The 115,343-nt window shown below is 59.4% G+C and carries 102 protein-coding genes, 3 tRNA genes, 1 pseudogene and 1 riboswitch (2 of these 107 only partly in view); of the genes and pseudogenes, 48 read left to right on the top strand and 58 right to left on the bottom strand.

The features are described from left to right. The 5 genes from JZX87_RS08675 to JZX87_RS08655 all read left to right on the top strand — a co-directional run. A protein-coding gene (locus tag JZX87_RS08675) for a pectate lyase family protein (protein WP_206825087.1) crosses the window boundary here: on the top strand, positions 1 to 1,591 show its 3' portion. It extends 341 nt beyond the left edge of the window; 1,591 of the gene's 1,932 nt are visible here — the last part of the coding sequence; its start codon lies off the left edge, out of view; the stop codon is at positions 1,589 to 1,591. A gap of 106 nt (positions 1,592 to 1,697) precedes the next feature. After that, complete coding sequence (locus tag JZX87_RS08670) at positions 1,698 to 2,438, top strand: ABC transporter permease (RefSeq protein WP_206825086.1); 741 nt, start codon at positions 1,698 to 1,700, stop codon at positions 2,436 to 2,438. A 955-nt stretch (positions 2,439 to 3,393) separates the two neighbouring features. After that, on the top strand, positions 3,394 to 4,098 hold the full coding sequence (locus tag JZX87_RS08665; protein ID WP_206825135.1) for a GntR family transcriptional regulator: 705 nt from the start codon (positions 3,394 to 3,396) through the stop codon (positions 4,096 to 4,098). A 105-nt stretch (positions 4,099 to 4,203) separates the two neighbouring features. Further along, positions 4,204 to 5,166: a dihydrodipicolinate synthase family protein gene (locus JZX87_RS08660; RefSeq protein ID WP_206825085.1), complete on the top strand. Its 963-nt coding sequence runs from the start codon at positions 4,204 to 4,206 to the stop codon at positions 5,164 to 5,166. Positions 5,167 to 5,261: 95 nt separating this feature from the next. Beyond that, on the top strand, positions 5,262 to 6,515 hold the full coding sequence (locus JZX87_RS08655) for an NAD(P)/FAD-dependent oxidoreductase (RefSeq protein WP_343062448.1): 1,254 nt from the start codon (positions 5,262 to 5,264) through the stop codon (positions 6,513 to 6,515). Between the two features lie 98 nt (positions 6,516 to 6,613). Here JZX87_RS08655 and JZX87_RS08650 read toward each other — a convergent pair whose 3' ends face one another. Beyond that, positions 6,614 to 7,189, bottom strand: coding sequence for a hypothetical protein (locus JZX87_RS08650; RefSeq protein WP_206825084.1), 576 nt, complete (start codon positions 7,187 to 7,189; stop codon positions 6,614 to 6,616). A gap of 252 nt (positions 7,190 to 7,441) precedes the next feature. Between JZX87_RS08650 and JZX87_RS08645 the strand changes: the two genes are divergently transcribed. Next, positions 7,442 to 9,220, top strand: coding sequence for a putative bifunctional diguanylate cyclase/phosphodiesterase (locus JZX87_RS08645; protein ID WP_206825083.1), 1,779 nt, complete (start codon positions 7,442 to 7,444; stop codon positions 9,218 to 9,220). Between the two features lie 63 nt (positions 9,221 to 9,283). Here JZX87_RS08645 and JZX87_RS08640 read toward each other — a convergent pair whose 3' ends face one another. The 11 genes and pseudogenes from JZX87_RS08640 to mscL form a co-directional block, all read right to left on the bottom strand. After that, positions 9,284 to 10,126 carry an oxidoreductase gene (locus tag JZX87_RS08640; protein WP_206825082.1) on the bottom strand — a complete coding sequence of 281 codons (843 nt, stop codon included), beginning with the start codon at positions 10,124 to 10,126 and terminating at the stop codon, positions 9,284 to 9,286. A 201-nt stretch (positions 10,127 to 10,327) separates the two neighbouring features. Further along, positions 10,328 to 11,620, bottom strand: coding sequence for a UDP-N-acetylglucosamine 1-carboxyvinyltransferase (gene murA, locus JZX87_RS08635; protein ID WP_206825081.1), 1,293 nt, complete (start codon positions 11,618 to 11,620; stop codon positions 10,328 to 10,330). A 104-nt stretch (positions 11,621 to 11,724) separates the two neighbouring features. Next, positions 11,725 to 11,970 (bottom strand): hypothetical protein, encoded by a 246-nt coding sequence (locus JZX87_RS08630; RefSeq protein ID WP_206825080.1) that lies wholly within the window; start codon positions 11,968 to 11,970, stop codon positions 11,725 to 11,727. Positions 11,971 to 12,054: 84 nt separating this feature from the next. After that, on the bottom strand, positions 12,055 to 12,726 hold the full coding sequence (locus tag JZX87_RS08625) for an SDR family oxidoreductase (protein WP_206825079.1): 672 nt from the start codon (positions 12,724 to 12,726) through the stop codon (positions 12,055 to 12,057). A 1-nt stretch (position 12,727) separates the two neighbouring features. Next, positions 12,728 to 13,258 (bottom strand): heme utilization cystosolic carrier protein HutX, encoded by a 531-nt coding sequence (gene hutX / locus JZX87_RS08620; protein ID WP_206825078.1) that lies wholly within the window; start codon positions 13,256 to 13,258, stop codon positions 12,728 to 12,730. Positions 13,259 to 13,285: 27 nt separating this feature from the next. Beyond that, positions 13,286 to 14,464 (bottom strand): annotated as a pseudogene (gene hutW / locus JZX87_RS08615) (heme anaerobic degradation radical SAM methyltransferase ChuW/HutW); the annotation flags it as partial. Between the two features lie 27 nt (positions 14,465 to 14,491). Next, entirely contained in the window at positions 14,492 to 14,641 is a 150-nt protein-coding gene (locus tag JZX87_RS08610) for a hypothetical protein (RefSeq protein WP_206825077.1), read from the bottom strand. A gap of 147 nt (positions 14,642 to 14,788) precedes the next feature. After that, positions 14,789 to 15,601 carry a polysaccharide deacetylase family protein gene (locus tag JZX87_RS08605; RefSeq protein WP_206825076.1) on the bottom strand — a complete coding sequence of 271 codons (813 nt, stop codon included), beginning with the start codon at positions 15,599 to 15,601 and terminating at the stop codon, positions 14,789 to 14,791. A gap of 98 nt (positions 15,602 to 15,699) precedes the next feature. Further along, complete coding sequence (gene galE / locus JZX87_RS08600) at positions 15,700 to 16,734, bottom strand: UDP-glucose 4-epimerase GalE (protein WP_206825075.1); 1,035 nt, start codon at positions 16,732 to 16,734, stop codon at positions 15,700 to 15,702. Positions 16,735 to 16,889: 155 nt separating this feature from the next. Then, positions 16,890 to 18,065, bottom strand: coding sequence for a pyridoxal phosphate-dependent aminotransferase (locus JZX87_RS08595; RefSeq protein WP_206825074.1), 1,176 nt, complete (start codon positions 18,063 to 18,065; stop codon positions 16,890 to 16,892). Between the two features lie 115 nt (positions 18,066 to 18,180). Further along, positions 18,181 to 18,612, bottom strand: a complete 432-nt coding sequence (gene mscL, locus JZX87_RS08590; protein ID WP_206825073.1) for a large conductance mechanosensitive channel protein MscL — start codon at positions 18,610 to 18,612, stop codon at positions 18,181 to 18,183. 210 nt (positions 18,613 to 18,822) lie between these two features. On the opposite strand from mscL, the gene JZX87_RS08585 reads away from it, so the two are divergent. Next, on the top strand, positions 18,823 to 22,335 hold the full coding sequence (locus tag JZX87_RS08585) for a hybrid sensor histidine kinase/response regulator (protein WP_206825072.1): 3,513 nt from the start codon (positions 18,823 to 18,825) through the stop codon (positions 22,333 to 22,335). Between the two features lie 208 nt (positions 22,336 to 22,543). Then, complete coding sequence (locus tag JZX87_RS08580) at positions 22,544 to 23,785, top strand: OpgC family protein (protein ID WP_206825071.1); 1,242 nt, start codon at positions 22,544 to 22,546, stop codon at positions 23,783 to 23,785. 74 nt (positions 23,786 to 23,859) lie between these two features. Here the strand turns inward: JZX87_RS08580 and JZX87_RS08575 are convergent, their stop codons facing one another. The 5 genes from JZX87_RS08575 to JZX87_RS08555 all read right to left on the bottom strand — a co-directional run bounded on the left by JZX87_RS08575 (position 23,860) and on the right by JZX87_RS08555 (position 27,544). Beyond that, positions 23,860 to 24,828 (bottom strand): bile acid:sodium symporter family protein, encoded by a 969-nt coding sequence (locus tag JZX87_RS08575; protein WP_206825070.1) that lies wholly within the window; start codon positions 24,826 to 24,828, stop codon positions 23,860 to 23,862. A 116-nt stretch (positions 24,829 to 24,944) separates the two neighbouring features. After that, complete coding sequence (locus JZX87_RS08570; RefSeq protein ID WP_148144444.1) at positions 24,945 to 25,718, bottom strand: amino acid ABC transporter ATP-binding protein; 774 nt, start codon at positions 25,716 to 25,718, stop codon at positions 24,945 to 24,947. Continuing rightward, on the bottom strand, positions 25,715 to 26,395 hold the full coding sequence (locus JZX87_RS08565; protein WP_148144445.1) for an ABC transporter permease subunit: 681 nt from the start codon (positions 26,393 to 26,395) through the stop codon (positions 25,715 to 25,717). The genes JZX87_RS08570 and JZX87_RS08565 overlap by 4 nt, the downstream gene beginning before the upstream one ends. A gap of 142 nt (positions 26,396 to 26,537) precedes the next feature. Next, a complete protein-coding gene (locus tag JZX87_RS08560) occupies positions 26,538 to 27,323 on the bottom strand; it encodes an amino acid ABC transporter substrate-binding protein (protein ID WP_206825069.1) in 786 nt (261 codons plus the stop codon). Further along, positions 27,320 to 27,544, bottom strand: a complete 225-nt coding sequence (locus JZX87_RS08555) for a hypothetical protein (RefSeq protein ID WP_206825068.1) — start codon at positions 27,542 to 27,544, stop codon at positions 27,320 to 27,322. Before JZX87_RS08555 ends, JZX87_RS08560 begins: the two co-directional genes overlap by 4 nt. Positions 27,545 to 28,434: 890 nt before the next feature. Between JZX87_RS08555 and JZX87_RS08550 the strand changes: the two genes are divergently transcribed. From JZX87_RS08550 to JZX87_RS08540, 3 genes are all read left to right on the top strand, one after another. Next, positions 28,435 to 28,719, top strand: coding sequence for a GIY-YIG nuclease family protein (locus JZX87_RS08550; RefSeq protein WP_206825067.1), 285 nt, complete (start codon positions 28,435 to 28,437; stop codon positions 28,717 to 28,719). 333 nt (positions 28,720 to 29,052) lie between these two features. Next, positions 29,053 to 29,757: an ABC transporter ATP-binding protein gene (locus tag JZX87_RS08545; RefSeq protein ID WP_353654170.1), complete on the top strand. Its 705-nt coding sequence runs from the start codon at positions 29,053 to 29,055 to the stop codon at positions 29,755 to 29,757. After that, positions 29,754 to 30,557, top strand: coding sequence for an ABC transporter permease (locus JZX87_RS08540; protein WP_206825065.1), 804 nt, complete (start codon positions 29,754 to 29,756; stop codon positions 30,555 to 30,557). The genes JZX87_RS08545 and JZX87_RS08540 overlap by 4 nt, the downstream gene beginning before the upstream one ends. A 137-nt stretch (positions 30,558 to 30,694) precedes the next feature. Here JZX87_RS08540 and JZX87_RS08535 read toward each other — a convergent pair whose 3' ends face one another. From JZX87_RS08535 to JZX87_RS08525, 3 genes are all read right to left on the bottom strand, one after another. Further along, entirely contained in the window at positions 30,695 to 32,911 is a 2,217-nt protein-coding gene (locus tag JZX87_RS08535) for an FAD-dependent oxidoreductase (protein WP_206825064.1), read from the bottom strand. 154 nt (positions 32,912 to 33,065) lie between these two features. Beyond that, positions 33,066 to 34,274 (bottom strand): acetyl-CoA C-acetyltransferase, encoded by a 1,209-nt coding sequence (locus tag JZX87_RS08530; RefSeq protein WP_206825063.1) that lies wholly within the window; start codon positions 34,272 to 34,274, stop codon positions 33,066 to 33,068. Positions 34,275 to 34,339: 65 nt separating this feature from the next. Then, positions 34,340 to 36,133, bottom strand: coding sequence for an acyl-CoA dehydrogenase C-terminal domain-containing protein (locus JZX87_RS08525; protein ID WP_206825062.1), 1,794 nt, complete (start codon positions 36,131 to 36,133; stop codon positions 34,340 to 34,342). 461 nt (positions 36,134 to 36,594) lie between these two features. Here JZX87_RS08525 and JZX87_RS08520 point away from each other — a divergent pair, with 461 nt between their 5' ends. From JZX87_RS08520 to JZX87_RS08505, 4 genes are all read left to right on the top strand, one after another. Further along, on the top strand, positions 36,595 to 40,479 hold the full coding sequence (locus tag JZX87_RS08520; protein ID WP_206825061.1) for a peptidoglycan-binding protein: 3,885 nt from the start codon (positions 36,595 to 36,597) through the stop codon (positions 40,477 to 40,479). Between the two features lie 331 nt (positions 40,480 to 40,810). Further along, positions 40,811 to 41,737, top strand: coding sequence for a sulfite exporter TauE/SafE family protein (locus JZX87_RS08515; protein ID WP_206825060.1), 927 nt, complete (start codon positions 40,811 to 40,813; stop codon positions 41,735 to 41,737). Continuing rightward, positions 41,737 to 42,537 (top strand): TIGR02186 family protein, encoded by an 801-nt coding sequence (locus tag JZX87_RS08510; RefSeq protein ID WP_183823417.1) that lies wholly within the window; start codon positions 41,737 to 41,739, stop codon positions 42,535 to 42,537. Before JZX87_RS08515 ends, JZX87_RS08510 begins: the two co-directional genes overlap by 1 nt. 85 nt (positions 42,538 to 42,622) lie before the next feature. After that, positions 42,623 to 44,425, top strand: coding sequence for a chloride channel protein (locus JZX87_RS08505; RefSeq protein WP_206825059.1), 1,803 nt, complete (start codon positions 42,623 to 42,625; stop codon positions 44,423 to 44,425). Between the two features lie 48 nt (positions 44,426 to 44,473). Here JZX87_RS08505 and JZX87_RS08500 read toward each other — a convergent pair whose 3' ends face one another. After that, positions 44,474 to 45,262: a DUF4394 domain-containing protein gene (locus JZX87_RS08500; protein ID WP_206825058.1), complete on the bottom strand. Its 789-nt coding sequence runs from the start codon at positions 45,260 to 45,262 to the stop codon at positions 44,474 to 44,476. Positions 45,263 to 45,549: 287 nt separating this feature from the next. Between JZX87_RS08500 and JZX87_RS08495 the strand changes: the two genes are divergently transcribed. From JZX87_RS08495 to JZX87_RS08480, 4 genes are all read left to right on the top strand, one after another. Further along, positions 45,550 to 46,101 (top strand): sigma-70 family RNA polymerase sigma factor, encoded by a 552-nt coding sequence (locus tag JZX87_RS08495; RefSeq protein WP_343062449.1) that lies wholly within the window; start codon positions 45,550 to 45,552, stop codon positions 46,099 to 46,101. After that, complete coding sequence (locus JZX87_RS08490) at positions 46,098 to 46,823, top strand: anti-sigma factor (protein WP_206825057.1); 726 nt, start codon at positions 46,098 to 46,100, stop codon at positions 46,821 to 46,823. Before JZX87_RS08495 ends, JZX87_RS08490 begins: the two co-directional genes overlap by 4 nt. Positions 46,824 to 46,925: 102 nt before the next feature. Continuing rightward, positions 46,926 to 47,843 (top strand): alpha/beta hydrolase family protein, encoded by a 918-nt coding sequence (locus tag JZX87_RS08485; protein WP_206825056.1) that lies wholly within the window; start codon positions 46,926 to 46,928, stop codon positions 47,841 to 47,843. 75 nt (positions 47,844 to 47,918) lie between these two features. After that, entirely contained in the window at positions 47,919 to 48,356 is a 438-nt protein-coding gene (locus tag JZX87_RS08480; protein ID WP_148148291.1) for a universal stress protein, read from the top strand. On the opposite strand, the gene JZX87_RS08475 is transcribed toward JZX87_RS08480, so the two are convergent. The 3 genes from JZX87_RS08475 to JZX87_RS08465 form a co-directional block, all read right to left on the bottom strand. Further along, the gene (locus tag JZX87_RS08475) at positions 48,347 to 48,682 is read right to left on the bottom strand and encodes a hypothetical protein (protein WP_206825055.1); all 336 of its coding nucleotides are present in this window, start codon (positions 48,680 to 48,682) and stop codon (positions 48,347 to 48,349) included. The two genes, JZX87_RS08480 and JZX87_RS08475, sit on opposite strands and share 10 nt — an antisense overlap. A 49-nt stretch (positions 48,683 to 48,731) precedes the next feature. Next, positions 48,732 to 49,463 (bottom strand): ligase-associated DNA damage response endonuclease PdeM, encoded by a 732-nt coding sequence (gene pdeM / locus JZX87_RS08470; protein WP_502711304.1) that lies wholly within the window; start codon positions 49,461 to 49,463, stop codon positions 48,732 to 48,734. Positions 49,464 to 49,627: 164 nt separating this feature from the next. Then, positions 49,628 to 52,189: a ligase-associated DNA damage response DEXH box helicase gene (locus JZX87_RS08465; protein ID WP_210349008.1), complete on the bottom strand. Its 2,562-nt coding sequence runs from the start codon at positions 52,187 to 52,189 to the stop codon at positions 49,628 to 49,630. A gap of 88 nt (positions 52,190 to 52,277) precedes the next feature. Between JZX87_RS08465 and JZX87_RS08460 the strand changes: the two genes are divergently transcribed. Together JZX87_RS08460 and JZX87_RS08455 are read left to right on the top strand one after the other, a co-directional pair. Continuing rightward, complete coding sequence (locus JZX87_RS08460) at positions 52,278 to 52,781, top strand: RrF2 family transcriptional regulator (protein WP_206825054.1); 504 nt, start codon at positions 52,278 to 52,280, stop codon at positions 52,779 to 52,781. An 84-nt stretch (positions 52,782 to 52,865) separates the two neighbouring features. Beyond that, positions 52,866 to 53,327: a carboxymuconolactone decarboxylase family protein gene (locus tag JZX87_RS08455; RefSeq protein WP_206825053.1), complete on the top strand. Its 462-nt coding sequence runs from the start codon at positions 52,866 to 52,868 to the stop codon at positions 53,325 to 53,327. A 10-nt stretch (positions 53,328 to 53,337) separates the two neighbouring features. On the opposite strand, the gene JZX87_RS08450 is transcribed toward JZX87_RS08455, so the two are convergent. From JZX87_RS08450 to JZX87_RS08440, 3 genes are all read right to left on the bottom strand, one after another. Continuing rightward, positions 53,338 to 53,982 (bottom strand): YitT family protein, encoded by a 645-nt coding sequence (locus tag JZX87_RS08450; protein WP_206825052.1) that lies wholly within the window; start codon positions 53,980 to 53,982, stop codon positions 53,338 to 53,340. A gap of 1 nt (position 53,983) precedes the next feature. Then, on the bottom strand, positions 53,984 to 54,544 hold the full coding sequence (locus JZX87_RS08445) for a YitT family protein (protein WP_286194263.1): 561 nt from the start codon (positions 54,542 to 54,544) through the stop codon (positions 53,984 to 53,986). A gap of 218 nt (positions 54,545 to 54,762) precedes the next feature. After that, positions 54,763 to 55,692, bottom strand: coding sequence for a class I SAM-dependent DNA methyltransferase (locus tag JZX87_RS08440; RefSeq protein WP_206825131.1), 930 nt, complete (start codon positions 55,690 to 55,692; stop codon positions 54,763 to 54,765). A gap of 141 nt (positions 55,693 to 55,833) precedes the next feature. Between JZX87_RS08440 and JZX87_RS08435 the strand changes: the two genes are divergently transcribed. Next, positions 55,834 to 56,100, top strand: coding sequence for a DUF6460 domain-containing protein (locus JZX87_RS08435; protein WP_183823443.1), 267 nt, complete (start codon positions 55,834 to 55,836; stop codon positions 56,098 to 56,100). A 1-nt stretch (position 56,101) separates the two neighbouring features. Continuing rightward, positions 56,102 to 56,602 (top strand): CAP domain-containing protein, encoded by a 501-nt coding sequence (locus tag JZX87_RS08430; protein ID WP_206825050.1) that lies wholly within the window; start codon positions 56,102 to 56,104, stop codon positions 56,600 to 56,602. Here JZX87_RS08430 and JZX87_RS08425 read toward each other — a convergent pair whose 3' ends face one another. Together JZX87_RS08425 and JZX87_RS08420 are read right to left on the bottom strand one after the other, a co-directional pair. After that, the gene (locus tag JZX87_RS08425; RefSeq protein WP_206825049.1) at positions 56,603 to 57,694 is read right to left on the bottom strand and encodes a quinone-dependent dihydroorotate dehydrogenase; all 1,092 of its coding nucleotides are present in this window, start codon (positions 57,692 to 57,694) and stop codon (positions 56,603 to 56,605) included. Further along, on the bottom strand, positions 57,691 to 58,038 hold the full coding sequence (locus tag JZX87_RS08420) for a DUF952 domain-containing protein (RefSeq protein ID WP_148148298.1): 348 nt from the start codon (positions 58,036 to 58,038) through the stop codon (positions 57,691 to 57,693). The genes JZX87_RS08425 and JZX87_RS08420 overlap by 4 nt, the downstream gene beginning before the upstream one ends. Positions 58,039 to 58,169: 131 nt before the next feature. Here JZX87_RS08420 and JZX87_RS08415 point away from each other — a divergent pair, with 131 nt between their 5' ends. From JZX87_RS08415 to JZX87_RS08405, 3 genes are all read left to right on the top strand, one after another. Continuing rightward, positions 58,170 to 58,580 (top strand): hypothetical protein, encoded by a 411-nt coding sequence (locus JZX87_RS08415; RefSeq protein ID WP_206825048.1) that lies wholly within the window; start codon positions 58,170 to 58,172, stop codon positions 58,578 to 58,580. Between the two features lie 184 nt (positions 58,581 to 58,764). Continuing rightward, complete coding sequence (locus JZX87_RS08410) at positions 58,765 to 59,412, top strand: response regulator transcription factor (protein ID WP_206825047.1); 648 nt, start codon at positions 58,765 to 58,767, stop codon at positions 59,410 to 59,412. 200 nt (positions 59,413 to 59,612) lie between these two features. After that, positions 59,613 to 60,275: a S24 family peptidase gene (locus JZX87_RS08405; protein ID WP_148148301.1), complete on the top strand. Its 663-nt coding sequence runs from the start codon at positions 59,613 to 59,615 to the stop codon at positions 60,273 to 60,275. Positions 60,276 to 60,320: 45 nt separating this feature from the next. Here JZX87_RS08405 and JZX87_RS08400 read toward each other — a convergent pair whose 3' ends face one another. Further along, positions 60,321 to 61,208 carry a transporter substrate-binding domain-containing protein gene (locus tag JZX87_RS08400; RefSeq protein ID WP_502711303.1) on the bottom strand — a complete coding sequence of 296 codons (888 nt, stop codon included), beginning with the start codon at positions 61,206 to 61,208 and terminating at the stop codon, positions 60,321 to 60,323. A 315-nt stretch (positions 61,209 to 61,523) separates the two neighbouring features. Between JZX87_RS08400 and JZX87_RS31255 the strand changes: the two genes are divergently transcribed. Next, positions 61,524 to 63,047 carry a glycosyltransferase family 2 protein gene (locus JZX87_RS31255; protein WP_353654169.1) on the top strand — a complete coding sequence of 508 codons (1,524 nt, stop codon included), beginning with the start codon at positions 61,524 to 61,526 and terminating at the stop codon, positions 63,045 to 63,047. Between the two features lie 50 nt (positions 63,048 to 63,097). On the opposite strand, the gene JZX87_RS08390 is transcribed toward JZX87_RS31255, so the two are convergent. Further along, a complete protein-coding gene (locus JZX87_RS08390; protein WP_183823460.1) occupies positions 63,098 to 64,150 on the bottom strand; it encodes a glycoside hydrolase family 5 protein in 1,053 nt (350 codons plus the stop codon). Positions 64,151 to 64,491: 341 nt separating this feature from the next. Between JZX87_RS08390 and JZX87_RS08385 the strand changes: the two genes are divergently transcribed. After that, positions 64,492 to 64,692, top strand: a complete 201-nt coding sequence (locus JZX87_RS08385; RefSeq protein WP_183823462.1) for a KTSC domain-containing protein — start codon at positions 64,492 to 64,494, stop codon at positions 64,690 to 64,692. 216 nt (positions 64,693 to 64,908) lie between these two features. Here JZX87_RS08385 and JZX87_RS08380 read toward each other — a convergent pair. Together JZX87_RS08380 and JZX87_RS08375 are read right to left on the bottom strand one after the other, a co-directional pair. Further along, a tRNA-Gly gene (locus tag JZX87_RS08380) sits at positions 64,909 to 64,982 on the bottom strand. A gap of 120 nt (positions 64,983 to 65,102) precedes the next feature. Continuing rightward, a complete protein-coding gene (locus JZX87_RS08375; RefSeq protein WP_148148307.1) occupies positions 65,103 to 66,194 on the bottom strand; it encodes a 2'-deoxycytidine 5'-triphosphate deaminase in 1,092 nt (363 codons plus the stop codon). A 77-nt stretch (positions 66,195 to 66,271) separates the two neighbouring features. Next, positions 66,272 to 66,349: riboswitch (SAM riboswitch) on the top strand. 46 nt (positions 66,350 to 66,395) lie between these two features. Between JZX87_RS08375 and JZX87_RS08370 the strand changes: the two genes are divergently transcribed. Both JZX87_RS08370 and apaG read left to right on the top strand, forming a co-directional pair. Continuing rightward, positions 66,396 to 67,574 carry an O-succinylhomoserine sulfhydrylase gene (locus tag JZX87_RS08370; RefSeq protein ID WP_206825045.1) on the top strand — a complete coding sequence of 393 codons (1,179 nt, stop codon included), beginning with the start codon at positions 66,396 to 66,398 and terminating at the stop codon, positions 67,572 to 67,574. A gap of 219 nt (positions 67,575 to 67,793) precedes the next feature. Further along, positions 67,794 to 68,186, top strand: coding sequence for a Co2+/Mg2+ efflux facilitator ApaG/CorD (gene apaG / locus JZX87_RS08365; RefSeq protein WP_112458352.1), 393 nt, complete (start codon positions 67,794 to 67,796; stop codon positions 68,184 to 68,186). A 10-nt stretch (positions 68,187 to 68,196) separates the two neighbouring features. Here apaG and JZX87_RS08360 read toward each other — a convergent pair whose 3' ends face one another. The 3 genes from JZX87_RS08360 to JZX87_RS08350 all read right to left on the bottom strand — a co-directional run bounded on the left by JZX87_RS08360 (position 68,197) and on the right by JZX87_RS08350 (position 71,539). Continuing rightward, positions 68,197 to 69,183: an Hsp33 family molecular chaperone gene (locus tag JZX87_RS08360; protein WP_148148309.1), complete on the bottom strand. Its 987-nt coding sequence runs from the start codon at positions 69,181 to 69,183 to the stop codon at positions 68,197 to 68,199. Positions 69,184 to 69,374: 191 nt separating this feature from the next. Further along, positions 69,375 to 70,292: an ornithine carbamoyltransferase gene (gene argF / locus JZX87_RS08355; RefSeq protein WP_183823470.1), complete on the bottom strand. Its 918-nt coding sequence runs from the start codon at positions 70,290 to 70,292 to the stop codon at positions 69,375 to 69,377. Positions 70,293 to 70,342: 50 nt separating this feature from the next. Further along, positions 70,343 to 71,539 (bottom strand): aspartate aminotransferase family protein, encoded by a 1,197-nt coding sequence (locus JZX87_RS08350; protein WP_183823472.1) that lies wholly within the window; start codon positions 71,537 to 71,539, stop codon positions 70,343 to 70,345. A 404-nt stretch (positions 71,540 to 71,943) separates the two neighbouring features. On the opposite strand from JZX87_RS08350, the gene JZX87_RS08345 reads away from it, so the two are divergent. Both JZX87_RS08345 and JZX87_RS08340 read left to right on the top strand, forming a co-directional pair. Then, positions 71,944 to 72,483, top strand: coding sequence for a GcrA family cell cycle regulator (locus JZX87_RS08345; protein ID WP_148148312.1), 540 nt, complete (start codon positions 71,944 to 71,946; stop codon positions 72,481 to 72,483). A gap of 198 nt (positions 72,484 to 72,681) precedes the next feature. Continuing rightward, a complete protein-coding gene (locus tag JZX87_RS08340) occupies positions 72,682 to 73,116 on the top strand; it encodes a PACE efflux transporter (protein WP_183823474.1) in 435 nt (144 codons plus the stop codon). A 70-nt stretch (positions 73,117 to 73,186) separates the two neighbouring features. Here the strand turns inward: JZX87_RS08340 and phoB are convergent, their stop codons facing one another. The 7 genes from phoB to phoR form a co-directional block, all read right to left on the bottom strand. After that, on the bottom strand, positions 73,187 to 73,870 hold the full coding sequence (gene phoB / locus JZX87_RS08335; RefSeq protein ID WP_112458346.1) for a phosphate regulon transcriptional regulator PhoB: 684 nt from the start codon (positions 73,868 to 73,870) through the stop codon (positions 73,187 to 73,189). 29 nt (positions 73,871 to 73,899) lie between these two features. Continuing rightward, positions 73,900 to 74,613, bottom strand: coding sequence for a phosphate signaling complex protein PhoU (gene phoU / locus JZX87_RS08330; protein WP_148148314.1), 714 nt, complete (start codon positions 74,611 to 74,613; stop codon positions 73,900 to 73,902). 47 nt (positions 74,614 to 74,660) lie between these two features. Further along, positions 74,661 to 75,476 carry a phosphate ABC transporter ATP-binding protein PstB gene (pstB, locus tag JZX87_RS08325; RefSeq protein WP_148148315.1) on the bottom strand — a complete coding sequence of 272 codons (816 nt, stop codon included), beginning with the start codon at positions 75,474 to 75,476 and terminating at the stop codon, positions 74,661 to 74,663. A 12-nt stretch (positions 75,477 to 75,488) separates the two neighbouring features. Then, entirely contained in the window at positions 75,489 to 76,805 is a 1,317-nt protein-coding gene (pstA, locus tag JZX87_RS08320) for a phosphate ABC transporter permease PstA (protein WP_148148316.1), read from the bottom strand. Next, on the bottom strand, positions 76,802 to 78,286 hold the full coding sequence (gene pstC / locus JZX87_RS08315; protein ID WP_148148317.1) for a phosphate ABC transporter permease subunit PstC: 1,485 nt from the start codon (positions 78,284 to 78,286) through the stop codon (positions 76,802 to 76,804). Before pstC ends, pstA begins: the two co-directional genes overlap by 4 nt. Before the next feature lie 164 nt (positions 78,287 to 78,450). Next, positions 78,451 to 79,485, bottom strand: coding sequence for a substrate-binding domain-containing protein (locus JZX87_RS08310; protein ID WP_206825044.1), 1,035 nt, complete (start codon positions 79,483 to 79,485; stop codon positions 78,451 to 78,453). A gap of 192 nt (positions 79,486 to 79,677) precedes the next feature. Then, positions 79,678 to 80,931, bottom strand: a complete 1,254-nt coding sequence (gene phoR / locus JZX87_RS08305; protein WP_210349006.1) for a phosphate regulon sensor histidine kinase PhoR — start codon at positions 80,929 to 80,931, stop codon at positions 79,678 to 79,680. 193 nt (positions 80,932 to 81,124) lie between these two features. On the opposite strand from phoR, the gene ppk2 reads away from it, so the two are divergent. Then, entirely contained in the window at positions 81,125 to 82,003 is an 879-nt protein-coding gene (gene ppk2 / locus JZX87_RS08300) for a polyphosphate kinase 2 (protein ID WP_148148319.1), read from the top strand. A gap of 27 nt (positions 82,004 to 82,030) precedes the next feature. Here ppk2 and JZX87_RS08295 read toward each other — a convergent pair whose 3' ends face one another. Further along, a complete protein-coding gene (locus JZX87_RS08295) occupies positions 82,031 to 83,266 on the bottom strand; it encodes a hypothetical protein (protein ID WP_206825043.1) in 1,236 nt (411 codons plus the stop codon). 247 nt (positions 83,267 to 83,513) lie between these two features. Between JZX87_RS08295 and JZX87_RS08290 the strand changes: the two genes are divergently transcribed. Both JZX87_RS08290 and JZX87_RS08285 read left to right on the top strand, forming a co-directional pair. Beyond that, the gene (locus tag JZX87_RS08290) at positions 83,514 to 84,470 is read left to right on the top strand and encodes an NAD(P)H-dependent flavin oxidoreductase (protein WP_183823478.1); all 957 of its coding nucleotides are present in this window, start codon (positions 83,514 to 83,516) and stop codon (positions 84,468 to 84,470) included. Positions 84,471 to 84,585: 115 nt separating this feature from the next. Next, positions 84,586 to 84,661, top strand: a tRNA-Thr gene (locus JZX87_RS08285). A 77-nt stretch (positions 84,662 to 84,738) separates the two neighbouring features. Here the strand turns inward: JZX87_RS08285 and JZX87_RS08280 are convergent. The 3 genes from JZX87_RS08280 to JZX87_RS08270 form a co-directional block, all read right to left on the bottom strand. Next, the gene (locus JZX87_RS08280) at positions 84,739 to 86,559 is read right to left on the bottom strand and encodes a capsular polysaccharide export protein, LipB/KpsS family (RefSeq protein WP_206825042.1); all 1,821 of its coding nucleotides are present in this window, start codon (positions 86,557 to 86,559) and stop codon (positions 84,739 to 84,741) included. Between the two features lie 97 nt (positions 86,560 to 86,656). Continuing rightward, a complete protein-coding gene (locus JZX87_RS08275; protein ID WP_148148323.1) occupies positions 86,657 to 87,808 on the bottom strand; it encodes a ceramide glucosyltransferase in 1,152 nt (383 codons plus the stop codon). A gap of 157 nt (positions 87,809 to 87,965) precedes the next feature. Further along, positions 87,966 to 89,081: an NAD(P)/FAD-dependent oxidoreductase gene (locus JZX87_RS08270; RefSeq protein ID WP_206825041.1), complete on the bottom strand. Its 1,116-nt coding sequence runs from the start codon at positions 89,079 to 89,081 to the stop codon at positions 87,966 to 87,968. 232 nt (positions 89,082 to 89,313) lie between these two features. On the opposite strand from JZX87_RS08270, the gene JZX87_RS08265 reads away from it, so the two are divergent. The 4 genes from JZX87_RS08265 (at position 89,314) to nadE (ending at position 93,246) form a co-directional block, all read left to right on the top strand. Beyond that, positions 89,314 to 90,267, top strand: coding sequence for a D-2-hydroxyacid dehydrogenase (locus JZX87_RS08265; protein WP_206825040.1), 954 nt, complete (start codon positions 89,314 to 89,316; stop codon positions 90,265 to 90,267). 153 nt (positions 90,268 to 90,420) lie between these two features. After that, entirely contained in the window at positions 90,421 to 90,681 is a 261-nt protein-coding gene (locus tag JZX87_RS08260; RefSeq protein ID WP_148148326.1) for an acyl carrier protein, read from the top strand. Positions 90,682 to 90,697: 16 nt separating this feature from the next. After that, positions 90,698 to 92,251, top strand: a complete 1,554-nt coding sequence (locus JZX87_RS08255) for a class I adenylate-forming enzyme family protein (protein WP_206825039.1) — start codon at positions 90,698 to 90,700, stop codon at positions 92,249 to 92,251. Continuing rightward, entirely contained in the window at positions 92,248 to 93,246 is a 999-nt protein-coding gene (nadE, locus tag JZX87_RS08250; protein WP_206825038.1) for an NAD(+) synthase, read from the top strand. Before JZX87_RS08255 ends, nadE begins: the two co-directional genes overlap by 4 nt. 12 nt (positions 93,247 to 93,258) lie before the next feature. Here nadE and JZX87_RS08245 read toward each other — a convergent pair whose 3' ends face one another. Beyond that, the gene (locus JZX87_RS08245) at positions 93,259 to 94,368 is read right to left on the bottom strand and encodes a hypothetical protein (protein ID WP_206825037.1); all 1,110 of its coding nucleotides are present in this window, start codon (positions 94,366 to 94,368) and stop codon (positions 93,259 to 93,261) included. 108 nt (positions 94,369 to 94,476) lie between these two features. After that, positions 94,477 to 94,869 carry a PRC-barrel domain-containing protein gene (locus tag JZX87_RS08240; RefSeq protein WP_206825036.1) on the bottom strand — a complete coding sequence of 131 codons (393 nt, stop codon included), beginning with the start codon at positions 94,867 to 94,869 and terminating at the stop codon, positions 94,477 to 94,479. A 232-nt stretch (positions 94,870 to 95,101) separates the two neighbouring features. Here JZX87_RS08240 and JZX87_RS08235 point away from each other — a divergent pair, with 232 nt between their 5' ends. The 3 genes from JZX87_RS08235 to pgi all read left to right on the top strand — a co-directional run bounded on the left by JZX87_RS08235 (position 95,102) and on the right by pgi (position 99,921). Next, positions 95,102 to 96,796, top strand: coding sequence for a long-chain fatty acid--CoA ligase (locus JZX87_RS08235; RefSeq protein WP_206825035.1), 1,695 nt, complete (start codon positions 95,102 to 95,104; stop codon positions 96,794 to 96,796). 143 nt (positions 96,797 to 96,939) lie between these two features. Then, complete coding sequence (locus tag JZX87_RS08230) at positions 96,940 to 98,187, top strand: alpha/beta hydrolase (protein WP_148148332.1); 1,248 nt, start codon at positions 96,940 to 96,942, stop codon at positions 98,185 to 98,187. 108 nt (positions 98,188 to 98,295) lie between these two features. Continuing rightward, positions 98,296 to 99,921, top strand: a complete 1,626-nt coding sequence (pgi, locus tag JZX87_RS08225) for a glucose-6-phosphate isomerase (RefSeq protein WP_206825034.1) — start codon at positions 98,296 to 98,298, stop codon at positions 99,919 to 99,921. 75 nt (positions 99,922 to 99,996) lie between these two features. On the opposite strand, the gene JZX87_RS08220 is transcribed toward pgi, so the two are convergent. From JZX87_RS08220 to pyrC, 4 genes are all read right to left on the bottom strand, one after another. Continuing rightward, on the bottom strand, positions 99,997 to 100,923 hold the full coding sequence (locus JZX87_RS08220; protein WP_206825033.1) for a carbohydrate kinase family protein: 927 nt from the start codon (positions 100,921 to 100,923) through the stop codon (positions 99,997 to 99,999). A gap of 57 nt (positions 100,924 to 100,980) precedes the next feature. Continuing rightward, a complete protein-coding gene (locus tag JZX87_RS08215) occupies positions 100,981 to 101,676 on the bottom strand; it encodes an orotate phosphoribosyltransferase (protein WP_183823504.1) in 696 nt (231 codons plus the stop codon). A 148-nt stretch (positions 101,677 to 101,824) separates the two neighbouring features. Then, positions 101,825 to 103,006: a GGDEF domain-containing protein gene (locus tag JZX87_RS08210; protein WP_206825032.1), complete on the bottom strand. Its 1,182-nt coding sequence runs from the start codon at positions 103,004 to 103,006 to the stop codon at positions 101,825 to 101,827. Between the two features lie 127 nt (positions 103,007 to 103,133). Next, complete coding sequence (gene pyrC / locus JZX87_RS08205; protein WP_206825031.1) at positions 103,134 to 104,174, bottom strand: dihydroorotase; 1,041 nt, start codon at positions 104,172 to 104,174, stop codon at positions 103,134 to 103,136. Positions 104,175 to 104,422: 248 nt separating this feature from the next. On the opposite strand from pyrC, the gene JZX87_RS08200 reads away from it, so the two are divergent. Continuing rightward, a complete protein-coding gene (locus JZX87_RS08200) occupies positions 104,423 to 105,346 on the top strand; it encodes a tetratricopeptide repeat protein (protein ID WP_206825030.1) in 924 nt (307 codons plus the stop codon). Positions 105,347 to 105,350: 4 nt separating this feature from the next. On the opposite strand, the gene JZX87_RS08195 is transcribed toward JZX87_RS08200, so the two are convergent. The 4 genes from JZX87_RS08195 to JZX87_RS08180 all read right to left on the bottom strand — a co-directional run bounded on the left by JZX87_RS08195 (position 105,351) and on the right by JZX87_RS08180 (position 110,485). Then, positions 105,351 to 106,391: a proline racemase family protein gene (locus JZX87_RS08195; protein WP_206825029.1), complete on the bottom strand. Its 1,041-nt coding sequence runs from the start codon at positions 106,389 to 106,391 to the stop codon at positions 105,351 to 105,353. A gap of 223 nt (positions 106,392 to 106,614) precedes the next feature. Further along, positions 106,615 to 106,691: transfer RNA gene (locus JZX87_RS08190), tRNA-Arg, on the bottom strand. 135 nt (positions 106,692 to 106,826) lie between these two features. After that, on the bottom strand, positions 106,827 to 108,323 hold the full coding sequence (locus JZX87_RS08185; RefSeq protein ID WP_206825028.1) for a sensor histidine kinase: 1,497 nt from the start codon (positions 108,321 to 108,323) through the stop codon (positions 106,827 to 106,829). A 149-nt stretch (positions 108,324 to 108,472) separates the two neighbouring features. After that, positions 108,473 to 110,485 (bottom strand): methyl-accepting chemotaxis protein, encoded by a 2,013-nt coding sequence (locus tag JZX87_RS08180; protein ID WP_206825027.1) that lies wholly within the window; start codon positions 110,483 to 110,485, stop codon positions 108,473 to 108,475. Between the two features lie 477 nt (positions 110,486 to 110,962). Here JZX87_RS08180 and rpmH point away from each other — a divergent pair, with 477 nt between their 5' ends. The 4 genes from rpmH (at position 110,963) to yihA (ending at position 114,101) form a co-directional block, all read left to right on the top strand. Further along, entirely contained in the window at positions 110,963 to 111,097 is a 135-nt protein-coding gene (rpmH, locus tag JZX87_RS08175; protein ID WP_112458319.1) for a 50S ribosomal protein L34, read from the top strand. 24 nt (positions 111,098 to 111,121) lie between these two features. Continuing rightward, complete coding sequence (gene rnpA, locus JZX87_RS08170; protein WP_148148342.1) at positions 111,122 to 111,514, top strand: ribonuclease P protein component; 393 nt, start codon at positions 111,122 to 111,124, stop codon at positions 111,512 to 111,514. Next, positions 111,514 to 113,319, top strand: coding sequence for a membrane protein insertase YidC (gene yidC, locus JZX87_RS08165; RefSeq protein ID WP_206825026.1), 1,806 nt, complete (start codon positions 111,514 to 111,516; stop codon positions 113,317 to 113,319). Before rnpA ends, yidC begins: the two co-directional genes overlap by 1 nt. A gap of 134 nt (positions 113,320 to 113,453) precedes the next feature. After that, complete coding sequence (yihA, locus tag JZX87_RS08160; RefSeq protein ID WP_210297746.1) at positions 113,454 to 114,101, top strand: ribosome biogenesis GTP-binding protein YihA/YsxC; 648 nt, start codon at positions 113,454 to 113,456, stop codon at positions 114,099 to 114,101. Between the two features lie 16 nt (positions 114,102 to 114,117). On the opposite strand, the gene JZX87_RS08155 is transcribed toward yihA, so the two are convergent. Continuing rightward, positions 114,118 to 114,555, bottom strand: a complete 438-nt coding sequence (locus JZX87_RS08155) for a hypothetical protein (protein WP_206825025.1) — start codon at positions 114,553 to 114,555, stop codon at positions 114,118 to 114,120. A 203-nt stretch (positions 114,556 to 114,758) separates the two neighbouring features. Between JZX87_RS08155 and argB the strand changes: the two genes are divergently transcribed. Beyond that, on the top strand, positions 114,759 to 115,343 hold the 5' portion of the coding sequence (argB, locus tag JZX87_RS08150; RefSeq protein ID WP_148148346.1) for an acetylglutamate kinase. 303 nt of this gene lie beyond the right edge of the window; the window shows 585 of its 888 coding nt (coding positions 1-585); it begins with the start codon at positions 114,759 to 114,761; its stop codon lies beyond the right edge, outside the window.

Raw genomic sequence — 115,343 nt, 5'->3', positions numbered from 1 at the left:
TCGAGCATCCACTTCCGCAGTAATAGATCTACGAGGTAGGCGTCATGTGACACTCAATTTTGCAGGATCGATAACTACCGATCCCTCTGCAATGACTGTTTTGACTTTTGTTAACGGCTTTGACATCCGCATTAACGCTACGATGCTAGAAGGTGGAATATTTGACGGCTGGGAAGCTGATCGTCCTTATCGTGCAAACTATCTTGAGTCCGCGAACGTTGCACGTGACGGCGGCCAAGAAGCCATTTGCATACAAGGTATTTTTGGTTGCGAATTGGACCTTCGCGCGTACGGCTACGCCGGAAGATTGCTGAGAACTACAGAAAGAGCCGATCAATCACATCCACCGACTGGTGCATTCAGCGGGCGACTGGAAACAGGGCGCCATAGCAACCTCCAAAAGGCCCGTGTCGCTCAAGTCCTGTGGGCAGACAGTGGCACTGAAGTGGGAACGGGAAATTGGGGGTCGCTTGAGCGGGTAGTTTGCGACTTCGACTATTTCCCGCCGGTCTGGACTAATCTGAATGACATCGAAATTGCAACCTTTGATTGCGCTTTCGCTGTGGCCGGTCCCGAATTCCGTGGCTGCGTAGTTGTCGAAGGAAATTATTGGTACGTTGGCGATCTAGATGGCGGCAATCTCTCTAACCACATCACCTTTAAGCCATCATCTGAAAGGAAGTGTGAGGCGCTTAGAGTTTCGCGAATGCGTTTTTTGAACCGAGGAGTTGGTCTTTACGTGGACGGTGCAAGTCGCTTTGATTTTTCTCTAGATCATTCCTCAGGTCATCACTCTCCTCTTTGGGCAGCGGCACAGCTCAAAGACGCCCGGAATGGCAGTGTGACTGTAACGGCCAGCGGTTACGGAGAACGCCTGATTTTGATAAGAGGTGCGGATAGCGATAACCTACGAGTGACGCCTATTGACCAGAATTTCCGAGCATCAGACAATATGGTAGAGGTCAGCGAAGATGTGCACGGACTGATCCTTATAGACCGTCCACTTCTTCAAAATGTGCTTCACTCAAAAGCGCGTATCGCAGTCCGGAGCCATTCACAAGTTATCATAGATACACCGGTGTTCCTTGGAGACGATGGGGCTATCTTCGATCTAGTTGATGGGAACCAGGTTTTCGTGAGGGGCAGCTTTCATCGTGGCGAGGCGATCCTCGCGCGCAACTCCCCGCCTAGACATTTCAACTCTGGCGGCAACGATGCTTTGCTTATCCAGGACCTCCGGATAAATGCAGGAAGCAACACTCACGGCGACGGCGGTGAGATTACATTTGGTATTGGCTTGGGCGCATTCTCAAAGTCCGCGCCCATGGCAATCCTGAAAAGCAAACTAAGCAATGCAACTGACACAGAGCTGCAGGGCGGGCTGTCAATGCAATTTCGCCATATAGGGAACAAGATATATGACGGGTTCGAAGTCTCCGCAAGCATGACAGAGAACGAAACCGTGGGTGTCCTTCTTACAGTTGAGCACGGCCGATACGTACCAAAACGGATCAAAATGTCTGAACCGGACCCGATCAATGGTAGGCGTCTCCTATATGTAGACGGATCACAGGACGACCCAATAGAATGACGACCACTGGCGCTACCAGTGACCTTGACGCAACTCCGATCCCAATAAGGCCTTCAAACCCATGGTTACAACTAACGCGATCGCTTTCAAGCGCATGTTGAATGTGATGAACGCAGTAATCATGCGGGACATTAGAAGCCGTTTTTTTAACCATGGGCTCGGCTTCCTCATCCCTCCACTGATGCCCGTTGCTCACGCTCTGATACTGTTAACTATCTACACATTTACATCAAGAACAGCTGTATTCGGCGAGGATCTTCTGTTGTTCTTTGCTACAGGTCTCGTTCCTGCTTTGACGTTTACGTACATTTCCAGGTTCATGGCAGTCTCTATAGTTGCCAATAAAGGAATGCTCTCATTCCCTGCCGTCCACCTCCTCGATATCGTTCTCTCAAGAAGCTTTCTCGAGATGGTTAGTATCATGATTTCGATCGTCGTGATGTTTGTGATCCTACTAAGTGTTGGGTCGGACCCCTACCCGGCTTTTCCTGCACAAGCGCTCATCGCAATGGTCTTCACGGCTATTCTGGCTATAGGGGTCGGAATTGTAGCGAGCGTTATTTCCTCGATTATCCCCATTTTCTCAATGATTTACTCTATATCTATGGCCTTAGTGTACGTAACTTCCGGCGGCCCAATTTATCTCCATACCGCTCCGGAGAAAGTACTGTACTTGTGTTCTTTCAATCCTGTTTTCCATGCCGTCGCGTGGATGAGAAGCGCATACTACATCGGTTACCCTACACAATATTTCAGCGAAACGTATCTCATTGCGTGGTGCCTGCTCAGTGTTACAGTTGGACTTTTGTTGGAGCGCTATCTCAAGAAATTCGTCTTGAACGCGTAACACGGTCACCCGCCTCATTCGCGAAGCCCCTCCTTTAGGAAAGTCACCAAAGTTTATCGGTTGTTCGACGTTAAGTGGCCTCATTCCTCGACCTGTGGCTCCCGGCGGCCAGCAGTCCGGCAAGGCATAACCGGACTTGACTGCTTTTAACGTCCGTCCGTTCAACCACTCAAGCGAAGGAAAGCCATATCGGCCGAGCCAAATTTGCGGGATGGCTCGATGTAGCTGAATGCGTGGCGGGGCAGCCTCGCGCAGGTTAGGTTATATATTTCTCTTTCTTTGAGTTTGGTGGGCATATCTGCCCCCCTTCATCGGCCACATTTGACCGGCTTTGCACGGATAGAGGGGGAAACTTTGTCCGTCTTTTCGCGTGCCTCAGATGCGTGTAAATTCGATGTTCCAGGGGGCGATATTCCGTGTTGTGCCCGATGCCATTTCCCCACCGGATCTCACCAGTCATTGATCTCAAGCTCGCAGATTGCGCTGAATGGTCTTGACGCTCTTGCAGGTCGCGTCTGCAATCGGTCACTAGGACGGCCACGCCTTCTCGCACGCAACGACCGCAAGAACTGCCTCGAAGAACGACACTCGATCTATAAATGGAAGACAAGGTGGATTCCAACCCACGGACGCTTTCACGTACACACGCGTTCTAGGCCTGCGCCTTAAACTACTCGGCAAACTGTCCTAAAAAATATTCCATGTCACTGTGGACTCAAAAACGTTGGAACGGCGAGTTTTCGGGCCTGCCTGCTGGCGGACGGCAAGAGAAGCAGGCGCCTCAATTTGCCCGGCATCAACTTTCCTGCGTGTTTGATGAGGGTCTGCTACATGCCTCGAGGTGGCAATCTGGCATGGCGGTCGGAAAGGCCGCAAAGATCGCGCGCCTTTCGCTTAACGCACCCCTTCTAATACGCTAAGACGAAAAGACATCATGTCGACACGCGAGGCGCAAATGACCCATGACGATTCGAGCCAGATTACGGAACGCAAGCGCGGCTCCGGGGTCAAACTGGTCTATGATCTGTTGCGCGACGAAATTCTCGACCTGAAGCTTTCGCCCGGCAGCGCGATCGACGAGGTTCAACTCGCAGCGCGTTTCGGCATGTCGCGCACGCCGATCCGCGAGGCTTTGGTGCGGCTTGCCGGCGAAGGGCTGATCGAGACCCTGCCGAACAGATCGACCATGGTGTCGAATATCGATTTTCTCGGCATGCCCGCCTATTTCGATGCGCTTGTGCTTATGTACCGCGTCACCACCCGGCTGGCGGCGCAGCATCACAGGGCGGACGATCTTCTTCTCATCCGCGAGCGACAGGCAGAGTTCAGCGCGGCGGTGGCGGCGCAGGATGCGCTGGCGATGATCGCCACCAATGCCGATTTTCATTCGGCCATCGCTGCTGCCGGCCGCAATGCCTATTACGCCAGCTTCTTCGACCGGCTGCTCGGCGAGGGACGGCGCATGCTGCGCCTCTATTACCAGTCCTACGAGGATCGCCTGCCGCCGCGTTATGTCGATGAGCACGAGGAAATCATCGCCGCCGTCGAGGCACGCGACGTGGCCGAGGCAGACCGTCTCGGCAAGGCGCATGGCGAGCAGATCGTTGAACAGATCGGCCGGCTTCTTACCCGCAACGACCGCCTCGATATTGATCTTTGACATCTTGTATTTTTTTTGTCGACAAAGAAAATGGAAGGAGTATTCTCTCTATCCAAGGGCTAGGGATCGTCTCCGCCGGCCGTTTTGATATCGAGGATTTGCAAGATGAAATCGAAGATTTTCTCCGGCGTCGTACCGGCACTGATGACCCCCTGCAAAAGCGACCGCACGCCGGATTTCGACGCGCTGGTTGCCAAGGGCAAGGAGCTGATCGAAGCGGGCATGTCCGCCGTCGTCTATTGCGGCTCGATGGGTGACTGGCCGCTTCTGACGGACGCGCAGCGCATGGAAGGCGTCGAGCGCCTGGTGAAGGCCGGCATTCCGGTCATCGTCGGCACCGGCGCGATCAACTCCGCTTCGGCCGTTGCCCTTGCCGCGCACGCCCAGAAGGTTGGCGCTCAAGGGTTGATGGTCATCCCGCGCGTCCTTTCGCGCGGTTCGGTGATTTCCGCCCAGAAGGCGCATTTCAAGGCGATCTTGTCGGCGGCTCCGGATCTTCCGGCGGTCATCTACAACAGCCCCTATTACGGCTTTGCCACCCGCGCCGACCTGTTCTTCGCGCTGCGCGCAGAACATCCGAACCTTGTCGGCTTCAAGGAATTCGGTGGTCCGGAAGACATGCGTTATGCGGCCGAAAACATCACCAGCCGTGACGACGACGTGACGCTGATGATCGGTGTCGATACCGCCGTCTACCACGGTTATGTCAATTGCGGCGCAACCGGCGCCATCACCGGCATCGGCAATGTTCTGCCGAAGGAAGTGCTGCATCTTTGCAATCTCGCCCAGGCTGCCGCCAAGGGCGATGCGGATGCGCGCGTTCGCGCCAAGGAGCTGGAAGAGGCGCTCGGCGTGCTCTCCTCCTTCGACGAAGGCCCGGATCTGGTGCTCTATTTCAAGCACATGATGGTGTTGAAGGGGAACAAGGAGTTCTCGCTCAACTTCATCGAGACCGACGTGCTTTCCGACAGCCAGCGCGGTTATGTCGAGGCACAGCTGAAACTCTTCGACAGCTGGTATGCCGACTGGAGCAAGCTGCCCGGCGCAGTTCAGACCTGCAAGGCCTGATATTCGAACACGCAAAGCCCTCCCACAAGGAGGGCTTTGTCACATAACAAGGGGAAGATGCGCGAAGCCGCAAACGGCCGCGTGAGGTTGGGACGATCAGGGAAATGGCAAGGTCGGATATAGTCGTCATCGGGGCGGGGGTCGTCGGCCTTTCCGTCGCCATCGCTGCGCAGATGCGCGGTTTCAACGTTACGGTCATCGACCGGGAGGGTCCGGCGGCGGGCGCTTCGGCGGGCAATGCAGGCGCTTTCGCCTTTACCGATATCCTCCCGCTTGCCTCCCCCGGCATCCTGAAAAAAGCGCCGAAATGGCTGCTCGATCCGCTTGGGCCGCTTTCCATTCCGCCCGCTTATGCACTCAACATCGCGCCTTGGATGTTCCGCTTCTGGCGCGCCTGTTCGGCCTCGCGCGTGGCGCATTCGACCAGCGCCCAGACGGCACTGATGGATCTTTCCAAGGCCGAGCTCGAGCCCTTCCTGTCGGCCACCGACACGCTTTCCATGCTGCGCAAGGAAGGCAATCTGCAGGTCTATGAAAGCGATGCAGAATTCCGCACCTCGCTGCCCGGCTGGGAAGCACGCGAAGAGCACGGTATCGAGTTCCAGCACATGGATGCCGCCGAGATGGCCGGTATCCAGCCGGGGATCGCGCCCCGCTTCATCCGCGGCACGTTCACGCCCGGCTGGTATTCGATCGCCGATCCGAAACTCTACACGCTGGTGCTTGCCGAGAATTTTCGCGCCCGCGGTGGCGTCGTCGAGATTGCCGAGGTCAAGGCTTTGCGCCCGGTTTCGGATGGCGTCGAGATCGTGCTTGCCGGCGATGTTGCACGCTTGGCCGGCAAGGTCGTGCTTGCGGCCGGCGCATTCTCGCATCGCATTGCGCGCACACTTGGTGAAAACATACCGCTCGAGACCGAGCGGGGCTACAACACCACCCTCCCCTCAGATGCGCTCGACCTGCGCACGCAGGTCACATTCGGCGGCCATGGCTTTGTCGTCACCCGCCTGACCAGCGGCATCCGTGTCGGTGGCGCGGTGGAGCTCGGCGGGCTGTCATTGCCGCCGAACTACGCGCGCTCGGAAGCGATGCTGAAAAAGGCGAAGAGCTTTCTGCCGGGCCTGAAAACCGAAGGCGGCGTACAGTGGATGGGCTTTCGGCCGTCCATGCCGGACAGCCTGCCGGCAATCGGCCGGGCCAAGGCGACTGCGAACGTCGTCTACGCCTTCGGCCACGGCCATCTCGGCCTCACCCAATCGGCAGGCACGGCAAGGCTCGTGGCGGATCTCCTGCAGGATCAGTCACCCGCCATGGATCTTACAGCGTTTTCGCCCAGCCGTTTCGGCTAAAGCAATTCCAGCAAAAATGGGAACCGGTTTTGCGTCCGGAATTGCGGTAAAATGAAGAGATAGAGCGGTTTCGCGTTTCGAAGAAAAGCGGAAGTGCTCTAGGCTCGCAACACGCCGGTAATCAGCGTCACGGATACGACAGCCAGCCAGATGGAGGCCGCACGCTGGACCAGCAGCAACCGCCTGTTGCCGCCATCACCCGCCTGGGTCAGCCGGCCGAAGCCACCCCACAGCATGGCAACGACCATGACCATGATGCAGAAGGCGAAAAGGCGCGGCAGGAACTGACTGTCGGCGGGGGACGGTAAAAGCACGAGGCCGAAAATCAGGGCTTTGGGGTTGAGCACGGTGGTGAGATAGACACGGCTAGCGGTCACGCCGCTGCCGTTTTGCGCATCGCCCGGCATGCGCCAGAGCCTGACTGCCAGGAACATGACCCACACAGCCGCAACCACTTTCAATGCGACGGAAGCGGAAGGAAAACGGGCGAGAAGTTCCGCGCCCAACCATGTCAGCGGCAGGATCGCCGTCAGGTAACCGGCAAGTTCCGCGGGCAGAAGCCTCGCCGAGGCGCCAAGGCCGCCGCGCGCGCCGGCAATGCCCATCAGCGTATTCGTCGGCCCCGGCGCCAGCAGAAGCGCAAGAACAGCGGAGAGGAAGGCAAAATATGTCATGTGCAGATAGGATTCCCCAAAAGCTGCCCGGACGCTAGGGCGCGGGTCGGTGCGAAACATTGACCTGCGTCACCTTCGCAACCATATTTCTCAACAATATCGATGTTTTATAATAATTACGCCCACCAGAATAACCTTATACTTACCTTTCAACGGACATCATCGGAACATTCAATATCCAAGTCATTTAGAACCGGGAAATTTTGACGGATGGCAGTCGGGAGGGGACGACTTCAGCAGGAAATACTGGATATGCTTGCTCGCGGTTGCTCGGTAAGGGAGGCCGGCAATCATATCTGCAGCCATGCCGAACAGATGGCCGAAGGCGTGCTCTGCTCGCTGGTCACCGTCGATCGCAGCGGCCATCTGCATCCTTTGGCCGGCCCCACAATTTCGAAAGAGTATTCGGCAGCACTGGACGGTATTGCGATCGGGCCGGGTGTCGGGTCCTGCGGTACTGCCGCCTTTCTCGGTCAGCCGATCGCGGTCGAGAATATCTTCACCGATCCTTACTGGCTGCCGTATCGGGCGCTCGCAGATATTCTGGCAAGAGAGCACGAGGTCAAGGCCTGCTGGTCGAGCCCGATCCTGCAGAGCGACGGTCGTGTGCTCGGTGCCTTCGGTTTCTACTACAAGGAAAACCGGGGACCGACCGAAGACGAGCGTATGATCGTTGCCGAATGCGTCGACCTCTGTTCGCTAGTGCTTGAACGCGAAGAGATGAAGGCTGAGAACCAGCGACTTGCCTATTTCGATATCCTCACAGGGTTGGGCAATCGCGCCAATTTCATCAGAACGGTCGAGGAGAGGGCGAAGAACAATCCCGATCCGTTCGGTATCCTCTTGATCGATATCGATCATCTGGGACAGATCAACGATGCCTTCGGCCACACGACGGGCGACCGGCTGATCCTCGAGGCGGCGCATGCGATCACGCGGATCATCGGGCCTGAGAAAAGCTTCAGAGTCGATGCCGACGAATTTGCGGTGCTGATCGACAATGATCCGTCGGATCTGGCCGCGGTCTGCACAAGCATCCTGGACGCGATGGCAGAGCGCAGCCTGCAGGAAAACAGCCACACACTTCGCCTCTCGGCAAGTTGCGGCGGCGCCATCTGCGACCCGTTGCATCCGTCCGGCGTTCCGTCCTATCTGCAACATGCCAATCTCGCGCTTCATCATGCGAAACAGACTGCGCGCGGCAGTTTCGTTCTTTACAGTGACGAGCTTGCCGGCGCGGTGACGGAACGTTTTCGTGTCCTTCAAACCGTTACCAACGCGCTTATCGAAGGGCGTATCGAGCCGCATTACCAACCGATCGTCCGGCTAGACACCAAGGAGATAGTCGGGCTGGAAGCGCTTTGCCGCGTGCGTACGGCGGACGGACAGGTTCTCTCGGCCGGAATGTTTGCGGAAGCCTTGCAGGATGCCTCGCTTGGCCATCAGTTGACGAACCTCATGCTGAAGCAGGTTGCCGGCGACATGCGCTCATGGCGCGATCAAGATCTTCCGCTTTCCTATGTCAGCGTGAATGTGTCGATGGCGGATTTCGATCAGGGAGACCTGCGGGCGCGGATCAGCCAGATCTTCTCACAGGAAAAGGTGCCGCCTGAACAGGTCGTCGTTGAAGTCACCGAGACGGTCTATATGGACGAACGCGACAGCAAGGTCGGCCAGACGATCGAAGGCATGCGGGCCGATGGATTGCTGGTGGCACTTGACGATTTCGGCACCGGTTATGCCTCGCTTACCCATCTCCTGAATTTCCCGGTCGATATCGTCAAGATCGACAAGAGCTTCGTCGATCGCATGTCGGGCGGTCCCGGCGAGGTGATCATCAAGGCGCTGCTCGGCATGGCGAGCGGACTGGGTGTTCGCATGGTGGCGGAAGGTGTCGAGACAACAGATCAGGCACTTCGCCTGCAGCGTCTCGGTTGCGGTTTTGCACAGGGGTATCTGTTTGGTCGACCCGCAGACCGCGACACGACAACCGAAATCCTTCGACGTCAGGCGCAGCAGCGATCGGCTTGAAGAACACAACAAAAGGCCGGAGCGAATATCACGCCCCGGCTTCGTTCAATGGATGTCAAAAGCTTATTTCGGGAAATCTGCCGAAAGGCTGACATCTTTCCAGCTCTCGATTTCGGCAAGGCGCTCCGCAAGTTTGCCGGTGATGCCGTTATAGGCAAGTTCACCGAGCACCAGATGGCGCGGTGGGTTTTGCGTTTCAGTCGCCTTGATCATCGCCTCGCCGGCACGAACCGGATCGCCCGGCTGCTTGCCGCTATAGCCGGCGGTCGTGGTCATGCGGCTACCGGCCGTCTCCTGATAGTCGGCGATTTTCACCGGTGTCTGCTTCAACGAACGGCCTGCCCAATCGGTACGGAAAGGCCCCGGCGCCACGCAGGTCACCTTGATGCCGACCGGCCCGCCTTCGGCGGCAAGCGCATCGGAAAAGCCCTCGACCGCATGTTTGGTGGCGGCGTAATAGCCCGATCCGGCAAAGCCGATGAAACCGGCCTGTGAGGTCAGGTTGAGGACATGTCCCTTACGACGGGTGCGCATGCCGGGCAGGACGGCACGCGTCATGGCGAATAGTCCGAAGACATTGGCGTCGAACATGTCCCTGATTTCGGCTTCTTCACCTTCCTCTAGCGAGGCCTGATAGCCGTAGCCTGCGTTGTTCACCAACACATCAATGCGGCCGAATTTTTCTTCCGCAGCCTTTACCGCCGCCTCGATCTGGGCCTGATCCGTGACGTCGAGATCGACGGCCAGTGCATTGTCATAACCAGCCACCAGATCGGCAAGCCTGCTCTTGTCGCGGGCGGTGACGACGGTCGGCCAGCCGCGATCGAGCGTCAGCTTGGCGAGTTCGCGGCCAAAGCCGGTCGAGCAGCCGGTAATAAACCAGACGGGAAAAGAAACGTCAGCCATTGGGAAATCTCCGATGAGAGCAATTCCAGCAAAAGTGGGCGCAGGTTCTGCATGCGGAATTGCGTTGAAACAGAAAGACCAAGCCGGATCATAAAGATGAGGCGGGAGGAAATTGGGACGCCGCTTCAACATATGGATACGAAAAAGGACGGCAAGGGTTTCCTTGCCGTCCTTTCAAAGACTTCGTGATCTGGGCGACGATCAGTCGCTGACGCGTTCGACGATTGCGCCGCAGCGGGTGAGCTTCTCTTCCAGACGCTCAAAACCGCGATCGAGGTGGTAGACGCGGCTGACCATGGTGTCGCCTTCGGCGGCAAGGCCGGCGATGACGAGCGACACGGAGGCGCGCAGGTCGGTCGCCATGACCGGGGCACCCTTCAGCTTGGAAACGCCTTCGATGCGCGCCATCTGGCCCGAGAGCGAGATCTTGGCACCTAGGCGGGCCAGTTCCTGCACGTGCATGAAGCGGTTTTCGAAGATGGTTTCAGTCACATGCGAGACACCCGAGGAACGGGTCATCAGCGCCATGAACTGCGCCTGCAGGTCGGTCGGGAAGCCCGGGAAGGGTTCGGTGACGATATCGACCGGCTGGATGCCGTTACCGTTGCGCACGACGCGCAGGCCGCTTTCGGTGTCGGTGATTTCCGCACCGGCGAGGCGCAGCGTGTCGAGTGCATTGTCGAGCAGCGAGGCGCGCGTGCCCGTCAGCGTCACGTCACCACCGGTCATGGCGACGGCCATGGCATAGGTGCCGGTCTCGATACGATCCGGCAGCACGCGGTGACGCGCGCCATGCAGGGAGGAGACGCCTTCGATGGTGATGGTCTTCGTGCCGGCGCCGGTGATCTTGGCGCCCATGGCGATCAGGCAATCCGCCAGATCGACGATTTCCGGCTCGCGCGCAGCATTGTCGATGACGGTCGTGCCCTTGGCGAGCGTTGCTGCCATCAGCAGAACATGGGTCGCTCCGACGGACACCTTGGGGAAGGTGTATTGCGCGCCGACGAGACCGCCCTTGGGGGCCGATACGTTGACATAACCGCCGTCGATCTCGATCTCGGCGCCAAGCGCTGCAAGGCTTTCGAGGAAGAGGTCGACCGGACGCGTGCCGATGGCGCAACCACCGGGCAGCGAGACGCGGGCCTTGCCTTCACGCGCCAGAAGCGGGCCGATGACCCAGAAGGAGGCGCGCATCTTCGAGACCAGCTCGTAAGGAGCGGTGGTGTCGACAATCGTGCGGCAGGTGAACTGTATGGTGCGGGCGTAGCTGTCGGTCTGGCCTTCGCGGCGGCCGTTGACGGAAATATCGACGCCGTGGTTGCCGAGAATGCGCAGAAGCTGCTCGACGTCTGCCAGATGCGGCACGTTTTCAAGCGTCAGGGTGTCGCTGGTCAGAAGCGAGGCGATCATCAGCGGCAGGGCGGCGTTCTTGGCGCCGGAAATCGGAATGATGCCGTTCAGCTTGTTGCCGCCGGTAATGCGAATGCGATCCATGGTTGAAAAACTTTCCCTCTCACGCTCAGAAGGTCGCGTCCTTAGACGAAAACCCCTGGCGCTTCAATGTTTCTAAATCTGGTGACGTCCCGTGACCGCTATAGTCAGGATGATTCGTCCGATTTTGCGGCAGACGGCGTGGATGCCGGAAGTCCCTGTGTATCGTCCGCTTCGCCGGCGCGGCGAGCGCGGGCCTGTCCCTTGCGACGCATCAGATTTTCGCGAAGTTTTGCAGCGGCCTTTGCCTTGCGATCGGCCTCTCGCGCCGCCTGCGCCCTGCGGGCGCGATCACCGCGGCTTTCGCCCCTTGCAGGGCTGTCATCATCATTTACGTCGTCATTTTCGGCCATGGATGTCCATAACCAAAAAGCCCGGAAAACAAAAGCGCACCCAGTGTTTTTATCACCGGGTGCGCAATGCTGGAACGGACTGTCTCACGCGAGCGAGAAGGGTTCCACCGGCGTGTCGCAACTCATCCGGTTGCGATCGACAGCGGCAAACGCATGGCGGGATGTCGCGGGGTCACGCAGCACCCGGGAGGCAAGCAGTGCGACATCGGCACGGTGGATGAAACCGTGGACCTGAGGGTTGCGGGTCAGCAGCCCATTGCCCGTGGCGGCTTCGGAGACGAGGCCGCCCGGACGCAGGATCGTCCAGTCGAGACCGCTCTCTTTCAACCTGTCTTCGGCAAACGTCTTGGCGTCGACGACCGCACCGAAGGCCGCGATCGCTCTTTCCGACCGATAGGGCGCCATGTCTCCGCAGCCCATGGAGGTGATGAAGACAAAGCGCCCTGCCCTGCCACTCGCAGCCGTCGCTTCGATGACGTTGATATTGCCTTCGTCATCGACAAGCCGGCCATCCTCGCCTCGCCCGCTCAATGTCGAGACGACATCGAACGGACCGGGCAGGTGCGCCAGCGCCTGCTCTATCTCGGGCCGCGACAGGGCATCGCCGCGCAGGATCTCGACGCCGATTTCCTGCAGATGCCGGGCATCCGATTGCGGCCTCAACATCGCGATAACCGGACGACCGGCGGCACGCTCGAGCCGCACCAGTTCGAGGCCGACGCCGCGGCTTGCGCCGAAAATCAGAAGCGGCCGCATGTCAGGCATTGCCTGCAGGCCTGGCGAACTGGATGGCGAGCCGTTCGAAACGCTCGACCTGCACGGCCTTCAGCTTGCGTTCCCTGTCACGGCCAACATAGATCTTGAAGATCGTCTCGCCTTCGGCATTGAAGAACTGGATCGACCTTGTTTCCATGCCCATGAACAGGCGGCGGACGAAGAAGATTGCGGCGCAGTTTTCCGGCCGCAGATGGCCAGAAAGGCCGCCGGGGCCGCCGTGCAAATTATACATGCCGTGGCCCATCTCTCCCTTCGGCAAGGGGCCGGAAAACTCGATGATGGCATCCTTCGAATGGCAGATGAACATGACGTCGCCCCAGTTGGCGATATCCGTCAGCACATCGATGAAATGGCGCCCGTCGATGCGGGTAACACCTTCCGGCAGGCATTCGAGCACCGTCTGGAAAGGAACGCCATATTGCGCCGAAAGCGCTTCCAGCACGCCGTCCGGCTTTTCGGCGATGGCCTGTTTGATCTTGATGATGGCTTCGGCTTGGTCGAGATCGGACATGTCCCTGCTCCGTTTCAATGAGTTCGTTCAGGCCGCATCGCGTGAAGGGCCCAGTTCAAGGGTCAAAATGTCGTGGAGAGCGGCAATCAGGTTCGAGTACCAGAAGCGGCCTGCGGTGGTGAGTTCGACGATACCGCCCGCAAACGACAGGAGGCCCGCCCCCTGCCACTGGGCGATAAGCGGCTCCAGTACCGGCGTCATGGCGCGACCGGAAGTCCGGTCCAGCTGGCCGAGATCGAGATGCCCGACCTCGAAACCCGCTGTCACGAGGGTGCGCAGAGCGGAAAGCTCGTCGGAAATCATCATCATGCCGAGCGATTTGCGTCCGGCCCTTATGTCGTCGCCATAAACCGCCAGATCGCCGTTCAGGCCGTAACCTACCGGACCGATGGAACCGCCGGCGCCGGAACCGAAGGCGATGCAATCGGCTCCCTGCTTGATCAGCAGATTGTAGAGGTTTCGCTCGCGCGTAGTGCGGGCCCAGTGGTTGTTACTGATCTGGCGCCAGTTCCTGCGCCGGAAGAATTCCGCCCCGGTTCGATAAAATGCACCGATCTGGTTCAAGTTCGGCGTTGCCGGAAACTTTCCGGCTTCAATCGCCTTGAAGAGCGGCGTTGTCGGGATGAGGTTCAATCCATAGAGATCAAGTCCATCGGGACCGATATCCACCGCCGTTTCCAGATCCCGCTGCCACACATCGAGCGTCTGCCCCGGCAGCCCGTAGATGAGGTCGATCACCACAGCGGCGCGATCCTGGTCGCGCAGATATTCGAGGAAACGGATGGCCTCCTCGCGGCTGGAGCGACGTCCCTGCCGCTTCCTCACATCCGTATCGAAGGTCTGGACGCCGATCGAGAACCGGTTCGCCCCCGCCTCCAGGCAGGCATCGATCTTGTCCGGGGTGAAATGGATGATCCGGCCCTCAACGGTGATCTCGCAATCGGGCGCGAGCGGCAGCTCGGTGCGGACGGTGGTGATGATCCGCGACAGTTCTTCCGCGCTCAGCGCCGTCGGGGTGCCGCCGCCGAGATAGACGGCGTGGATCGGGTTGTGGCGCAGGGCATTGGTTTGCGCCTCACGCCTGATCTCCTCGATGACCAGTTCGGTGTAATCCGCCCCGGTCTGCGGCACATAGGCATTGCGGTAAAAGCCGCAGAAGAGGCAGTGGTTGGCGCAGAAAGGGACGTGGATATAGGCGAGCCGCTTGCCCGGTTTAGCCGGCTGAGACTGGAGCTAAAGCCAGACATCCTGCATCTCTTCCGGCGGCAGACGCCGCTTGCCGCGAAACGGCATCACCGCCCCCCGCCGGCTGAATGCCTCACTCAGCGGATCGAGCCCGGTTCCGGCCGCAAAATAGCGTGCCAAGTCCTCACTCGATGCCATGCCCAAACTTCTCCGCTGATTACCGATCGTCAATATGACGGCAATCTAGAGGCTGGAGACATGGGGCCACTTGCTGCAGATCAAGTGACTTGAGGATTTAACTCATGTTTTAGAATCGGGCTCGATGGAGCAGCAGATGCGGATAGCTCAAAACAGGCCGGGGCGCTGCGCGGTCGTATCGTTGTCGCCGATAGTTTCGACATCGGCGAGCCGGACGAATTCAACGCCGCGGGCCTTGAGCTTCAAAATAGCATTGGCGACACCCTGCCCTGCCGCATGGGTCGGCTGGTTGATGTGGGAGATGATGACATCCCCGTCCTTGGCTGCCGCAATGCGCTTTTCGGCAGAGCCTGCACCAAGCAGTGAGCCATCATCGCCGTTCAGCGAATAACCGGCGACGCGATAGCCCATCTTGCGGATCTCATCGATCGAGCTCGCATCGTATTTCGCCGTCGCCCCCCGGAACCAGCGGGGCGCCGAAAAGCCCGCAGCAATCACCGCTTCCGCCCCCTTGCCGACTTCCCGCGATACGGCTTGTGGTGATCCGGCGGACGGGATGCCATAGACGGGCACGGCGACATCGATCGCCGGAATGTGGTTCTCGCCGTGGTTCTCGATCTCGAACAGGTCCGGATTGGCGAGAAAGACCGCAACTGTCTGCGGGTTCTTTCTGAGCCAGCGGGCGGTGACAAAAACCGTGGCCGGAATACGCTCCTTGAGAAGCGTCGAGAGAATGCGCTCGTCCACCGCACCCATACATGCGTCGAAGGTCAGAGCGACACGCGACTTGGCACCGGCCTCACCCTTGGCAAGATGCAGGCGCGGCTCGACCAGCTTTACCTTTGGCAAGACGGCTGACGGCGATTGGGCGGCAGCCTTGGGGATATCCGAGGCATAGGCCGGCAAGGCGGCAATACCGCAGAAAAGAAGAACGAGACCGGCTGTCAAAGAGGGGCGCATGATATCCGTCGGATCAGATTGTTTGCGCTTCCCTTACTCCTCAAGCAATCGCTTATCCATAATCATTTCGGCATGACACCCCTGTCGTTGACCGCGCATCAGAAGCGCACGGCGGCCAGACGCTGGTGGAGCGAGCGAAGATCTTCCACCCGGCGACCGGCCAATTGCCCTTCCCAGGCGATCGCGGTCTCGACGATCAGGTCGAGATCGTCATGGCGCGGCTGCCATTCGAGAAGCCTGCGGGCGAGTGTCGAATTGGCAACGACGCTTGCCGCATCTCCCGGACGACGCGGGCCGTAATGAACCTCGAACGAGTGGCCGCTGACGCGCTTTACCGCGTTCAGCACTTCCAGCACCGAGTAACCGCGGCCATAACCGCAATTGGCAATCAGCGGCTCGCCACCACGGCGCAAATAGCTCAGCGCCTTCAGATGCGCTTCGACGAGATCGGTGACGTGAATATAGTCGCGCACGCCGGTTCCGTCCGGTGTCGGATAGTCGGTGCCATAGATATCGACGCCCGGCCGTTCGCCAAGGGCTGCTTCACAGGCAAGCTTGATCAGATGTGTGGCACCGACCGTCGACAGGCCGGTACGGCCGAGCGGATCGGCACCGGCGACGTTGAAATAACGCAGGGCGACGAAGCGGAAGTCATGAGCTGCGGCGGCATCGCGCAGCATCAGCTCCGACATCAGCTTGGACTGGCCGTATGGGTTTTTCGGCAGCGTCATCGCGCTTTCCAGGACCGGTGTATCGTCCTTCTGGTCGCCATAGACCGCGGCGGTGGAGGAAAAGACGAAATGCCTGATGCCGGCCTCGATCGCGGCAGCCGCCAGAAGCCGGGTCTTGCTGGTATTGTTCTCATAATAATCAAGCGGATGGGCGACCGATTGCGGCACGACGATCGAGCCGGCGAAATGCAGGATCGCCTCGATCTGGTTTTCCGCGAAGACCTGGGCTAGCAGGGCCTGATCGCCGACATCGCCGAGATAAAAGCGCGCCGCATCCGGCACCGCCCAGCGGAAGCCGGTCGAAAGCCGGTCAAGCACGACCACGTCTTCCCCGGCATCCAGCAATGCCCAGGCCATATGGCTGCCTATATACCCCGCACCGCCTGTTACCAGCACTGCCATGAACGACTTCCCTGCCTTTTGTTTTTTGCAGGAAAGCATTGCGGCGCTTGATCACCGGTTACTTATGAAGGGGTGACCCAACTATATCCGATGACGTGGATAAGAGAGGTTTTCGGGGATATTTCGAATTTTATCGAATATCCCCGACAGGTGTCTCAAAGCGCCTTGATGTAACCGGCGAGCCGGTCGGCCGCCTCTTCGACATGCTTCGGATTACGCAGGAAACAGGCGCGCAAAAAGTTCTCGCCTCCCTTGCCGAAGGCCGATCCCGGCGCCAGCGCCACACCGATCTTGTCGACGATATCGAGTGCCGCCGCGCGGCTGTCAGTGATGCCATCCACTTTCAGGAACGCATAAATCGCCCCTTCGGGCTTCAGCGTCTGGACACGGTTGGTGGCGATCAGCATGTCGCAGAGAATGTCGCGAGAAACGCGGGCGCGTTCGATATTTTCCTCGACGAAAGCATCCCCTTCATTCAGCGCCACGACGGCGCCACGCTGCATGAACTGGGCGACACCGGAATTCGAATACTGGATGAGGTTTTCGATGACCTGCCCCAATTCCGGCGGGGCGACCAGCCAGCCGACGCGCCAGCCGGTCATCGACCAGTTCTTCGAGAACGAGTTCGCATAGATGATGCGGTCGTTCGGCTCCGCGATATCAAGGAAGGACGGAGCCCTCACCGCGCCGCCGTAATAATAGCGGGAATAGATTTCGTCGGCGATGATCCAGAGGCCGTGTTTACGGGCAAGCCCGAGGATGGCGGCCAAGTCTTCCTTCGTCGCGGTCCAGCCGGTCGGGTTGGACGGCGTGTTGACGAACAGACCCCTGGTCTTCGGCGTGATCATGGCTTCGAGCTTGTTCAGGTCGAGAGACCATTTACCACCGGTGAACTCAAGCGGCAGGCCGGTGGCAACCGCGCCGGAAAGCTCGATGGCCGAGACGATGTTCGGCCAGGTGGGCGACAGATAGATCATCTCGTCGCCCGGTCCGCAGATCGCCTGCACGGCCATCATGATGGCATGCATGCCGGAGCCGGTGACGTAAAAATGCTCGGGCGGCAGCGAAACCGCGAAATGGCGGGAGTAATAATCGGCAAGCGCCTGGCGCAGCTCGGGAATGCCGCGCTGCCAGGTATAGAAGGTCTCGCCACCCAGAAGCGCGTCGGATGCTGCGCGGTTGATGAAATCCGGGCTTGGCAGATCGCCCTCACCCGCCCAAAGCGGGATCAGATCGTCACGGCCGCCGATGCGGGCATGGGTGATGATCTCGACAATGCCGCTTTCAGGAGCAGCAAGAGCGCGGGAACTGAGGGAGCCAAGCAGAGACATGCGGATTTCCTGTTTTTCGTGTGCCTTTCATAGCGCAGAAAAGTCCGGAAATCCCATGAGTTTCCTTGAGCCTGCAATTCATTGTTCTGATGAGTTGCAGGCTCAAGGCGTCTCGTTACTTCGTCTTCAAGATATCGCGGATTTCCGAAAGAAGCTGAATATCGGCCGGCGGCGGTGCAGGCTTTTCATCGACCGGCTTCTTTTCTTCCATGGCGCGCAGCCTGTTCACACCCTTGACCATCAGGAAGATGATGAAGGCGAGAATGACGAAATTGATCATGACAGTGATGAAGCTGCCATAAGCGAAGACCGCGCCCTGCTTGCGCGCCTCTTCCAGCGACGGAGCCGTGACGGCGCTCGACAGCGCGATGAAGTAATTGGAGAAATCGAAACCGCCGCCGGTGATCGCGCCGACGACCGGCATGACGATATCGTTGACAAGCGATGTGACGATGCCGGTAAAGGCGCCGCCGATGATGATACCGACCGCCAGATCGATAACATTGCCCTTTGCAATAAATGAACGAAACTCGCTGACTACAGACATGACTTGACCCCTCTCTCGGTTGCCGTCGTGCTTAACATAGCGTTTCATCAGATACTGAAAAGATGCCAAAAGCCAAGGGTTTAAACATGACAAATCCTCGGAGACGGTGCGACTGCATTGAACTTTTTGACGAGGCAGCGCCGATTTCCAACGCTTCGTCTTTCGCTTAATCTTATCTCCTGTCCGCACGCGCCTGCGGGGGGAGGAAACATGCTTCCAGGCTGGGTCATTCTTGTCTCGGCATTCGCCTATATCCTGCTGCTTTTTGCAGTGGCGAGTTACGGCGACAGAAAGAGCCGGCTTTCGGGTGTTCCCAAAGGCGGGCGTCCGCTCGTCTATGCCTTGAGCCTTGCCGTCTACTGCACCTCCTGGACCTATTTCGGCGGCGTGGGCCTTGCTTCCCAGCGCGGGCTGGAATTTGCGGCAATCTATGTGGGGCCGATCCTGGCGTTTACGCTCGGCATGCCGATCATCCGCCGTATCGTCGAACTGGCCAAAGCGGAAAAACTCACCTCGATCGCAGACTTCATCGCCGCCCGTTATGGCAAGAACGCCACGGTAGCAGCGATCGTCGCCGTGCTCGCGCTGGTCGGCACTGTGCCCTATATCGCGCTGCAGCTGAAAGCGGTGTCCAGCTCCGTCGCGGTGATGGTCAATCCATCCGATTTCGGCATCGGCAGCGGCAACCTGCATTTCATCGACCTTGCCTTGATCGTCACTCTGCTGATGGCCTGTTTCGCCGTCGTCTTCGGCACTCGCCACACGGATGCGACAGAACATCAGGACGGGCTGATCCTGGCTGTCGCCATGGAGTCCCTCGTGAAGCTGGTCGCCTTCGCGACAGTCGGGATCGCCGTCGTGTTCTTCATGTTCGACGGATGGTCGGATCTCGCGGCCAGGGCATCAGAAAGCCTGCTCGTTGCATCCGCCGCATCCTATGAAACGCCGGTCAGCCGATGGGTGCTGGTCATTCTTTTGTCGGCGTTTGCAATCGTCATACTGCCGCGGCAGTTCCATGTCACGGTGGTGGAGAACCGAACACCGCGGGAACGCCGCGCCGCCGCTTTCCTGCTGCCGGTCTATCTCATCGCCATCAATATCTTCGTGATCCCGGTGGCGGCAGCCGGGCTGATCACGTTCGGCGGCATGGGCGATGCCGACCTTTATGTGCTGACGCTGCCGCTCGAAGCCGGGCTTCCCTTCGTCACGCTGATGACCTTCATCGGCGGTTTTTCGGCGGCAACGGCAATGGTGATCGTGGAATCGGTGGCGCTGTCGATCATGATATCCAACGATATCGTGCTGCCGCTTTTCCTGCGTCGCAAGCTCGCCTCGCATACCGGTGCTAACCAGGACCTCACCCGCACGCTTCTCAATATCCGCCGGGCGGCGATCTTTGCCGTGATGCTGCTCGGCTACGGTTATTACCGGATGGCCGACAGCCAGTCGGGGCTGGCGTCGATCGGCCTGCTCGCCTTTGCCGCCATTGCGCAGATCGCCCCTGCCCTTCTGGGCGGGTTGATCTGGCGGCGGGCCAATGCGCGCGGCGCCATTTTAGGCCTTTCCTTCGGCTTCCTGTCCTGGGCCTATCTCCTGTTCCTGCCGAGCCTTGGCGGACCGGACAACTCCCATATCGCGGCGGCCGTGCTGAATTTCATCTTTCCCGGCGCTGCGATCTTTTCCGGGCGGGAGATCGATCCTTTCGTCACGACGACGATATTCAGCCTTGCGCTCAACACGATTGCATTCGTGCTCGGTTCGCTATCGCGAAATCCACGCCCGGTGGAGCGGTTGCAGGCGGGGATTTTCGTCAAGCGCCAGCCGCGGTCACAATTTGCCACGCGCGGCTGGAAGACCCGCATCAGCGTCGGTGACCTGAAGACGGTGATCGCCCGCTATCTTGGCGAGGAGCGGATGCTGCGCTCCTTCTCCAATTACGAGAAGACTGCCGGGCGCCGTTTCCGGGACGACCAGCAGGCAGATATGGCGATGATCCATTTTTCCGAACAGTTACTTGGAAGCGCAATCGGCTCGTCTTCCGCGCGGCTTGTGCTTTCTCTTCTGCTGCAGAAGGTGGAGGACACCAATTCCGACACGGCCTGGCTGCTCGATCAGGCAAGCGAAGCGCTTCAATATAACCAGGACATGATGCAGACGGCGCTTTCCCACATGGACCAGGGGATTGCCGTGTTCGACAGTTCCGACCGGCTGACGGTGTGGAACCGGCGGTTCCGCCAGTTGCTGGATCTTCCCGAACAGGCGGGACAGGTAGGCTTCGAGCTTTCCGATATCGTCGCGCTTTTGGCCGAACGCGGCGATGTGAGCGAGAAGGACAAGGAGGCTATTACCAGCCAGTTCAAGGATCTCGGAACGACCTTCTCGCTGATGGTGCATGGCGGTGAGCGGATCATCGAAGTGCGCAGCAATCCCATGCCGGATGCGGGTTTCGTTGCAACCTTTACCGACATTACCGCGCGTGTTGCTGCGGATCAGGCGCTGAAACAGGCGAACGAGACGCTGGAGCAGCGGGTCGGGGAGCGAACTGCGGAGCTTACCCGCGTCAACCGCGCACTCGGCGAGGCTCGGGCTTCGGCCGACGAGGCGAATGTCAGCAAGACCCGCTTCTTTGCCGCCGCCGGTCATGACATTCTGCAGCCGCTCAATGCCGCCCGGCTTTATTCCTCGACGCTGGTCGAACGACTGGCTGGCGCGGACAAGAATGCGGCAATCGCCCGCAATATCGACAGTTCGCTGGAATCGGTCGAGACTATCCTCGGTGCGGTGCTCGATATTTCCCGGCTGGATACCGGCACGATGAAGCCCCGCTTCGGGTCGATCGAGCTGGACGATCTGTTCAAGCGGATCGACACGGACTTTTCGCCAATGGCGCGGGAGAAGGATCTCAAATTCGTCGTCATGCCGACCTCGCTGAAAGTGGTGTCCGACGCCAACCTGCTGCGGCGACTGGTGCAGAACCTCGTTTCCAACGCGATCAAGTACACGGTCTCGGGCAAGGTAATCGTCGGCGCGCGTCGGCGCGGTGAGAAGGTAATCATCGAGGTGCTGGATTCAGGCATCGGCATTCCGTCATCAAAATTCCGCACCGTGTTCAAGGAATTCGCCCGGCTGGAGGATGGCGCGCGGACTGCAAGCGGATTGGGGCTGGGGCTTTCCATCGTCGACCGGCTCTCGCGGATGCTGAGCCATCCGGTACAGCTTGCCTCGCAGCCCGGCCGCGGCACGAGCTTCCGCGTCGAGATCCCGCGAGACCTTGCTGCGCCGAGCGCTGCTTCGGCCAGAGTTCGACGCGAGCGTGCAAAACCCGCCAATGTGTTGAATGGATTGCGGGTGCTCTGCGTCGACAACGAACCGCAGATCCTCGAAGGCATGAGCCTTCTGATCACCGGCTGGGGCTGCACGGTCGGCCAGGCCCGCTCGCTTGCCGAGATCGATACGATCATCAAGGGCCGCGAACCGCCGCCCGATGTCATCATCGCCGACTACCATCTCGACGACGGTTACGGGATCGAGGCAATCCTTGCGCTGAGGTCCCATTATCAGACCGCAATGCCGGCGATGCTGATCACGGCCGACCGGACACCGGAGGTTCGGGCAGAGGCCGAGCGGCACGGCATTGCCGTGCAGCACAAGCCAGTAAAGCCTGCGGCAATCCGCGCCTATCTCACGCAAAGCGCCGGTTTGCGCCGGGTCGCCGCCGAATAGTTTTCCACATCCACTGACAAATGCCGTTCATGTGACAGTCATCACGGACTGTTTACGGTTGAAATGTCTGAACGTCGGCTAATACCGATTCTTGCCGGAACTCTCCGGCTTCTCGCGACGTTTAGGCGCGTGACTTCCTGGCCCGCAGAGGCCTTACGGACCGAGGGGCTGGCACCATCGGAACCGGCAGAGACGGAGACCGCGACCGATGAAGCGCTTTGAAATCATTGACGGAATGCGAGGGTACTTCCTCGTTTTCATGGTACTCAACCACCTTATCTTTGCTGGTGGATACCTGCTTGTAAAAATCAATCACAACCAGCTCGCCTTCGTGGAAGACGCTCAGGGTTTCGTATTCCTGTCCGGCCTGATGATCGGCATGGTTTATGCCCGCAAGATGATGAAGGCCGGATATGCGGCCGGTCGTTCGGCGATCTATAGCCGCGCGTTCGAGCTTTATCGTTATGCGATGGGCATTGTGATCGCGGTCATGGTGGCGCAGATGGTGCTGCCGGGCGCTTATTCGATCTGGTTCAACTGGTTGGGCTACACGACCTTCGACGATCCGCTGCGTCTCGCCGCGATCGCGACCTTCCTGTACCAGCCGACCTTCATGGACATTCTGCCGCAATACATCATCTACATGCTGTTTGCGCCGATGCTGATCAAGCTCGTGCTGGACGACAAATGGCACTATGTGGTGGCCGCATCGATCATGCTGTGGATGGCCGGCCAGCTTGGCCTGCATCAGCTCATCACCATTCCGCTCAACGAGCTGGTCATGGGTGCCGATGACCAGGGGCTGCGCGTTTCGTTCAACCTGTTCGGCTGGCAGATCGTGTTCTTCTCGGGTCTGGTGCTCGGCGCGCTGACGTCGTCGGGCAAGATCAACTGGGGTAATGTGTTGTCGCCCGACAACACCTTCATCCCCAAGGTGGCGCTGGTGCTGGTGCTGTTCTTCCTGCCGCTGCGCCTGATTACTGCCAATGAGCTGATGCCGCCGCACATGATCGGCAAGTTCGCCTCGATGGAAATCCGTGCAGATTTCGGTCCGGTCTATCTGTTGAACTTCGCGGCGATGGGTCTGCTCGTCACCTGGCTGATCGTTGCCGGCCCGAAGCACAAGGCGGCATGGGTTCGCGCGATTGCCTCGGCACTGACCTGGGTGTTCACTCTGCGTTTCCTGCGACTGCTCGGCCGCCATTCGCTTTATGTCTATGTCTGGCACGTCGCCATCGTTTACTTCGTCTATTATTTCGACGGCCGTTCGCCGGAGCTGGACGAACTGACAAAAACGGCGATTGCGGTCGTTGCGGTTGGACTTCTTGCAATCCCGGCCGTCTGGCGGGAACGCGACAAGTATCTCGGCACCGCGGAGCCGGCACCGGCCAAGACCCGCGACCCGAAACCCGCCGCTTCCACCGGCCAGCAGCAGATGGTCGTGCGGTAAAGCTAAGCGCATCGAAAAATTGAAAAGGGCGGCCCGGGAGCCGCCCTTTTTTTATGGAAAGCGTTCCGCCTTCTTCAATGCGGAATAACCACCCGGTTGGTTGCCGCATCTGCATCGGCATCTTCCTTGCCGGCAAACCAGTTAGCGAGAAGCGCGCCGGAAATGTTGTGCCAGACGGAGAAGATGGCGCTCGGGACTGCGGCGAGCGGCGAGAAGTAGGCGGTGGCAAGGGCTGCACCCAGGCCGGAATTCTGCATGCCGACTTCGATTGCGAGCGCCTTGCGCTTGTAGAAATTGAGGCCGAGCGCCTTGGCGGCGAAATAACCAAGCAGATAACCTAGGCCGTTATGCAGCATGACGACGGCGAAGATCAGCAGGCCGGACTGGGCGATCGCGCCCTTCGATGCGCCGACAACAGCCGCGACGATCAGAACGATGCCGACGACGCTGACCAGCGGCAGAACCGGGATCGCGGCACGCACGAGGCCCGGGATCAGCTTCTGCGCCAGGAAACCGAGCGCCAGCGGCAGGATGATGACTTCGAGAATGCTGACGAACATCGCCCAGGCATCGACCGGCAGGTACTGGCTGGCAAACATCCAGACCAGAAACGGCGTGACAATGGGGGCCGCCAGCGTGGTGACGCTGGTGCAGGCAACTGACAGCGCGACATCGCCACGAGCAAGATAGGTCATGACGTTGGACGAAGTGCCGCCCGGGCAGCAGCCGACGAGGATGACGCCGGCGGCGACTTCCGGCGGCATCGGGATGATCTTCGTCAGCAGCAGCGCAAGTGCCGGCATGATGGCGAAATGGGCAACGACACCGATCGCCACTTCATAGGGGCGGCGGGTCAGCTCGCGGAAATCATCGACCGAGATGGTGAGGCCCATGCCGAACATGATGATTCCGAGAAGAGCGACGATCCACGGCGCCACTAGCTTGAAGGTATCGGGAAAAAAGAAGCCGAGAACCGCGAAGAGGATGACCCAGATTGCGAAGGTCTTGCCAACGAAAGCTGAGAAGGTTGCCAAGGATTTCAAGAATGCACTCCCGAACGAAACAAAGTGTCCGCGGTCTAGTTCTCTCAAGCCCGGCGTCAAGGCCGATTTGACGAATATCAGTTCCGTATCCGTCCGTTTCGGCCCCGATTACCCGATCAGATCCCCTCCCCGTAGCCCGATTGCACGGCAGCGCTGATGGAGGAAACGAAGCGGCGGGTGCGCTCGTGTTCCGGTGCGCCGAAAACGCGATCGGCCGCCCCTTGTTCGACGACCTTGCCGGCTTCGAGGAAGACCGCATGATCGGCGACGCGGGATGCGAGGCGCAGGTCGTGGGTGGCGATGACCATGGTCGTGCCTTCGGCTGCAAGCTTGCTCAACACTTCGACGACCTCGGTCGCCAGTTCCGGATCGAGCGCCGAAGTGGGTTCGTCGCAGAGCAGCACACGCGGCGACATGGCGAGTGCACGGGCGATTGCCACACGCTGCTGCTGGCCGCCGGAAAGGGTCGAGGGCCATGAGTCGACCTTATGCGCCATGCCGACCTTGGTGAGCAGTTCACGCGCACGGGCTTCCGCCTTCTCACGCGGCCATTTCAGCACCGTGACCAGACCTTCCATGACGTTTTCGAGCGCCGTGCGGTGGGGGAAAAGCTGGAAATTCTGAAAAACCATGCCGGTCTGGCGGCGGATTTTTTGAACTGCATCCCAGCCGACCTTTTTGCCGGGAGCGAACTCGATTACCGCATCACCCAGGCGGATCGTGCCGGAAGTTGGGATTTCGAGCAGGTTGATGCAGCGCAGAAGCGTGCTCTTGCCGCCGCCCGACGGGCCGACAAGGGCTGTGACGCTGCCTTCATTTACCTTGAGGCTGATATCGTCAATGACCTGAAGGTCGCCGAAATTCTTGCGGATATGGGAGAGCTCGATCATCGATTGGCCTCCAGCATGCCGCCATATCTCGAAAAGCGTTTTTCCAGCCGGACCTGCAGCGCCGAAAGCACGGAGCTGAGCGCCAGATAGATGATCGCCGCCTGGATATAGAGGATCAGCGGCTCGTAAGTGGTGGCGACGATGCGCTGGGCGGCCTGAAACAGTTCCGGCACGGTGATGGCGGCGGCGAGCGAGGTATCCTTGACCAGCGAGATGAAGGTGTTGGAAAGCGGCGGCACGGCAACGCGGGCTGCCTGCGGCAGGATGGTGCGGGCCATGGCCTGACGCCAGTTCATGCCGATCGAATAGGCTGCTTCCCACTGGCCTTTCGGCACGGAGGCGATGACCGCGCGAATGATTTCGGACGAATAGGCGCCGATATTGAGCGTGAAGCCGATCAGCGCCGCCGGGAAGGCATCGAGCAGGATGCCGACGCTGGGCAGGCCGTAAAAGATGACGAAAAGCTGGACAAGCAGCGGTGTGCCGCGAATGACCCAGACGTAGAACCTTGCGATCAGCACCAGCGGCTTCGGGCCGAACAGCCTTGTGACGGCGGTGATGAGACCGAGCGTCAGGCCGAAGGCGAAGGAGAGCAAGGTCAGCGGCACGGTGAATTTCACACCGGCCCAAAGCAGGGTCGGAAATGAATCCATCATCAGTTGAAGCCAATGCGGCACGGGCGAAGTCCTTACTCTCTAACGCTCTATGATCATCAACACGAACACGCCCGGCCAAGGCCGGACGTTCGGGTTCAGCTTTCGCCAAATCCTAGCACGGTTCAAGTGCAGGAGGATCGGACGAATATCTCTTGCATATCTCTTACTTGGAGACGTCCTGACCGAAATATTTCTCGGAGATCGTCTTGTAGGTGCCGTCGGCCTTGATATCGGCCAGCGCCTTGTTAACCTCGGCCACCAGTTCGTCGTCACCCTTGCGCAGCAGGACGCCGGAATAGCTGGCTTCAGCCTGTTCGGCGACGATCTTGACCGGTGCGTCGGCCTTCTGCTTCTTGAAATCGAAGAAGGAAAGGCTGTCGTTCAGCGTCGCATCGGCGCGGCGGGTGAGAACCAGCTGGATCGACTGATCGAAACCATCGGTGCCGACGAGTTCGGCGCCTGCGGCCTCGGCCATCTTGCCGTAATTGCTGGTGAGCGACTGGGCGGCCTTCTTGCCCTTGAGGTCGGCAAAACCCTTGATATCGGTGTTGTCGTCACGGACGATCAGCACGGCCTTGGAGGCGATATAGGGTTCGGAGAAGGCGTATTTCTGCTTGCGGGCATCGGTGATGCCGACCTGGTTGATGACGGCGTCATAACGATCCGCATCGATACCGGCAATCAGGCCATCCCACTTGCCTTCGACGAACTGCGCCTTCACGCCGAGCTTCTTGGCAACCGCTTCGCCGATCTCGACATCGAAGCCTACGAGCTTGTTCGATGCGTCGTGGAAGGTGAAGGGGGCGTAGGTGCCTTCCGTGCCGATGCGGATGACGCCGGCCTTTTTGATCTTGTCGAGGTTTTCGCCGGCAAAGACCGGAGCGGCAAAAGCAGCCTGCACGAGCAGGGCGGCGGCAACAGCCTTGAGAGTGGTTTTGACGAGGTTCATTTCGGTATTCTCCAACGAATGAGTTGCCGTGGTGATCGCAGAAAATAGGCGCGTTGTGAGGAAAGAAAACCGCCGCCGAAAGCGGCAAATGCGAATATTTTTTGCGTCCTCCACGGGCGAATGCTCGAAATGCGGATTTGTCGCAGGGATTCAGGTGGTTGACCGGGTGACAGATGCGCATCGGGATAAGGATGCAATACGCCCTTGGCGATCTTGAGCATTTCCAAGTTCGGACGGGGCGCTGAAAGCTGCCTCATGATTTAGTTTGTAAGTGACACCTCTCAGCGCCCCGTTCAGCAGTTTTTATCCGCGACTCCGGTCCCTCTGCCGTGGCCTTGCCGGATGGTGTTCGTCTGGCTTAATGGAAAACGGGCGAAACCGCCAACCCTCCACGTCGCCGCCGCCGGGCACTCCGTTTTCACGGATGGACTTGGTCGAAGCCCGGCGAAACCACCCTTCAGGCCACCATGTGTGCCGCACAGGCACGTCCGACGCGCCGTTCGGGCATCAGAAGCGGCAGGCCGGTCCGAAAACCTTGCCGCTTCCCCCGTGTCGCCGGAGGGAGACCATTTTCCGCGGACCCCGATGATGGAGAGTTACGTCCTCTCTCCACCGTCAGCGCCGGTCCCGCCTCGCCGGCACGACTGCCGGTGTATCCGTGACGGAACGGAGGGATTGTAGGCCTGGGTTGGGAGGACGGGGATGAGATTTTTTGTAAGAGATTGATTTTGTTCGATCCTGTCGTGATTTCGTCCCCATGCTCTGGGACGGTTGGCGTGCTTGTGACTGGATCCTCGGGTCAGGCCCGAGGATGACGGATCTGAGGGGATGTAGGACAGCACCTAATGCGATGTCGTGCTTGGTCGGCAGAAATAAGGTCGGTACTGCCTCACTTTTTGGGTTTCGCCAGAGAACGCGGCAGCAACTTGGTGCGTCGAGTATAAAGGTCTTACGGACGACATTTCCATGCTTGCACAATGACGTTGCTTGGCTTGTAGCACTCTCGCTCTCACCTATCTGTCGTCATCCTCGGGCTTGACCCGAGGATCCAGGCACAAGCCCCTACAATGCTAGGATTGACGACGCGCGTGCATCCCAACATCCTGCTCGCATGGCGGGATATGTCTACATCATCACCAACCACAAAAACGGAACGCTTTATATCGGCGTGACGTCCGATCTTGAGAGGCGCATCTGGGAGCATCGCGAAGACATGACACCCGGTTTTCCCTCGAAATACGGCTGCAGACAGCTTGTCTGGTATGAGGAGCATCTGAGCATCACGACGGCGATACAGCGGGAGAAATCACTCAAGCGCTGGTACCGAAAATGGAAGATCGAGCTGATCGAGACGATGAACCCGCACTGGCGGGATTTGTATTATGAGCTTGGGTGAAGAAGGCTCTCTCCGGCTGGCACGTTTTACCGGATTGGCATCGACTTTAGGCTTGCGTCTGGATCCTCGGGTCAAGCCCGAGGATGACGGCCGTTAGGGTAGCGCTTAGCCGGAAGCCAACGTTTCTCCAAATATCTGCTGAGCGCATGCTTTACTTGTGGGAGCCGCATAAAACAGTAAATTAAGCAATCAAGCCAAACTCGATGTTTACTTTAAGCGCCCTTGCGCATCCCTCTCCTCCGTCATCCTCGGGCTTGACCCGAGGATCCAGACACAAGCAATCTCGGAAAGCTAAATCCGACTTGTCCGGCTCGACTTGATAATTCGTCAGGCATGCGATCATCAATGAAGACGTCGATCGGCCACGCTTCCCTTTCCACCGCATCAAACCGTCCCCACACCATATTGCGCCCCAACGCCCCTAATGCCATTACCAAACCCATGCAAAATCCCGCGATACGACTGACGGCCAGGGGGCTGAAATTCCAATCGGTTGGACCGATTGAGCTTGAAGTCTCTGCGGGGCGGTGTCTGGCCGTGAGCGGGCCTTCGGGGGCGGGGAAAAGCCTGACGTTGCGGATGATTGCCGATCTGATGCCGCATGAGGGGGAGTGTTTTGTCGACGGGGTGGCAGCTTCTTCCATGACCGGGCCGGCATGGCGGCGGATGGTGCGGTATGTTTCTTCCGAACCCGGCTGGTGGGCGGCAACGGTTGGCGAGCATTTTGCCGATGCCAAGGCGCAGGCCGACGGCATGAAGCGGCTTTTTCTCGATGCCTCGCTGCTGGAGGCTGCACCCGAGCGGCTTTCGACCGGCGAGCGACAACGGATGGCATTTTTGCGCGCGATCGAGGATCAACCTAAAGTGCTTTTGCTGGACGAGCCGACTTCGGCGCTGGACCCGGCTTCCGTGAAGGCGGTGGAAGAGATCGTCAAAGAGTTGATGGCCGATGGATGCGCCGTGGTTTTGACCTCGCATGATCCGGAACAGGTGGAGCGGCTGGCCGACCATGTGATGACGCTTGCGAGGCCGCAATGAACGGTCTCGTCTTCGGCCCTTTCGAGCTGGCATTTGCGGCGTTGCTGGTTCTGGTCAACGCGGCGCTGTCAGTGGCTTTCAGCCTCGGCATTCACCGATCGATCCTGATCGCGGCGCTGCGCATGGTGGCGCAGCTTCTGCTGGTCGGCTTCGTGCTGGGTTTCATCTTTACCAGCGCCGACCATTGGCTGAGCCTTCTGGTTCTCTTCGCGATGCTGGTGGCTGCGACTTTCGAAGTGGGGTCGCGGCAGCGCAAGAAGCTGATCGGTTTCTGGCATTACGGGCTTTCCGGCATTGCGGTCTCCGGCGGCACGATGCTGGTAGCAGCCTTTGCGCTGATGACGGTGGCGGGATCGGAAGACTGGACGGCACCAAGGATCGTCATTCCGATCTTCGGTATCATTTTAGGCTCGGCGATGAGCGCCAGCAGCATTGCGCTCAACAACATTTTCGAGGGCGTATCTTCGCAGAGGGCGGCAATCGAGGCGCAGCTTTCGCTCGGGCGCACGCGCGCCCAAGCCATGGCGCCGCTGATGCAGCGGGCGATCTATGCCGGCACGCTGCCGGTGCTGAACCAGATGGCGGGCGCCGGGCTGATCACGCTGCCCGGCATCATGAGCGGGCAGATATTGGCCGGGGCCAATCCGCTAATTGCGGCGCAATCTCAGATCTTTCTGATGCTGCTCCTCTGCGCCGCCTCGACGGCCAGCGTGGTGACTGCAGTCTGGCTCGCCGCCAAAAGCCTGAGCGACGAGCGGGAGCGGCTGAGGCTCGACCGGTTCAGAGTGAAGAAGGGCTGAACCTCGCATCAGGAGCGGCCTTGAGGCACGATCAGGTCTCGGCACTTCACGTGAATTGAAGGGTCTTTCCAGCCCAATGACTCGGGCTGGCTGGATTCCTGTGACAGGCACAGGAATGAGGGAAGAGGCCCGTGTCCTCAAGCCGCCTTGCCGACTTCGGCATAGGGGTTGAAGCGCTCGTAGAAGGTTTCGCCCCTGGCGGCCATGTCCTTCAGGAGCGGGGTCGGGGCGAAGTGATCGCCGTATTGTGACGCCAGTTTTTCGGCCAGCGCGACGAAGGTTTTTACGCCCATGCCGTCTATATAGCTCAGCGTGCCGCCGGTGTAAGGCGCGAAGCCGAAGCCGAGGATCGAGCCGACATCGGCTTCTCTGGGGTCGGTGACGATACCTTCTTCCACTGTGCGGGCGGCTTCCAGGGCTATCGTGACGAGGAAACGCTGCTTGAGGGTTTCAACGTCGATTTCTGAGGCCTGTTTCTGGGGATAGAGGTCCTTGAGGCCGGGCCAGAGGGACTTTTTGGCCGGTTTGGCCGGGTAATCGTAAAAACCCTGGCCGTTCTTGCGGCCGCGGCGATCCAGCACGTCGACCATCTTGTCGATCAGGTCCATGTGCTCGGGCTTGACCGAGTTAGGGCCGAGATCGGCGATAGAGGCCTTCATGATCTTCTGGGAGAGATCAACGGCGACTTCGTCGTTGAGCGAGAGCGGGCCGACCGGCATGCCGGCCATCTTGGCGGCATTCTCGATCATTGCGGCCGGCACGCCCTCAGTGAGCATGTCATAGGCCTCGTTGATATAACGGAAGACGCAGCGGTTGACGAAGAAGCCGCGGGTATCGTTGACGACGATCGGGGTCTTCTTGATTTTCGCGACGAAATCCAGCGCGACCGCCAGCGCCTTGTCGCCGGTGTCTTTGCCGAGGATGACTTCGGTGAGCATCATCTTTTCGACCGGCGAGAAGAAATGCACGCCGATGAACTGGTCCGGGCGTTTCGAATTTTCCGCAAGGCCGGTGATCGGCAGGGTGGAGGTGTTGGAGGCGAAGACGGTGGTGGCGGGGATGACGGCCTCGATCTGTTCGATGACGGCCTTCTTCACCGCGCGGTCTTCGAACACGGCTTCGATGACGAGGTCGGCATCCGAGAGGGTTGCGTAATCGGGCGTGGGGGTGACGAGGGAGAGAAGCTTTTCGCCCTCCTCCTTCGTCATGCGGCCCTTGGCAATGCTGTCTGCCACCAGTTTTTCCGAGACGGACTTGCCCTTGTCGGCTGCGGCCTGATCGCGATCGATGAGGACGACAGGGATGCCGGCGGCGGCGGTGACATAGGCGATCGAGGCGCCCATGAAGCCGGCGCCGACGACGCCGACTTTTCTGAACTCGCTCTTTTCCACACCGGCCGGGCGGCGGGCGCCCTTGCCGAGTTCCTGCATGGAGATGAACAGCGAGCGGATCATCGAAAAGGCTTCGGTGGTCTGCAGAACTTGCGTGAAATAGCGCTGCTCGACCTTGAGCGCGGTATCGAAGGGAAGCTGCAGGCCTTCATAGACACATTTCAGGATGGCAAGCGCGCCGGGATAATTGCCGGCGGTTTCGCGGCGCAGGATCGCGGGGGCTGCGGGCCAGAGCTGGGCGGCCTGGGGCGTCCAGACGCCGCCGCCGGGGGCCTTGAAACCCTTTTCATCCCAAGGGGCGACGGGTTTCAGGCCATCCTTGATCATCTGTTTTGCGGCGGTGACGAGCTGATCGGGTTCGACGACCTGATGGACGAGGCCCATGGCCTTGGCGCGCGCAGGCGCAAGCGACTGGCCTGTCGTCATCATCTGCAGGGCGGACTGGGCATCGGTGAGGCGGGACACGCGCTGGGTGCCGCCAGCGCCGGGGAAAATGCCGACCTTGACTTCGGGCAGCGCCAGCTTGACCGATTTCGAATTGGAGACGACGCGGCCGTGGCAGGCGAGCGACAGTTCCAACGCGCCGCCCATGCAGGTGCCGTTGATGGCGGAGACCCAGGGCTTGCCGCTGGTTTCGATGGCGCGGAACAACCAGGTCATGCGGCCGGCGGCATCGAAGAGTTTTTGGGCGGCGGCCTGCGGGTCTCTGGCGCGCTCGTCCTGAAGCATGGAGAACATGCCGCGGATCATGGTCAGGTCCGCGCCGCCGGAGAAGGTGGACTTTCCGGAAGTGAAGACGACGCCCTTGATGGCAGCGTCCTCGACGGTCTGTTTGAGGATCGCCTCGAGTTCGTCCATGACTTCGACGGTGAAGACGTTCATCGACTTGCCGGGCATGTCCCAAGTGATGAGGGCGATGCCATCTGCGTCGGTTTCGACGGTGAAATTGGTGTAGGTGCTCATGGTGGGATTTCCTCTTCCCTGAAATCTGGCCTGAAATTCTGGCGGTTGGGCCCCTCCCCCTTGTGGGGAGGGGTTGGGGAGGGGATCTTCATTGTCGTGAGACCCCTCCCGCCTGCCGGCCACCCTCCCCACAAGGGGGAGGGTTAAGACCCTCTCAAACCCGCTCGATCACCGTCGCCGTGCCCATGCCGGCGCCGATGCAGAGCGTGACCAGTGCGGTGTTCAGGTCGCGGCGTTCCAGTTCGTCCAAGACGGTGCCCAGGATCATCGCGCCGGTGGCGCCGAGCGGATGGCCCATTGCGATGGCGCCGCCGTTCACATTCATGATGTCGTGGGAAATGTCGAAAGCCTGCATGTAGCGCAGGACGACGGCGGCGAAGGCTTCGTTGAGTTCGAAGAGATCGATATCGGAAATCTTCATGCCGGTGCGGGCGAGGAGCTTTTCCGTCACATCAACCGGGCCGGTCAGCATCAAGGCCGGGTCGGAGCCGATATTGACGAAGGCCTTGATCCGGGCGCGGGGTTTGATGCCCATCGACTGGCCGCCGACCCTGGAGCCGATCAGCACGGCGGCGGCGCCATCGACGATGCCGGAGGAATTGCCGGCGTGGTGGACGTAAGTGATCTTCTCGATCTCAGGGTGGGCCTGAATGCCGACGGCTTCGAAGCCGCCCATTTCGCCGGGCATCTGGAAAGAGGCGTTGAGGGAAGCGAGCGCCTGCATGTCGGTTCCCGGACGCATGTGCTCGTCGCGGTCGAGGATGATCAGGCCGTTCTGGTCTTTGACTGGAATAACGGAGTTGTTGAAATAGCCGGCATCCCAGGCCTTGCCGGCGCGCTTCTGGCTTTCTACGGCATAGGCATCGACGTCATCGCGGGAGAAGCCGTATTTGGTGGCGATAAGATCGGCCGATACCCCCTGGGGCATGAAGTAGGCGGGGAAGTTGACCGAAGGGTCCATGTACCAGGCGCCGCCGGACATGCCCATGCCGACGCGTGACATGCTCTCGACACCGCCGGCGATGACGATGTCATCCGAACCGGCCGCGATCTTGCCGGCGCCGAAATTGATAGCGTCGAGGCCTGACGCGCAGAAGCGGGAGATCTGCATGCCGGGGGCCTTGGTCGAATAACCGGCTTCGAAGGCGGCGGCCTTGGGGATGACGGCGCCACTATCCATCACCGGGTCGACGCAGCCCATGATGATGTCGTCGACGGTTTCGGTGTTGAGCCCGTTGCGGTCGCGGATGGCTTCCAGCGTCTTGGCGGCGAGGCGGACGGACGGAACCTCATGCAGGGATCCATCCTTCTTGCCGCGACCGCGTGGCGTGCGCACGTGATCGTAAATGAAGACTTCGGTCATGGTGTTGTCTCTCCCGTTTTCCCTTTCAGGGCGGCACTTCGGAGCGCCTTGTCCTTAAAAATGGTTCAGAATGCTTCCGCAGCCAGTTCCATCACACTGTCGCTGCCCGCCTCGATGCGCACCTTGCGCAACGCAGTTTCCGGCATGATCTTTTCCATATAGAAACGCGCGGTGACGAGCTTGTTCTTCAGATACTCCTCGCGCGGGTCACCACTACCAAGCTTTTCCTGAGCGGTTTTTGCCATCCTGGCCCACATATAGCCCAAGGTCACAAGGCCGAAGAGGTGCATGTAGTCGGTGGAGCCAGCGCCGGCATTGTCCGGCTTGGCCATGGCGTTCTGCATGAACCACATGGTGGAGGCCTGCAGGTCGTTCAGGCCTTTTTTCAGGGCCTTGGTGTAGAGGGCCATCGCCTCGTCAGCACGATTTTCCTCGCAGAAATCGCCGATTTCCTTGAACATCGCCATAACGGCGCGGCCGCCGTTCAATGCCAGCTTGCGGCCAACAAGATCGAGTGCCTGAATGCCGTTCGCCCCTTCATAGATCATGGTGATGCGGGCATCGCGGACATACTGGCTCATGCCGTGTTCCTCGATGTAACCGTGACCGCCAAACACCTGCTGGGCCATGACGGCGTGGTCAAAACCCTTGTCGGTCAGGACACCTTTGAGGATCGGGGTGGCGAGGCCGAGCAAGTCATCGGCGTTCTGGCGTTCCTTTTCATCCGGCGAGCGGTGAGAGATGTCGGACTTCAGCGCGGTCCAGAGAAGGAAGGCGCGGCCTGCCTCGTTGAACGACTTGATGGTCATCAGCGAACGGCGGATATCCGGGTGAACGATGATGGGGTCAGCCTTTTTGTCCGGTGCCTTGGCGCCGGAGAGCGAACGGCCCTGGATGCGCTCGTTGGCATAGGCCACGGCGTTCTGATAGGCGGTTTCGGCGATCGACAGGCCCTGCAGGCCGACGCCGAGACGGGCCTCGTTCATCATCACGAACATGGCCGACAGGCCCTTGTTCTCCGCGCCGATCAGGTAACCGGTGGCATCATCATAGTTCATGACGCAGGTGGAATTGCCGTGGATGCCCATCTTTTCCTCGAGCGCGCCGCAGGTCACGCCGTTGCGGGCGCCGAGCGAACCGTCTTCGCCGACCATGAATTTCGGCACGATGAACAGCGAGATGCCTTTGGTTCCTTCCGGCGCGCCTTCGATGCGGGCGAGAACCAGATGGATGATGTTGTCCGTCATACCGTGTTCGCCGGCGGAGATGAAAATCTTCTGGCCGGAGATCCTGTAGGAGCCATCGCCCTGCGGTACAGCCTTGGTGCGCAGCAGGCCGAGATCGGTGCCGCAATGGGGCTCGGTGAGGTTCATGGTGCCCGACCATGTGCCTTCGACCATTTTCGGCAGATAGGTGGCCTTCTGCTCATCAGAACCGTGGACGAGGATGGCGGCGATCGCGCCCTGCGTCAGGCCCGGATACATCATCAGCGACATGTTGGCTGACGACATGTATTCGCCGACGGCGGCATGCAGAGTATAGGGAAGCCCCTGCCCACCAAACTCTTCCGGCACGGCAAGACCGATCCAGCCACCCTGGCAATACTGATCATAGGCCTCTTTGAAACCCTTCGGTACAGTGACCGAGCCATCATCCCTTCGGCTGCAGCCTTCCTGATCGCCTGACAGATTGAGCGGAAACAGTGCTTCCTCAGCCACCTTTGCCGCTTCACCGACGATCGCCTCGATCATGTCCGGCGAGGCATCGGCGAAACCGGGCAGGTTGCCATAGCGCTCAAGGCCCAGAACATCGTTGAGAATGAAAAGCGTATCAGTGGTCGGGGCCTTATAGATTGGCATCGATGAGCATCCTCCCTGTCATCTTCATCGGCAGCACCACTCCTTCTGCGCTTCGTTTCCGAAAGCGTCCCGATCAAGGGCCGCTGCGCTGACACTGCCAATTCTTGCATTCGTCATTTAATTGACGTGCGCGTAAACGTCAATTGGTACTCACAGGCAATTTATGAGGCCACGGGCGCGGAGATAGGGCGGGTAAGTGCGAAGTCAGCCGCATCAGCACATATTAGAATCTTATGGAATAGTTAAAATCTGAGGCGCCCTTAACGGGTTATTTACCATGTTTGCAGACATAGTGAGCGATCTGACGGTTCGATGCGTTTGCTTCGAAAAGCGTTCAAACCGTCACAATGGCAAGTCTTGCGTAAGGTTGCTCTAATATTCGGATTTACTCATGGAGGTACGCCTCCGGGGAAAACGTTCAGAGTCGGACCGGCAGGATCAACGTCGAAACGAGCGAGCACATGAACGGATCACGATCGGCACATCCCCGTCACGGCGACCGAGACCGCTCGTCGCTGGATGCGCTGAGCCGCACAATCGAGGGACTGGAAGCACGCATCCAGGGCCTGATGGCGGGTGGACGCGCGCCATCGCAGACACCGATCCAAGCACAGGTAGCCGCACCGCAAAGAGCCATTGACGACAATCGGCAGCCGCGTATGCCGGCAGGGCCTGATCCGCGTGCGAAGGCGAGCCCCGTCGATGCGGGCTACGCGGAGCGTGCGCGCGACCCGCTGGCGGAAATCCGCGAGCGGCAGCGCATGCTCGAACAGGCAGGCCAGAGCAGCCGCCGTTTTGAAAACAGTGCAGCAATACCTGCAGCACCCGCTCGCACCGAACAGCGCACCGGCACCCGCCGCGAAGACATTCGCCAGCCGGCGGTTGCCACGCGCGTGGCCGAGGCCAACCAGCGCCGCGCCGACATTCGTGAATTTACCGAGACGCTTTCCGGTCTGAGACAGGATCTCAAGCGCGACATTTCCGAAGGCGTATCGCACGAGATGCGTGCGCTGAAGGATGAAGTGCGTGCGATCCGCGCCCAGGCAGAGGACTCGCGTTTCACGCAGGATGTGCAGGCGGACCTTGCACGGCTGGCCCAGGGCATCGACCAGCTTGCGATGCAATCCGCTCCCGGCGCTTCCGGCCTGCGGTCCGAATTCGAGGATCTTCGCACCGTCATGGACGGGCTTGCCCGGCAGGAATCGCTGCGGCAGATGCAGGACCAGTGGGTAGGGCTGGAAGAACGCCTTCAGGACGCCGACACGAGTGCGCTGCGCGAAGAACTGGTGGCGCTTGCCTACCGGGTCGACGAAATTCGCAACCAGCTCGGCGTGATGGCGGACAGCCCGACCATTCGCGCGCTGGAACAGAAGCTGCTGGCGCTTGCCGGCATGATGGAACAGCTCGGCTCTCGCATGAAGCCGAATGATGCGGCGATCACCGAACAGTTCAGCCAGTTGGACCACAGGCTGGACGAGATCAGCCGCGCAATTGCCGCCAATTCCCGAGCCAGCGCTGCCAATGCGCAGGACGAGCTTGCGATGCAGCGGCTGCAAGACCGGCTTGAAGACCGGCTGGCCGGGCTGATGGAACAGGTGGAAACGATCGGCCGCTACACTGCCGACCAGAGCGCCACCGACGGGCTTTCCATGCGGATCGAGCTGCTCGCCGGCAAAATCGAAGACATGGCCGAGGAGCAGGCAACGGCACAGCTGCAGGAGCGGATCGAGCAGCTTTCGGTGCTGGTGCAGCAGATGCATGTTCCCGGCCAGCAGGAAGACGTCACCAACTACCTTTCCGCCATTTCGCGCAAGATCGATGCGCTGGACACGAGTTTTGGCGCCGAGGGACTTGGCGAACGGCTCGATTACCTGTCGCGCCGGATTGAGGAGATGGAACAGCAGCCGCGGCCGCTGCATGCCGATGACGGCGCTTTCGTGCGGATCGAGGACAGGCTGAGCGCCATTGCCGCGCAACTGGACGAGGCAACATCCGCTCCACGCAATGACGACGAGGCGCTGCGCGGTCTGGAAGCCCAGATTGCCAATCTTTCGACGCTGATTTCGCAGCCAAGCAGCACGCCCGCCGCATGGCCGCCGGAATTCGACAGCCGCATGGCGGCGATCGAAGGATATATGGCGACCAATGACGAATATATCGTCGAGGCCGCCCGGCAGGCGGCGGAAGCGGTGGTCGAGGCCTATTCGCGCAATCTGAGTGCCGGCGCGCCCGGCACGAGCGGCGACATGGCAGCACTTGCAGCCCTTGCCGACGACCTGAAGCATCTCGAAGAGCTGACGCGCGGTTCCGAAAGCCGGACACACCAGACGTTCGAGGCACTGCACGGTACGCTGGTGCAGATCGCCGAACGGCTGGACCAGCTGGAAGGCCAGTTTGCGACCGCACCTGCCGTGTCCTATCGAAACGAAGAGCCTGTTCGCCAGCCGGCCTTTGCGGCTGCGCCGATCCAGCGCGACATGCCGGTGGCGCGCGAGGCGGCACCCGTTGCGATGCCGCCCGTTTCAGCCGAAGCGGCTCGTGAACTGGCCAACCTCGACATGCCGCGCACGGAAGCGCGGTTGAGAGAGACCAGCGCGATCGGCTCCACCATGGCCGATCATGTTCCGGCGATGCTTTTGCCGGTCGATGCCGAGACGGACATCGAGGACGAAGAAAAGCCTGCCAAGAAGAGCCTGCTCGGCGGGCTGGCCAAGCGCCTTCTTCCCGGCTCGAAGCAGGACAAGCCAGCCAAGGCACGCACCTTCGTCGACCCGACGCCATCGATCGATCCTTCGGTAGACGATGCCGTGGTTGCCGGCGACATGCTGGAGAGCGAAGGCGAAAACGACCTTCTGGAGCCGGGTTCAGGTGCGCCCGACGTTCGCAAGATCCTCGAGCGGGTGAGAGCCAGCCAGGCAGCCGGAGAATTCGGCAGCGAGCGAGGCGGCGATCGCACAGGCGACCGCGCCGACTATATTGCTGCTGCCCGCCGGGCCGCAAAGGCCGCCGCGCAGGAGGCCGATCCTTCCCAGATGGGCTCGCTTGCAAAGGCCAAACCCGCCAAGGCGAAGCCTGCTATCGGCAAGGCAGAGAAGGAAAAGGGCGCATCGGCCTTTTCGCGCCATCGCCGGCCGATCCTGATGGCAGTCGGTGCCGTGCTTCTGGCGCTGATGGCAATGCCGCTGATCAAGACCGTGACGAGCGGCAGCCCGGCACCGCAGGTTGCTTCGGTCGAGCAGCCGGTGATTGCGGCCGCTCCCGAGGCAAGCGCGCCGACGCCTGCCGCTTTGGTTCCGCAGACGCCGGCGGCTTCCGAGGCTCCGGTCTTACCGCAGAGCGCTGCGCCAGAGATAACTGCTCCGCCGGCGGAGCAAATGGCAAATACACCCGAGGCCGCAGCGCCGCAGGCAAGCGATTCGGATGTGGTTGCGGAAGCTCCGGCGGAAGACCTGCCGGCGGCTCCGATCGCGCCGGTCGAACACGCCTCGATCGCCGTGCCTGCCGGTATCGAGCCACAGTCGATGGCCGATGCGGCAGCAGCCGGTGACGCCAATGCGCTGTTTGAAATCGGTGCACGCTTCAGCGACGGCCGCGGAGTTACGACCGATCTCGGCGAAGCTGCCAAGTGGTACAAGCTTGCAGCCGATCGCGGTCTTGCGCCGGCGCAGTATCGCATGGGCAACCTTCTGGAGAAGGGAACCGGCGTCGAGCGCAATCTCGGCGAGGCGATTTCCTATTATCGTCAGGCGGCGCAGGCGGGTAATGCCAGCGCGATGCACAATCTCGCGGTTCTTTACGCTTCGGGGGCTGCCGGCCAGCCGGACTATGCGGCGGCCGTCGACTGGTTCCGCAAGGCAAGCGAGCACGGCGTTGCCGATAGCCAGTTCAACCTCGCGATCCTCTATGCCCGCGGCAACGGCGTGCGCCAAGATCTCGAAGAGAGCTACAAGTGGTTCGGCGTAGCTGCCAGGGGTGGCGATACAGACGCTGCCGCCAAGCAGGAAGAGGTGGGCAAGGCGATGCGCAAGGAGCAGCTGGAAAGCGCTCGCGCCAAGCTGAATGCCTGGACCGCCAAGCCGCTCGACCCGAATGCCAATGCCGTCAACCTGCCGGACGAATGGGTTTCCGGCAAGAAACTGACCACTGCATCGATCGACATGACCAAGGCGATCCGCAACATCCAGGCCATTCTCAACAAGAACGGTTTCGATGCCGGCACGCCGGACGGCAAGATGGGCGCCAAGACGGTTGCGGCGATCAAGGCGTTCCAGAGCTCGATCGGCCAGGAGCCGACCGGCAAGGTGGACGACGCCATGGTGCGTGAACTTCTCAAGCGGAATGGATAAGCTCCAGTCGCCGGACCGGAGACGGCATGTCCGTTTCCGGTCCGGCTTTTTTGGTGCGCCCACGCATATCTCCAATCACGACTAAAACGACCGGGTTTGCGGTGACGCGGCATATTCGCCACGCCGCTGAGAAAACGGCCGAATCAAAGGCTTGCGATACCCTGACGCGCCTATGCGGGTTTGACAGCCTGACGCCTGCGCAGGCATGTGGAGCAGACATCTTCATGCCTTGTTCACCCGGCATGTGAGACACTTTCCCACCACCTCATCAGACAAGCGAGAAATCGCCTGCTGGACGAGGTTGTTCTGTTTCGCCTTGTCGGGGTCAACCGTGACGATCTACCTGCCCATAGCAGAGCTTTCGGTGAATATTTTCATCATCCTCGGCATGGGTGCGGCCGTCGGTTTCCTGTCCGGCATGTTCGGCGTCGGCGGCGGGTTTCTGATCACGCCGCTCCTGATCTTCTACAATATTCCGCCCGTCGTTGCGGTCGCGACCGGGGCGAACCAGGTGGTCGCCTCCTCCGTTTCCGGCGCGATCACCCATTTCCGGCGCGGCACGCTGGACATGAAGCTCGGTATGGTGCTGCTTGTGGGAGGTCTTGTCGGGGCGACGGTCGGCGTGTGGATCTTCTCGTGGCTGCGCAGCATCGGCCAGCTCGACCTGTTTATCTCGCTTCTCTACGTCGTGCTTCTGACGACGATCGGCCTTTTGATGCTGCAGGAAAGCCTGCGCGCCATGCGAAAGGCGAAGCTGAACCAGCCGCTTCCCTTGAAGCGTCCCGGCCAGCACAACTGGGTGCACCGGCTGCCGCTGAAGATGCGGTTCAAGAAGTCAAGGATCTATCTTTCGGCCATTCCGGTGGTGACGCTCGGTTTCCTGATCGGCATCCTCACCTCGATCATGGGTGTCGGCGGCGGCTTTATCATGGTGCCGGCGATGATCTATCTGTTGCGCATCCCGACCAATGTCGTTGTCGGGACGTCGCTGTTTCAGATCATCTTCGTAACCGCCTATACGACCATGGTGCAGGCGGCGACCAACTATTCCGTCGATATCGTGCTTGCCTTCATCCTGATGGTGGCGGGTGTTATCGGCGCACAGTACGGCGTACGCGTCGGGCAGAAGCTGCGCGGCGAACAGCTGCGCGCGCTTCTGGCGCTGCTGGTTCTGGCGGTCGGCATCCGCCTTGCCGTCGGCCTGTTCATCCGGCCGCAGGATCTCTATTCGGTTGCAGTCGGAGGGATCGGTTACTGATGTTTTGCCGTCTCGCCCTCCTCTTCTCGCTGCTGCTGATCCCTGCGACCAACGGATTTGCGCAAATCCCAATGGGCGAGGCTTCGACCGCCAAGGAAGGGCTCGATATCGGGGTTTCGACCAACGAGATCGCGATCGCCTCGGATTTTCGCGGGGCCGACCTGACCGTGTTCGGGGCGATGACAAATCCGGACGAACTACTGCTCGCGATCGGCAGCTATGACATCATCGTCACGCTCGAAGGCCCGCGCGACTATGCCACCGTGCGCAAGAAGGAGCGCATCTTCGGCGTGTGGGTGAACACGGATTCGATGATCTTCGAGCAGGTGCCGGAGAGTTATTCGATCGCCAGCACCCGCCAGCTCGACGACCCGACGCAATTGCCGCCGATCAATACGGCCGGTGTCGGCATCGAACATCTGGCGCTCAACCCGATTGGCTATATCCGCGATGTCGGTGAGCTTTCCGATTTCCGCGAGGCCTATCGACGGCTGAAGCTGGCTGGAGGCCTTTACCAGAAGGAAGCGAGCGGCGTTCGTTTCGTCTCATCCAGTCTGTTCCGCGCCTCGCTCAGGCTGCCGGCCAATGTTCCGGACGGGGTGCATATCGTGCGCGCCTATCTGTTCAAGAGCGGTACGCTGCTGACCCAGCGCGAAATTCCGCTCCGTGTGGTCAAGACCGGCCTCGAACAGGCGATAACCGATACTGCTCATAACCAGCCGTTTGCCTATGGCCTGCTCTGCGTGCTGATTGCGCTGGTAACCGGCTGGGGTGCCAGCATCGTCTTCCGCAAGGATTGATCACCTCCGACCTGTTGCCGCCGTCTTTGCTTCGGCGAAACCTACACTAGTTAGCGATCGATATCGCAAACCCAGACTGCCCAAGATGTTGAAACGCCTCCTCGACCGCCTGCCAGATCGATTGCCCGATTGGCGCCACCTGCTGCATCCGACCCAATTGCGCATATTGATCAGGCGCAGCGAATTCGGCCTGATCGCGATGGCGGCTGTGGTCGGCGTGCTTGCCGGGCTTGCCGTGGCGGCGATGAGTTTCATCGCCCATGAGGTCCAGGTGCTGATCTTCGGGATCGGTCCCGACGAGAGGCTTAGCGCGTCAACCTCGCTCGATCCGATGGTGGTGCTCTGGGCACCGGCCGCAGGCGGCGTGGTGATGGGGATCGTGTTCCTGATTCTGAAGAAGTGGCGCAAAAAGCCGATGGTCGACCCGATCGAGGCCAACGCACTGCATGGCGGCCGGTTGTCGCTGACGGACAGTATCGTGGTTGCGGTACAGAACCTGATCTCCAACGGTTTTGGCGCCTCGATAGGACTGGAGGCCGGCTATACGCAGCTTTCGTCCGGTATCGCCTCGAAGATCGGTCTCATTCTGCAATTGCGCCGCTCGGACATGCGCATTCTCGTTGGCTGCGGGGCGGCAGGCGCAATCGCTTCGGCGTTCAACGCACCACTGACGGGCTCTTTCTACGCTTTCGAGCTGATCATCGGCACCTATACGATTGTCAGCCTTGCGCCGGTGGTCGTCGCGGCACTGGCCGCGACCTTCGTGACACGGCTTTTCGTCGGCGACGAATTCATGATCGATATCGGCGAGATCGGCACGGTCGTTCCGGCAGACTATCTTCCAGCCGTCATGCTCGGGATTGTGTGTGCGGGCTGCGGCATCCTGCTGATGAAAGGTGTCTCGAAGGTCGAGGAACAGGCGCGCAAAAGCTCGATCTCCCCCGTCTTCCGTCCCGCGCTCGGAGGACTGATCGTTGGGCTGCTGGCGCTGACCGATACGCGGGTGCTTTCGGCCGGACACGGCGCGCTGCACGAAAGCCTCAACCAGCACATGGCGATCGGGGCGGTGATCGGACTTCTGCTGCTCAAGTCCGTTGCATCGGCAATCACCATCGGCGCCGGCTTCCGTGGCGGCCTGTTCTTCGCCTCGCTGTTTTTAGGCGCGCTTATCGGAAAACTGTTTGCCTATTCGACGCCGTTCCTGTTTGCCCATGCAACGCTGACGCCTGTGATCTATGCGGTTGTCGGGATGAGTGCGATGGCGGTGGCGGTGATCGGCGGACCGCTGACGATGACGTTTCTGGCGCTGGAAGTGACCGGCGACTTTCCTATCACCGCGCTGGCGCTTGCGGCGGTCATCACGTCATCGGTCGTTGTGCGCACCAGCTTCGGCTACTCGTTCGCGACGTGGCGTTTTCACCTGCGCGGCGAAGGGATCAGAAGCGCGCATGATATCGGCTGGATCCGCAACCTGACGGTGGACAAGCTGATGCGTTCCGATGTGAAGACGGCGCAGGCGGGAATGACGCTCGACGAGTTCCGCAAAGATTTTCCGATCGGTTCGACGCAGCGGGTGATCGTGATCGACGAGACCGAAAGATATGTCGGGATCATTCTCACTCCGGAAGTCTATTCGGCGGCGACCGAAGGCGGCGAGGAGAAACCGGAGCTTTCCTCGTTCATCCGCTACAAGAACGACGTGCTGCTTAGAGGCATGAATGCCAAGCAGGCGGCAGCAATGTTCGACCGGACGGAGGCGGAAGCGCTGGCGGTGGTGAACAACCAGATCGAGCGCAAGGTGATCGGGCAGCTTTCCGAAAGCCACACGCTGCGGCGTTACACGGAAGAGCTGGACCGGCGGCGGCGCGAAATGTCAGGCGAGATTTAGAGGCAGGCTGAAGCGAAGCCGGAACTCCGCCCCAACCTTTGCACATGATTACATGGCCGGGAGGATGGCGATGTCGCGCACCTCGTTTTCAGTGCCGGTGATCGGGCCGATTTCGGTGGCCGCACCGGTCTCAAGATTGACGGTATAGAGCATCTTGTTTGCGGCCAGATAAGCAGTGTTCTTGCCGCCTTCCTCACCGTGGATGTCGAAGGCGTATGTTGCCGGCATCTGCTTGATGCCCAGCTTGCCGATCGCCTTCAGGGTGCCGTCATTCGGCTTGGTCTGTTGGATCAATGCGCCGATGGTGGCATCGATATTGTACATCGCCGTCTTTTCGGGTTTGCCGATCGAATTGGTGTAGGACGCCGCGACGATGTTCGGGGTTTCGCCCTTGTGCATATCGCCCTCTTCAAAAGCCAGAGCACCATCGACCGTGACTGCTCCGGTATCCGGGTGGACACGGTGGTTGGTGGTGCCGGTCATGAAGCGAAGACGGTCGGCCATCGGGTTGAAGTCGACGACGACCGGGGCTTCCGTCATGGTCAGCATCTTGTCCATCCTGGCGACTTCGGTTGCAGTGCCGGTTTCGAGATTGATCGAGACGATCGCGTGATCGGGCGTGACGCCGATGACCGTCTTGTTGCCGGGGCGGAAATCGATGCCGACCAGCTTGTCGACGCCGGTGACATCCATGGTCTTGGTCACTTCCGGCTTTGCGGTGTCGAACATGACGAGCGTCTTGTCACCGGTGAGGCCGAGGACCGGGGCCGCCATTGCAGCGGCAGCAGACGCGGCAAGCATGGTGGACGCGACGAGCGCGGTGCGAAGGGTTTTCATTTTGTCTCTCCCGTTGTGTTTCCAGCATGATGAAGAGCGGTAGGGCACACGGCCTCTGAAGCACTCCCGATGTGTAGACACATGGCGGGACGCCTTTGGATGCAGCCGTTGAAAATATTTATTTGCCGCGCATCCATTTCCGCATCGGGCGTGTCTTCCATATGCAGTCTCAGGATGACTGCGGGAAACGTGAAACTCTGGACGAGCGCATGTCCGTCGCTAAAACTGCAGAGATGGAATATTCGCAACTGCGCGATTATTCGGGGAGAGAGGACAGCCTGGCCTTGGTGACAGACCAATCGACGGACTTCAAGGCGGCGCTTGCCGCCTGCGCCAAGGGCGACCGGCGCGGGTTGCGCGACATATTCGATGCAGAGGCCGGCCGGCTGGTGACGGTGGCACAGCGGATCGTCAAACGCCGTGAGCTTGCCGAAGAAGTCGTGCAGGAAGCGTTCATTCGCATCTGGACACATGCGCATCAGTACAGGCCAGAGCAAGGGTCGGCGCGCGGCTGGATCTACGCGATCGTGCGCAACCGGGCGCTCAACATGCTGAGAGACGGGAGCCGGGAAGACCTGATCACGGAAGATCAACTGGAGACCATTCAGGACGCCGAGCAACTGGAACAGATCATGGCGGCGTGGCACAGGCTCGACCATAACAGCCGGCTGAAAGAGTGCCTTGGCCGCCTGGAAGAGACGAGACGGCGCGGCATATTGATGGCCTATGTGAGCGGATATACCCACGGGGAAATTGCCGGTCGGCTGAAACTTCCGCTCGGCACGGCGAAGTCTTGGATAAGGCGCGGACTCCTGACGCTGCGGGAGTGCATGGCATGAAGTTCGCTACCGAAAATGTTGCCCATATCGCCGACGAATATGTGCTTGGTCTGCTGAGCGAAACAGACGTGGCGGAGGTGGAAAACGAGATCGAGCGCAATGCCACGCTTGCCACAGCCGTTGCGGAAGCGCGCGAGCGATTTTTGCCACTCGACACCAATGTCGATCCGGCCGCCGTGTCTCCGGTTCTGTGGCAAGCCATCGAGGCCCGGCTGCCGGAACAGGCCGCGGTGGAGGTGCCATCCATCGCCTCCGTGTCGCCGAGAGTTCCGACAGCGGGTAATGACAATGTTCGCTCCGGTTGGCGGTCGACGGCCATTTCAGCGATCGCCGCCTCGCTGATCCTGGCCGTGGGTCTGGTGTGGAGCGTGACGCGCACGGTCGAGCCGCTGGTCGTGGCGGTGCTTGTCAACGAGGCCGGTGAGGTTCAGGCGGTGGTCGAGGATTTCGGCAACGATACTGCGAGCATCCGGCTTCTGGCGGATTTCAGTGTGCCCAAGGACAAGACGATGCAGGTCTGGACGCTTCCTTCCCGCGAGATGGGGCCGATGTCGCTCGGCCTTCTGGAAGAGGCTCATTCCGCACAGTTGAGCGGATCGACGCTGCCGAAACCGCAGGATGCGCAACTTTACGAAATCACGCTGGAACAGGCCGGGGGATCACCGACCGGGCGGCCGACCGGGCCGATCCTGGCCAAGGGGTTTGCCAAGCTGGCGCGTTGACACCGGGCGGCCGGAAAGGCGCAACCCCTGCCTTGGGATAATTGCGTGGCCGGTTTGCCCGACTATTCTCCGCCTTGCGGGGAAGTCAGCCGGGAGGATCGCATGGCCGAAATCGCGCAATCGACATCCCGCCCAACCGGGATTTCGACAAGCCTGACCTGCCGGGACGGCGTGATACTGAACGGTCATATCTGGCCAGCGCGAGGAAGGCCAATCGCTCGCGTGATCATCAACGCCGCCACTGGCGTGCTTGCCCGTTATTATCACTATTACGCGGACTTCCTTGCCGGCGAAGGGTTCGATGTATTGACCTATGACTATCGCGGCATCGGTCTGTCGCGGCCGGAAACCCTGCGCGGCTGCGGGTATCGCTGGCGGGACTGGGGTCAGCAGGATTTCGATGCGGCGCTGCGGTTCATGACCAAAAGAGCGCCGGAACTTCCGTTGATGGTAGTGGGGCACAGTATCGGTGGTTACCTGCCGGGGCTTTCTACCGAAGCGCACCGGATAGACCGGATGCTGACGATGGGGGCGCAATATGCCTGGTGGGGAGATTATGCGGCAGGGCATCGATCGAGGTTGTTCTGGCGCTGGCACATGGTGATGCCTGCCTTGACCGCGATCTACGGGTATTTTCCCGGCAGGAAGCTTGGCTGGCTGGAAGATCTTCCGGCTGGTGTCGCCAATGAATGGAGCTTTCGCGGGCCGCGAATGGAGCGGACGCATCCGAAGTATGAACGCGAGGCTGTGCTTTCGCGATTTGCCGCCGTCACGGCGCCGATCCTGGCGATCTGCGTGACCGATGATGATATCGGTTCGGCCGCGGCGATCCGGCGGACGCTTTCCTACTATTGCAATGCCGAGCGGATCGAAGCCAGTCTATCGCCATTGCATTACGGGCTCGATGCAATCGGGCATTTCAGCCTTTTCCACTCCCGCCATGCCGGCGGTTTCTGGAAGGATACGCTCTCGTGGCTGAAGGATGGCGTGAACCCCTTTGGGAGCAGCACTTCGGTTTGAGACAGGTCAATGTGCGACAATGCGCCGGTGCGAAGATGATCTTGACCAGGGAGGTCACTCAAGGAGGTCAATAAAATGTTCAAACATATCCTCATCCCCACCGATGGTTCGCCGCTATCGACGCAGGCACTCGAAAAGGCGCTCGATTTCGCACGCGAAAGCGGCGCTCAGGTAACGGTGCTGGCGGTGATAGAACCGCTGCAGGTCTTTACCGTCTATCCCGTCGGCATGGATATCGCCTATGCCGAATACGAGCAGCGCGCGAACGAACAGGCAGACGGCATTCTGGCCGATGCGAAAGCGGCCGCCGCACAGCGCGATCTGACCTGCGAAGCGATAAAGCTCCAGAGCGTCGATCCGGCCGGCTGCATCGTCAAGACAGCAGAAAAATATGGCTGCGACGCGATCGTGATGGCATCGCACGGACGTTCAGGCTTCAAGGCATTCATGCTCGGTAGCGTGACGATGAAGGTGCTTGCCGGATCGAAACTGCCGGTGCTTGTTTACAGGTAAGAGAACAGACGTTCGGCTACATCCAGCGGCAAGAAAAGAATGATAGTGGAGGTTCCGCTGTCATCAAATCGACAGTCGGTTATGGCGACGCTCACATATTGGAGCGCACCTCCCTCAAGATAGCCAGCGTGGACATGCCGACCGTCGTTGCATTCCAAACTGAACTCGGCTTCTCCATCCTCGGCGCGGATGACTGTCCATGTCCGCCCGCTGCCGGGTGGGAGCTGGAGGAGGCTGTCCCATACCGATAGCCGGCCACCCAAGAAATCTTCTCGGTCGACCCGCAGGATGATCAGATTGGACCGATATCCGACTGCAGCGATCAACACTAGAACCGCACAGAGGACGGCCACTACCTTCGCCGTTTGATTCATATCAGCCCATCAGGCTGCCGTAGCGCACCGAATAGATGCGATCGCGGCCGAGGAGATGGGCGACAAGCGTTTCCTGCTTGAACAGGCCCTGCATGGCCCGATGGCGGAGATCGAGGCCGCCGGTGAGAACGCCGAAGGCCGGCATGAGCAGGCGGTGGCCGTCGCTGGCGAAACACGGGCGACGAACCGACTTTTCGCGGCGCCGGACGGTAGCAGCGGGGTGGAGGTGCCCGGCAATCTCGCCCTTTGCCGAAATCAGGCGGGGTTCGTGGCGAAAAACCAGCCCCCCATAAAGAAGTTCGTCGCTCGATATGCCCGGCAGGTCGGTGGTTCCGTCGGGATCGTGGTTGCCGTTGATCCAGATCCAGTCGCGGCCGCGCGCCATGTCCGTGATCATTTTTCTCAGGTCCGCCGGCAGGTGTTCGGAGCCGCTACGATCATGGAAATTGTCGCCGAGCGAGACGACGAGTTTCGGCTCGTAGCGGGCGATGACGGCGGCGAGAATGTTGAGCGTGGCGATCGTGTCATAAGGCGGCAGCATCATGCCGCGGCGGGCGAAGGCCGCGCCCTTTTCCAGATGCAGGTCGGAGACGACGAGGGTCTGCGTTTCCGGCAGGTAAAGGCCGCCCAGCGGATCGCAGACAGCGGCGATGCCGTGGACAAGGATTTCCTCGGCGCCGGTGGGTTGGCCTGTTACGATGGTGCGAGGGCTAAGCCCGAGGCGGTGCATCAAGGTCGTTTCGTCTTTCCTGTCAATGTCGAGGGCTGCCCCTCACCCGCCCTGCCGGGCACCTTCTCCCCGTACTGACGGGGAGAAGGAGACTTGTGGCACCCGTACAGCCCCGATCCGCTACGCCGAGCAGGGCAAGTCCCCTCGCGCCGCTTGCGGGGAGAGGGTTAGGGTGAGGGGCGATCGCCAACCGAAACGGTGGACAATCCAGCCTCCGCAATCAATTCATTCGCCGCCTCCTGCAGCACCGCATCATGCGCCTCGCCCGGTACCTGCTCCTTGCCGATCTCCAGCATGATCGGCACCGCCAGGGGCGAGACGCGATCGAGGTCACGGTGGGTGATGTGGCCCTTGATTCGGGACAGCATATCGCCGAGACGACCGATATCCAGAAGCCCGGAAGCGGCATCGCGGCGTGTCGCCTCCAAAAGCACGTGGTCCGGCTCGTGGGAGCGCAGCACATCGTAGATCAGGTCGGTCGAGACCGTGACCTGACGGCCGGTCTTTTCCTTGCCCGGATGACGACGTTCGATCAAACCGGAAATCACGGCGCAATTGCGGAAGGTGCGCTTGAGCATATAACTTTCGTCGAGCCAGGCTTCGAGATCATCGCCCAGCATGTCCTCGTCGAAGAGGTCGGAGAGGCTCAGGGAGCCATCGGCGATCATCGCGCCGAGATCGTTCAAGCCCCAGATGGCGAGCGAATAATCGGTGGCGACGAAGCCGAGCGGGCGGGCGCCGAGACGTTCGAGACGGCGGGTGAGCAGCATTCCGAGCGTCTGGTGCGCCAGGCGGCCTTCGAAACAATAGGCAATCATGAAGAAGCGTTTTCCGCGCGGAAAGGTCTCGATCAGCAACTCGTCCTGCTTTGGCAACATCGAGCGTTCGAGCTGGATATTCAGCCAGTCGCGGACCTGATCGGGCAGGTTTGCGCGGCGTTCGGGTTCGGCGAGCATCGCGCGGACCTGGTCTGCCAGATAGGTGGTGAGCGGAAACTTGCCGCCGGCATAGGCGGGGATTTTCGGGTCCAGCGAATGAGCGTTGGAGACGAGGCATTCGTTTTCGCGGATGCCTTCGAAGCGCAGTACCTTGCCGGCGAACAGGAAGGTGTCGCCCTGGACGAGCTGTTCGAGAAAATATTCCTCGACCTTGCCGAGCGACATGCCGCCCCTGCCCAATGTGCCTTTGGCATTGCGCTTTACCAGCCGGACATTGAGTTCGGCTGCCTCGATGATCGTGCCAAGGTTCATGCGGTATTGCTGGGCGATCTGCGGGTTGGAAACGCGCCAGCGGCCGTCCTCCTGTTTCCTGATCTTCGCGTAACGCTCGTAGGAACGCAAAGCGTATCCGCCGGTAGCGACGAAATCGACGATCCGTTCGAACATTTCCCAGGAGAGGCCGGCATAGGGCGAGGCGGAGGTGATCTCGTCATAGAGTTCGACCGGATCGAAGGATTCGGCGCAGGCCATGCCCAGAACATGCTGGGCGAGAACATCGAGCGCGCCCTCGCCTACCGGCGGTGTATCCTGCGCGCCGAGATAATTGGCGTCCAGCGCAGCCTGACATTCCATGACTTCGAAGCGGTTGGCGGGGACGAGAATGGCCTTGGACGGTTCGTCCATGCGGTGATTGGCGCGGCCGATGCGCTGGGCAAGTCGCGATGCACCCTTGGGCGCGCCGACATGGACGACCAGATCGACATCGCCCCAGTCCAGCCCCATGTCGAGCGTCGAGGTGGCGACGACGGCGCGCAGCCTGTTATCGGCCATCGCAGCCTCCACCTTGCGGCGCTGGCCGGCATCGAGCGAGCCGTGATGCAGCGCGATCGGCAGATTGTCCTCGTTGATGGTCCAGAGCGACTGGAAGAGAAGTTCCGCCTGGAAGCGGGTGTTGACGAAGATCAGCGTGGTCTTATGGCGCCTGATCTCCTCGTAGACCTCCGGGATGGCATAGGTGGAGACGTGGCCTGACCAAGGGATGCGGGTCTCCGTGCCCAGAATGGTGATGTCGGGAGCGGCACCGCCTGTGACATGAACCAGGCCTGCCGGAGGTGCCGGGTTTTCGCCTTGAGGAACGAGCCAGCGTTGCAGGTCCATCGGATCGGCGACCGTGGCGGAGAGGCCGATCGTCTGCATTCCGGGCGCGTGTTTGCGAAGACGCGCGAGGCCGAGTGAGAGGAGATGACCGCGCTTGGATGTGACGAGCGAATGCAGTTCGTCGAGGACGATGTATTTTAGATCCTTGAAGAAACGCCCGGCTTCCTTGTTGGCGAGCAGAAGCGCCACCTGTTCCGGAGTGGTGAGAAGGATATCGGGCGGGGTGAGCTTCTGGCGCTGGCGCTTCGATTGCGGCGTGTCGCCGGTGCGGTTTTCGACCGTGACGGCAAGGCCCATCTCGGTGACGGGCTTCATCAGGTTGCGCTCGATATCGACAGTCAGCGCCTTCAAGGGCGAGATGTAGAGCGTGTGGATGCCGGTGAAGGCGGAACCGGGCGGGATCTTTCCGCGGGCCACCAGATCGGTGAGCGAAGGCAGGAAACCGGCAAGCGTCTTGCCGGCACCGGTTGGCGCGATCAACAGCATGTTCTCGCCGCCTTGAGCGCGGGCGAGCAGCTCCAGCTGATGAGCGCGCGGCTGCCAGCCCTTTTCACCGAACCATTTGAGGAACGGCCTGGGCAGGGTCGCGGCCTGATTGCCGGAGGGGTTGGTTTCGACGAGATCCACGCTCAAGAGATAAGCCTTCCGACGCCAAAAAGAAGGCCTCTTGACTCGCGACCAATAATCATGGATAAATTTTATCCGTGATTAGGAGATGGAAATGAAACTGAGTGACGGCGTTGAACAGGCAATCCACTGTGTGGGTATGCTCTCCGGCCTTTCGGAAGGCGGGGTCCTGTCTGCAGCGGCGCTTGCCGATTTTCACGGCGTTTCAACCAGCTATCTCCTGAAGCACCTACAGGCGCTTTCGGGTGCCGGTATCGTTGCCACCGTGCCCGGCCCGAAAGGCGGCTACCGGCTGGCGCAAACACCGGACCGGATCAGCCTGCTCGACATCGTGCTGGCCGTGGAAGGGCCGGCACCGGCCTTTCGCTGCGCGGAAATCCGTCAGCGTGGGCCAAACCCGCTGCCGGGGCGGTATTTTTCGAAACCCTGCGGAATCAATGCGGCGATGCTGAAGGCTGAAAAGGCCTATCGCGCCGAACTCGCCAAGGTGACGATGGCATCGATCCTGGCGGATCTTGCAGCAGACGATGACGGCGGGATCGCCGCCCGCGGCTGCGCCTTCATGGAAATCAACGAACGCAAATCGGCCCGTGGATAGGCCATAGCCCTAGATCATTTTAACGCAATTCCGGACGCAAAACCGTAATGCACTTTTGCTGGAATTGCCCGAAAGGATAAAACCATGCATCCGCGTTTCAACCCCTTCAAAGCCAGCCAGGAAGCCTACAAAGCCGTCATGGCGCTGGAAGACTATGTGCAGAAATCCGGCCTGGAGCGCCGGTTCATTCACCTGATCAAGCTTCGCGCCTCGATCATCAACGGCTGCGCCTTCTGCGTCGATATGCGTGTGAAGGAAAGCCGCCATGACGGGCTTTCCGAACAGTGGATCAACCTGATGAGCGTGTGGTGGGAATCGCCCGTTTATGACGAGCGCGAACGCGCCCTGCTCGGCTGGGTCGACTCGGTCACGAAGATTGCCGAGACCGGCATTCCGGACAGTGCTTATGAACCGCTCAAGGCGCATTTTACCGAGGAGGAAATGGTCAAGATCACGGTGGCGATCGGCGCGATCAACATCTGGAACCGTCTGGCCGTCGGCTTCCGCTCGCAGCACCCGATCGACAAGGTGGCGAACGCCGCCTGACGGGGCTGAGCTAGCGGACGATATACCGATCGGTGCGGTGGTTGATGGCGAGCGTCAGGTTCAGCGTCACCGCCGCAACGATGGAGCAGGCGATGACAAATGGGCTGGCGACAAAGAAGGACAGGAAGAGCACGACGCAATCCAGCCCCAGTTGCACGAAACCGGCCCGCCAGCCGAGCCTGTCCTGCAGATAGAGCGCCAGAATGCCGAAACCGCCGAGCGAGGCGCGGTGACGGAAGAGAACGAGCATGCCGCAGCCGATCAGAAGACCGCCGAAGAGGGCGGCTGCGATCGGATCTATGCTGTCGAAGGTGATGAGTTTCGGCAGGATGCCGGTGAGCACGGAAGTAAGCGCGACGGCGGCGAAGGTCTTTACCGTGAAGACGAGGCCGAGGCGCTTGTATGCCAGCCAGTAGAAGGGCAGGTTCAGCACGAAGAAGGCGGTACCGAAGCTGACGTCGACCGAATAGCGCAGCAGGAAACCGAGACCGGCCGTGCCGCCGATCAACAGGTGGGCTGCCGCAAGCATGGTGACGCCGAGGGCTGCCAGCATGGAACCGGCAACGACGCCCTGGATATCCTCGATGATCGAGTGCTTTTCCGTCGACGAGGCCCAGAAGCCGATCGGGCTTTTCTTGTCCGCCGCGTCCGCCATGTCAGCGCACCGCGATATACCGGTCGGACCGGTGGTTGATGGTTAGAAGCAAATTCAAGACGACGGCGCTCAGCAGCGACCAGAGGACCGTCATGGGGCTGACGACGAAAAATGCGGCGGCCATGACACAGAGATCGAAACCGAGCTGGACGAGGCCTGCCGGTATCTTGAACCGATCCTGGATATAGATGGCGAGAATGCCGATGCCGCCGAGCGAGGCACGATGGCGATAAAGACCGAGCAGACCGAAGCCGATCAGGATGCCGCCGAGCAGTGCCGCCCAGAACGGATCGAGATGCTGGATGACGATGAATTTCCGCTCGAGCTCGGTGATGAAGGAAACCATCAGGATGGCGACGAAGGTCTTGAAGGAAAAGCCGATGCCGAGGCGTTTGAACGAGAGATAATAGAAGGGCAGATTGACGACGAAGAACAGGACGCCGAAGGGGATATCAAAAGCGTAGTGTAGCAGGAAGGCGATGCCTGCAGTACCGCTGGTGAGGAACCCGGCTTGGCTGAGAAAATAAAGGCCGAGCGCTGCGACCATGGCGCTGATGAACATACCCTGAGCATCTTCCAGCTTGGTGTGTCGGGCCGGATCGAGGCTGTAAAAGCCCAGCCGACGCTTCTGCGCGCTCTGTTGGTCAGCCAAATTGTTCCCCTTAGTCCCGTCCGGTTTTCGCGCCGGCTTTTCAGCAATTGTGCATTGCGATAGCGGCTTCATCAAGCGTCATCAACAACGCGTGAGTGCTCAAAGCGAAATCGCAAGAAAACGCCGGTTCAGGCGGTTTTGCGCGACAGAAACAATATGCCCTTGATCGGTTTTCCGGCATCCATGCGAATGGTGGTACGCTCGATTGCCAGAAGCTCCAGCCGGTAATGGGCAAGCAGCAGCCGGATATGGGCCTCCGAATGGGCATAACGGAGGCTATCGCGCAGCACGAACCCCTCCTCCTCTGCCGCATCCTCAACCGAAAAGGCGAACAGGCCGGAAGGAACGAGCAGATCGGCGACCAGCGGAAAGACGGTTTCCAGCGAACCGAGATACATCAGCACGTCAGCGGCCGATACGAGATCCGCGCGATGCCGGGGAAGACCGGGGCTAAACAGGCCGCTTTCTTCGTCGGCAAGGCTGAGGTCGGACTGGCCGAGATGATCGTAAAGCTCTTTTTCTTCGGCCTTGGCGAGCATATTGGTGGAGAGATCAAAGCCCTCCAGACGCGCCGTTTGTTCCCTTATTTCCGCGCCAAAAAGCCCCGTGCCGCAGCCGAGATCGACCGTCAGGGCAAAGGGCGCATGGGGAAGCACGATTGCAGCGAGCTTGCCGGGAACGGAATAATCGAGCTTTTCGAGCAGCGCGTTATCGAAGCGCTCGGCATATTCGTCAAACAGGCTTTCGACATAGCGGCTCGGCGGCTGGTTCGGCGCTTCCTCCGCGCCGATGACGGCCAGTTTCAGCCTTGCGCCGAACACGTCTTCGGGTTCGAGTTCGAGCACGCGGCGATAGGCGTCTTCCACCGTCTCCAGCTCTGCCTTCTCGCGATATTCTCCAAGACGAAACCAGCCTGCAGCCCAACCGGGCGCGAGTTCCAGCGCCTGTTCCATCAGTTCGGCGGCAGCGGCGAAGTCGCGACCTTCCGCCAACATGCGAGCGTAATCGGCACGACGGTCGGCGATCACATCGCCGGAAGAGAACTGGCTCATCGATATTGTCCTGAAATCATGCCGCTCATCGCCGAAGCCACAAAAAAACTCAAGTTCTATTTGAGAGGCGAACGTCAATGCCTATCTGACGGTTGCAGGCGCTCGTCGCCGCGGCTATGGCATTTGAAGCAACGGAGACGGTCAAGAATGGCGGATGGTGTGAACAGGTTTCTCGGCGACTCGATCGGCCGGACGATCATCAAGCTGATCGTGGTCTGCCTGATCGTCGGTTTCGTGCTCGCCTTTTTCGGCTACACGCCGAACAATATCATCGGCAGCCTGCGCTACCATTTCTACGATATCCTGCATAACGGATTCGATGCGCTGGGCGACATCGGCAACTACCTGCTTCTCGGCGCGATCGTGGTCATCCCGGTTTTCGTGGTTCTACGACTGATAAGCTATCGTCGCTGACATGACCGAGTTTTCCATTCCTTCTCGACGGGGTTTTCTCGTTCTTTCCGGCCTGACGCTTGGCGGTACTGGCCTCTTGCTTGCCGGCTGTTCCACGACCGCCGTCATGACGCCGACGCCGGGTTCCGAGGACGATACGGTAGCTGCACTGCCGATGGTCAACAGGCTGCGCGCATCCAAGGGACTTTCGGGACTTTCTCTCGATACGTCGGCGCGCAAGGCGGCAGGTATCCAAGCGATCCGGATGGCGAAGGCGCAGGAGATGAAGCACCTGATCGGCTTCGGTGACGATTTCGGCGCCCGGATGAAGAAGAGCGATGTGGCGCTGCCGGCAGCGGAAAACATCGCAGCCGGGCAGAAATCGGTGGAAGCCGCAGTGCAGGCCTGGATCGACAGTCCCAAGCATCTGGAAAACATGCTCGGGAACTATCGCGGGCTGGGCGTCGCCATGGCGCCGGCCAAGGACGGCAGGCCCTATTGGGCCATGGTGCTTTCGGGCTGATTAGATCGGCTGCGAGGCCCAGTGATCGACGCGGCTATCGCGCAGATCGCGGATCGAAGCGATGCCGTCACGGTCCAGCAGTTTCGACAGACCGCGATTGATATCGCCTGGCAGGGCTGGCCCTTCATAGACCATGCAGGAATAGACCTGAACGAGATCGGCACCTGCGCGGATCTTTTCCAATGCGTTCTCGGCGCTTCCCACGCCACCGACACCGATGATCGGGAGGTCCGATCCGACACGCTTGCGCATGCGGGCGAGCACCGCCGTAGACTTGGCGAATAGCGGAGCACCGGACATGCCGCCGGCCTGTTTTGCCTGAACCTGATCCTTCAGGCCTTCGCGCGAAAGCGTGGTGTTGGAAACGATCAGGCCGTCGAGATCATGGGCCAGCGTTTCTGCAGCCACATCGTCGAGGCCTTCTTCCGTCAGGTCCGGCGCGATCTTCAGGAAGACAGGAAGGCGCTTGCCGGCCCGGTCCGCCTCTTCATTGCGGGCAGCAAGCACAGCGGAAAGAAGCGCTGCCAGGCTTTCACGCGCCTGCAGGTCACGCAGGCCGGGTGTGTTGGGCGAGGAAATGTTGACGGTGAAGTAGGTCGCCAGCGAATAGAAACGCCGGATGCCCAGAACGTAATCGGCGATGCGATCGGCGCTGTCCTTGTTGGCGCCGATATTGACCCCAACGATGCCCTTTGCGTTGCCACGGGCGCTGAGGCGCGAAAACACCGCGTCATGGCCCTGATTGTTGAAGCCGAAGCGGTTGATAACGGCGCGATCCTCGACCAGGCGGAAAAGCCGCGGCTTGTCATTGCCCACCTGCGGTTTCGGCGTCAGCGTGCCGACTTCGACATGGCCGAAGCCGAGCTTCAGAAGCGTATCCGGCACTTCGGCATTCTTGTCGTAACCCGCGGCGAGACCGACCGGGTTTTCGAACCGGATGCCGGCAACTGTCTGTGCCAGACGTGGATCGGGCCTTGGCGGACAGACAGGCGAGATACCGGTTTTCAGAGCGGCAATCGACAGGTTGTGGGCGATTTCGGGATCGAAAACGAAAAGGCTGCGGGAGGCAATTCCCGCAAGGCGGCCAATCATGGCATTTTCTCCGGAAAGGCATGCTGGCCGTCAACGCCGATCAGGAGTGGCATCTCCCAGATCACCGCCGAAAGCGGCAGGCTGCCATAAAGGTGAGGGAAAAGATCGCCGCCACGGGACGGCTCGAATTTCAGGTCTTCGCCAAGAGGACGCGAATCCACCGCGACCAGCATCAGTCCGGTCATGCCGGCGAAATGCAGTCTTGCCGTTTCGCGTGCCTGGGTGCCGGTGGAAAAATGGATATAACCGTCACGGTGATCGATCTCGGCCCCTTCGAAGACGCCCCTCGCCTTGGCTTCCCGCCAGATGGTTTCGGGCACGATCTTGTAAACGGTATCCGTCATCACACATCTCCATTGAGATTTAGGGCCTGTGAGAACTTTGAGGCCTGCGAACCCGTTAGAGCAGATAAGCGGCGTTGCGGATCGTTTGCCGCAAAGGCGGCTAAAAGTCCATTACTATCGGAGGAGACAAAATGCGCATTTCGGCAATCAGCATTGCTGCCGCCTCTCTGACCGGTGCCTTGCTCTTTTCAACGGGGACAGAGGCACAGCAGAGGTTCCAGCTTGAGCAGACGGACCAGGGCATCGTGCGGCTGGACACGGAGACCGGGGCGATCACCACCTGCGGCCAAGAAAACAACGAGTTGACCTGCCGGATGGCACCGGACGAGCGCGCGGCGTATGAGAAGGAACTCGACCTCCTGGAAAAACGCGTAACGGCGCTCGAGGAACGCTTCAGCCAGACACCGCCGGGGCGATTGCCGAGCGACGCGGAGGTTGACCGGTCGCTATCGATCATGGAGCGTTTCATGCGGACTTTCATGGGTATCGTGCGCGAATTTACCGGAGAGCCTAACCCCGCGCCGCAACCGGACAGAACCTGACGCGCCAAGCGACCTGTCGCAGAATCGATACAGATCACGGAAGGCTCCACTCGCAGAAGATGTGCAGCAGTCGAACGTCACCCTTGTTTCGGTTCGTCAACGGCGTTACAAATTGACGCAGGCCTTGAGGAGGGCCCGGGATCTTCATCCCAGCACAACTATGCCTTTGGGAGGAGGCGTGGGAATGCAGACACTCAAAATCATCATCGCAGACGATCATCCCCTGTTTCGCGGCGCGCTCGTGCAGACGCTTCAGGCCATGGCGGAGGATGTCACCATCATCGAATGCGGCGAGTTTTCCGCCGCGCTCAAGGCAGCAGACGCACACCCGGATGCCGACCTGATGCTGCTTGACCTCGCCATGCCAGGGGTCAGCGGGTTTTCGGGGCTGATGACATTGAGGGCGCAGTTTTCGGCGCTTCCTATCGTCATCGTTTCGGCAACGGACGACAGCGGCACCGTGCGCCGGTCGATAGAGCTGGGGGCATCCGGCTTCATTCCGAAGTCATCCGGACTCGACGACATCCGCATGGCGGTCAAGACCGTGCTCGACGGCGGGATATTCTCACCCGGCAGCGACACCAGCCAGCCAGAGGACGATCCGATGCTGATCGAAATTCTCGACCGGCTGAAGACGCTGACACCGCAGCAGAACCGGGTGCTGACCATGCTTGCCGAAGGCCTGCTCAACAAGCAGATCGCCTATGAACTTGGCGTCTCGGAAGCGACGATCAAGGCGCATGTCTCGGCAATCCTTCTGAAGCTCAATGTCGACAGCCGGACCCAGGCTGTGATCAAGCTCGGCAAGATCAACATGGCCATGGTGGCGTAAGGAGAAAAAGGATTTTATTCCTCTTCGAGCTTTACGTTCACGTGACCTTCGGCTAAAATCAGGCGTGCCGGAGACGCTCTTTGGCATTGACGCAGAATGCCGGCATCGGTGAGCGCGTCACCTCTGATTGAAGGCTGCAAAGCGCCCCTCTTCAAGCGGTCGCGGACTGGAGCCTTGTAAAGGCCGGGGCACGGGCGAAAATGCTGTCACATGACGCCATATGGAACGCGATCGACAGGCTTGCCGAACGTCATCAACTGACGCCATCCGGGCTTGCGAGGCGGGCTGGACTGGATCCTACCTCGTTCAATCGTTCAAAGCGTCTGGGGCCTGACGGGCGGCTGCGCTGGCCTTCGACGGAATCGATCTCGAAAGTACTCGATGCAACCGGGGCCACGATCGACCAATTCATGAGCTATCTGCCCGCTGGCGGCCGCAACCAGATACCCGAGGGTAATTTTCCGCCGCAGGCCGGCAATATTCCGCTGCTTGGCTTTGCCCAGGCGGGAGCAGGCGGCTTTTTCGACGATGGTGGATTTCCGGCCGGACAGGGCTGGGATGTCGTCGAGTTTCCCGTAGATCCGTCACGCAAGGTGGGCGTCTATGCGCTCGAAGTGCAGGGGGAATCGATGATGCCGCTCTATCGCGACGGTGACGTGCTGATTGTCGAGCCGGGGGCGCAGGTTAGACGCGGCGACCGCGTCGTGTTGAAAACCAAGGAGGGTGAAGTGATGGCCAAGGTGCTGGCACGCCAGAGCCCGAAAAGCGTCGAAGTGATGTCGCTCAACCCGGAGCATCCCAACCGAACCTTTGATCTTGCCGATGTGGAGTGGATGGCCCGCATAATCTGGGCGAGCCAGTGAGGTCCCTGCTTTCTCGGTTACGGGAGACAGGAACAAATTCCCAGCTCAATATAACCCGTTTGGAAAATAGCGCAGATAAAGATCCTGCAGCCTGCCGTTACGGGACAGCTCGGCGAGCGCCTGATCGAAGGCCGAGACCAGAAGCGGGTCGGTGCGACGCACCATGACGGACAGGCCCTCGCCCAGGAATTTTTCCGAAAGATAAGGGCCGTCGAAAAGCATGCAGCATTTTTCAGAAGCGTCGCTGGCGACCCAGAAGGGCAATCTCAATCCATCGGAAAAAACGGCGTCGATCTTTTTTTCCTTCAAGGCCGTAGTCATTGCCTCACCGGCTTCGAACGGCACGGCGATGATGCCTGGAAAAAATGCCTTGAGCATCGCCTCATGTGCGGTTTCCTTGACTACGCCGACACGACGCCCGGCGAGTGCTGCAGCAGTGTCGCCCGGTATGTCGGCCGAGCGGCTTTTGGCAAAACGCGCCGGGATGCCGATATAGGAGCGGGAGAACAAAAAACGCTCCCGCCGGTCCTGATCGACCGCGATGCCCGCCATCACCGCCTCACCGCCATTGGCCTCCAATGTCCTTTCCAGTTCGTCGAACGGTATGGACTGGATCTGGCATTTGGCCTCAAGCTTTAGTTCAGCGCAGATTTCGCGGGCAAGATCGACGTTGAAACCGGATAGGCGCCCCGTCTGGTCGGTGAAGTTGAAGGGCGGAAAATCAACGGTTGTCAGAATGCGCAGGCGAACGATCGTCGACAGATCCGGGCGAGCCACGCGTTCGCGGCTGTCGAACATCAGCGGGAGGCGATTTCCGCTTTCGGATGCAAGGCTCGTCCCGGGTGATGCGAAAGCGGCCACCAACATCACGAAAGCTGCAAAGAGATCGCGCGCCCCCCGCCAAACTAGGGATGTAATCATCCGGTGCCTCATTATGATCGTCTGCGGGTCAGGCAGGAGCGCCCCTATCGGGTGCTCCTTGGGGACGGTGTAACAGAACCATGCGCTTCGGGGAATATCCGCCGCAGGGATCGGCGGTCTGTGACGATGAGCCTGCCACGAGCTTGCCGAACGGCGGTTCAGAGGGCCGGCAGGCCAATGACCAAGAGTTTCGCAGCGACGCCGATCCGGATCCTCCGGAAGCTGAGGCCGCGGTTCTTGCTGCTCTCGGTTTCTCCAAGCCGATGATTGCCCGAATGCGCGAGCGGGCGCTGCGTCACGGCACGTCGATCGAGGCCGAGCTGCTGCGTGCCGGAGGCGGCGCGACTGGCAGAACTTGCAGCAGCCCTGACCACCATGCCCATGCTCGGCCGGAACCTTGCCATTACGACACCAGGCGCCATTCGCAAAGCCGTGTGGGCTGCGGGAGCCGCACGACGCGGGCAGGAAACGACCAACGGGCTTTTCGAGGGGCAACCGGCTTTTTCCGCCCGGACGGTGCTTTCGGGTAAGCAGGGATTTTTCGCAGGCGCGCTCGTCGCCGGAACGATCGCGACCTTCCTCATCATACCGGTCGTGACGCTTCTCAGCCTGCATATCATTCTGTCGCTGACCTATCTTGCTTCGCTATTGCTGCGGCTGACGGCGCTTGCTTTGAAGATGCATCTGCCGAGCCCTGCTACCAGGTTCAACCTGAAAGCCGGCCCGCTACCGCGCTACACTGTCATGGTGGCGCTTTACCGAGAAGCCCCCGTCGTCGGCCAACTCATAGCCTGCCTCGAACGGCTCGACTGGCCCCATACACTCATCGATATCAAGCTCGTCTGCGAAGACGACGACGCCGAGACGATTGCCGCGCTGACCGCGCTTGAACCTGGACCACAGTTCGAAATCGTCACTGTGCCGCCAATCGGTCCGCGAACCAAGCCAAAGGCACTTACCTATGCGCTCTCTTCGGCACGGGGTGAATTTCTGGCCATATATGACGCGGAAGACCGGCCGCACCCGCTGCAACTGCGCGAAGCGCACGCCACCTTTGTCAACGGGCCGCCCGAACTGGCCTGCCTGCAGGCGCCGCTGATCATTGCCAATGCCCGGAAATCACCGCTCAGCGCCCTGTTCTCGCTTGAATATTCCGCACTGTTCAGGGGGCTTCTACCAATGCTTGCCAGACGACGAATGCCCCTGCCGCTCGGAGGAACCTCCAATCACTTCAAAACCGAAATATTAAAGAAAGTCGGCGGCTGGGATCCATATAATGTGACCGAGGACGCGGATATGGGGCTGCGCCTCTATCGGCTCGGCTACCGTTCGGACGTGTTGACCTGCCAGACACTGGAGGACGCGCCGGTACAGGTTTCCGTCTGGATGGCGCAACGCGCCCGCTGGTATAAAGGCTGGCTGCAGACATGGCTGGTGCTGATGCGCGATCCGTCGAGGCTGATGCGGGAGATGGGCCTGCCCGCTTTTGTGACTTTCCAGCTGATGGTGGGCGGGATGCTGATCTCGGCATTGCTTCACCCCTTGATCTTCGTTTTCCTCTGGCTCGGGGCATCCGCCATGCTCGACGCACCCAAAAACGACCTGCCACTCGGTGTCGTCTCGCTGTTCGTCATGGATTTCGTCAACATCCTCGGAAGCTACCTGATCTTCCTGGGATTGGGGGTCGGGTCGATGATCGACCATGAAAAGCGGCAGATCGGCTGGCGATGGGTGATGGTGCCATTCTACTGGCTGATGATCTCGGCTGCAGCCTGGCGGGCGGTGATCGAACTCAAGACCAATCCGTTCCACTGGAACAAGACACCGCATGCGCCGACATCAACGGACTGAAACCGCATGACGACAATTTCCGTCGAATGCATCCAGACGTTTTACCGGCCTCACGGACCTTCGAGCAGGATCTTCATGCGCGGATCATCCGGCGTTGCGCCCGAAAAGTCCTGCGCATCGGGTCCGCCCGGATCGATCGAATACCAGAAGCCCTGATCAGGCGTATGGTAGCCTTTCTGTCCGGCATAGACACCAAACCAGGTGTAGCCGGTCCAGACATCGGAGTTGGCGGCAAAATATGCCAGAAGGTCTCGCAGTTCCTTATAGCAGGCCTCATTCTTGGCCACCGCGAATTCGCCGAGAAACAACCGCATCCTGTTGGCGCGCGCCCATTCCGTCGACTCCACCAGAACTGTGGCACCTGATCCAGGATTGCAGGTCTGTTTCTGTCCGGCACTGTAGTCGTCAAGATAACGGTGAACGTCGATGACCAGATTGTTGCCGGGATCACGGACGAGCGGCCCGAGCGGTTTTCCAAGCGGTTGCCCCGTCCAGGACAGGTCATGGGCGAAACCGTATCCATCCAATAGGATCGTGTTGGTCGCGCCGGTTGCGCGAATATCCTTCAGCACCGTATTGTAGGTCGCAGCAAGCTTGATGCCGTCCACATCGTGCGGCTCATTCATGATGCCGAACATGACGCGGGGATTTGTCTTGAATTTCATAGCGAGCCTGACCCAGAGATCAGAGAAATGGGCCGCCGAGACTTCCTGAGCCTCGCCTATGATGACCTCGTTCTTCGGTTGCCTGTCGAAATTGAGGTCCCGGCGCATGAAGTTATGTACATCGACGATGACCGTGGCCCCAGCACCCGTCAGAAAATCAACCTCCCGTTCAAGCGCCGCAAGCACGGTTGGATCGAGATCTCCGCCGAGCCTTGGCTGAATCCATTCCCAGGCGAAAACCAGTCGGAAAACGCGCATGCCCTTTCCCAGGTAATATTTCATTCCCTCATCGGTCGCCCAGGTGGTGGACTGGGTATAATAACCGTTATTCCCGACGAGATTGACGCCACGCCCGAATAGAAGGTTCGTCGAAGCAGCCGATACCGGGAAGCTCAAAATTGCGATGAGGAGACCAAGGAATGCGGCAAACTTCTGCATGGAAATCCTTTTCCCGAAATAACGTGCGTCGTAAGAATTGTCTGGCGTCATCCATCACATCAATATGCGAAAGATGCCGCACGTATTCTCAAAAATCAAAGTCGAACCAAATTTCCGATATACACACTACACCAATGGAAACGGCCTCGCGTATTGTCACGATGATCTTCCAGACCCGCAACACAACAATCATTTATTTTACTTGAATTTCATTTCCCAATCGCAGTCCTACACATGCAGGCACTGCCAAACATCTTGATAGATGAATTCATCATTATTGACTCGATGGCATGCCCGACTATTTTCAATGCAGGGAGGCCGGCGAAACAGGATGGGAACTCATGCGTATCCATCTCAGATCAAAGCTTATCGATTCCGTCGAGTATGACGAAATGTCGTTCCGCATGACGGTATTCATGTCCAACGGGCAGGTTCGCGAGTTTTGCGAGGTTCCCGCCGTTGTCATCGCCGATCTGTGTGATGCGAGTTCGCCCGGTGGCTACTATATGCGCGCGATCCGCAACCGCTATCCGACGCCATGAATAATCGTTGGCTCCGCCTCAGGCTTGCCGGGTGGATCAGTGAAAGTTCGTGACAGTCGACCTTTGCCGGAAGCGCGTTGACTGGCCTTCTTATTGGGCTGCGCCAGCAGAACGAACCATCTCACCCAAGCCGAAGATACGGCTTCAAAGACGTCTTATGCCGGGAGGCTCATCATCAGGGGTATAGGCAGCTTTGGCCTTGGCGGGAAAGGTGGCTGGAGCGGGTGAAGGGAATCGAACCCTCGTATTCAGCTTGGGAAGCTGCTGCTCTACCATTGAGCTACACCCGCTTGCGCGTGCAGGTTTCCAACAACGGATCGCGGCTGTCAAGGCCGGCTGGGTTGTCTGCGGCATCGGGATTGGTCGGGCAGATACGGTTCGAAACGCCCAACCGGGATCGAGCGTGATGCTCAGCCGCGGAAATGTTTCGACAGTTTCAGACCCTGCGCCTGATAGTTCGAGCCGAGACCAGATCCATAGAGACCTTGCGGAGCTTCCAGCATATGCTCGTAGACGAGGCGTCCGACGATCTGGCTGTCTTCGAGGATGAAGGGCACCTCGTGGCTGCGGACCTCCAGGACGGCGCGGCTGCCTCGTCCGCCTGCGGCTTCGTGTCCGAAGCCCGGATCGAAGAAGCCGGCATAATGGACACGGAATTCGCCGACCAGCGGATCGAAAGGGGTCATTTCGGCGGCATAAAGCGGCGGCACATGCACGGCCTCGCGGGAGACGAGGATGTAGAACTCATCCGGATCGAGGATCAGCTCGTTGCGGCCGCGGCTGTAGAGCGGCTCCCAGAAATCGAAAACATCGTGCTGGGCCTTCTTGTCGACATCGACTACGGCCGTGTGATGCTTGCCACGATAACCGATCAGGCCATTCGCATCACCCTTGAGATCGATCGACAGCGCGATACCGCCGCCGGACACGTTCGGCGTCGAGGATGCGACCAGCGTTTCGGTCTCGTGCAGATGCAAGAGTTCAGGTTCCGACAGGAGGGCATTGCCGATGCGGAAGCGGATTTGCGACAGGCGCGAACCCTGTCGGGCGACGATCGGGAAAGTGCGCGGCGAGATTTCGAGATAGAGCGGGCCGCGGTAACCGACCGGGATCTTGTCGAACTCCTGCGCATGATCAGTGATGACGCGGGTGAAGATATCGAGACGGCCGGTCGAGGATTTCGGATTTGCCGACGCCGACATATTTGCCGGCAGATCGAGGCTTTCCATCAGCGGCACGATATAGACGCAGCCGGTTTCCAGAACCGCGCCCTCCGACAGATCGACAACATGCAGCTTCAACCGGTCGAGCTTATCGGAAACGAGGCTGTTTGGACCTGGCATGAAGGAGGCGCGCACGCGAAATGCCTTGGCACCCAGACGAAGGTCCAAGCTGGCCGGCTGAATCTGATCGCGGTCGAGATCCCGTTCGGAGACCAGCCGTCCCGTTTCGAAGAGCGCCGCAATTGCGCGGTCCGCCAGAATTCCCGTGTCGCGAGCCATGATCGTTTCTTTCAAAATTTGGCGGTGACAAAACCAAATGCAGGGCATTGACGCAAGCGAATGCGAGGCGTAAGCCAGCTTTATCCCGTGGTGATTTGCCGGTCGGCTTGCAGCCACGTTAAACAAGTGGCTAAAAAGACCGGGTTGCTAAAACCGGTCTGCTTTCGCGGCCGGTTTTTTTGTTTTGGATTGAGGACTAGCATGACAAACAAATGGCGCCCGGCAACTACACTCGTCCACGGCGGTACGCTGCGTTCGCAATATGGCGAAATGTCTGAAGCGATCTATCTCACCCAGGGCTTTGCTTACGACAGTTCGGAAGCCGCGGAAGCGCGCTTCAAGGGCGAGACCGAAGGTTACATTTACGCCCGCTACGGCAGCCCGACCAATGACATGTTTGAAAAGCGCATGTGTGCGCTGGAAGGTGCGGAAGAAGCCCGCGCCACGGCATCCGGCATGGCCGCCGTTTCCGCCGCCCTGCTCTGCCAGCTGAAGGCCGGCGATCATATCGTTGCAGCCCGCGCGCTGTTCGGCTCGTGCCGCTGGGTGGTCGAGACGCTTGCTCCGCGCTACGGCATCGAATGCACACTCATCGACGGTCGCGATCTCGCCAACTGGGAGAAAGCCATCCAGAAGAATACCAAGGTGTTCTTCCTCGAAAGCCCGACCAACCCGACGCTCGAAATCGTCGATATTGCCGGTGTTGCGAAGCTCGCCGACCAGATCGGCGCAAAGGTCGTGGTCGACAACGTATTCGCGACCCCGCTTTTCCAGAAGCCGCTGGAACTCGGCGCTCACATCGTCGTCTACTCGGCCACCAAGCATATCGACGGCCAGGGCCGCAGCCTTGCCGGCGTGATCCTTTCCGACAAGGCGTGGGTGGACGAGCATCTGCAGGATTATTATCGCCACACGGGTCCGGCCATGTCGCCGTTTACCGCCTGGACGCTGATCAAGGGACTTGAGACGCTACCGATCCGCGTCAAGGCGCAGACGGACAACGCCTCGAAGATCGCCGACTTCCTGGCAGAGCACAAGCATGTCGCCAAAGTCATCTATCCGGGCCGCAAGGACCATCCGCAGGCCGACATCATCGCCAAGCAGATGAGCGGCGGATCGACCCTGGTCTGCTTCGAGCTGAAGGGCGGCAAGGAAGCTGCCTTCAAGCTGCAGAACGCGCTGGACGTGGTGACCATCTCCAACAATCTCGGCGATACGCGCAGCCTGATCACACATCCGGCAACAACGACGCACAAGAACCTCACCGACGAGGCGCGTGCAGAGCTTGGCATTTCGCCCGGCACCGTGCGCTTCTCGGCCGGCATCGAGGACGGCGAGGATCTGCTTGAAGATTTCGCCAGGGCTCTGGCTTCTATCTGAGGTCTTTTCGGCTCGTCGATATGGTGAATCCGGTTTTCGGATTCACCATATCAGTTATCCCTAATTCCAAGAACAGATCACAGTTTCTCGCGTAAACCGCGAGTTTTCTTGACGTTCGATGCCGTGTGTACGATATGCGGGGATGTAGATTCCATGTTCTACGGCGTGGTTGACGTGCAAGAAACGATATCCGGCGCTGTAGTTTTGAGGTATTTGTCCATGTATCGCGCCCGGACAAGAGACATAGAAGTTGCCGTCGAGCCGTTCTATCTGGAGGAGCAATCCAGTCCGGAAGAGAGCCGCTATGTCTGGGGCTATCGCATCGTTATCGAGAACCACTCGATCCATACGGTAAAGCTGGTTCACCGCTACTGGCATATTACCGATCAGAACGGTCTGGTCGACGAAGTGGACGGGCTTGGCGTCGTCGGAGAACAGCCGCGCCTGCAGCCGGGCGACAGCTATGAATATTCATCGGGCTGCCCACTGGACACGCCATCCGGCATGATGTTCGGCTATTACGACATGCAGACGGAAGAAGGCGAGGTCTTCAAGGTCGACATCCCCGCCTTCTCGCTGGATTCACCCGGGCTAAATCGGGTGCTGAATTGAGCCCTGCGGCTCAGGCCGGAGCGAATTCCGCCAGTTCGTAACGATAGGTCGTCGAGCAGAATTCGCAGGTGACGGCGATCTGGCCGTCTTCCTGGCTTGCCTCGATTTCCTCCGCCGTGAAGCCGGCGAGCACGCCCTTGATCTTCTCGCGCGAACAGCTGCAGCGGTCGAAAACCGTCTGCGGTTCATAAACCCGCACGCCACGCTCGTGGAACAGGCGATAGAGAAGCCGTTCGATCGCGACCTGCGGATCGGTCAGCTCGTCAGTGTCGATCGTCTCGACCAACGAACGGGCTTCATCCCAGGCATCATCGGTGACGCTGGTATCGCGTTCGTCGCCATCACCGCCGTGGAGATCCGGATGACGCATGCGCTCCGGCGCCTGGGGTAGGAACTGGGCGACCAGACCGCCTGCCCGCCAGTTATGACGCGGCTTGCCGTCCTCATCGCGGTCGAAAAGCTCGGCCACGGCAAGACGGACACGGGTCGGTATCTGTTCCGACTGACGGAAATAGACGCCGGCAATCTCTTCCAGAGACGAGCCGTCCATCGGCACGATGCCCTGATAGGGCTGCATGCCCTTGCCCTGATCGATGGTGAAGGCGAGCACGCCCTGACCAAGAAGCTCCGGCGGCGAGGTCTTGCCATCCTTGACGGCAGCAGCCAGTGCATCCTCGTCGTAACGGGCATAGGCGCGAAGCGCATCCGGCGTGGAGAAATCAGCCACGAGAAGATCGACGGGTCCGTCGCCCTTGGTCTGAACTGTGAACTTGCCATCAAATTTCAGCGAAGTACCGAGCAATGCCGTCAGCACCAGTGCTTCTGCAAGCAGCCTTGCAACCGGCGCCGGATAATCATGGCGACCCAGAATGGTGTTGAGAAGCGGCCCAAGCTGCACCGCACGGCCACGAACATCCAGGCCCTCGACCTGGAAGGGAACAACCCTGTCGTCTCCGGCAAAGTGGAGGTCCTTCAGTTCCACGGTTGCTTCCGCCATCATCTTACTCCTTCACACCGATCGTCTCGGGCCTTGTCCCCGACCTTTACACAAACAGGCCGGCAAGCGGAACCGCTGGGCCGCTCGAAAATGTCGGGGATGTCTGTTGAAGCGCCGGCACCAGGCACGGCGCGTTTGAAAGCCGACAAATGGTGCCGGCTTCAAGCCAATTCAAGAGCCAGAAGACAGGCTCAGATCGCGCCGAAGCACCAGGCCAGAATGGACTTCTGGGCGTGGAGGCGGTTTTCAGCCTCGTCGAAGACGACCGACTGCGGGCCATCGATCACGGCGTCGGTGACTTCCTCGCCACGATGGGCCGGCAGGCAGTGCATGAACAGCGCATCGGCCTTGGCCTGCTTCATCAGCGCTTCATTGACCTGATAGGGCTGGAAGATGTTGTGGCCGCGCGCCTTGTGTTCCTGGTTCATCGAAACCCAGGTATCCGTGACCACGACATCGGCGCCGGCAACCGCGCGCTCGACATCGTGGGTGAGCATGATCTCGCCGCCGTTGTTGCGCGCCCAGTTCAAGAACTTGTCATGCGGCTCGGAACCCATCGGAACGGCCATATTCATGCGGTAACCGAAACGGGCCGAACCTTCGACGAGCGAATGCAGCACGTTATTGCCGTCGCCCGTCCAGGCAATCGTCTTGCCGGCGACGGGACCGCGATGTTCCTCGAAGGTCATCAGGTCGGCCATGATCTGGCAGGGATGGGTGTCGTCTGTCAGCGCATTGATGACCGGCACGGTGGCATGTTCGGCCAGTTCCAGAAGGCGCTTGTGATCGGTGGTGCGGATCATGATCGCGTCGACATAACGCGACAGAACCTTGGCGGTGTCGCCGATCGTCTCGGCGCGGCCGAGCTGCATCTCGGTACCCGACAGGAACAGCGTCTCGCCGCCGAGCTGGCGCATGCCCACATCGAAGGAGACGCGGGTGCGGGTGGACGGCTTCTCGAAAATCATGGCCAGCATCTTGCCGGCCAGCGGCTTGTCAGCCGTGCCGGCTTTGGTTGCCAGCTTTCGCACCTTTGCATCATCGAGGATGGAGCGCAGGTCACCCGCCGACACAGCGGAAAGATCGAGAAAATGCTTGGGAGATGCCATTACCTTGTTCCCTAACGGAGGGAACCGGAAGGCGCCCTCTCTACGTATTCTTAAGCGGATTTCTTCAGCTGGTCAGCCGACAGCGTTTCGGCAGCACGCTCGATACGGCGAAGACCTTCGCGCGCTTCCTCGGCGGTGACGACAAGCGGAGGCAGAATGCGGACGACGTTATCGCCAGCCATAACGGCCAGCATGTGCTGATCGCGCATTCCGGAGATCAGGTCGCCGGCCGGCACCTTTGCCTTAATGCCGAGCAAAAGGCCCTCACCGCGAATATCCTCGATCACCGTCGGGAAACGATCCTTGAGCGCTGCAAGGCCCTGACGGAAGACGAGTGCAACATCGCGAACGTTTTCCAGGAAACCGTCGGCGAGCACGATATCAAGCACCGCATTGCCACAGGCCATAGCTAGCGGGTTGCCGCCATAGGTGGTGCCGTGGATGCCGGGCTTCATGCCGGATGCGGCTTCTGCCGTTGCAAGGCATGCGCCGAACGGGAAGCCGCCGCCAATACCCTTGGCGATCGCCATGATGTCCGGGGTGATGCCGGCCCATTCATGGGCAAAGAGCTTGCCGGTACGGCCGACGCCGGTCTGAACTTCGTCGAGGATCAAAAGAAGACCCTTTTCGTCGCAGATGCGGCGCAGCTCGCGCATGAATTCCTTCGGAACCGGACGCACACCGCCCTCGCCCTGGATCGGCTCGATCAACAGAGCGCCGGTGTTCTCGTTAATCGCAGCGTTCAGCGCATCGAGATCACCGAAGGGCACCTGATCAAAACCCTGAGCCTTGGGGCCGAAGCCTTCCATATATTTCTCCTGGCCACCGGCTGCGATCGTTGCGATCGTGCGGCCGTGGAAGGCACCTTCAAAGGTGATGATATGGAACTTTTCCGGATGCCCCTTGGAATAGTGATAACGGCGGGCCGTCTTGATTGCGCATTCCAGCGCTTCCGCACCCGAATTGGTGAAGAAGGCCTTGTCCGCAAAGGTTGCGTCGACCAGACGGCGCGCCAAGCGCTCCTGCTCCGGAATCTCGTAGAGGTTCGACAGATGCCAGACCTTCTCGGCCTGCGACTTCAGCGCTTCGACGAGATGCGGATTGGCATGGCCGCAGGACGTGACAGCGACACCCGCACCGAAGTCGAGATATCGCTCGCCGCTTTCCGTCACAAGCCAAACGCCTTCGCCACGCTCAAAGCGCAGCGGGGCCCGGGCAAAGGTGTCGAAAAGCGCAGATTCAGCCATGGCGGCTCACTCCTAATGCATCCGATTGCGGATATTCAAAAAATCAAAATGCCGCCCTCGGGGCGGCCGCGGCACTATCGCCACTCATCCATGTGATGTCAATAAAACTCACGGAAATCTGGGGTTTCAAGGCATTTTGCTGCAAGGACGCAACCCTGCCGACAGCTGTGACAAAAATGACTCTCCCGGAAAGCAAGTTGGGGAAAACCGGGAAATCGATTCGTGGCGATTCCGGGGACTCTTGTCACGGAGTCTGCGGACCTCTAGGTTAAAGATCAATTACTAGACTGCATGCGGCGGAACTAGTCACCAAAAGCATAGATATAGTGCCTGTTGCGAGATGTATCGCGCGACATTGGTGAGGGATTCTGCATGCCACCAACGTTCAAAGGCGGAGAACGGGCATGAACTGGACGGACGAGCGCGTTGAAAAACTGAAAAGGTTGTGGTCGGAAGGCTTGAGCGCCAGCCAGATCGCCGCACAACTTGGAGGCGTAAGCCGCAATGCCGTGATCGGCAAGGTCCATCGCCTCAACCTGCCGGGCCGCGCAAAGGCGGGCGGCACAATCGCGACGAACCGTACGGCAAAGCGCCCAGCAGCAACGACCTCCCGTCCCCAGCAGACATTCGCCACCCGTCCGGCAGCACGCCCGGTCGCCCGTCCGGTCGGCGCAACCGCGCTCAAGGAAGAGGTCGAGTTCGAGGCTTCGCAGGAACTGGTCTACCGTCCCGCTTCCAACGTTGTCCTGCCGATTTCCCGCAAACTGGCGCTGACCGAATTGACCGAACGCACCTGCAAGTGGCCCGTCGGCGATCCGCTGACGGACGATTTCCACTTCTGTGGCTGTGAGTCCCCGGATAATTCGCCTTACTGCACCTACCATGCGAAGCTCGCCTACCAGCCGGTCAACGAGCGCCGCCGTCCGAGCGCTGCACGGGCCTAAGTTCGGCACCATAAACAACGATCAAGCGGGCTTCGGCCCGCTTTTTTGTTTGCCGTGCTGCGGGTTCTGCAAGGCAGCCTTGCCCGCCTGCGCCTTGCCTCCTGCGCCACAAACACCTATCTGAAAAGGCGTGAGGACGACCTCCCCCAGAATGGGCATTGATGCCGGGACGACCCGGATAACCCAATGGGGTATAAAATGCGCACGACACGCGACCGTATTCGTCACGCCATCAGCTTCGAAATCATCGGGCTTGCGATTTTCACACCGCTCGCCTCTTTCGTCTTCGGCATACCGGTCGAACATATCGGTGTCGTCGGGATCGTTTCGGCAACGCTGGCGACCGGCTGGAACTATCTCTACAATCTCGGCTTCGACCACCTGATGCAGACGTATCGCGGCGGTACGCAGAAAACCATGGCGCTGCGCGTTGCACATGCCGTGCTGTTCGAACTCGGACTGCTGATCGTGCTGATGCCGTTCATCGCTTGGTATCTGGGCGTGAGCCTGATGCAGGCGCTCGTGATGGATATCTCGTTCGCCCTGTTCTACCTGGTCTATGCGTTCTTCTTCAATCTGGCCTACGACCGGATCTTTCCGCTGCCTGAGTGGCAGGAAGAAGCCAAGGCCTGAAATGCTTCAGCCCGAGGCGGATGACCGCACTCGGGCTGAGAAACCTGCATTCCAGATGCTATCCCGCGTATCAGGATTCCATCGAATAGCCGGCACCGCGAACGGTGCGGATGACATCCTGCATGTTGGAGAAGTTCAGCGCCTTGCGCAGGCGGCCGACATGCACGTCGACGGTGCGTTCGTCGACATAGATATCGTGGCCCCAGACGCCATCCAGAAGCTGGGAGCGCGAGAAGACGCGGCCGGGCGAGACCATGAGGAATTCCAGGAGACGGAATTCGGTCGGGCCAAGGCGTACTTCACGGCTCTTGCGATGAACGCGATGGGTCTCGCGATCCAGTTCGATATCACCGCATTTCAAGACGCTGGAGAGAACCTCGGGCTTGGCACGGCGCAACATCGCCTTGACGCGCGCCATCAGTTCCGGCGTAGAGAAGGGCTTGACGACATAGTCGTCGGCACCGGTCGCCAGACCGCGAACACGTTCGCTTTCCTCGCCGCGCGCTGTCAGCATGATGATCGGCAGGCGCTCGGTCTCTGGTCGCATGCGCAGGCGCCGGCACAATTCTATGCCGGAAACGCCGGGCAGCATCCAGTCGAGAACCAGAAGATCCGGAGCACGCTCCTGAAGCCGGATCTCGGCCTCATCACCTCTCAGAATGGTTTCGACCTCGTAGCCTTCGGCTTCGAGATTATAACGGAGGAGGACGCTGAGCGCCTCCTCGTCTTCCACGACCGCAATTCTCGGCTGCATACTAGATACACTCCATCAGACAGGCAAAATCAGTCAGCAATCGCGCCGACGGTGTTCGCCGTATCGTCCTTGGGACGCTCGCCTTCCGGCACAGCACCCGTCGTCATGTAGTAGATGGTTTCCGCGATGTTGGTCGCGTGGTCACCGATACGCTCGATGTTCTTGGCGCAGAACAGAAGATGCGTGCAGGTGGTGATGTTGCGCGGATCTTCCATCATGTAGGTCAAGAGTTCGCGAAAGAGCGATGTGTACATGGCGTCGATTTCTTCATCGCGCAGGCGGATCGCTTCGGCCTTTTCGGCAGAGCGGCTGGCATAGACGTCCAGCACTTCCTTCAATTGAACGGCAGCGAGATCGGAGAGGTGTTCCAGACCGCGGGCGAGTTTGCGGGGAACGCCATGGCCCTGAACCGCAATGACGCGCTTTGCGGTGTTCTTGCCGAGATCGCCGACGCGTTCCAGGTCGGCTGCGATACGCAGCGTGCCGATGATTTCGCGCAGGTCGGCAGCCATCGGCTGGCGCTTGGCGATGGTGACGATCGCCTTGTCCTGGATCTCGCGCTCGGCGTGATCCAGGATCACGTCGTCGGAGATAACCTTCTGGGCCAGGGCAGAGTCACCATTGACCAGGGCTCGCACGGCATCTCCGCACATCTGTTCCGCAAGGCCACCCATTTCCGAGATGCGGCGGCGCAGATACTTCAGTTCTTCGTCGTAGGCCGACAGGATATGACTTGATACCATCTCTTTGTCCTCAAAATCCGTAGCAGCGGGCAACAGGCAACGGCCAATCAGCCGAAGCGGCCCATGATGTAATCCTGGGTGCGCTGGTCATCCGGATTGGTGAACATCTTGTCCGTGTCATTCTCTTCGACCAGCTGGCCGAGGTGGAACATGGCGGTACGCTGGGATACGCGGGCGGCCTGCTGCATCGAGTGGGTGACGATGACGATCGTATAGTTGGCGCGCAGTTCGTGGATCAGTTCCTCGACCTTTGCGGTGGCGATCGGGTCGAGCGCCGAGCAGGGTTCGTCCATCAATATGACTTCCGGCGAAACTGCAACCGCACGGGCGATGCAGAGACGCTGCTGCTGACCACCGGACAGGCCGGTGCCGCCTTCATGCAGGCGATCCTTGACTTCCGCCCAGAGGCCGGCGCGCTGAAGGCTGGCTTCGACGATCTGGTCCATATCCGCCTTGTTGCGGGCAAGACCGTGGATGCGCGGGCCATAGGCGATGTTTTCGTAGATCGACTTGGGGAACGGGTTCGGCTTCTGGAACACCATGCCGACGCGGGCGCGAAGTTCCACGACGTCGATTTCCTTGTCGTAGATATCATCTTCATCAAGGGTGATCTTGCCGGTGACGCGGCAGCCCTCGATCGTGTCGTTCATGCGGTTGAGCGTGCGCAGGAAGGTCGACTTGCCGCAACCCGAGGGGCCGATCAGCGCCGTCACCGTGTTTTCGCGGACATTCAGGTTCACGTCGAAAAGCGCGCGCTTCTCGCCGTAATAGACTGATACGTCCTTGCCAATCATCTTGTACGCGACTTCATTCATCTTCTTGTCCAGCGCCTTCTCAACTGCTGCTTCTGACAACATATTCATTGTGTCGATCTCCTACCAACGGCGTTCGAAGCGCCGACGCAACAGAATTGCACCAACATTCATGACCACGAGGAACAGGAGCAGGATGATGATCGCTCCCGAAGTTCTTTCGACGAAGGCGCGTTCCGCCTCGTTTGCCCACATGTAGATCTGCACCGGCAGGGCAGTAGATGGATCCATTGGCGTCGTCGGATAGTTGGCGACGAAAGCCACCATGCCTATGAGCAGCAGCGGTGCGGTCTCGCCGAGCGCATGCGCCAGGCCGATGATCGTGCCGGTCAGAATGCCCGGCATGGCGAGCGGCAGGACGTGATGGAAAATGGTCTGCATCTTCGATGCGCCGAGGCCTAGAGCCGCTGCACGGATCGAGGGCGGAACAGCCTTCAGTGCCGCGCGGGTGGCGATGATGATCGTCGGAAGCGTCATCAGCGTGAGGACCAGGCCGCCGACCAGCGAAGCCGAGCGCGGCAGGCCCATGAAGTTGATGAAGACCGCCAGACCCAAAAGACCATAAACGATGGAGGGGACGGCCGCGAGGTTGTTGATGTTCACCTCGATCAGGTCGGTGAACTTGTTCTTCGGCGCGAATTCCTCGAGATAGATCGAGGCGGCAACGCCGATCGGCAGCGCCAGGACGAGCACGATCAGCATCATATAGAAGGAGCCGATCAAGGCCACGCCGACGCCGGCAGCTTCCGGACGGCTGGAATTGCCATTGACGAAAATGCCGGTGTTGAAGTGCTTTCCGAGGGCGCCGGATTCCGCAAGCTGGTTCATCCAGCCGACCTGCTGGTCGGAAACCTTACGGTTGTTTTCCGACACGGAGAGATCGATCTGGCCCTTGAATGCGCTGTCGATATCTCCGGCGGCAAGCAGCGAGACCGTCTGGGTCGTGCCGATGATCTGTGGGTTGGCGACAACCATGTCACGCAGCTGGCCACGAACGCCGTCCGAGATCATTTGGTTGACGGCGCGCAGACCCGAACGATCGGTTTCGGCAACGCCGAGCACCTTGGCGACGGCATTACGGGCGATGAGCGGGTAATTCGCCGTCACCAGCTTCTGCGGATCGGTGGCGCGCTCGTTATCCTTGTCGATGATCTGTTCGGAGAATTCGACCGGAACGGTGATCATCGTCTGCTGGAAGGCGGTGTATCCCTTGGAAACGACCGACCACAGAAGCAGCGCGAGAAAAAGAAGCCCGAAGGACAGGGCGGCGATGCCATAGGCGCGGAAGCGACGTTCTGCGGCGTAGCGGCGCTTGATGCCGATATCGCGACGGGCGGGCTTCGCCAGGACGCCGGCGGGGGAAGAAACCACGTCGGTCATTCGTACTGCTCCCGGTATTTGCGCACGATGAAGAGCGCGTAGATATTGAGGCAAAGCGTGATCACGAAGAGCGTGATACCCAGTGCGAAGGCGACGAGCGTCTGCGGCGAGGTGAATTCAAGGTCGCCCGTCAGCTGGCTGACGATCTTGACCGTCACCGTCGTCATCGGCTCGAATGGATTGAGCTGCATGCGGGCCGCCACACCGGCAGCGAGAACCACGATCATGGTTTCACCGATGGCACGAGAGGCGGTCATCAGGAGAGCGCCGACAACACCCGGCAGAGCAGCCGGCATGACGACCTTCTTGATGGTTTCCGATTTGGTTGCGCCGAGACCGAGCGAACCGTCACGAAGGGCACGGGGCACTGCGGTGATGATGTCGTCCGACAGCGAGGAGACGTAAGGGATCAGCATGATGCCCATTACGAAACCGGCTGTCAGAACGCTCTGAGCCTGGATGAAGTTGGCGAAATCACCGGTGGCGATGCCGTTGATGCTGGACGAAAGATCCCGCAGAAACGGACCGACCGTGGTCAGCGCGAAGAAGCCATAGACGATGGTCGGGATACCGGCGAGAACTTCGAGCAGCGGCTTGGCGATCGAACGAAGCTTCGGCGAGGCATATTCCGACATGTAGATTGCCGAGAACAGGCCGACCGGTACGGCCACGAGCATTGCGACGAAGCCGATATAAAGCGTGCCGAGCAACAGCGGGATCAGACCGAACTGGCCCTCCGAGGCGCTCGCACCGGCTGCAGCGAAACGCGGATCCCAGACGGTGCCGAAGAAGAACTCCCAGGCAGGAACGCGGCCGAAGAAGTGGCCGGCTTCCGTCAGCATCGACATGACGATACCGATCGTCGTGATGATCGCGATCGACGAAGCGACGACAAGCGCACCAAGAATGACACGCTCGACCCTGTTGCGGGCGCGGAAGCGATGCGAAATGCGGGTATAGGAAAGACCTGCGCCAATCAGCGCAACGATCAGCACAACAGCCGTCATGACGCGGTTGCTGATCTTGTTCATCGCATTGAGGTCGCCGGCGGACTCGACCATGTACGGTTCCGGATCACCGGCAAGCGCAACACCCTTGGCGCCGAGCGCGCTTCGAAGTTCGGCAGGGTTGCTGCCGACCCTGTCGATCTCGTCCAGCGTCAGGATATCCATGCCGCGGGCAAGCGAGTTGACCATGCCGAAAGCGAGACCCTGCTCAGCTTCTGACCTGGCCTTCACATCTTCGGGGAAACCGCCGCGAATGGTGGAATTGATGTAGAGCGGGCTGGCAATCAGCCAGGCAGCCAGAACGATCGCGGCCGGCAGGACGGCGCAGATCGCGACGAACGAGCCATAATAGCCGGGACGAGAATGGAGTTTGGAGGACAGGCCGCCAGCGATCGCCAGCGCATGTCGGGTCCCAACGACATAACAGACGATCGCAATAATCGCCAAAATCAACAAGATCAGTGGTGTGCTCATCAGAATCCCCCGGCCTACCGCCATCGGCGGCAGCCACTACCGCACAATTCCCATCACCGGAACCGAATTGGTCGCAAATACCCAGTTAAAAGGTCGCCCTGCGAAGGCGCCGGCCGAATGCCGGATAAGAGACCGGCGCCGCCGAAGCGGCGCCGGATCAAGCATTACATGGTCTTGCCGGCTTCGAAGTCCTTGCGGACCTGTTCGCGCTGATCGTCCGGAGCGGCAACCAGGCCGTATTCGGCGAGCGGGCCTTCCGGGCCAACCATGTCGTCAGAGATGAAGAACTCTACGTATTCCTTCAGGCCCGGGATAACGCCCAAGTGAGCCTTCTTGACGTAGAAGTACAGCGGACGGGAAACCGGGTACTTGCCGGAGGAGATCGTCTCGGTCGAAGCTACGACGTCCGAAACAGTTGCAACCTTCAGCTTGTCCTTGTTGTTTTCGTAGAAAGCCAGGCCGAAAACGCCGAGGCCAGTCTTGTTGGCAGCGATACGAGCGAGCGTTTCGGTGTAGTCGCCGTCGATGTCGACAGCTACGCCGTCCTTACGGACTGCAACGCACTTGGCGGCAGCCTGCTTGGCATCGGCGATAGCAGCCTTGATAACGTCGGTGGCGCCGGCTTCCTTGCAGCCTTCAGCCATGATCTTCTCTTCGAAGACTTCGCGGGTGCCGTGCTTGGAGCCCGGGATGTAGGCAGCGATCGGGCCCTTCGGCAGAGTAGCGTTGATGTCCGACCAGTTCTTGTAGGGGTTGGCGACGAGCTTGCCGTCAACAACAACTTCAGCGGCGAGAGCCTTGTAGAGATCCTTCGGCTCGATCTTCATGTCACCGTTCGAGCTATCAGCGGCAAATACGATGCCGTCGTAACCGATGCGGATTTCCTGAACGTCGGTAACGCCAGCTGCCTTGCAGGCTTCGGCTTCGCTCTTGTTGATCTTGCGCGAAGCATTGGCAACGTCGATCGTGCCTTCACCAACGCCCGAGCAGAAAGCCTTCAGACCGCCGCCGGTGCCGCCGGATTCAACAACCGGAGCCTTAAAGTTCGGGAAGGTTTCCGCGAAAGTTTCAGCAACGATCTTGGCGTACGGCAGAACGGTGGAGGAGCCGGCAACCTGGACCTGGTCGCGAGCGGCAGCAGCGCCGGCGAATGCGACAGAGGCCACGAGGGCAGCTGCAGAAAGTTTCAACATGTTCATCGATCTCTCCCATGATGGGGTTTGTGAAAGCTTTGATCGCCGGCTTTCGCACCTGCCGGCTTCTTGCCCGCTCCTATTAGCGGCCGTTGACCTCAGCTTTTATGTCACTTCGATGAAACATTTGTGACAAATTAAATATCTGATTTCACTACATAATATTGTTGCACGCCTGTGCAGTACGTATGTTTTATGTCAGAATCTGACGGTAAACTCGGATCCCTTGCCCAGTTCTGACTTCACGATGAGGCGGGCGCGGTGTCTGGTGAGGATATGCTTGACGATGGCGAGTCCCAGGCCGGTGCCCTTTTTCGACCGACTGTCGGCAACGCTAACCCGATAAAAACGCTCGGTAAGTCGCGGGACATGCTCCGCGGGAATGCCAGGACCGCGGTCGACGACACTGACTTCCACCGGCTGGGATGGCTCGTTGCGCAGGAAGACGTCAACGAACTTGCCCTCCTGACCATATTTGCAGGCATTCTCGATCAGGTTCTCGACGACTTCCACAAGTTCGTCGCGGTCCCCCAGGACCTCAACCTTTTCTTCCGGCAGATGAAGGCGGATTTCGACGCCAAGCTCTTCCGCCAGCGGCAGCAGCGCATCACGGACATGGCCGATAACCGGACGAAGATCGACGGACTGGTCCGGCGCGATATGGGATTTCAGTTCGAGCCTCGAAAGCGACAGGAGATCGTCGACAAGGCGGCTCATGCGGGTCGATTGATCCAGCATGATGCCGAGAAATCGTTCCTTGGCGGCATCATCAGAACGCGCCGGCCCCTGCATGGTCTCGATGAACCCGCGCAGCGAGGCAAGCGGGGTGCGCAATTCATGGCTGGCATTGGCGACGAAATCGGACCGCATGCGATCAAGCCGGCGAAGTTCGGAGATATCCTTGAACGACAGGAGGAAGAGTTCTTCCGCACCGAAAGCGTCCAGCGGCTCCATTGCCGCGATGCGCAGGAGGTAGACGCGCTCGGAGGGGAGCCTTTCAGAATGCTCGATCTGGTTCGGCTCGCCGGTTGCGATCGTCTCCTTGACCATGTCGAGAATACCCGGCGAGCGCAGGCGCGCCGAGAGATGCGAGCCGATCGGCAGCAGGCCAAGCGCCTTTTCCGCCGCCTTGTTTTCCCACAAAACGATCGCCTCGGCATTCAACAGTAGGACCGGGATATCGAGAGCGGAAAGCGTCGCTGCGATACTGGGCAGTGGATCGGACGCCAGCTCTTCTTCCTCAAACTTCTCCAGTTCCGCGACGGGCATGACGACCGGAGGCCGGGCCGAAACCGCCAGGACAAGAATCAGCCAGACCAGAGCAACCCAATACCAGGGCAGACCTGCGGCAATCGCGGCCAATGCAGACACCGTCAGCAACAAGAAGAGACGCCATTCTCTTCTCATCGCGGCGATAAGACCTCCGCCTGCCTGCTCTGCACTCGACGCCATGACAACCCCAACTGGATCCCGGGCCACATCCCGGCATTTTGCTTGCTAAACACGTGGTCATATAAGCCTTCCATGACACTTGTGCATCAGGGCCTATGGAAAACCTATGCCGGAATGCCACCTTTCGGATAGCGTGCCGCCATGGCGCAGCGCGTCGTCATAAGAGATACCGAGGACAAAGAGGAGAGCAGGCATGTCAACGGGTGAAAGCAGGACGGTCGATCTGACAATCGGGGGAAAGAAACGGCGATTTGACATAGACAACCCGACCCTGCCGGACTGGATCGACGACCAAGCGCTTTCTTCGGGCGATTATCCCTATGACGACAAGCTTAACCGGGACAAATACGAAAAGCAGCTTGAGAAGCTGCAAATCGAACTGGTCAAGATGCAGTTCTGGATGCAGGCGACGGGCAAGCGGATGGTGGCGCTGTTCGAAGGCCGGGACGCGGCCGGCAAGGGCGGCACGATCTTTTCGATCCGCACTTATCTCAATCCACGTTCGGCGAGGGTCGTCGCTCTGACCAAACCGACGGAGACCGAGGCGGGGCAATGGTATTACCAGCGCTATGCAACGCATTTCCCGACCAAGGGCGAGATCGTTCTTTATGACCGTTCCTGGTATAACCGCGCCGTGGTCGAGCCGGTCATGGGGTTCTGCACGCCGGCGCAATATGACAGCTTCATGCGGGCGACGCCGCGGTTTGAAAAGCTGCTGGTTGAAGATGGCGTGCATTTCTTCAAGTTCTGGCTCGATATCGGCCAGGAAATGCAGCTGAAGCGCTTTCACGACCGACGCCATGATCCGCTGAAGATCTGGAAGCTCTCGCCGATGGATATCGCCGCGCTGACGAAGTGGGATCAGTATACCGAAAAACGCAACAAAATGCTGGAGGAGACCCACACCAAGGAGGCGCCCTGGGCGATCCTGCGGGCCAATGACAAGCGGCGCTCACGGCTGAACGCGATCCGCCACATCCTTCTATCTCTCGATTACGAAGGCAAGGACAAGGATGCCATCGGCGAGATCGACGACAAGATCCTCGGGTTCGGACCAAAGTATCTCAAATAAAAACGATCGGCAGACGAAGCTGCCGGGTCACTGACCCGGCAGAGCGCGAACGGAATATATGAAGACCGGGCGATCTGCGCCCTGAATGCCGGTGTTGACGATGATACGGCCGGGGGCATTTGGCGCTATGGTGCGGTCGAAGCTGACCTTGAATAGCGCGTCGAGCTTTTCCTGCGTCGCCGTGAAACGGTGGCGCGAACAGCTGCCGAGGCTGCCGAAATCGCAGCGAACCGAAATCTGCGAATGCTGGTTTGCTGCCGACTGGATGGTCAGCGCCAGCGTGGAACTCTTGCCGGCAAGCTCGCGCAGGATTTCCACCGGCACTTCGATTGCGACATCTCCTGCGGCATCCGGCGTGGCAGAGGTGATCTTGAGCGCCTGCGCTTCGGTGGCCGTTGCGATTTCCGCCCTGGCTTGAGAACCTGCGGTAAAGGCCGTTCCCTGCTGCGGCTGGAAGATGGAAACCCATTCTTCTGAAAAACCTCCGCGCGAGGACAGCACGGATGGACCCTGCCCCGAGGACTGAAGCGCCGACGGACGATTGGCGCTGCGCACAGCATCCTCGATGATCGATTGCACCATGCCCGACTGATAGAAGATGAAGCAGCCAGCAGCGACAATGCCCAGCGTTATGATCCATGTGATCAGATGAGACAGAAAGCCACGTTTCTTCCGGCCGCGGCGTCCAGCCGGAATTTCGGCGGATGGCTTGGCCTTACGGCCTTTGCGCCCCTTCGTCCCGGTGGCCGCTGCAACCTCGTCGACGGGAGAGGCTTCCGGTGGCGTGCCGGGCACCTGTTCGGATCCATACCCTGCCGGCGCGATATCCGGGGCCATCGAGGGCATTTCGGAGTGACGGTCTGCGGTCACTCCTGATCGGGTTACACCACCAAGTGCAACCGCCTCAGCCACGTGGGGAGCGGGTGCACGCGGTGCGTCGACAGATACGGAGACGTCGGGGACAACGTGTGATGTGGTCTGGCGGACAGGCGCATCGATTTCGACAAAGGGATCGACATCGGGAGCCGGAACAGGCTGGGCCGACTGCGCCAGGCGGTCGATCTCCTCGTTCTCGATCTCGCTGATCTTGTCTTCCAGCCGCTTTTGCTGCTGCATGATGACGAGATTATCGGTGACGCCCTGCTTGCGCAGGCCGGCATCAAGTGCCTGGCGGGCGGACTGATAGATCCGGGCGCGCACCTGGCCATCACCACGTTCGGCGCGATCCAGGGCATTTCTTATGGCTGTTTCCAGGCCGCTCACTGCCGGTCCTTCCGGTTCATTCCAACTGGCGAGCGTAATCGTGTCACGCTCCGATTTTTAACCTCTCGGTAACGTCTCAGGCGCCGAACTGCAAGAAGGCGACCCAACTCATCCCGTGATGAGACGGCCGAAACATGGTGGCAAATCCATGGCGGGTAAGTTCGATCCGCTAAACCGAGGCGACTTCCCCCCGTGAAATTCATCTGATACACCATCTTACGTAAAGGTAATTCGGGAGGTTACTTTCATGCTTCCAGCGGTCCTCAAGGACAGGCTGCGGCTGCCGGTCGTGGCATCGCCGCTCTTCATCATATCGCATCCGCAACTGACGCTGGCGCAATGCAAGGCGGGTGTCGTAGGGGCTTTTCCGGCGCTCAATGCGCGGCCCGAAAGTCAGCTCGACGAATGGCTGGCACAGATAACGGAAGAACTTGCAGCGTATGATGCCGCCAATCCCGACAAGCCATCGGCACCATTTGCCGTCAACCAGATCGTCCATACGTCGAACAGGAGGCTGGAACACGATCTGATGATGTGCGTGAAGTACAAGGTGCCGATCGTGATCTCCTCGCTCGGCGCCGTGCCGGAGGTGAATGCCGCCGTGCATTCTTATGGCGGCATCGTGCTGCATGACATCATTAACAACCGGCATGCAAAATCTGCCATCCGCAAGGGTGCCGACGGTTTGATCGCAGTTGCGACCGGTGCCGGCGGCCATGCGGGCACGTTGTCACCCTTCGCACTGGTACAAGAAATCCGAGAATGGTTCGACGGACCGCTTCTTCTGGCCGGAGCGATCGCTACCGGCGGCGGCATTCTGGCGGCCCAGGCCATGGGCGCCGACATGGCCTATATCGGCTCGCCCTTCATCGCTACGGATGAGGCACGCGCTTCAGAGGGCTACAAGCAGATGATCGTGGATTCGACCGCAGCCGATATCATCTATTCCAACTATTTCACCGGCATTCACGGCAATTACCTGAAGGGGTCGATCACAGCGATGGGCATGGACCCGAATGCACTGCCTGAGGCCGATCCGTCGAAGATGGATTTCGACAAGGCGACCACCGGCGCGAAAGCCTGGAAGGAAATCTGGGGGGCTGGCCAGGGTGTGGGCGCGATCAAGGCAATCGAACCGGTGGCAAAGCTCGTCGACCGGCTGGAGGGAGAATATTTGCAGGCCCGTGAACGGCTCGGACTTTAGCCCCACCAGACCTGTTTGAGGAAAAACGACAGGATCGCGAAAACCGGCTTGAAATCGGAATTGGTTGCCTGTATCAGCGCATCACTCGCAGATTGGCGCCAGTCGCCACTGCCGGGCCGCTTTAGCTCAGGTGGTAGAGCACATCATTCGTAATGATGGGGTCGCAGGTTCGAGTCCTGCAAGCGGCACCATTCTTCCTATGTCAATAGAGTGATTTTGTTCTCGTTTCATTGAAGCGCGAACCTTTATTTACGCGACCAAGACCGGGTCAATGGTCTTCGCCTGCGAAACGGCTGCCTACCTGATACACTTTCAAATGGTCAATCACTCGCGTTTCGATTTCGGCTGTCGCGCGATCGCCGTCGCGCAGGTCCACCGCATAGGTATTTCTCAAGAGATACCAGAATTTCCGCAGCTCATCAGGCGACAGCCTTGATCGGCCGGGGACGAACTGATCGGCAAAATCGCCGCGGCTTTTGCAGACGAAACATCCGGCCATGTAATCCGATCGGCCGAAAACATAGACCGGCTTTTCGTGCAGCAGAGCTTCTGCGCCGACACCCGAATTGATGACGCAGACGGCTTCAGTCTTCGGGATGATGGCATGGATGCTCGAATAGACCTGGCGGATCGTGCCCTTGGCGACCAGTTCGCCGAGATAATGCGACACCTCCGGCGTCGTGCACAGGGGATGCCGCTTGACGACGACGGCCATGCCCTGAGTTTGCGCTGCCTGGACAACTTCATCCACCATGGCGAACAGGTCAAGATAGGCCAGCTGGCTGACGGCATCGCCGATAAGCTGCAGCGCGACGAAAATGAACTTTTCCGGCAATTCCTCTACATTCGAAACAGCCGCCTGCTGGTATTTCGACAAATTGCCGCCGATGACGCGCTGTTTTTCATGATCGAAGAAGTCGCTCGCGGCATGCGGAGAGACATCTGCCGCGCGCAGTTCGGATAGCGTCATGGCCGAAAATTTTGACCAGCCTGCATATCCCCGTCGATCGAAGCAGAACAGGGACGGCCGATCGGTTTCCTTGAAATGCATGCCGAAATCCGTGTCGGATATGGTGTGATAGGCGAAGAACGGAGCTGACATATTCAGCACGCCATGGGTCCGCAATCTGCTTCTGACCGCATAGGGTATTCCATGCTTGTCGAGTGCCTTGACTATGCCGGAAAGGGCAAAGCGGATGTCCGCGCGAAAGCCGGGATAATCGATCTTGTTTCTTCGAAAAGCGGCGGCCGGCAAAAAGATGACGGGCAGGTCAGCAATAACAGCAGGCCGGCTACCGCCGGCACGGGCCAGGATATCCTCATGGGCTTTGCGGATCACATGACGAAAACCCACAGTCTCATCCACGATAGATTGCAGCTCCGCAGAGAGTTTTTGCGTCTTTGTCATTCCTGACAGATGGGACGACGAGACGAAATGCAGGGCGCCATCAAGATCGAAAAGGCTAAGCCTTGCGGTCACCACATCGCCCATATGCCACCGGGCTAGAGTTCGATCATTTTCGATATGGACCAGCTGCGTGGTCAGATGCCTGATGGCACCGGCGAAAATGTCCTCTCGATCACAGGCTTCTGCGGAAAGGGCCGTCGATATGGCCAGTGTCAGGTCGAGATAGCCCGGCTCCGCCTGCATGAAGGCCAGTCCGTCTTCGGCAAGTCGTTCGTGATAACGTTGCTGATCGGAATCGTTCACTCCCGCAGGCTCGTTTCCGCCCTTCATCTGACGCTGAGAAGCTGCGCGCAGAAGTACCGCCGCCCCCGGGGAGAGGCGCGGATCGCCAAGGATTTCGGCCAGCCGTCGAGCGTGACCGGGCTCCACCACTCTGGTGATGTAAGTCGATATGCTCCAGAAGGTAAGCTGCTTCTTCCTTACACGGCGGAAGAATAGATTTTCCGCCGCTTCGGGTCGGTCGGCATGGTATTCGATCAGCATCCGGCCCTCGAAGAGAAGAGCCGACAGCTTTCTCAATGAGGCAAGCGGAGGCATGAAAAACGCGGCAGCGCCAAGCAGGATGCGCATCATCCGCAGGTTTCTGCCTGCCCGCACTCTCCTCTCGATATCCCCGATCATCGCGCCTGCCCTGAGCCGTCAACTGCCTGAGCAGACGGTATAGAGCGGTTCGCAACCAAATGGGAAGCTCTCGGAGATGTTGACCTTAGTTCCGGATTCAATGAGGCGAGGACGCAGAACTCAGCTCGCTTGTCTCGGTGCCGATCGTCATCGTGTTGCCGCGCCAGTCGAATGAACCGCTCAGCCAGCTTCTCATCCAGATTGCGGGTGACAACACGTCGCGCGCAAGCATAGCAGGAAGCGTCCAAACCGAGAGGTGCCAGTTCTTTGCCACGATCAGAGCGAGCTCGGGAAGATAGACGGCGGTGAGGACGGCAAGGGTGATCATCGAGAATGAGGGAGAGCCTGTCGACAAGGCTGCCGCAGCAAGCGCCAGTAGAAGCGGCGGCAGGCAACCGAGCAGGATTTCCGGCACGAAGAAGGCCGGAAAGGTGACCCGGCGCAGGCGCGCCCAACGTGCTTGTCGGGACCATATCTGAGTGAGTTCGCGCCTGCCGAGCGGCTGTTCGAATGGCGAGGCGACAAGATGGACCTTGCGGCCGAGACGACGCACCAGCTTGGTCGCGGCAGCGTCCTCAGCAATTTCGGCACCGAGTGCGGCGATGCCGCCTTCCGCATCGAGCATCGGCTTGAACCACAACATGCTCTTGCCCTGGGCAAATCCGAGGCCAACTGCTTCGCCGGCATATTGCCAGCGTGCCTGCTGGGAGTTCAGGAAGGCGCATTCGATTTCTGCCCAGAAACCTTCCGGGCGAGAGCCGAGCGGAGTGGAGCAAACGAGACCTGTGTTCGGTCGACGCGCCGCCATGAGATGGCCAATATAATCGCGCGGCATTAGAACGTTGGAATCGGCCAGGACAACCCAGTCGTTCACCGCAGCACGCCAACCCTTGACGCAATTGTTGAGCTTCGGATTGGCGCTGACGCGGTCGTCGCCAATCAGCAGGCTTGCCTTGATTTCGGGATGCCTTGCCATGACCTCCTTGACCGCCGGAATGACCGTGTCACGCGCATCGGCAACACAGAAGATCAGCTCGTAGTCCGGCCAATCCAGATCGAAGGCGCGTTCTAGCGTCAGGGGGGTGAAATTCTCGATGCCGCAGGCCGGGATGACGACGGAGACAGGCGGCTTTTCGGTGAGCGCAGTTGCCGGGCTGCCTCTGCGCGACAGGCGACCCATCGCAATGCCGATACTGATGCCGTTGGCAGCGATCAGTGCACCGGAAACAAGGCCTAGAATAAGCGACATCACAAGCGATCTCCGTTGGGCCTCGATATGTCAGCGTCGGGTTCCGCCTTCATGGGGCGCGGCTCATCGGGCTTGGCGAAGGAGCCAAGCACGGACGGATGTCAGGGACATGACACGAGGGCGGATGCCGGGGCTGACCGGTCCATACCCACGACTTTTATTCGGAAATCAGCCTCCAGACCTCATCGGCGATGGCAAGCGACGAGGTGAGGCCAGGAGATTCGATACCGTATAACGCCACGTAACCCTGATGTCCCGTAACCTGCGGTCCCTGGATGATGAAGTCTCCGCCGCCACCGCCTTCGGGGCCTACCGTCTTTGGCCGCACGCCGGCATAGGCCGGCTGCAGCGAGGCATCCTTCAGATGCGGCCAGTATTTACGGATCGCGGCATAGAATTTTTGCGAGCGGGCCGGATCGACATCGTAGTTTGGGGCTTCCACCCATTCGACATCAGGCCCGAACCGCGCCTGTCCGGCGAGATCGAGTGTCAGATGCGTGCCGAGGCCACCCGGTTCCGGTACCGGATAGATCAGCCGACTGGCCGGTGCCTTGCCAGACAGGGCGAAATAATTGCCCTTGGCGTAGGAGCGATGCGGGATCGTTGCAAGATCAAGCCCTGCCAAGTTTTCAGAGACAGACCAAGCCTCAAGCCCCGCCGAATTAACAACCAGCCGTGCGTTCGCGGTGAAAGGGTCATGGCCGCCAACGAAGAGATTTAGCCCATTGGCTGTCAATTCACCGGAGAGAAGCGGAGAGTTTACGACAATCGTGCCGCCATGGGCCTCGATATCGGTAATATAGGCGTCCATCAGGCCGTGGCTGTCGATAATGCCGGTCGACGGCGAAACGAGCGCCGCATGGCCGGTAATCTGCGGCTCGAGTGCATGCAGTTCCGCGGCATCGATGAGGTAGCAATCGTCGACGCCGTTGGTTGCAGCCTGTTTCAGCAGTTTTTCCAGATAGGCGACCTCATCCGGATTGGAAGCGACGACAAGCTTGCCGCATTGGCGGTGCGGGACATGGCGCGCGCGGCAATAGGCATAAAGCGCGTCTCTACCCTTGACGCAGAGTTCCGCCTTGCGGCTGCCGCTTGCATAATAGAGCCCGGCATGGATGACCTCGCTGTTGCGCGAGGAGGTGATGCTGCCTGTCAATGGCTCGCTTTCGAGAACGACGACCTCACGCCCCGCCATCGCCAGCCGGCGGGCAATAGCCAGACCGACGACACCACCACCGACGACCACGCAATCGAGGTCGAGAACTTCCCCCATGCAACTCCCCCATACAGGTCAACTTGGCCGTTCTTCGGGCTTTCACGAAAGCCCGAATGTTGTAGGACTACATTCCTCAAACAGGCGCGCGCCGAATGCAAGCCGGAACTAAAGCGTGTCGCGATCCTTCGGATTCGCTCACACGCTTTAGATTCTTGATTTGTCGCATGTCTTCAGCGCAAAACCGCTGCACACTTTTGCGCGACATGCTTTACTTTTTTGGGAGGCTCCAATGACGAAGATTGTTTTCCTCGATCGCGACACGATCGGTCCTGCGGTGACGATCACCCGGCCGAGCTTTCCCCATGAATGGGTCGAATACGGCAAGACGCCGGAAGCTGAGGTGACGGAGCGCATCCGCGATGCAGATATCGTCATCACCAACAAGGCACCGGTGCGCGAAGCGTCGATCAAGGCTGCGCCGAAGCTGAAGATGATTGCGGTCGCGGCGACCGGCTACGACGTAATCGATCTCGCCTTCGCCAAGGAGCGCGGCATCGTGGTCTCGAATGTGCGCGGTTATGCGGTCAATACCGTGCCGGAGCATACGTTTGCGCTGATCTTTGCGCTACGCCGCTCGATCGTCGGCTTTCGCGAGGATGTGATTGCAGGCGAGTGGCAGCGCGCCAACCAGTTCTGCTTCTTCAACCATCCGATCCGTGATCTGGCCAATTCCACGATCGGCATTTTCGGTGGCGGCACGCTGGGCCAATCGGTGGCACGGATCGCCAAGGCGCTGGGCATGAAGGTGATGTTTGCCGGACGCAAGGGTGCAGCCAAGGCGGCGGAGGGCTATACGCCGTTCGAAACGGTGCTCGAAGAGGCCGACATCATCACGCTGCATATGCCGCTGAAGCCCGAGACGCGTGACCTGATCGGGATCGAAGAGTTCCGCAAAATGAAAAAACATCCGCTGATCATCAATACCGCACGGGGCGGGCTGGTGAACGAGGCAGACCTTGTGACGGCGTTGAATAAAGGGCTGATTGCCGGCGCCGGCTTCGATGTGCTGACCAAAGAACCGCCGGGAGCCGACAATCCGCTTCTGACCGTTCTTGACCGGCCGAATGTAATCCTCACCCCTCATGTCGCCTGGGCGAGCGATGAGGCGATGCAAGCGCTCTGGGCACAGGTGATCGGGCATGTCGAGAATTTCGAAAAGGGCACGCCGTCCAACGTTCTTTAGACTATCCACCTGAACATTTTCGGGAATGTATCAAAGTGGAAATGCGGGCTTAGTGAAAGATTCAGGTGTTTGATGCAGGGTCAGACTATGGGTAATAGTGGCCGCGCGTGTTGAAACCGCTGCATAGGCCGCTCTCTGGGGAAGGCTTATCTGATGACCGACAAGTTCAACGCACCCGTGCGGGAATTCATTGCGGAAAACTTTCTGTTTCGCGCCGATGCTGAACTCGACGACAACCAGTCATTGCTGGAAAGCGGCGTGATCGATTCCACCGGCGTGCTCGAAGTCATCGCCTTTCTGGAGCAGACGTTCGGCATTTCCATTGCGGACGATGAGATCGTTCCGGAAAATCTCGACAGCATCGCCAACATGACGCGATATCTGGCATCGAAGCTGCCGGCCGCGGCGGCTTGAGGCCAGCGGACCGGCCATGCGTATCGAGGATCATCTTCGCCAAAGCGCCGATCGTTTCGGATCGAAGACGGCGCTGATCGCCGGCGAAATCCGTTTGGCCTATGAGGATCTGGACGAGCTATCTGATCGGCTGGCTGCTGGCCTCATCACGCAGGGGATCAAGGCGGGCGACCGGATTCTGATGGTTGCCGAGAATTCGGTCGAGGTAGCGGTGGCATTCTTCGCTGCGTGGAAGGCCGGGGCGGTACCCTGCCCTCTCCATGCCTCGATCAAGCAGGACAAGCTGCGCGCCATCATCGAGAGTACAGAACCTTCTACTATCCTTGCGCAGGCCCGTTTCCGGAGCGTGGTGGACAGTGCACTCAGCGGTGCGGATCATATTCCTCTCAAAATTGCATTCGGGACCCTGCCAACGAGCGCCACCGAAGATTGGCTGGCCTATGAGGCGATTACCACTCATGACGGCAAGGCCGAACTGCCGCGACAGGTGGACAGCGAAGCGCTGGCGCTTCTGATCCACACATCGGGTTCGACCGGCACGCCGAAGGGCGTGATGCATAGCCATGCCAGCCTGCTCGCCGCCTGTGGCTCGATTGTCGACTATCTGGAAAACAACTCCGACGACATCGTGCTCAGCGTGTTGCCGATCTCCTTCGGTTACGGGATCACCCAGATCCTGACCATGGTGATGGTCGGTGGAACGCTGGTTCTGGAGAAGAGCTTTGCCTTTCCACGCAGGGTGCTTCAGCGTCTCGCCGAAGTGAAGGCGACCGGATTTCCGCTTGTGCCGCCGATGGCGGCCCTGATTACGGGGATGCAGGATCTCCAACCGGGTTTTCTGCCTGAAATGCGCTATATCACCAGCGCTGCTGCCGCCATGCCTCCATCGGTCAGCCATAGACTTCGCAGCCTGCTGCCGGATGCCCGGCTGTTCCTGATGTATGGCCAGACGGAATGCATTCGCGCGACCTATCTTCCGGCGGAAGAAGCCGACATGCGGCCGCTCTCTGTGGGCCGGGCCATTGCGGGAACGCGCGCTTTCGTCATCGATGAGGACGGTCGCGCACTCGGCGCCGGCGAGATCGGTGAACTGGTGGTCGAAGGACCGCATGTGATGAGCGGCTACTGGAGAGACGAACTGAATTCGTCCACCAGGCTGCTGCCTATTGCGAACGGCAGGCGGCTTCATACCGGCGACCTTTTCAGGACCGATGACACCGGCTTTCTCTATTTCGTCAGCCGGCGCGACGACATCATCAAGACCCGCGGCGAGAAGGTGAGCCCACAGGAGGTGGAGCGGGTTCTCTACGCGCTACCCGGCATTCGCGAGGCGGCTGTGTCCGGTATCGATGATCCCGTGTTCGGCCAACTGATCCGCGCCTATGTCGCTTTGGAGCCTGATACCGGGCTTTCCGAAAAGGATATCCTGCGCCACTGCGCGGCTCATCTCGAAGATTATATGGTGCCGAAAAGCATCGAGTTTCGCGACGCGTTACCAAAGACCAGTACCGGCAAAATCCGCCTTACCGCCGAACAATCCGCTCCCGATATCGAGGACAATGTCGCATGACAAACGCCCCTGCCCGCTTGAAACCGACCTCATCGTTTTCCTCAAAAAGCCTCGTGCTCGATGCCGAGGCGGAGATAGAGCGCATCTGCGAATGGCTGCGCCTCACGGTACTCAAAGACCTTCGCAAACGCGGCGCCGTGCTCGGCCTTTCCGGCGGCATCGATTCCAGCGTGACGGCAGCGCTTTGCGCCCGCGCGCTCGGCAAGGGCAAGGTGAGCGGCGTGTTCATGCCGGAACATGACAGCGACCCGGATAGTCTGCGGCTCGGCAAGGCGCTGGCGGAGGCGGTCGGCATCGAAACGGTACTGGAGGATATCGGTCCGTCACTCGCCGCCCAGGGATGTTACGCCCGCCGCGACGGCTTTATCCGTCAGGTCGTGCCGGAATTCGGTGACGGCTGGGGCTGCAAGGTGGTGCTGGAGGATGCTCTCACGGGGCGCGGTTACAACATCTCCTGGCTGGTGGTCGCCAATCCGCAAGGCGAGCAGAGCCGGCACCGGATGCCGCTCGATGTCTATCTCGGCATGATCGCCGCCGCCAACATGAAGCAGCGGACCCGCAAGCAGATCGAATATTACCATGCCGACCGCTTGAACTTCGCCGTTGCCGGCACGCCGAACCGGCTGGAATACGACCAGGGATTCTTCGTCAAGAACGGCGATGGCGCGGCCGATTTCAAGCCGATCGCGCATCTCTACAAGACCCAGGTCTATCAGCTGGCGGAAGCGCTCGGCGTGCCGGAAGAGATCCGCCGTCGCCCACCGACGACCGACACATGGTCGCTGCCACAGGGACAGGACGAGTATTATTTCTCGCTGCCCTATGACCGGATGGATATCTGCCTCTATGCGCTGGATGACGGTATTTCGCGCGAAGAGACCGCGGACGCCGCGGGGCTTACAGCGGATCAGGTGGATGCGGTCTGGCGCAATATCGCCTCGAAGCGGAAGGTCGCCGATTACCTGCACGCCCCGCCGCTGACGATGCTCGACTGAACCCGATCGGGCTCAGTCGAAATCGTCGCCGATCAGGCGCATCCAGTTTTCTCCGGCGAGCCCGCTGATCAGGGCTTCGCCGGCCTTGATCGGTTCCAGCAGGCTTTTGTCCTTTGCATGGGCGACGAAAAAAGCGCGGCCGTAAAACAGCGTCTTCCGGCTGATGAGTTCGGGCGTCAGCCAAGGATGGCCGGCGCCGCGGATAGCGACACAGCCTGCGGCATCGGCATGTGCAAACAGATCGTCGACCATTTCGCCGGCGATGTTCGGCGCGCAGACCGCCTGCAATAGCCAGCCAATGCCGCGCGGGCGACCGTAATAAACGTAACAGCCAACCAGTTCTCCGCTGCGGGATTCGGCGATACGCCATGAGGGCTTGCCGAACTGGCGCTTTTCCTGCGCATGATCCATGAACCAATCCAGCGACGCTCGGTTCCACTGCGGGCGCAGGGGAAAGAGTTCGGAGAGTTTCAGCACCGCTTGGGTAAAATCTTCCCGCGATGCATCCCAGAAATTTACGCGCCCTGCCCCATGGATCGGCGGCGCCCGAAACGCCTTCACTCCCATGCGATCGATCATGCCGTCTGACAGTGATGCAACGGGGCGGAGAAAACGCGCAGCTTTCAGCCCGCGCTCGGCAACCTGAACGGCCGTGCCTGCAGGGCGCAGGATTCGCAGCCAGTTGAGACTGTAAGCTATATCCAAAGGCAGGGCGAGCTTCTGCCACATGCCGAGCGCCAGGGCATTGGCGGTTTCCGTCAGTGAGATATCCTGCGGCCCGGTGAGGAAGGCACGCAGGAGACGGGCACCTGCCAGTGGATTCTGCTCATGCCGATCCACCATCATGGAGCCGGCAAAGGCCGCGCGGATGGGGCGACCGTTTATTTCGAGGCGGGATGGAAATACACCGATGAAGCCCTGCACACCGCCGCTTTTGTCGATGAAAACCTTGGAACGGATTTCCTCGTCATACCACGGATGGTCGAAGAGCACCTCGCGCAGATACCGGACCATGGATGGACGGACAGGCTGCGAACCACGGAAGGTCTTCTGGAAGAGTTCGGCCACGGAAGGTAGGTCCTCCCGCTCCAGATCACGCACCCCGCCCGCCTTTTCCGCCATGACAGCAATCCCCGTTGGCCAAACCGCCCTGGCGGGACCGTGCCAGAATAGGCTTAAGCAAACGAAAAGAGGCCCGCTTGGGGCCTCTCTCTCAACCATCAGATCGGATTACATCCAGTAAGGCGGAACGCCGTAATAGTCGTAAACCTTCCGGTCATTTGTTCGATAGAAACTATCGTCGTCGAGATCGTGATATTTCGGAGCACCTGTAATCTGATCCTTGGTCAGGTCGATGCGGTAACCGTCGAGCTGTTCGTCATAGCGCAGCTTTTCCCATGGCAGCGGGTAATAGTCATCGCCGATACCAAGGAAACCGCCGAAGCTCAGGACCGCATAACTGACACGGCCGCCGCGCTTTTCGAGCAGAATGCGTTCGATCGAGCCGATCCGCTTACCGTCGGCGCCATAGACTGCAGTTCCTTCGACCTTATCACTGGCGATCAGCGAAGGCGTATCCTTCACATACGGATCCTGACCTGCACGGGGTTCCTGATGCAACATGACGTACCTCCTTTGATCTTTTCGTCATGGGAATAGAACTTCCCCCCACGGCAATCGTTCCCGAAAAATCTTCTCGGCCTGCGACAATTGACGCTTACGTTAAAGTCATCTAGCTGTTCGAGAATGGACCAGTCTTTTCCGGTTCCTGTGAATGACCTAATATAGGCTTTGGAGAAGTGGAGGACTTTTCCATAGCCTTCAGGTAAGGGCAACGAGCATGGAGGATGCTCTCATGAACGAACAGGTGGCGAGAGCCCCGACGAACCCGCGCAAGATCTGGCTGAAGTCCTATCCGCCCGGAGTGCCCGAAGAGATTCAACCGCTGGCTCATCGCTCGCTCGGGCAGCTTTTCGAGGAGAGTTGCGCCCGTTATGGTGACCGGCCCGCCTTCACCAGCATGGGAAAATCGCTGACTTTCCGCCAGCTTGAGGCTGAAAGCCGCAGGATTGCCGGCTGGCTGCAGGCCAAGGGCCTGGAGAAGGGCGACCGCGTGGCGGTGATGCTACCGAACGTCCTGCAGAACCCGGTAATCGTCTACGGCATTCTCCGCGCCGGCTTGGTGGTCGTCAACGTCAACCCGCTCTATACGCCGCGCGAGCTCGAATATCAGCTGAAGGATTCCGGTGCGAAAGCTCTGTTTCTGCTGGAGAATTTTGCCGCAACCGCGCAGCAGGTGTTGAAGGCGACAGCCGTAAAACATGTGGTCGTCGCGACGATGGGCGACATGCTGGGCGTCAAAGGGCATATCGTCAATCTGGTCGTGCGCAAGGTGAAGAAGCTGGTACCGGCATGGTCGCTGCCCGGCCATTCCAGCTTCAGGACCGTACTCAATGAAGGCGCAGGAACGACGCTGAGGTCGATTGACGTCGGCCCGCATGATGTCGCTTTTCTTCAATATACCGGCGGAACAACCGGCGTATCCAAGGGCGCCATCCTCACCCATGCCAACCTTCTCTCCAACAAGGAGCAGATGGGAACATGGCTGGAAACCGCCTTCCTCAACAAGCCGCGCCCGGAGCAGCTGCAGTTCCTCTGCGCGCTGCCGCTCTATCACATCTTCGCACTGACGGTGAATTCGCTGATGGGGGTTGCGACCGGCAGCCATAACCTTCTGATCGCCAATCCGCGCGACATCCCGGCCTTCGTCAAGGAGTTACAGAAACACCCGGTTCACATCTTTCCGGGACTGAATACGCTGTTCAATGCGCTGATGAACAATGCCGACTTCCAGAAGCTCGACCACTCGTCGTTGATCCTCGTCTTCGGCGGCGGCATGTCGGTGCAGCGGCCGGTCGCCGAGCGCTGGCTCGCCATGACCGGCTGCCCAATTACCGAGGGGTACGGACTTTCCGAAACCTCTCCCGTCGCGACCGCCAACCGGCTGGATACCAAGGAATTTTCCGGCATGATCGGCCTGCCGGTCTCGTCGACCGAAATTGCGATCCGCGACGATGACGCGCATGATGTCGAACTTGGCGATGTTGGCGAAATCTGCATTCGCGGCCCACAGGTGATGGCGGGCTACTGGAACCGGCCGGATGAAACCGCGAAGGTGATGACGCCAGACGGCTTTTTCCGCACCGGCGACATGGGCTACATGGACCGCCAAGGCTATGTCAAAATCGTCGACCGCAAGAAGGACATGATCCTGGTTTCCGGCTTCAACGTCTATCCCAACGAGGTCGAGGAAGTGGCGGCGATGCATCCCGGCGTGCTGGAGTGTGCAGCAGTCGGCATTCCCGACCCGAATTCCGGCGAGGCGGTGAAACTGTTTGTGGTGAAGAAAGACCCGAAACTGAGCGAGGCGGACCTCAAGGCCCATTGCGCCGCAAACCTGACCAACTACAAGCGGCCGCGCGTCATCGAATTCCGCGATCTGCTGCCGAAATCCAATGTCGGCAAGATCCTGCGGCGGGAGTTGCGGTAAGCGCTCGATGCCGTTGCAACACAGCGACAGGTCAGAACCAAGAGTGACTTGTCGCTGTCATCTCCTCCGTTTAGCAGTGGACGGCACCTTCGCGCTCAACTACTCACGAGCTGTGGTGCCGGGGATAAGCTGTTGGAGTTCGCTTGCAAAACCGTGCCGGATTTTCGTTTCGCCTGATTGCCGTTGCTTCTCTCGTCGCTGCGCTTTCGAGCTGCGCCGGCAGGCCCGAAGGCGTGCTCATTCCGACGGCTACTGCGTCTGTTCCCGACACCTCGACCGTCGATGTGCTGGTGGCGACAACCCGCAAGCCGACCGAAGCGCCCGGCATCCTGTTCTCCGGTGAACGCGGACGAGAACCCTCCGTCACTGAAATCAAGGTTTCGATACCGCCCGACAGCGCACGTGAAGTGGGTCAGGTGCAATGGCCGAAAAAGCTTCCTGCCAACCCCGCCAAGGAATTCGCCACGCTTTCGGTCACCCCGCTGCAGATCGGCGGTGCGCGCAACTGGCTGCATCATAACCTGCCCAAGAGCCGCAGGGTGATGGTCTTTGTCCACGGGTTCAACAATCGCTACGAGGATGCCGTCTATCGCTTTGCGCAGATTGTCCATGATTCCAATACGGACGTGGCGCCAGTGCTTTTCACCTGGCCGTCGCGCGGCAGCATCTTTGCCTATAACTACGACAAGGAAAGCACCAACTATTCCCGCGATGCGCTGGAGAACATGCTGCGTCAGCTTTCTACCGATCCTGCGGTCGGCGAAGTGACGATCATGGCGCATTCCATGGGGTCCTGGCTCACGGTCGAGGCGCTGCGCCAAATGGCAATCCGCGACGGTCGCGTGGCGCCCAAGATCCAGAACGTCATTCTGGCCTCGCCGGATCTCGATGTCGACGTGTTCGGCCGGCAGTTTGCCGAGCTTGGTCCCAAGCATCCTCACTTCACCCTCTTCGTATCGCAGGATGACCGGGCTCTCAGCCTATCCCGGCGGATCTCCGGCAATATCGACCGGCTGGGCCAGGTCGACCCGACGGTCGAGCCGTATCGCAGCGAATTCGAGAAGGCCGGAATCGTTGTGCTGGACCTGACGAAGCTCAAGGGCGGCGACAGGCTGAACCATGGCAAGTTCGCCGAAAGCCCGGAAGTGGTGAAGCTGATCGGCAACCGGCTGATTGCAGGGCAGACCGTGACCGACAGCGATGTCGGGCTTGGCGAACGACTGGGGGCTGTGGCGCTCGGCACCGCACAAACCGTGGGCGGCGCAGCGAGTGTCGCCGTCAGCACGCCGATTGCGATCTTCGACCCGGCAACACGGCGCAGTTATAACGATCAGGTCGGCCGTTTCGGACAGGCAGTCGGCAACACGGTGGAGACGGCCGTCGGCCAGTGAAATGGACAATTGACTGAGCCGTTACGCAAAAGACGCAACGGTGACGCTTGATTTGAACAAGAAAGCGAATAGGTTCCCCTGCATCATTCTGCAGAATGCGAGGAAATCATGCAGACCATCGTCCAAGAGCTCAAGGCAACCGCAGACGCTACCAAGGCGACGGACATTCGTGCCGCTTTCGCCAGGGATGCGGGCCGCTTCGAAAAATTCAGCGCCCGCTTCGATGATCTCACCATGGATTATTCCAAGACCGCGGTGAACGAGGAAATCCTCACGCTGCTTGAGAAGCTAGCCGATGCCGGCGGCGTGGCGAAGAAGCGCGAAGAGATGTTCTCCGGCGTCGCCATCAACTTCACCGAAGACCGCGCAGTGCTGCATACGGCGCTACGCAACCGGTCCAACACGCCGGTTCTGGTCGACGGCAAGGATGTCATGCCGGACGTCAATTCCGTTCTGGCAGCGATGGGCAAGTTTGCCGATGGCATCCGTTCCGGCGCCTTGAAAGGCGCAACCGGCAAAAAGATCACCGATGTCGTTAATATCGGCATTGGCGGTTCGGACCTCGGCCCGGTCATGGCAACGCTGGCGCTCGCTCCTTACCATGACGGCCCACGCGCGCATTTCGTTTCCAATGTCGATGGCGCGCATATTGCCGATACGCTGAAGCTGCTCGATGCGGAGACGACGCTGTTTATCGTTGCGTCCAAGACGTTCACGACGGTCGAAACGATGACCAATGCGGCCACGGCCCGCAGGTTCATCGCGGACAAGCTGGGCGATGCCGCCGTGGAGCATCACTTCTGCGCCGTCTCCACCGCACTCGAGAAGGTGGCGGCCTTCGGCATTGATGCAGAGCGGGTCTTCGGCTTCTGGGACTGGGTCGGCGGCCGTTATTCGATCTGGTCGGCTATCGGCCTGCCGCTGATGATCGCTATCGGGCCGGACAATTTCGGCAAGTTTCTTGATGGCGCACATGCGATGGACAAGCATTTCCGCGAGGCACCGGTTCGTGAAAACCTGCCGATGCTGCTCGGCCTGATCGGCTTTTATCATCGCAACGTTCTGGGTTACCCGACCCGCGCGATCCTGCCCTATGACCAGCGCCTCTTGCGCTTCCCGGCCTATCTGCAGCAACTCGACATGGAATCTAACGGCAAGGGCGTGACGATCGACGGTACGCCGGTCGAGGGCAATTCCGGTCCGGTCGTCTGGGGCGAGCCCGGCACCAACGGTCAGCATGCCTTCTACCAGCTGATCCACCAGGGCACGAGCATCATTCCGGCCGAGTTCATGATCGCGGCCAACGGTTTCGAGCCGGAGCTTCGCCACCAGCACGACCTGCTGATAGCCAATTGCCTGGCGCAGTCGGAAGCGTTGATGAAGGGCCGCACCTTTGAGGAAGCGAAAGCCCAGCTGACCTCCAAGGGTATGGAGGACAAGCAAGCCGATTTTATCGCGCCACACCGCGTGTTTACCGGCAACCGCCCGTCGATCACCTTCGTGCATGACAAGCTGACCCCGTTCGCCTTCGGCCGCCTCGTGGCGCTTTACGAGCACCGCGTCTTTGTCGAGGGCGTGCTCTTCCGCATCAACTCCTTCGACCAGTGGGGTGTGGAGTTAGGCAAGGAACTGGCGACCGGCCTGCTTCCGGTCGTTGAAGGCAAGGAAAGCGCTTCCGGGCACGATTCCTCGACTCAAGGGTTGGTGAAGACGCTGGCTGGGCTGAAGAAGTAAGCTCGATACAATCAAACAAAAAGCCCTCCGGAAGGACGTTCCGGAGGGCTTTTTTATTCGCTGTGGAAGGCTCGATTACAGCCCGATCTCGTTCGCAAATGGCGGGTTTGCCCCTGCCCGCGAGACAGTGACGGCTGCGGCTTTGGCACCCAGCGCGAGTGCCTTAGCAATCTGGTCTTCGGTCAGGTTTGCGACTTGGGACTTGGTCAGCAGGTTCTGCATCTTCAGCGATGCGAGAATGCCTGCATCGAACGTGTCGCCGGCGCCGACCGTATCGACGACCGTCACCCGTTCACTCGGAACCATGACCTTGTGATCCGCCGTATAGCCGACAGCGCCCTCTGCGCCGCGGGTGACGACGACAAGCTTTGCGCCGTGATGCAGCCAGTGGCGGGCGAGCGTATCCTCGTCGCCTTCCAGGCCGAACCAGGCGAGATCCTCATCCGAGAATTTCACGATATCCGACATGGCGGCCATGCGGCGGATACGGGCGAGATGAGCCGCCTTGTCCTTGATAAAGCCGGGGCGGATGTTCGGATCGAGCGAGATGACGCGCTTTTCATGCTCGCGCAGCATCAGCGCCTCATAGGTCGAACCGCAGGGTTCCGGGATCAGGCTGATCGCACCGAAATGCAGCGCCTCGCATTCGTCCCCGATCGCCGGCAGATCGGCCTCGGTGATCATGCGGCCAGCGGTGCCTTCGTCGTAAAAGGCGTAGGTTGCATGTCCATTCACCAGCTTGACGAAAGCGATGGTCGAGGGCCGCGAGGCGATGGCGCAATAGCTGAAATCGACATTGCTCTTGCGCAGCGTGTCGCGCAGGATGTCGCCCATCATGTCATCAGCCAGACCGGTGAAGAAGGCCGTCGGGACACCCAGACGGCCAAGTGCGATGGCCGTATTGAAGACGGCGCCACCGGCATAGGGCGAAAAGGCCGGTTCGCCGAGCGTCGTCTCACGCGGCAACATGTCAATCAAAGCTTCGCCGCAGCACAGGATCATCGATTTCCTCCCGAGATCATTGTTTCGCCCATCGATACCTGAGCTTTTATATCATTGCTAGAGCGAAAGCTCAGCTACGCCACCATTGCGACCCGACCAGGCCAATGGCGCGTCGAGGAAGGATTCGACTTCCGTAAAGGTCTTTTCGTCGAACAGCTTCTGCTCACGGGCAACAGCCAAAACGTTGCGCCATGTGGCGATGTAATTGAACTGAACCTTGCCATTGGCAAAACGCTCGGCGACCTGCGGATACATGTCGTAGAAGAACAGCGACATACCATGGTCAACCACGCCGCCTGCCGCGCGGATGGCGTCAATGAAGGTGAACATGCCGCCGCCGACCGTGACGAGGTCCTCGATGACGAGGACACGAGCACCTTCCGGCAGATGGCCTTCAATCTGCGATGCACGACCGTGGCCCTTGGGCTTCTTGCGGACATAGATCATCGGCAGGCCGAGGCGTTCGGACAGAAGGGCTGCAAACGGAATGCCCGCAGTTTCGCCACCTGCGATACAATCGAACTTCTCAAAGCCGGCTTCGCGCAAAGCGGTGGCTGCGGCAAAATCCATGATGGTGGAGCGAACACGCGGGAAGGAAAGCAGCTTGCGGCAGTCGATATAGACGGGGCTCATCATGCCGGAGGAGAACTTGTAGGGCTTGTCGGCGCTGAAATGCACGGCTCCGATTTCCCAGAGCATCTTTGCCATCAGTTCGGCCATTACGTTCCGGTCGGTAAATGTGGTCTGGATCATGCGCCCGCTCCTTGATCGCTGCTTTTCTTTATTCGCAAGTCCGAACGCGAAACTGCTGCAGATTTTCGCTGGACATTGCTTCAAACCACGCGCCGCAATAGCAGCATGGTGTCAGATACGCCAGCGGATAGATTAGGCGATGAAATTTTCAGGCTGAAGTGCGGCTGTCAGGCGCAGGGTGGATGGATCGGAGATAGGATGCGATTTCGACCCGATCGCGCCCGGCGCCCTTTGCTTCATAAAGGGCGCCATCAGCAAGGCTCAGAACGGTTTCGAACGGCTGGCCTTCCGGAGTGCCGACAGAGACACCTCCGCTGACCGTGCAGCGAACGAGCTTTCCATCGATGAAGATGTCACGTGCCGCGAAACGCATACGTACTGCATTGGCGATCCTTTCGGCCCGGCCGGGCATGACCTCGCCGACAACCATGGCAAACTCTTCGCCTCCCAGCCGCGCTGCCGCCCCCTCGGCAATCATTTCCGACAGCATGTCCTGCGCGAAGAGTTTCAGAACCTCATCGCCCGCGGAATGGCCAAACCGGTCGTTGATCGACTTGAACCTATCTATATCGAAGACGATCACGGCGGTCGATGCATTGAGCTTGCGTCCGCCATACTGATCAAACAATGCTCTACGATTGATGAGGCCAGTCAGGGCATCCGTCATCGCTTCATGCCGGTGAAGGGCCGCCATGCGCCATTGATGAAGCGCTAGCGACAAGGCGCCAATGCCGGTCATGCCCGCGATGCAGATGCCGATATTCAAGTTTTCCGCCCAGTTTACCGGCGGTTCGCCCAGGCTCATGCGGCCACCCGCAATAAGAACACCGGCACAAAGGGCGAAGGAGAAACCGCTGACGCAATAGAGAATGACCATGCCAAGCAAAGGACCAGGAGCCTCTTTGCGTGCCGTCCAGTATTGGCACCCCGTGCCGACAAGAAGGGTAGCCGTCAGGACATTCATGATGATCAGGCCGAGCCCGTCGAGCCCGACGAGAATTAGCGGCATGCCAAGTGCAAGGCTGACAAAGGACAGAATACCGGCCAACCGCCAGGGTGATATTCCAATACGAAACTGGACCGAAGCAGCGTAGATAGTGGAAAAGCCGATCATGAACAGCGCATAAGCTATCGCAGCGGGAGCGAGACCCGATTGAGCAGAGAATGTGCTGTAGACAGCAATGCCGGCCACCACCAGGCATAGTGAAATGGCCAGGGTCAAAAGAAAAGAATCCGTTCGACGGGAAAACCAGGTGCCAAACAAGGTCACCATCAGGCATGCGGCGGAAACGCCAAGCGCAAGCAGAAGAGATTGATAGTCAAGCATCATGCCGGAATTCTCTTCGAAGATTTATTCAATATGCGAGCAGAAGCTAAGATGAGAATCTCTCCAAAGTGTTACCTTTGGAGAGCTACAACTCGAATAAATATCAAGCCGGCAGAAACAACCAGTAATTTCAGTCCACGACATTCCAGAAGATTTGGAAACCGGGATCGAACACGGTGATTGCACCGGCGCCGGTATCGCGTTTTGCAGGAAACTCGACCTGCACGTCCTGCTTCTCAAGCGTGATCTTTTCTTCGTTCGGCTGCAGCCCGTACCATGCCGGACCATTCAGCGATGCGAAGGCTTCCAGCTTTTCCAGAGCATTATCCTGCTCGAAAACATGGGCAAGGCAGCTCATCGTGTTCACCGAAGTATAGATGCCGGCGCAGCCACAGGCACATTCCTTCAACGGGTCGACATGCGGCGCGGAATCTGTGCCAATGAAGAAACGATGGTCCCCGGATGTCGCAGCGGCCCGTAAGGCCAGGCGATGGCTCTCGCGCTTGGCGACCGGCAGGCAGTAATAATGCGGGCGGATGCCGCCGACCAAAATGTCGTTGCGGTTGATGATCAGGTGATGTGTGGTGATCGAGCCTGCAAGGTTCGCCTTGGACGACTTGATATAGTCGATACCGTCCGAGGTCGTGACATGCTCCATCGTTACCTTCAGTTCCGGAAGCCGCTTGCGCAGCGGATCAAGCACCGTCTCGATGAAGACCGCCTCACGGTCGAAGATATCGACCTCGGGCGTCGTCACTTCACCATGCACGCAAAGCGGCAGGCCTATCTTCGCCATGCGCTCCAAAACCGGCATGGCCTTTTCCAGATCGCGCACGCCGCCATGGGAGTTGGTCGTGGCGCCCGCAGGATAGAGCTTCACGGCAGTAATGAGACCGCTCTTCTTGCCTTCCTCCACATCATCCGGGTTCGTATGCTCCGTCAGATAGAGGGTCATCAGCGGCTCGAACCTATGCCCTTGCGGCAGGGCAGCCATGATACGTGAGCGATAAGCTGTGGCATCGGCCGTGGTCACGACCGGGGGAACGAGGTTCGGCATGATGATCGCACGGGCAAAGTGACGGCTCGTATCGCCGATCACGCCCTCCAGCACTGCGCCATCCCGCAGATGGAGATGCCAATCGTCGGGGCGGCGAATCTGGAGCGTTTTCATGGAGCTGTTCCGCTGAGTGTTTTGGGGATGCCGATCCCGCTTAACATCAAAGCAGACGCAAAGACAATCTCACGCCCATTCCGAGAACACCGGAACATCCAATCGATGCCGACAATATCACGCTAAACTTCACGAAATCGTGCGGATTACAGAGGCTCTGAAAGGACAGTCGATGCGAATACGCGGAACAAGCACACGAGTGCTGCGTTCATTAAGCAATCTGAAAGTGTTTTGAGTCGGAGCGAACAATGAAATCCCGGACTCTGAAAGTCAACAAGGGTTTTGCGATTACCACAGGTGCCGCTGTCGCGCTTCTCGCGCTGACTGTCTCACCTGATGCTGCCGAGCGCAACAACCTCCTTCTTGCCTCGGCGCAGCAGGGTGATTGCGATCGCCTGGCAGGCAGCCCTTACGACCAACAGCGCAACGGCGATTTTGCGCCTGTCAACATCGCCGACATAGGCAATCAGGCCGTTCAGGCATGCCGCATCGCTTTCGATACGACGGGGAACCCGCGCTTCGCGTATCAGCTGGGCCGAGCGCTCAATAGCGTCGACCAGCCCGATCAGGCGATGAGTGCCTACAGCACGGCGGTAAAGGATGGTTACGCGGCTGCCATGGTGAACTATGGCATGCTTATGGGTCGTCTCGGCGACGACAAGGCGGAGTTTGCGTATTATCAGCAGGCTGCCGACAACGGCAATACACTTGCCGCCTATAATCTCGGCGTTGCCTATCGCGATGGTCTGGGTACGCAGCCCGATGTCGACAAGGCGCTTCAATGGTTCGAGAAGGCCGCCGCTGACGGGGATGACACTGCCGCGTTTAATATCGGTGCCATCTATGACGAAGGCCAGCTATTGGAGGCCGACGACCAGACCGCAATCGCCTGGTACGATCTTGCTGCGCAGCGCGGCAATACCGACGCGATGATCAATCTTGGCATTATGTATGAAACTGGCGAAGGCATTACGGCCAATGCAGAAAAAGCTGCCGAGATGTATCGTCAGGCTGCAGAAAAAGGCGATATGTTCGGCGCTACCAAATACATGCAGTTCCAGGAACTGGGTGTTGTGCCTGATCCCAACCAGCAGGGCGTCGAGGGCGTAAGCTCGCTGGTGCTGAAACAAGGTGATGTCGAAGCGCCGGCCAAGATCGGCAGCGAGATCTGATAGATCAGATTATCTCGCCGGCGGAAGGCCCCCAGACGTCGGTCATTGCAAAACCATCGGCCAACGGATCAAATGGGTCGAGTGCGATCTGATGCAGGCCGAAGGTGAACCCGCGACCGGCAATCGTCGGGATGATGGCGGGCTCTCCCGCAACCTCGGTTTCGGCGGAAAGTCCCACTTCGAACTGCGTCCCAATAATCGAGCGTGACAGGAACATATCACCCACCGCCACCTTGCCGCGGGCGTGCAACGTTGCCAGATTGGCGGAGTTGCCTGTACCGCATGGCGAACGATCAGCCCTGCCCGGCCACATGGTCGTGCATGTACGCACCGTGCCATCGGCTTCCGTATCGCGGAACATCACATAAGCGACGCCGGAGATTGCCGGGATTTCCGGGTGGGCCACAGGGATCTGGCGGTTGATCAGATCCTTCAGAATCATGCCGGCCTGCACGAGGGCAGCGGCATTCTTCTTTTCGATGGTGAGGCCGATCTGGGATACGTCGACGAGACCGTAAAAAATGCCGCCATAGGAAATGTCGAGCGTGATCTCGCCCCATTCCGGCGTCAGAAGCTTCACGTCCAGTTCATGCACGAAGGACGGGACCATTGTGAGCTTCACCTTTTCGCACCGGCCGTCGCGGCAAGTGGCGACAGCCCGTACGAGGCCAGCGGCCGTTTCCAGCGTGACGACGGTTTCCGGTTCCTTCATCTCGACGATACCGGCTTCCAGAAGCGCAGTGGTGGCGCAGATCGAATTGGAGCCCGAGCTTGCATGCGCCTGATCTGGTTGCAGGATGATGAAGGCAGCATCCGCATCCGGATGTTTTGGCGGCAGGAGAAGATTGACGGAACCGATCGGGGTGCCGCGCGGCTCAAGGCAAAGGAAGCGGCGCAGTTCCTGCCCCTTGGGATCGGAATTCATCCATGCCAGCTGCTCGGCGACGGTATTGCCCGGAATTTTCGGAACGCCACCGATCGCTACACGGCCGATCTCGCCTTCCGCATGAACATCCAGCAACTGGATCGTACGCTTCCATCTCATGACATCCGACTCCGAACAGACAACAGCCGCTTGAAACTGCTGCAACAAGCTGACTGATTCACAGGTCTATTCTGGATAGCGCACGCGGTGTGTTCTGCCCATCGGGCAGAGGGAGAAAACGAGAGGAATTTTCACAGGGAGCTGAGTGAAGCGGAATACACTGCGTCAGGCAGAGGAACTCTTTGCCGCGTGCAATAGCATCCGTATTTCAAAGAAAAAAGAATGGCGCACCCGAAGAGATTCGAACTCCTGACCCCCAGATTCGTAGTCTGGTGCTCTATCCAGCTGAGCTACGGGTGCGTCTGTCAGCGGTGTGTTCCGCTGGCGTGGCGATCCTCTAAAGGCTGCCGAGAAGGATTGCAAGCGATTTTCCCCGGCTTGATGTCATTTTATCTTCGCAAATTCATCAATCCGTTGTTTTCAAATAACAATTACTCACGCCCTGGCGCGATAGTCCTCCAAAGAGACCGGACGGTCGGGAATTTCGATACGGAATTGCGTGCCCGGACCTGGTTTTTCAACGAGCGCGATCGTACCGCCATGCGCCAGCACCAACTCGCGCGCAATGACCAGCCCCAACCCTGTTCCGCCAGAACGTGCAGAGCCCCTGAAGGCCGAGAAGAGATTCTCCCGCGCCTTGCGCGGCATGCCCGGCCCGGTGTCATCAACGGTGATGCTGACAACGCTGCCGAGGCGATGTGCCGTCAGCGTGACCCGCCGCACAGCTTTCGGATCATTCGCATCATGCGTGAGCAACGCCTGGACGGCGTTACGGCACAAATTGTGGACCACGCGGAAAATCTGCTCCCCGTCGCAATCGACCTCCACGCCTTCCGAGATCTGTTCGACGAATTCTATGCCCGAGTCAGGATCGATGGCCAGCATGTCACGCACTTCCTGGCACAGGTCGGTCAGGTTTACCCGTCGGCGGCGCGGAGCAGCTTCCGATGCCTGACCATAGGCTAGGACCTCATTGGTGTACCCGACGGCCCTGTCGATGGTGCGTAGCAGTTTTGGCGCAAAACTTCTGACCATCGGGTCTTCGACATCCGTCAGGCGGTCCGACATCAATTGAGCGGAAGCAAGGATGTTGCGCATGTCGTGATTGATCTTCGATACAGCCAGACCAAGATCGGCAAGGTTCTTCTGTTGCTTCAACGTCCTTTGAAGCTCGACCTGCATTGCTGCAAGATGCCGCCCTGCGACGGCCAGCTCGCCACGAGAACGATCGGCGGAGAAAACCCGGGAAGGGTCATCGGGTCGCTCAGAAAAAAGTTGCATATTGTGTGTCAGTCGCCGGATCGGTGAAATCATCATGCGATTGATCGCGAGGAAAATAAGCACTGCCGTGATCAACGAAATCAACAAGGAGATGAGAAACATCATCTTCGAGTAGATCAGCATATCCTTGCGAAGGGCGTTATCAGTCATGACCAGTTCGATGATCATATCGCTTTCACCAACCGGACCGAAAACACGCATCACCCGGTTGCCACCGAAGACAAGCGTATCCAGCGCATCACGCATCGAGCCTAGCAGAGACGTGTGAGCAAGATCGTATTGAGCATCGATCTCCGGCGGAACCTCGATTGCGGCCAGAAGCCGGGACGTTCCATCCTTGCGCAACGCGATGACCTTTGTTCCGGTCGCCAGCAGCGTGTCGTCTTGCACGGCGCGCGGTAATTCGGCAGGCTGCAACCCGTCGATCACGATGCCCGCCGCGGCGGCAGTATCCAGGCGATCACGAAGCCAGTTCATGCGCATGCTGGAGATTGACGGCATGAAAATCAGGATTTCTGCCATCATGACGAATATGACCGTCAGCCAGAGCAACCGCCCGGAAAGACCGCGCAGGATGGTCGGCATCGGCTCCGGTCCGGCGCCGTCCGGCCATGTCCCCTGCCGTTCCGAGGTGTGAACCTCGCTATCCATACGGATCTCCAATTTCAGCCACGGGTTTCAACTCCGCGTGTATGCGACCATTTTACCGCGTCACCAAGATTTGAACACCCCGCGCAAACGCAAAAGGCGGAGGCAAAAGCCGCCTCCGCCTTAAATTTCGGTAATGTTCAGGCTGGAATTCAGAATTCTTCCCAATCAGCAACGCTTGCCGCTGCTTTGGCCGAGCCACCTCCGCCCAAGGCACGGCTGAGAGCTGCGGTCAGTTTTCTTGCCGGGGAAGCTTGTGGGCGATGAGTAGCTTCGGCCGGCACAAGACGAGGCAAGCGGCTATCTTCCTCGGCAATCCTGAAGTGCGATACAAGACGATAAAGTGCATCGGCTTCGGTAGATAGCTTGCTGGTCGCAGCAGAACTTTCTTCAACCATGGCGGCATTCTGCTGGGTGACATGGTCCATCTGGTTGACCGCGGTATTTACCTCGGCAAGACCGGTCGCCTGCTCCTTCGATGCCACGGCGATCGAATGGATATGGTCATTGATGCGGCTGACGCGCGCTTCGATTTCCGACAGAGCTGCTCCGGTCTTCTGAACCAGTTGAACGCCGCCTGCCACTTCCTCGCCTGACTTGCCGATCAGCGACTTGATATCCTTCGCCGCGCTGGCGGAGCGTTGTGCGAGTTCGCGGACCTCCTGGGCGACGACGGCAAAGCCTTTGCCTGCTTCCCCGGCCCTCGCCGCTTCCACACCCGCATTCAGAGCCAGAAGGTTGGTCTGGAACGCGATCTCGTCGATGACATTGGTAATCTGGGCGATCTCACGCGAGGCCTGCTCGATTCGCCCCATCGCTTCGATGGCATTGCGAACGACCGCGCCGGACTGGATCGCGCTTTCCTTCGCCTCGCCGACCATGGTGGTCGCTTCATTGGCCCGCTCGGTCGAGGTCCTCACGACGGAGGTGATCTGATCGAGAGCGGCCGACGTTTCTTCAAGGGCTGCCGCCTGCTGCTCGGTGCGCTTCGACAGATCATTAGCGGCACTGCTCAGTTCGGACGCGCCGTTATTCATGGCACCGGTGGCATTGCGCACCTTACCCATGGTGGACTGAAGTGTCTGCATCGTACTGTTGACGTTTTCCTGCAGTTCGGCAAATGCGCCCTTGAAATCTCCCCGCATGGCGTCGGTGAGATCGCCATCGGAAAGGCTTTTCACGACGCGGCGCGTTTCCGATACGCCGGCATCGATGCTTTTGACGAGCTGGTCGATATTGCGGGCCACACGGTCAAGGCTTTCGACACCCCATTGCTTATCAATGCGACAAGTGAAATCGCCCTCGGCTGCAGCTTGGACAACGGCAGACATACGCGTCTGCAGATCGTCACTCTTTGCCTTCAAACCCGCCTCGGCATCGGTCATGCGGGCAACTTCCAGGCCGTTCGTCTTGAAGACTTCGACGGCTGCGGCCATGTCGCCAATTTCGTCCCTGCGGCCGGAAAATGGCACGGCGGCATCATAATCACCGTGAGCAAGGCGCCCCATCGAAGATGTCAGCTTAAGGATAGGACCGCTAATCTGGCTGCGTCCAAGATAAAGGCCAAAGCCCAGGCCACCGCCGACACCGAGAATGGCAACGAGAAGAACGGAGTAGAAGATCAGGTTACCGAAGGACGTCATCTCTGCGCTTAACACGTCCAGTTCGGCAACATCTGAGGCAACGACCTTGTCGATCTCCCCCTGATAGGCTTTGCGGTTTGCGCGGTTGGCGTCGTTGTTACCCTGAACATTGGCAGCCTGCGGCCCTTCGGTCGCGCCGAGGCGCACCGTTTCGGTGCGGAATGACTTGAACTCTGTGAAACCTGCCGTGAGCTTGTCGAATTGCGCCTTCTGCGCTGCTGGAACGACAGCGGCCCAATCGGCAATCAGCTTTTCCATGTCGGCGAGACTTTTCGTCACGCCTTCACCAAAAGGCTTGGCGGATGAGACATCCTTCGCCGCATACATACCGCGAGCGTCCATAACCACCGCGGTCACCAGGCGGTTGAGTCGCTCGCCCTTGTAGACGCGATCAGCGATATTAGCGTAGGCGCTCTGCTTGTCATGGTATTCGCTCACTGCGAATACCGACAATCCGGCAATTGCACATGCGACAAGGCTCATCAACCCTACGAGAAGGTTGATCTTTACTCCAATTTTCACGGTAACGCCCTCCAAAGACACCAGAATAGCGCCAAGATCAGCCGCTATTCTTGATGACTGTGAAAATTAGCATAAAATCGTTAATAATGGCTGATCGAAAGCACCACCCGACTTTAGGCGCGCAAGCAAAATTCTCCCGCTCGCATGACTTATTTCGCGATATATTTTCTCACGACTTGAGCCATTGCCCACAACATAGAAAAAACTTCGCCAAAAACACAACCAAAGAAACTACGCCTGACGCGAACTATATTAATAATTGCATTCGTAATCGCTTAAATAATGGATGGCAAAACGGCGGCTTTCCGGTCATCCGGGGCTTGCGGATTGACTTTCGGGCTTAACCTGAACTATATGCCCGCGCGCTCAGGCAGCGGCTCGCAACCTGCATATCCGCATGCCAGCGCATTTTCCGAAACGCTCTTGCTTCGATAGAGGCAATCTTCAAGAAGGGCCGCACACCGCGGCATTAAAAAAATGAAGCGTACCTACCAACCGTCCAAGCTTGTTCGCAAGCGTCGTCATGGTTTCCGTGCCCGCATGGCTACCAAGGGTGGCCGCAAGGTTCTTTCGGCTCGTCGCGCACGCGGCCGTGCCAGTCTGTCGGCCTAACGGCCGACTTGCCCGGACCGGGCAGTGACGACGAGTAAAGACAAGAAAAACACTGTCGGGCGGCTGAAAAGCCGGCCGCAGTTTCTTGCTGTTCGGAAAGGCGAAGCACGCCGCGGGAGAACCTTTCTCCTTGAAGTTCTCGACCGCAAGCAGCCCGATGAGCCGCCACGTGTCGGCTTCACCGTTACCAAAAAGCACGGAAACGCCGTCGAGCGGAACCGGATGCGCCGGCGCCTGAAGGAAGCGGTGCGCAAATCCGCCGGATTTGCAATGGAAAATGGACACGACTATGTGATCGTCGCGCGCAGGGAGGTGCTCGGCATTTCCTTCTCAAATTTGACCGAACAACTTGCAGCACGGATTGAAGGCAGGCAAAAGCCCAAGTCTGTCTCAGGAACCTCCTCCAGGAAAGCATGATGGAAAAAAACCGAAATTACTTCATCGCGATCGGCCTATCGGTCGTCATCGTCCTTGCCTGGCAGTTCCTTTATATGAACCCGCGCATGGAAGCGCAGCAGCGTGCCGCTGAAGCCCAGCAGGCACTGCAGCAGCAGCAAGCCGCGCAAAACCCGACCCCCTCGCCGGAAAACGCCGGTACTACCGCGACGACCGGCAACCTTCCGGGTGCAGGTCAGGCCGAAGCGACCGCGACACGCGAGCAGGCGCTTGCCAAGTCAGAGCGAGTCGAAATCGACACTCCGGCCGTTTCCGGCTCGATCAACCTGACCGGCGCGCGCTTCGACGACCTGAAACTGCGCGAGTATCACGAGACCGTCGATGACTCGAGCCCGCTCATCACGCTCTTCTCGCCCTCCGATACCAAGGAAGGCTATTTCGGCGAAATCGGCTACATCGGCAGCGACACGAGCGGACAGACGCCGGGTCCCGGCACGAAATGGACACTCACCAGCGGCCAGAAGCTGACCACGACCACACCGGTGACGCTTTCCTTCACCAACGACAAGGGCATCGTGTTCAACCGGACGATTTCGATTGATGATCACTACATGATCACCGTATCGGACAAGATCGAGAACCCGGGCTCTGAAGCTGTAACGCTCTCGTCCTATGGCCGCATCACCCGTAACAACAAGCCGGTCACACCGTCCGTATGGGTCATTCATGAGGGCTTCCTCGGCGTTTTCGGTTCCGACGGCAGCCTGAGCGAGCATACCTATTCCAACGTCGAAGAAGATGCAGTCACGAGCGCCAAGGCAACCGGCGGCTGGCTTGGCATTACCGACAAATACTGGGCCGCGACGATCGTACCGCCGCAGGCATTGCCTTATGAAGGCCGATTCACCCACTTCACCGATGGCCAGCCGCGCTACCAGGCTGACTACAAGAGCGATGCGCTGACCATTCAGCCCGGCCAATCGACTGAGCTGAAGAACATGGTGTTCGCAGGCGCCAAGCGCGTTCCGCTCGTCGACCGTTATGCCGAAGAATACAAGATCCCGCATTTCGACCTTCTTATCGACTGGGGCTGGTTCTACTTCATCACCAAACCGATGTTCCAGCTGATGGACTTCTTCTTCCGTCACGTCGGCAATTTCGGTGTTGCGATCCTTCTGACGACCATCGTCGTGAAGCTGATCTTCTTCCCGCTGGCCAGCAAGCAGTATGCTTCGATGGCCAACATGAAGCGCATGCAGCCGAAGATGGAAGAGCTGAAAGCCAAGCACGGCGACGACCGCATGGCGCTGCAGCAGGCAATGATGGCGCTCTACAAGGAAGAGAAGATCAACCCGATCGCCGGCTGCTGGCCGGTGCTCCTGCAGATCCCGGTCTTCTTCGCGCTCTACAAGGTTATCTACGTCACGATCGAGATGCGCCATGCACCGTTCTTCGGCTGGATCCAGGACCTTTCCGCGCCGGACCCGACCTCGCTGTTCAACCTGTTCGGTCTTCTGCCCTACGACGTGCCGCACTTCCTGATGATCGGTGTCTGGCCGCTCGTCATGGGCATCACGATGTTCCTGCAGATGCGCATGAACCCGACGCCGCCTGATCCGACGCAACAGATGATCTTCAACTGGATGCCGCTCGTCTTCACCTTCATGCTGGCATCCTTCCCGGCCGGTCTGGTGATCTACTGGGCCTGGAACAACACGCTGTCGGTCACGCAGCAGGCCGTGATCATGAAGCGCCACGGTGCCAAGATCGAGCTCTTCGACAATCTCAAGGGCCTGTTCAAACGAAAGCCTGCGACAAGCAAGTAAATCAGGAAAACCCCGGCATCGACCGGGGTTTTCTTTTGAGGGCGGTATGGCGCATCTCACCCGAGATGCTTGACATCTGACGCCAAAACCCGGATGCGATCTATTTTCCAGAAGATGCAGAGATAGAAAAACGAATGACCACCAACGACAAGCCTCTGTTCGGTCGCCCCTGGATCTTCATCCGTGGTGTGCCTTCGATGAAGTTCCTGCCGCCGGAAGGCCCTCTGGAAGTTGCCTTCGCAGGTCGTTCTAACGTGGGCAAATCATCGCTCATCAATGCTCTGGTTGGCCAAAAAGGCTTGGCGAGAACCTCCAACACACCCGGTCGGACGCAGGAACTGAACTATTTTGTGCCTGATGGATATTCGGGTCAGGAGGGCGACCTGCCGCCAATGGCTCTTGTCGACATGCCGGGCTATGGCTATGCGCAGGCGCCGAAGGAAATGGTCGATAACTGGACGAAACTCGTCTTCGACTATCTACGCGGACGTGCGACGCTGAAACGCGTCTATGTGCTGATCGACAGCCGCCACGGACTGAAGAAAAACGACGACGACGTTCTGGACCTGCTCGACAAGGCAGCCGTGTCCTATCAGATCGTTCTGACCAAGACGGACAAGATCAAGGAACCGGCCGTGCCGAAGCTGATCGAGGAAACGCTGGAAAAGATCCGTAAACGTCCGGCCGCGTATCCGTTCGTTCTTTCCACATCATCGGAGAAAGGAAAGGGTCTGGACGAGTTGCGAGCTGCGATTGGCGAGGCCGTAACGCTGACAATCTAAACGCCGGCGGGCATGCTCAGAGTGCAAGCCATCCCGACTGGAAAGCCGCGTAGGTCACGATACCGAAAACCAACATCACGCACATTGCACGCCAGAAGCTAATCGAGTTCCAGCATCTTCCTGCAACGGCCAGTTCGCGGCTGAAGCTTCTCTTTGACACAAGAACCGGAAAATGTGCCTGAAGCCTAAGTCGCGCTTTGGGATCGTTATACGGCTCGTCGTAATCCGAAAGATTGTCTTCCCACCGCCGGACCGTTGCCGCAAAAGAGGGATCGCGGGCCATACGCTCCTCGATGCCCCGGCGGGCCTCGGGAGGCAATACGCCCAACACATATTCGCCCGCGAGAACTTGATCTCGTGAACGGTCACTTTCGCTCTGGTTCGGAGTCGTCATAAGTCGCGCGATCTTTTTCCGGTGTGTGTTCTGTGTCTTTTTATTTGGGTACGCAAACAATGCACGAACACCAAAACAGGGTCGGCTTCTCGTTGTCTTCTGTCAACACGCCCGGCATCACTAAACGGTGGGTAACGCGCCTGCGCAATGCGTCATAAAGACAGCAGGGCCACGACGCGGTTATTCCGAAAACTTTGTAGTGATTATTCCTTCTGACAAAAACTTGCGCTAAAAGCGCCCCACCTTTGATGTGAGGGATTTTCATGACGACGTCGGACAGCGAACTCCAGGCCAAACTTCTCGCGCAGGCTCTGCCTTACATGCAGCGCTATGAAAACAAGACGATCGTGGTGAAATATGGCGGCCACGCCATGGGCGATACCGAGCTCGGCAAGGCTTTCGCCGCCGATATCGCGCTTCTCAAGCAGTCAGGCGTCAACCCGATCGTCGTGCATGGCGGCGGCCCGCAGATCGGCGCGATGCTGACCAAGATGGGCATCGAATCGAAATTCGAAGGCGGTCTTCGCGTCACCGACGCCAAGACGGTCGAGATCGTCGAAATGGTTCTCGCCGGCTCGATCAACAAGGAAATCGTCGCGCTGATCAACCAGACCGGCGAATGGGCGATCGGCCTGTGCGGCAAGGACGGCAACATGGTCTTTGCCGAAAAGGCAAAGAAGACGGTTATCGATCCCGACAGCAATATCGAGCGCGTGCTCGATCTCGGCTTCGTCGGCGAAGTGGTCGAAGTCGACCGCACGCTGCTCGACCTGCTTGCCAAGTCCGAAATGATCCCGGTCATCGCCCCGGTTGCTCCGGGCCGCGACGGCGCGACCTACAATATCAAT

The sequence above is a fragment of the Agrobacterium sp. Ap1 genome (assembly GCF_017313375.1).
Classification (GTDB): Bacteria; Pseudomonadota; Alphaproteobacteria; order Rhizobiales; family Rhizobiaceae; genus Neorhizobium; species Neorhizobium cellulosilyticum.
The sequence above is the reverse complement of the archived record's forward strand: the minus strand, read 5'-3'. Positions and strand labels throughout refer to the sequence as shown.

Excerpts from the sequence above, each read along its gene's own strand:
- JZX87_RS08290 (WP_183823478.1), top strand. The coding sequence starts at position 83,514 with ATGCTTCCAGCGGTCCTCAAGGACAGGCTGCGGCTGCCGGTCGTGGCA.
- yidC (WP_206825026.1), top strand. The coding sequence starts at position 111,514 with ATGGAAAAAAACCGAAATTACTTCATCGCGATCGGCCTATCGGTCGTC.
- phoR (WP_210349006.1), bottom strand. The coding sequence starts at position 80,931 with ATGGCGTCGAGTGCAGAGCAGGCAGGCGGAGGTCTTATCGCCGCGATG.
- JZX87_RS08490 (WP_206825057.1), top strand. The coding sequence starts at position 46,098 with ATGAAGTTCGCTACCGAAAATGTTGCCCATATCGCCGACGAATATGTG.
- JZX87_RS08370 (WP_206825045.1), top strand. The coding sequence starts at position 66,396 with ATGACAAACAAATGGCGCCCGGCAACTACACTCGTCCACGGCGGTACG.
- JZX87_RS08505 (WP_206825059.1), top strand. The coding sequence starts at position 42,623 with ATGTTGAAACGCCTCCTCGACCGCCTGCCAGATCGATTGCCCGATTGG.
- JZX87_RS08460 (WP_206825054.1), top strand. The coding sequence starts at position 52,278 with ATGAAACTGAGTGACGGCGTTGAACAGGCAATCCACTGTGTGGGTATG.
- JZX87_RS08530 (WP_206825063.1), bottom strand. The coding sequence starts at position 34,274 with ATGACCGAAGTCTTCATTTACGATCACGTGCGCACGCCACGCGGTCGC.
- JZX87_RS08430 (WP_206825050.1), top strand. The coding sequence starts at position 56,102 with ATGACCGAGTTTTCCATTCCTTCTCGACGGGGTTTTCTCGTTCTTTCC.
- argF (WP_183823470.1), bottom strand. The coding sequence starts at position 70,292 with ATGGCATCTCCCAAGCATTTTCTCGATCTTTCCGCTGTGTCGGCGGGT.
- JZX87_RS08265 (WP_206825040.1), top strand. The coding sequence starts at position 89,314 with ATGACGAAGATTGTTTTCCTCGATCGCGACACGATCGGTCCTGCGGTG.
- phoU (WP_148148314.1), bottom strand. The coding sequence starts at position 74,613 with ATGGTATCAAGTCATATCCTGTCGGCCTACGACGAAGAACTGAAGTAT.
- JZX87_RS08185 (WP_206825028.1), bottom strand. The coding sequence starts at position 108,323 with ATGGATAGCGAGGTTCACACCTCGGAACGGCAGGGGACATGGCCGGAC.
- yihA (WP_210297746.1), top strand. The coding sequence starts at position 113,454 with ATGACCACCAACGACAAGCCTCTGTTCGGTCGCCCCTGGATCTTCATC.
- JZX87_RS08545 (WP_353654170.1), top strand. The coding sequence starts at position 29,053 with ATGCGATCATCAATGAAGACGTCGATCGGCCACGCTTCCCTTTCCACC.
- pstC (WP_148148317.1), bottom strand. The coding sequence starts at position 78,286 with ATGAGCACACCACTGATCTTGTTGATTTTGGCGATTATTGCGATCGTC.
- JZX87_RS08525 (WP_206825062.1), bottom strand. The coding sequence starts at position 36,133 with ATGCCAATCTATAAGGCCCCGACCACTGATACGCTTTTCATTCTCAAC.
- JZX87_RS08350 (WP_183823472.1), bottom strand. The coding sequence starts at position 71,539 with ATGGCTGAATCTGCGCTTTTCGACACCTTTGCCCGGGCCCCGCTGCGC.
- JZX87_RS08400 (WP_502711303.1), bottom strand. The coding sequence starts at position 61,208 with ATGAGGCACCGGATGATTACATCCCTAGTTTGGCGGGGGGCGCGCGAT.
- JZX87_RS08445 (WP_286194263.1), bottom strand. The coding sequence starts at position 54,544 with ATGTTCATCAGCGCCATGGTCGCAGCGCTCGGCCTTTATTTTCTCAGC.
- JZX87_RS08220 (WP_206825033.1), bottom strand. The coding sequence starts at position 100,923 with ATGATCCTGTGCTGCGGCGAAGCTTTGATTGACATGTTGCCGCGTGAG.
- JZX87_RS08535 (WP_206825064.1), bottom strand. The coding sequence starts at position 32,911 with ATGAGCACCTACACCAATTTCACCGTCGAAACCGACGCAGATGGCATC.
- JZX87_RS08485 (WP_206825056.1), top strand. The coding sequence starts at position 46,926 with ATGGCCGAAATCGCGCAATCGACATCCCGCCCAACCGGGATTTCGACA.
- JZX87_RS08425 (WP_206825049.1), bottom strand. The coding sequence starts at position 57,694 with ATGATTGGCCGCCTTGCGGGAATTGCCTCCCGCAGCCTTTTCGTTTTC.
- JZX87_RS08415 (WP_206825048.1), top strand. The coding sequence starts at position 58,170 with ATGCGCATTTCGGCAATCAGCATTGCTGCCGCCTCTCTGACCGGTGCC.
- apaG (WP_112458352.1), top strand. The coding sequence starts at position 67,794 with ATGTATCGCGCCCGGACAAGAGACATAGAAGTTGCCGTCGAGCCGTTC.
- nadE (WP_206825038.1), top strand. The coding sequence starts at position 92,248 with ATGACAAACGCCCCTGCCCGCTTGAAACCGACCTCATCGTTTTCCTCA.
- JZX87_RS08280 (WP_206825042.1), bottom strand. The coding sequence starts at position 86,559 with ATGATCGGGGATATCGAGAGGAGAGTGCGGGCAGGCAGAAACCTGCGG.
- JZX87_RS08410 (WP_206825047.1), top strand. The coding sequence starts at position 58,765 with ATGCAGACACTCAAAATCATCATCGCAGACGATCATCCCCTGTTTCGC.
- JZX87_RS08310 (WP_206825044.1), bottom strand. The coding sequence starts at position 79,485 with ATGAACATGTTGAAACTTTCTGCAGCTGCCCTCGTGGCCTCTGTCGCA.
- galE (WP_206825075.1), bottom strand. The coding sequence starts at position 16,734 with ATGGCAGTGCTGGTAACAGGCGGTGCGGGGTATATAGGCAGCCATATG.
- murA (WP_206825081.1), bottom strand. The coding sequence starts at position 11,620 with ATGGATCGCATTCGCATTACCGGCGGCAACAAGCTGAACGGCATCATT.
- rpmH (WP_112458319.1), top strand. The coding sequence starts at position 110,963 with ATGAAGCGTACCTACCAACCGTCCAAGCTTGTTCGCAAGCGTCGTCAT.
- JZX87_RS08550 (WP_206825067.1), top strand. The coding sequence starts at position 28,435 with ATGGCGGGATATGTCTACATCATCACCAACCACAAAAACGGAACGCTT.
- JZX87_RS08270 (WP_206825041.1), bottom strand. The coding sequence starts at position 89,081 with ATGGGGGAAGTTCTCGACCTCGATTGCGTGGTCGTCGGTGGTGGTGTC.
- JZX87_RS08580 (WP_206825071.1), top strand. The coding sequence starts at position 22,544 with ATGAAGCGCTTTGAAATCATTGACGGAATGCGAGGGTACTTCCTCGTT.
- JZX87_RS08585 (WP_206825072.1), top strand. The coding sequence starts at position 18,823 with ATGCTTCCAGGCTGGGTCATTCTTGTCTCGGCATTCGCCTATATCCTG.
- JZX87_RS08235 (WP_206825035.1), top strand. The coding sequence starts at position 95,102 with ATGAACGAACAGGTGGCGAGAGCCCCGACGAACCCGCGCAAGATCTGG.
- JZX87_RS08260 (WP_148148326.1), top strand. The coding sequence starts at position 90,421 with ATGACCGACAAGTTCAACGCACCCGTGCGGGAATTCATTGCGGAAAAC.
- JZX87_RS08275 (WP_148148323.1), bottom strand. The coding sequence starts at position 87,808 with ATGTCGCTTATTCTAGGCCTTGTTTCCGGTGCACTGATCGCTGCCAAC.
- hutX (WP_206825078.1), bottom strand. The coding sequence starts at position 13,258 with ATGTCCGATCTCGACCAAGCCGAAGCCATCATCAAGATCAAACAGGCC.
- JZX87_RS08625 (WP_206825079.1), bottom strand. The coding sequence starts at position 12,726 with ATGCGGCCGCTTCTGATTTTCGGCGCAAGCCGCGGCGTCGGCCTCGAA.
- JZX87_RS08195 (WP_206825029.1), bottom strand. The coding sequence starts at position 106,391 with ATGAGATGGAAGCGTACGATCCAGTTGCTGGATGTTCATGCGGAAGGC.
- pstB (WP_148148315.1), bottom strand. The coding sequence starts at position 75,476 with ATGAATATGTTGTCAGAAGCAGCAGTTGAGAAGGCGCTGGACAAGAAG.
- ppk2 (WP_148148319.1), top strand. The coding sequence starts at position 81,125 with ATGTCAACGGGTGAAAGCAGGACGGTCGATCTGACAATCGGGGGAAAG.
- JZX87_RS08640 (WP_206825082.1), bottom strand. The coding sequence starts at position 10,126 with ATGGCTGACGTTTCTTTTCCCGTCTGGTTTATTACCGGCTGCTCGACC.
- JZX87_RS08665 (WP_206825135.1), top strand. The coding sequence starts at position 3,394 with ATGACCCATGACGATTCGAGCCAGATTACGGAACGCAAGCGCGGCTCC.
- JZX87_RS08360 (WP_148148309.1), bottom strand. The coding sequence starts at position 69,183 with ATGGCGGAAGCAACCGTGGAACTGAAGGACCTCCACTTTGCCGGAGAC.
- JZX87_RS08555 (WP_206825068.1), bottom strand. The coding sequence starts at position 27,544 with ATGCTCAAGATCGCCAAGGGCGTATTGCATCCTTATCCCGATGCGCAT.
- JZX87_RS08500 (WP_206825058.1), bottom strand. The coding sequence starts at position 45,262 with ATGAAAACCCTTCGCACCGCGCTCGTCGCGTCCACCATGCTTGCCGCG.
- JZX87_RS08240 (WP_206825036.1), bottom strand. The coding sequence starts at position 94,869 with ATGTTGCATCAGGAACCCCGTGCAGGTCAGGATCCGTATGTGAAGGAT.
- JZX87_RS08420 (WP_148148298.1), bottom strand. The coding sequence starts at position 58,038 with ATGACGGATACCGTTTACAAGATCGTGCCCGAAACCATCTGGCGGGAA.
- JZX87_RS08480 (WP_148148291.1), top strand. The coding sequence starts at position 47,919 with ATGTTCAAACATATCCTCATCCCCACCGATGGTTCGCCGCTATCGACG.
- JZX87_RS08610 (WP_206825077.1), bottom strand. The coding sequence starts at position 14,641 with ATGGCATCGAGTGAGGACTTGGCACGCTATTTTGCGGCCGGAACCGGG.
- JZX87_RS08385 (WP_183823462.1), top strand. The coding sequence starts at position 64,492 with ATGCGTATCCATCTCAGATCAAAGCTTATCGATTCCGTCGAGTATGAC.
- JZX87_RS08455 (WP_206825053.1), top strand. The coding sequence starts at position 52,866 with ATGCATCCGCGTTTCAACCCCTTCAAAGCCAGCCAGGAAGCCTACAAA.
- JZX87_RS08595 (WP_206825074.1), bottom strand. The coding sequence starts at position 18,065 with ATGTCTCTGCTTGGCTCCCTCAGTTCCCGCGCTCTTGCTGCTCCTGAA.
- JZX87_RS08520 (WP_206825061.1), top strand. The coding sequence starts at position 36,595 with ATGAACGGATCACGATCGGCACATCCCCGTCACGGCGACCGAGACCGC.
- JZX87_RS08570 (WP_148144444.1), bottom strand. The coding sequence starts at position 25,718 with ATGATCGAGCTCTCCCATATCCGCAAGAATTTCGGCGACCTTCAGGTC.
- JZX87_RS08645 (WP_206825083.1), top strand. The coding sequence starts at position 7,442 with ATGCTTGCTCGCGGTTGCTCGGTAAGGGAGGCCGGCAATCATATCTGC.
- pgi (WP_206825034.1), top strand. The coding sequence starts at position 98,296 with ATGCAGACCATCGTCCAAGAGCTCAAGGCAACCGCAGACGCTACCAAG.
- JZX87_RS08340 (WP_183823474.1), top strand. The coding sequence starts at position 72,682 with ATGCGCACGACACGCGACCGTATTCGTCACGCCATCAGCTTCGAAATC.
- JZX87_RS08210 (WP_206825032.1), bottom strand. The coding sequence starts at position 103,006 with ATGATGCTTGACTATCAATCTCTTCTGCTTGCGCTTGGCGTTTCCGCC.
- JZX87_RS08390 (WP_183823460.1), bottom strand. The coding sequence starts at position 64,150 with ATGCAGAAGTTTGCCGCATTCCTTGGTCTCCTCATCGCAATTTTGAGC.
- JZX87_RS08670 (WP_206825086.1), top strand. The coding sequence starts at position 1,698 with ATGAACGCAGTAATCATGCGGGACATTAGAAGCCGTTTTTTTAACCAT.
- pstA (WP_148148316.1), bottom strand. The coding sequence starts at position 76,805 with ATGACCGACGTGGTTTCTTCCCCCGCCGGCGTCCTGGCGAAGCCCGCC.
- JZX87_RS08435 (WP_183823443.1), top strand. The coding sequence starts at position 55,834 with ATGGCGGATGGTGTGAACAGGTTTCTCGGCGACTCGATCGGCCGGACG.
- JZX87_RS08510 (WP_183823417.1), top strand. The coding sequence starts at position 41,737 with ATGTTTTGCCGTCTCGCCCTCCTCTTCTCGCTGCTGCTGATCCCTGCG.
- JZX87_RS08200 (WP_206825030.1), top strand. The coding sequence starts at position 104,423 with ATGAAATCCCGGACTCTGAAAGTCAACAAGGGTTTTGCGATTACCACA.
- JZX87_RS08375 (WP_148148307.1), bottom strand. The coding sequence starts at position 66,194 with ATGGCTCGCGACACGGGAATTCTGGCGGACCGCGCAATTGCGGCGCTC.
- JZX87_RS08605 (WP_206825076.1), bottom strand. The coding sequence starts at position 15,601 with ATGCGCCCCTCTTTGACAGCCGGTCTCGTTCTTCTTTTCTGCGGTATT.
- JZX87_RS08215 (WP_183823504.1), bottom strand. The coding sequence starts at position 101,676 with ATGATCCAGACCACATTTACCGACCGGAACGTAATGGCCGAACTGATG.
- mscL (WP_206825073.1), bottom strand. The coding sequence starts at position 18,612 with ATGTCTGTAGTCAGCGAGTTTCGTTCATTTATTGCAAAGGGCAATGTT.
- phoB (WP_112458346.1), bottom strand. The coding sequence starts at position 73,870 with ATGCAGCCGAGAATTGCGGTCGTGGAAGACGAGGAGGCGCTCAGCGTC.
- JZX87_RS08540 (WP_206825065.1), top strand. The coding sequence starts at position 29,754 with ATGAACGGTCTCGTCTTCGGCCCTTTCGAGCTGGCATTTGCGGCGTTG.
- JZX87_RS08245 (WP_206825037.1), bottom strand. The coding sequence starts at position 94,368 with ATGGCGGAAAAGGCGGGCGGGGTGCGTGATCTGGAGCGGGAGGACCTA.
- JZX87_RS08450 (WP_206825052.1), bottom strand. The coding sequence starts at position 53,982 with ATGGCGGACGCGGCGGACAAGAAAAGCCCGATCGGCTTCTGGGCCTCG.
- pyrC (WP_206825031.1), bottom strand. The coding sequence starts at position 104,174 with ATGAAAACGCTCCAGATTCGCCGCCCCGACGATTGGCATCTCCATCTG.
- JZX87_RS08345 (WP_148148312.1), top strand. The coding sequence starts at position 71,944 with ATGAACTGGACGGACGAGCGCGTTGAAAAACTGAAAAGGTTGTGGTCG.
- JZX87_RS08560 (WP_206825069.1), bottom strand. The coding sequence starts at position 27,323 with ATGAACCTCGTCAAAACCACTCTCAAGGCTGTTGCCGCCGCCCTGCTC.
- JZX87_RS08650 (WP_206825084.1), bottom strand. The coding sequence starts at position 7,189 with ATGACATATTTTGCCTTCCTCTCCGCTGTTCTTGCGCTTCTGCTGGCG.
- JZX87_RS08255 (WP_206825039.1), top strand. The coding sequence starts at position 90,698 with ATGCGTATCGAGGATCATCTTCGCCAAAGCGCCGATCGTTTCGGATCG.
- JZX87_RS08660 (WP_206825085.1), top strand. The coding sequence starts at position 4,204 with ATGAAATCGAAGATTTTCTCCGGCGTCGTACCGGCACTGATGACCCCC.
- JZX87_RS08630 (WP_206825080.1), bottom strand. The coding sequence starts at position 11,970 with ATGGCCGAAAATGACGACGTAAATGATGATGACAGCCCTGCAAGGGGC.
- JZX87_RS08405 (WP_148148301.1), top strand. The coding sequence starts at position 59,613 with ATGCTGTCACATGACGCCATATGGAACGCGATCGACAGGCTTGCCGAA.